We start from the raw sequence: 87,350 nt of genomic DNA, 5'->3' as shown, positions 1-87,350 counted from the left end.
TGCTGGCCGTGGGTCATGACGTCGGGAGCGGGGACATCCTGAAGAGGTCCGATGTCGTATGCTATCTGACGGACCCAGCCCCTGCAAATGCCCTCCTGTTCTCTTTCTGAGAGATGGTGGGGGTCGCAGATCACTCCGCCTTTTCCTCCACCGAGAGGTATGTCGACGACAGAACATTTCCATGTCATCCACATTGCCAAAGCGCGGACTGTGTCGAGGGTTTCGAGGGGGTGAAAACGAATTCCTCCCTTGCATGGGCCCCTAGAGTCGTTGTGCTGTACCCTGAATCCTTTGAAGACTTTGACCGAATTGTCGTCCATTCTCACGGGAATGTTGAAGGAATACTCCCTCATCGGAGTGCGCAACAGGTCTCTTGTTCCCTGGTCGAGGCCGAGTTTTTCGGCTGTGTTGTCGAATTGCTGTTGAGCCATCTTGAACGCGTTGAAAGACTTATCGGACACAAACACCTCCTGAAAAAATTAATATGAATTTACAGATATTTGGATTTTATGATATTTTGCTCTATAAGTTAAGGTCATATTTAAAAGAGGGAAAAATGGATATAGTTTTCAAAAAATATGTGGACGAAGATCACGAAAACCTTATAGCGCTTTGGGAAAAGAGCGGGTTGCCTTACAAACTCGATGGAAGAGATGCCAAAGAAATCATAAAAAAGCAGAGTATTCTCGAAAACACGTGTTTTTACGTTGCCTTATTCGATGGAAAAATAATCGGAAGCGTTTTTGCAACCCACGACGGCAGGAAAGGATGGGTCAACAGGCTGGCTGTTGATCCAGATTTCGGAAGAAGAGGAATAGCCCAGCTGCTCATCGAAAAAGCCGAAGCCTGGTTCAAGGAGAAAGAGATCAAAGTATACGCTTGTCTGATAGATGAGGACAACGAATGGTCCAAAAAGGCTTTTATGAAAAAAGGATACGTGAAAAAAGGACACATAAAGTATTTTGTCAAAAAACCCTGGGGAGAAGTTTAATATGACGGAGAAACTAAACATGGCGGTTTTTGACATGGACGGAACCCTTTACAGATCGGAAACTTCATTTATTGAGGCTGTCAAAACAGTTTTATCGAACAACAGATTAGAAACACCGCCGGAAGAATTTTTGTTTTCTTTCATAGGCGAACCCGACAGCGTCTTTGCTAAATGGCTTGAGGATATATCAAACCCTGGGAAGGCGCTGGAATTGTATGATGAATTTCAGACAAGAGAACTTGAAATGGTCAGAGAGAAGGGGGAACTCTATGAAGGAGTTTTGCCACTTCTCTATGGTCTGAAGGATTTCACTCTCGCGATATGTTCAAACGCCACAGATATATACATAAAGACGGTCGTCGAGAAATTCAAAATCGATAAACTCTTCTCCGCCCTTAGAGTGCCGGTCAGAGGGGAGAGCAAAAAACAAATGTTGAGGGATTTGGAGGGTGAGTTCAAACCTTCCGGAAAATTCATGGTAGGCGACAGGTACCACGATATGGCCGCAGCCGAAGAAAACGGTTTCGTTTTTGTGGCGGCTTTGTATGGTTACGGAAGGGATGAAATTGAGTCGTCAAGATTCGCGGCAGAAAAGCCCGAACAGATAAAGAGAATAATCGACAGCATCTTAAAAGCTTAGATATATTTCAATATTTTTTTTAAAGGGAAAATTTTCGATTTGCTTACGGAATTTTGAAAGGCGGGTTATTTTCCAGATGCCTCAAAATCTCCGGTTTACCCGCGTCAAACCAGTAATTTCCAATGTCCTCTGAATAACCCGTTTTCACGCTCTGTTTGTTTTCAAGATAAAAATCAATTATGGAAAAAACGCTGGAAGGAGGCTTTTTCTCTAAAACGGAGGAGCTTATGCACTGGATGCCTGAAAAGGCATAAACATAGCTGTTTTCGGAATTGATTTCTTCGCCTTCGGTTAACCTTCTCAGAAGAGTTCCCCCTTTTTCGAACAAAAGAGGTCTTGTGGTCTCTCTCTTTTTGACGGATAGAGTCGCGTCGTTTTTTAACCTTAAATGGCTATCAAAAAGCGATTTTAGGTCTGTGTCTGATATGACATCGACATTGTGGACGAGGAAAGTTTCGGAATCTTTTAAAAGTTCTGCCGCAAAGAAAATTCCGCCACCTGTTCCGAGGGGGAAATCCTTCTCTACAGAAAATTTCATTTCAGCTCCGAAAAAATGGTTTGATTCGAGAAAAGAGATTATTTTCTCGGGAAAGTGGTGCAAATTGACTACAATTTCACCAAAACCCTGGGAGACGAGTTTTGTCGCCACATTTTCTATCAGTGAAACCCCTCTGACTTCGACGAGAGCTTTTGGGGTGTTTTTTGTCATTTCTCCAAGTCTTGTGCCGAGACCGGCGGCGAGAATCATCGCTTTCAATCAATCGTCCAGTTCTGTATGGTTCAATTCGACCGCCAAGCAGCTTCTCGATTCCAGAGAGCGCTTCAGCTCTTCAGCGCAGAAAACAGATCTGTGGACACCTCCGGTGCAGCCAAAATATATATCGAGCAGTTCGAATTTCCTGCTCAAAAAATCATCGACAGCCAATTTAATTATGTTTTCGGCGTATTCGAGAAAATTCCGGACTTTTTTCTCTCTTTTCAGGAAAGAAGAGACCAAGACGTCTTTGCCGGTAAGATTTTGGAATTCCTGAAACCTGCCGGGGTTGGGCAAAGACCTGCAGTCGAAAACAAAACCGCCCCCGTGAACGCTTAAGTCTCTCGGAATTCCCTTTTTATAGGAAAAACTCTTCAATCTGACTTTTAATTTTCCAGGAGAGGTCTCTGGTGTCAGGGAAACTGCTTTTTCAAGAGCTTTTTCGAGATTAAGGGATATCTCGGGAAATTTTCCCGCCGCTAATTTCAGGGCTTTTTGAACCGCTTGTTTAATGTGGGTTTTGAAAGTCGGATTTTGTCCGTGGTAGCCTCTAAAACCGTATGCTCCCAGATTCTGCAAAATCCTGAAGAGAGCGCTGCTGAAAACAAGGTCGAGGAAGTCAAAATTCCCGCTGTACATTTTTTTTTTGTCGAGGTCAATGTAACAATCGAGCATTTGCCTGACGATATCGTCGGAAAGGTCAGCCCTGGTCTGGAAAAGCAGAGAGGCGAGGTCGTAGTGAGCGGGTCCTCTTCTCGCCCCGGTGTAGTCGATCAGCAGAATCTTTGAACCTTTAAAATAAATATTTCTGCTCTGAAAATCCCTGTGGACAAATGTTTTCTCGGAGATTTCCGATATGGTCGAAGCGAGTTTTTTAAACTCGTTCTCGAGTCTGTATTCATCGGGTTTTAAGCCGAAAATTTTCAGAAAAAGATATTTAAAATAATCAAGGTCCCACATGACAGACACATAGTCGAACTCCCTGACGGGTCTGCACCTTGAATAATCTACTAAACAGTCTGCTCTGGTCTGCATTACGTATAATAACTCGAGAGCTTTTTTGTACAAAGTTATGGTGTTTTCTTTATCCGCTTTTTTTTCCGATAGTTTGAAAAGGGAGTCCTCCCCGGCGTCTTCGCAGAGAAAACATTTGTCTTTAAAATCGAAAATCTTGGGGATTCCGACTTCGCTTTTCAGAAGGATTCCCGAGAGGTATTCAAAAACCCGCGCTTCTTCTTCCGATTTAAAACAAACGGCAATCGCCCGGTTTTCGCTGTCTTTCATCTTGTAGAAAATTTTGGTCTGATCTGAGGATTGGAGGATGTCAAAGGTTTCGGGAAGTCTCCCAAAACATCCCCTGTAGAGAAAGAACGCTTTATTTCGCAAGGTTTTCAAGCTTAACTGAATTTTTAAACTCGTCCAGTTCGATCTTGATGTTTTTGTTCTTTAAATATTCAACCACGAATTCGAAATTAGATTTTGAACTTCCAATTTGCTCCGGGGTAATTAATCCTTCTCCTTCAATTCTGTCTTCCAAAAACAATCTGCTGACGGCGCAACAAGTAAAGCCGGTAGTCCTCGCCATAGAAAGACGGTTTTCTTTTTCGTCATAGAAGTCTGAAATAGTGTATGTGTAAACTGATTTTTCAGAGGTTTCAATCTGAATTTTCATCAGAGTCATGTCCCTGTCTTCGGTGCTGATTTTCCAGATGCCGGACAGCAGGATTTCGCTGACATCACAGGGTTTTATGGATTTACCTTGCACGGTGATTTCTCTATCTGAGAAAAATCCGGAATCTTTCAGAACTTTTAGGTATTCATAGGTCTTTGGGTATCGGAGAGTTTTTTCAGACATAAAAGGAATTTTCATGGTTTTTATGAGGGTCCTTAGACCGTCTGTGTTGAAAGCGACGAGAGTCCCCACCCCTTCAAATTCCAGAAACTCGGGGGCCGAAAGGGCGGGTTTGATTTTCAGTTGATTGTCTTCGACAATTCGCGCTTCTCTCACATATTCGGCTATTACGTCGGAGGGCGAAAATACGGATTTGTATTCATAGGGCAAATGCCTGGCTCTGACGAGGCCTCCTACCATGCAGCTGTATGAATGGACGTTTTCCATCGCAGCATGTCTTCCGAGAATTATGTTGCAGAGCCCGGGGGCGACGCCGCAGTCAACTGAAAATTGAATCCCTTTGTCTTTAGCGAGATCTTCGAGGGAGAAAGGGTCTTCTTCAAAAAAAGAAATGTCCACAGTGTCAACACCGGTTTTGATGAGAGTTTTAAGAGTCTGGTACCCAAAAGAACCAGGCAAAGCCAAAATAGCGAGGTCTGATCCTGAGACCGCTCTGAGGGTTTCCGCCTCATCGGTGAGGTCGCCCTGCAGGGCGACGATGTTTTTTTTGCCTTTGATTCTCGACAAGTTTTTTGAATCCCTGTCGACGCTGATTACCCTGTAATCACGAGACATCTCCTCTGCGACAAGGCTCCCGACAGAACCCGCTCCGAGAACCGTGATTGTTTTCATCTGCCTTCTCCGGCGTACTTGTAGTCGAGTTCGAAAAGAGCTTGGGTGAGGATTTCTGTGAAGGAGAAAATATCTTCAACAGGCATAAATTCGTCGGGTTGATGTGCCATTATCTCTCTTTTTGGGAAAACAGGGCCGAAAGCTACCGTGTTGGGAAAAGCTCTCGCGTAGGTACCGCCTCCGATTGCCAAGGGAGGGGAGGTGTCGCCGGTGATTTTTCTGTAGACATCCAACAAAACGGACACAAGAGGTGAATCCTTAGGGACGTAGAGCCCCGGAACAGTTTTTTCGACTTCAATTTTAAATCCGGGAAATTCAATTTTCTCAAGAATTTCGACAACTTCTTCGACCTTGTATTTAATAGGGCATCTTATGTCGTTGGAAATTCTTAAAAGACCTTCTTTTGATAGCAGCAAACCGGGGTTGATGGTAAGGTGGCCTGAGACTTCGTCTTCCAAAGCTATACCGAGGTTTTCTCCTCTGTGGTCATGAGCGATGTTTTTAGCGTAGAAGTCTATGAAAAGCTTGAATGGATCGTCAGGGGGTATTACCTTGGACAAAAAGTCAAAAAGAGTGGAAACGGCATTTTTCCCCTTATCTGGAGTGCTGGCGTGTGCCGATTTACCTCTGGCGAAAAATGATTTTTTCCCTTTTCTGTCTCCGACGGTCAACGTGTCCGAAAAGTGTTTCTTGATGATATCCTCTTCGCCCCGCAGGGAAACCCCCTGTTTTAAAACCGCGCAAGCGTTGTCTGGAACCATGTTTACCGCTGATCCACCAAAGACTGAATCGATATACTTGGATTCAAAAGGAACAGTAAGGTTTATCCTGAAAATATTTTTTTCAGCGTAAATCACCGGGAATTGGGAGTCCGGGGTTATTCCGTAAAGGGGTATTTCTTCGGTTTCTTTGTATTTTTCTATGCATTTCCAACTCGATTCTTCGTCCCCGCCCAGAATCAACCTCAGTCTGCCTTTGACTCCTGTAGTGTTCTGCAGGATGTGAAGGGCGTAAAGAGAACAGACAGCTGGTCCTTTGTCGTCTTCAACTCCTCTTCCGTAAAGGTTTCCATTCTCAAGAGTACCTTTGAAGGGAGGGTGCTTCCATCCTGATTCAGCCGGCACTACATCCAAATGGCATAAAATTGAACCCAGGGTTGAACCTTCTCCGATTTCAAAATACACGTAGTGTCCGTCGCCTGAAAACGATTTAAGGCCCAATTTTTTTCCAAGAGCCAGCGCTTTATCAAAAACCCTCGACACTTCCCCCCCGAAAGGAGCTCCGGGAAGAGCTTCGCTTTTAACACTCGGAATTTCGATCAATTCACTTATGTCAGACAGGATATTTTCCCTCTGATCGTCGATATTTTTCTGTATTGCCGTCATAGACTTTCCCTTCTTATTTTACTTCGATGTCGGGAAGAAGACCTCCTTCCCAATGGCTTATTTCAACGTTGTCGTTTATACACCATACCGAAATCTGGTCGCCGGCTGCCGACGGGTCAAAAACGGTCTCGATGCTTATGTTTTTCTCCTTTGAAAGAGACACAAAAAAAGAAGAGAGCTGGTGTGAAATAAATTCATACAGCCTTCTCGGCAGTCGAATCTGGATGGTTTTTCCGGACAGTTTATCCGAGACGTTTCTCAGCCATCTTTTCAGAGAACTCGATATGTAATGGTCTTCGAAAAGAAGGCCTGAACCCTTGCAGAAAGGACAATTTTTCTGCAGATTTTGAACAACTGAAGGTCCAGTTCTTTTGCGGGTCATCTGCAACAGTCCAAGTTCGCTTATTGGAAGCGTGTAATAGTTCGCTTTGTCCCCCGACATATGCTTGTCGATTTCGGCTTTTACGGCTCTTCTGTGGTCTTCGGTCTGCATGTCTATGAAATCTATTACTATCAATCCCCCCAAATTTCGCAACCTGACCTGTTTTGCTATCTCGCGTGCCGCTTCGAGGTTGATTCTGTAGGCGAGGTCTTCAGGGTTGTTTATGTTTGAATACTTGCCGCTGTTGACGTCTATCGCCACAAGCGCTTCGGTATGCTGAAATATGACGTATGCTCCGGAAGAAAGGGGGACTATGGGAGAAAACAGCTTGGTTATCTCTTCTTCTATTCCGTAATACTCGAATATGGGGAGTTTGTCGTTGTAAAGCTTTATTTTCTTCAGCAGGTCTCCGGATTTATTCGTCGAAGTAAGATATTTCTGAATCTTCTTGAACAGCGAAGAGTTGTCTATGACGAGCTGTTCGGTCGAAATGAGTAAATGGTCTCTTAAAATCCTTATTGTGGGATCGTCTTCGGTGTAAAGCAGGGTTGGGGCTTCCCTTTTTTTGGAGATGTCCTCGATTTCTCTCCATTTGTTTTTTAAAACCGCGAGATCAGAAAGTATGTCTTCTTTTGTCCTGTTTTGCGCTTCGGTTCTGATGATGATGCCGAAATCATCTGTGATTAAATCTTTTCCCAGTGCTCGCAGGCGTTTTTTCTCGTCTTTGTTTTTGATTTTTCTCGAAATACCGACGATTTTCCTTCCTGGCATCATAACACAATACTTGCCGGGTATTGAAATGTAAGTCGTCGCTCTGGGGCCCTTTTTACCCATTGGTGATTTTGTGATTTGAAGATAAATAATCTGCCCTTTTTCAAGATGCCTTTTCTCGCTAGGTTCCTCGCCCTCGAAATCTATCGAGTCTGACATCACTTCGGAGAGCGGCAAAAAAGCCGACTTTTCACCGGCAATATCGACGAACGCGGCGTTCAATCCAGTGTTGACCTGGGTTATCACTCCTTTATAGATGTCTCCAACAAATTTTTTTCTGTCGAATGTCTCGATAAATATATCCAGCAGTCTCCCGTTGCTGATTACAGCAACCCTCAATTCCTCGTCGAAAGAATTAATAAATATTCCGTTTTCCACCTTTACCTCTGATTTATAACTGTTCTTTTCCAGTTTGAAAATTTTTTTATATGGAAATAACTCTCCAATTCCGACAATCTCACAGACCCCTCTCTGGTGAAATTGATCTTGAAAACAAAACCCTCTCTTCCGGTATCAATATTTTTGACGTATTTCTTCAATTCAATTTTTTTTGTCCTGCCCCTGTGAATCCTTTCAACAGAGCAACATTCGTCTGAATAAAATCTTTTCTTTGCAGTTTCGTCGATTTCGCAGTTTTCACAGATGTATGTTATTTCAAGATCCGATGAAGTTATGGGGGGCGGTTTTTTATCAAAATAAAACAATTCCAAAGGTTTTATTCCCTTGGGGAAAAAAGACTTCAGGGATTCTATAATACTTGTTTCTAAAAAAAACTGAGACGAAAAATCCATCAGTTCTGCATCCGATGTAGCCCCGCAGGGGAGAGGAGGTCCAAAACTGACGTCCGGTTTGGGCCTTTTACCCCTGGTGTAATCCAGCTTCAAACCGGCTCTTCTAAGAGATCGCAGAACTGCATTTGTGAGCTCCAGATGTGAAATATGCCGAAGAGGTTCTTCTTTGGAGTATTTGAGTCTGTAATAAAAAACCTTTCCCGGGTTTGAAAGCACGAAACCTGACGAGGGAGGGGTAAAAGAAAGTTTCTCATAAACTCTTGTGTGGGGTTTTGAAGGGGTGTGCCGAACTTTTATCCTTTCCCAGCGCTTTTGAATATAAGACGGGTTTTTGGATTCTCCGTGAATGTCCACACCTGCTCTTTCAAGGGAATCTTTCCATAATTCGAAGTTGAAGTTCTCGTGCCACTGATCGAATCTCGAACCGCTGTTGAAGGCGTAAATAGCGGCGGCGGATATATTCTCTGCTCCTCTCGACAAAAGACCCTCGACAAACGAAACTTTTGGATCTCTGAAATTTATGTTTCTTCTCATTTTTTGGAGTTTATTGGCGATAAGACAGTATTTGCGGGTGATTTCTTCGTAGCTTTCCTGTGGTGCGTTTTGAAACAAAGTGTGAGGTCTCGGTACGAAAGGAGCTATTGAAACCCTGATGTCTTTTTTTTTCATCGCTTTGGAGACATCCAATACGAGATCCGCTATGTCTTCCAAGTCCCTGTCTTTCTCTCCAGGCAAACCGACCATAAAATAAAATTTAATTCTCTCAAAACCGTATTTGACGGCTCTTTCCACAGAGGTCAAAATATCTTGGTCTTTCATGGTCTTGCCAATGGAAGTTCTCAATGATTCGTTTCCCGCTTCCGGGGCGAGGGTGAGTGTTCTGTGCCCCAGATCTCCTGCAATTTTGAGAACATGTTCGCTTACGCTGTCAGCCCTCAAAGACGGAAGAGAGAGGTTCGTCCTGTTTCTTTTCAGATAAGGATAGAGGTCGGCGACCATCAGATCCAGTTCAGGATGGTCGCAAACTGACAGGCTTAAAAGCGACAGTTCTTCCCAGCCGGACATTTCTATTCCTGCTTTAGCGATTTCTATGACGTCTTTTGCCGGACGGTGTCTTACATTTCTCGAGACAGAACCTGCCTGGCAAAATTTACATGAGCGAGGGCATCCTCTTGATATCTCGACGGCTTGTCTGTCGTGTGTGGTTTTCATGAAAGGGACGATGGGAGGAAGGGGAGCGTGTTCAAACAAAAGCTCGTCTACCCTGAGATATTCGACTATTTCGCATGGAAATTCCGGCACGTAGACGCCTTGGAGAAGGGACAATTCTTTTAAAAACTCATGCCGTGTAATCCTTTTTTTCTTGTATTCTTCAGCTAATAGGGCAATTTTGAGGATGACGAATTCTGCTTCGCCCTCGACGAACGCGTCAATGAAAAAAGACCATGGTTCAGGATTGAGGACAGACGCCCCTCCGGCTATAACCACGGGATCATCATCGTCGCGTTCTAAACGCGAGAGAGGTATTTTGCCGAGAGTCAGGACATTAATCATATTCGTTATGTTGAGTTCGCATTCAAGAGAAAAACCGAGAACCGGAAAATTTTTTACGGGGGTCTTGGATTCAAGTGAAAAAAGAGGCAGATCTCTAAGGGTCAGTTCCCTTTCGAGGTCTCTGTCCGGACTGAAAACCCTCTCTGAATTATAACCTTCCGAGGCGAGAATATGCCTTAGGATTTGAATTCCAAGATTGGACATTCCGATTTCGTATACATCCGGGTAACACAACAAAAAAAGCGGTTCTGTACTTTTCAGCGTTGAGTTTATTTCGTTTCCTATGTATCTTGTCGGATGTTTTACCTTGAAAAGTATCTCCGCAAAACCATTTATCACCACCTCAAAACCGTTGCCCCCCAAGTCAATCCTCCTCCAAAAGCGTCGAGAAGAACGACATCGCCGGGTTTTATCTTGTTCTCTCTGACTGCTTCATCGAGAGCTACAGGGATAGTCGCCGCTGACATATTCCCATATTTATGAATTGTCACGTATACCTTTTCGACTGCAACGCCTGCCCTGAGAGCAGTTGACTCCATTATTCTGTAATTTGCCTGATGAGGTATGAAAATGTCGACTTCCTTCCCGGTGATACCGGCGAGTTTGAGAACTTCGATGGCGACGTTGCCCATTTTGGTCACGGCGTGCTTGTAGGTCTCGTTTCCCTGCATTTTCAAATAATGCATCTTGTTTTTTACCGTCTCTTCGGATGCTGGATAGCGGGAGCCCCCCGCTGGCATTTCTAAAAGTTTTGAAAGGTTTCCGTCTGAATAAATTCTTGTCGAGATGATACCGCTTTTTCCTTCCGACGGTCCGAGCAAAACCGAACCTGCTCCGTCCCCAAAAAGCACGACTGTGCTCCTGTCGTCCTTGTCTGAAATTTTCGACAAAGTCTCCGCCGCCGACACTAAAATGTACCGCGCTGTTTTGTTTGCTATGAAATTACGGGCTATTTCCATTGCGTATATGAACCCGGTGCAGGCGGCTGAAATATCAAAAGCAGGGATGGTTCTTAGGTTCAGCTTCTGCTGGACCAAGCATGCCGTTGAAGGAAATAAATGGTCGGGTGATATGGTCGCTACTATGATCATGTCAATTTTATCCGGGTCGATTCCTGAAGATTCGATGGCTTTCTTTGAAGATTCCAGCACCATGTCAGACGTCGCTTGATCGTCTCTGACCCAATGTCTCTCTTTTATACCTGATCTTTCGGTTATCCATTTATCTGAAGTGTCGAGATATTTTTCAAAATCCTGATTTGTAATTACCCTCTCCGGAACATAAGAGCCGGTCCCGTATATTTTTGCTTTAAACATTTTTTATTTATCCCCCATTCTTGAAGAAGCCGCGAGAGAAGCTAAAGCTATTGAGTAAAACTTGGTGTCGTCGCTATCGGCTCTCGACACCAGAACTCCAGGCGCTGTAGCGCCGACGATAATAGCAGCCACTACTCCGTTTGCCAGATATACAAGACCTTTATAAAAAGAGTTCCCCGCCTCAATGTTAGGGAAAATTATCACGTCCGCTTCGCCGTTTACGGGAGAAGACAATTTTTTTGCTTTCAAGGAGTGGTTGCTTATACATATGTCGAGGGCGAGAGGTCCGTCTACTATGCAATTTTTTATCTGCCCTCTTTCAGCCATTTTTGTGAGAAGAGCGGCATCTATCGAAGATTGAATTTTCGGCTCGACCTTTTCCGAGGCTGATAATATGGCGATTTTCGGGAGGTCTATACCGAGAAATTTGGCGATTTCCACGCAGTATTCTATCATCAGGGCTTTCTGGGAAAGGTCGGGTTGAGGAAGGATCGCCACATCCGACAAAATCAGAAATTTCGGATAAGACGGAACTTTGGCTATGGTGACGTGAGACAAAGTCGATTTCGGAGGCATCAAGCCTTTTTCTTTATCGAGAACAGCCCTGGCGTAATCCGAAGTGGAAATCATGCCTTTCATTATGATATCGGCTTTTTTCTGCTTTACGAGTTCGACAGCTTTCTTTCCGGCTGTCTTTCTGTCTGCCTCGTCTATATATTCAAATATTTTGTGGTCAATGCCCACTTTTTTCGCCAATTCTTCGGTGAGATTTTTGTCCCCAACCATTATGGCGTGAACGAATCCTTCGTTTACGGCTCTCGCTATAGCTTCTATCGTGTCAGGGTCATCTCCACATGCGACTGAAACGGTCTGTTTTGGGCATGATTTGGCTTTATCTACAAGTTCTTCGAAAGTCTGGATCAATTTCATGTCACCTCCTATTTTTTCTGTGCCATTTCATGTATGAGCTTGGTCATTATTATGGATCTTTGTATCTGGTTTGTACCTTCGTAGATCTGGGTAATTTTCGCGTCACGCATCATCTTCTCCACGGGGTAATCACGCATATAACCGTAGCCTCCGAGGATTTGAACCGCGTCCGTCGTCACTTTCATCGCGACGTCGCTGGCAAATACTTTTGTCATCGCCGAGAGTTTTCCAATGTCTTTGACTCCGGAATCGACGTATTTGGCGACCGTGAAGTTGAGGCTTCTAGCTGCTTGGATTGAAGTCTCCATGTCAGCGAGCATGAATCCTATTCCCTGAAAGTTAATTATCGCCTGTTCAAACTGCACTCTTTTTGAAGCGTATTCAAGGGCGATTTCGAAAGCCCCCTGGGCTATTCCTATCGCCTGGGAGGCTACACCGGGTCTCGATCTGTCAAAAGTGTCCATTGCTATTCTGAATCCTCTTCCTTCCCCGCCGATTATGTTTTCTTTTGGTACAGGGCAGTTGTCGAAAACAAGTTCTGTTGTGATGGATGACCTGATACCCATTTTTTTCTCTTTTTTGCCGAAAGTAAAACCTTCGGCGCCTTTCTCGACTATCAGAGCTGAAAGACCTCTTATGCCTTTGTTGGGATTTGTCGTGACGAAGACTACGTAGATGTCGGCTTCGCTGCCTGAAGTTATGAATTGCTTAGTCCCGTTGAGGATGTATTGATCACCCTTGCGCACAGCTTTGGTTTTTATGTTTGCGGAATCGGATCCTGCTTCCGCTTCAGTTATCGCGAACGCCGCAAGTTTATCTCCGCTCGCTATGGGAGGGAGGTATTTTTTCTTCTGAGCGTCGCTGCCGTGAAGCAGAATGGGCATCGCGCCTAAACCGCTCGCCGCATAGCAAATGGCTATACCGCCGCAAATTCTCGAGAGTTCTTCTGTTACAATCGAAAGCTCTGTTGTGCCGCCTCCCAATCCGTCGTATTGTTCGGGGATGAAAACCCTGAATAGATCGGATTTGGCGAGTTCGGCGAGAATTTCCCTTGGAAAAATATCTTTATTATCGTATTCGGCTCTTACAGGGAGTATTTTCTCTTCCGCAATTTTTCTCGAAAGTTCCTTTATCTCATTTTGTTCTTCGGTAAAAAATAATTCGGTCGGTGAAATCATCTATTCCTCCTTTTCAGAGTCAAATACTCTATCAAAAACAAAATCGACATTCTTGAGAAGATTTTCTTCGTCGGCAATTTGCAAAACCTCCTTTTCTTTGAAAAAACCGGTGAAAAACTCGTCGTAGGAAAGAATTTCCACGAGGGATTTTTCTGCCTCTTGAGCCTTTAGTGCCGCGGATTGTATTATTCTGTACGCTTCGTCTCTGTTCATCCCCTTTTCACAGAGCTTCAATAAAAAAGCTCCAGACAAATACCTCTGCCCGGACAAATTTTTATTGTTCGTCATTTTGACTGTGTCAACCGAAAGATTGTCTATAATATACTGCATTTTTTTTAGTATATAAAGCAATAAACTGGTCGCGTTTGGCAAAACAACTCTCTCAGCGGAAGAATGGCTTATATCTCTTTCGTCCCAAAGAGAGACGTTTTCAATAGCCGCTGTCGTAAAGCCTCTGAAAAGTCTTGAAAGTCCGCAAATTCTCTCGCAAATAACGGGATTTTTTTTGTGAGGCATCGCGGAAGACCCCTTTTGACGAGATGAAAACGGCTCTGATATTTCGCCTGTCTCCGTTCTCTGAAGCAGCCTTATCTGTAGAGCCGCTCTTTCAATCCCTGAGGCTGTGTGCGCAAGAGCCATAACGAATAGCATGTGTCTGTCCCTCGGTATGATTTGAGTAGAAACAGGTTCGGTTTTAAGCCCGAGAATTTCGAGTGTTCTTTTTTCGACGTAAGGGTCGATGTTCCCATAAGCCCCCACCGGACCCGAAATCTTTCCATACTTAATGTTTTCAGTCGCGTTCTTCAACAGGGAGAGTGAACGTTTGAAATTTTCTCTGAGAGAGAGCAGTTTCAGACCGAGGGTTATGGGTTCCGCGTGGACGCCGTGTGTCCTTCCCATCATTACAAAGTGCTTTGTCTTCAGCGCCATGGTTTTTGTCTTTTGAATCAACGATTTGAGCTCATTTTGAATCATCTCTCCGGCTTCTGAAAGGAGCAAGGCGAGAGATGTGTCGAGCACGTCAGATGAAGTCATACCGTAATGGATATGCCTTGAAGGTTCACCTACCTTCTCGGCTACAGAACTGAGAAAAGCTATGACGTCATGCTCGACTTCTTCTTCTATTTCACGGATTCTCTCCAGGTCGAAATCCGCTTTTTTCTCGATTTCCCCGAACTCTGCTTTAGGAATTTGGTCTAATTCCATTCTCGCTCTGCACTGGGCGAGCTCGACTTTTAGCCAAGTCCGAAACCTGTTTTCGTCGGACCAAAGTTCCTTCATTTCTGGCAACGTGTATCTTTCCAGGGTGCCCATAAATCCTCCCTCATGTCCCGGTGAAGTTGCTGAAAAATTCTTCTTTTGAAAAATTTGCGTTTTCCCCTGAGTAAAGAACTCTGTAGAGGTAAAGCCCTTGGGCTGGAGCCGTGAAGCCGCCGTATATTCTGTTTTTCCGTAAAAGCGCCACTTCAGCCGTTTCCGGGTCCGCTTTACCCCTTCCTACGTCGTAGAGCATTCCTACGATGGACCTTATCAATTTGTGAAGATAACGGTCAGCCGCGAAAAAAAGCAGTAGTCCATTTTGTAAACTGACTATTTCAACAGCTCTGAGATCTACTTCGTTGTTCTGTTTTAGGCTTTTTTTTATGCAAAAAGCTGAAAAATCGTGTTTACCTTTCAACAACAATGCGGTTTTAGCCATCTTTTCAACGGAGAGCCGCTTTCTCAACTGCCACGCGAATCCTCTGGTGAAGGGATTGCCCGAAGTGTACTCAATCCTGTAAACGTATTGTCTTTCCCCTGCGTCTTTGGTCGAATGAAAATCAGGTTCGACCGTCAAGAGATTTTTTACCTTCAAATCACAGGGTAAATTCGAATTTACAGCCCTGAGAAGGTCTAAGTCCTGTATGTCACATTGAATGTCACAATGAGCTGTCTGTCCTATCGCATGAACCCCGGCGTCTGTCCTACCGGCTCCCGTGACTTTTGAAATGTTTTTGGTGACCGAGAAAATCGCTTTTTCAAGCTCTTCCTGGGCGGTTCTTTTGGCTTTTTGAATTTGCCACCCGCTGAATTGTCTCCCATCGTAGGAGACTTCAAATTTTATTCTTCTCAAGTTATAAACCTTACAAGCAGAAGAAGGGTTAGGGCTGAGTAAGGCAAAATGTCTTTTCGCGAGAAGAATACCGGTTTTCCCAAAAAAACCAAATCATCGGTGTCTCTGAAACCTCTTGATTTAAGGGAAAGATAGAGGTTTATTTTTCGTCTTTCAATTTTCATCACGCTCCAAGCCACCAAAGAAGGGACTTTCACAAAAATGCTATTTTTCGGAAGCTTGAATGTTTTTAAAATGAAAACTGTCTGTGCCAGTTCGGATCGCATATACGGTATGAAGCTTGATGATATTTCAGATATCATGTATAGACTTTTTGCAAACGCAGTTTTGCCCACCAGGGGCAAAGACAGAAGATCATCCGCCGAAATCTCTTTTGCCCATAAAAAAGGCAAAAAAATCACTGATATCGTCTTGAAGCAGTTGATGACCGCGTCGGGAAAAATGTTTTTGACGAGAATAGATAAAAAGGCTCCTAAAAGGGACAAGACACTCTTTTCAGGTCTGTCCATGCTGACAAGCAGAAGAGAAGATACGCAGAAGACGAGTGCCGAGTAAAGGGGATCGGATGAAACGAGCAAAAAAATCGAAGCGAAGGGGACAAAAAAGATCTTCGCGGGTGATGAAAAACTTGATTTCAATCTGGTTTTCCGTAGTGTTTTTCCAGGCAGGATCTGATAAAACCGGTGAATAAAGGGGAAGGGTCCACAAGGCTTGACTTGAATTCCGGGTGCGCCTGTGTGGCTATAAAAAATGGATGATCCTGTAATTCTATAAACTCCATCAAAGGTTCCTCTTTGTCATGTCTTATGTGGAATCCCGAGAAAACAACACCTGCCTCTTCAAAACGCCTGATGTAAGCCGGATTTATCTCGTACCTGTGTCTGTGTCTTTCTATGACTTCGATGAAGTCCCCATTCTTTGGTTTGACGCCCAATCTGAACTTTTCTTTGCCAGAGGTGAATGATTCTATGACGCGAGCGTCTCTCTGGACTCTGTCTGAACGAATGTAAAGAGAGGATATTTTAGTCCCGTTTATGATGTTTGCAAGATACGCGCCGAGACGCATGCTCGCTCCGTATCTCGAATGCAGCATAGCTTCCTGCTGAGAAGGCAGAAGCGTGACGACCGGGTGCGGAGTATGAGGTTCGTTTTCCGTTGAATCAGCCCCTTCGAGCCCGAGTATATTACGCGCTATTTCAACCAAAGCGAGCTGCATTCCCAGGCAAAGCCCAAGGTAAGGGATTCTCAGTTCTCTCGCTATTTTTATGGCCTTAATTTTACCTTCAATTCCGTGTCTGCCGAATCCCCCAGGCACGATTATTCCGTCGAGATCTTCAAGGGACTGTGCTATTTCAGACTCTGTTTGCACGTGTGAAGCGCTGATCCACAAGATTTTAACCCTGCAGTCGGAATTGGCTCCCGCGTGTTCAAGCGCATGCTTGACCGATATGTAGGCGTCTTCGAGTTGATAATTGCCGGTTTCGATATATTTTCCAATCATTCCTATGGAAATCTCTTTGGATGGGTTCATTATATGGGTTACGAGTTTTTGCCACTGCGACCAGTCCCCCTCTTTTTTCGGTTTTAAATCGAGGGTCATGAGAATTTTTTTTCCGAGGCTTTCTCTTTCGAAATTCAGGGGAACAGAGTAAACAGAGGAGACGTCGGGAGCGGAAATCACCATTTCCGCGGGGATGTTAGCGTAGATTTCAATTTTCTTTTTTCTTATCTGGTCAATTTCAGTTTTCGCACGGCAGAGAATTATGTCAGGGAATATTCCGTGCTGAGACAATAGTTTAATTGCCTGCTGTGTCGGTTTGGTCTTCATCTCTCCTATGTTTCCAGGTATTGGAAGGTAGGTGAGAAGAACATAGGAAAAACTTCCCTGTCCTAATTTTTTCTCGAGGCTTTTTAGTGCGAAAAGAAAGGGGATGTTTTCGTAGTCGCCAATAGTGCCGCCTATCTCAATTACCGCTATTTCGTGTTCTGCGGAAGATTCTTCTATTCTTTGTATTATTTCGTCTGGTATGTGAGGGATGAATTGAACTGTTTCTCCCAAAAATTTTCCGTTTCTTTCCTTTTCGATCACCGCCCAGTAAACTTGCCCTGTTGTTATATTATTCTTTTTGGGGATCTGTTCTCCGATAAACCTTTCGTAGTTACCGAGATCCTGGTCGATTTCTCCACCGTCGTCTGTCACCCAAACTTCGCCGTGCTCGGTGGGTCTTAAAGTCCCGGCGTCGAAATTGATGTATGGATCGATTTTTATAGCTGTTGTTTTATAACCGTATTCAACGAGTATCTTAGCTATGGAAGCGGAAGCTATTCCCTTGCCGACTCCGCTTATAACACCGCCGACGACTACGACGTATTTTTGTGCCATCTGTGAGACTCTCCCTTCACAATTGTTTGGGCTTTTTTGTAATCTTCTTCTGTGTCAATTCCATAAGAAGGTTTTTTTGCCTCTATTAGTTTTATTTTTGCGCCCATTTCCAAAGCCCTCAGCTGTTCGAGCATTTCCACCTTTTCAAGGGTGCTTGTAGGGTTTTCGGTGAAGTTTATAAGGAATTGCATTCTGAAGACATAAAGCCCCAAATGTTTGAGAAAAGCGAAGCGCATGCCGTCTCTTGGATAAGGGATTTTAGCCCTAGAAAAATACAGGGCGTAACCCCTTCTGTCCGATACAATTTTCACCTTGTCGGGGGAAGAAGGGTCATCGTCTTCGTCGAATTTAGTGTAAAGAGTCGCCATGTCTGCTAGGGGGTCTTTTAAAAGAGAGTCTATAGTTCTGTCGATGTCTTCCGGGCAGATAAAAGGCTCGTCCCCCTGGATGTTCGCGACTATTTCGACGTCTTCTCTTTTTCTGCTGACCCAAGCCGCTCTGTCAGACCCGCTCGGTAAATCAGGAGTCAAAACGCATTTTACTCTTTTCAGAGCTGTCGTTTTTTCGGCTATTTCTTTTGAATCAGTGGCCACTAAAACTTCGTCGAGCTTTTTGCATTCAAGCGCTTTCTCGACAGCCCAAAAGAAAAGAGGCTTCCCACCGAGGTTCAGAAGAGGTTTGAAGGGAAGCCTTTTTGAACCAATCCTCACAGGTATGACGCCGAGGATCATTATTGTCCTATCCCTAAAACATCAGGAATCCGCGTCCTTGCTCTCTTCGTAATTTGGATTCGCTTCTTTTTCCGACAGAAGAATTCTGCGTCCGTCTGATGACATCTCAATTATCTTCAATTCTAAACTATCTCCGATTTTGTACATATCAGAAGGTTTTTTTATGTTGTCGCTTAGAAGATGAGAGAAAGGCACAAAACCTCTGGCGTTGTTTTCGATCTTGACTACGATACCTCTGTCTTTAAGTTCGACAATTGTTCCGGTGATTTGATCGCCGGGCTGATGGGAAGATATGAATTTCTGAACAGGATCTTCTTCCAACTGTTTTATCCCCAGGGAAATTTTCTTGGATTCCTTGTCTATTTTTAGGACTTTACACTGGACGTTTTTTCCTTCTTTAAGTATTTGACGAGGGGTTTCAATTCTCTCAACCCATGACATGTCCGAGACATGAATCAATCCGTCTATTCCTTCTTCAAGCTGAATGAACGCGCCAAAATTAGTTATGGTCCGGATTTTACCTTCAACGATGGAACCGACGGGGTACTTGTTTTCGATTGTCTCCCAGGGGTCGGGGTTTACTTGTTTTAGACCGAGAGAAATTCTTTGTTTTTCCGGATCTATGTTGAGTACAACCGCCTCGATGGTCTGATCCACCTCGAGTATGTCGGATGGTTTTTTGATATGCTTTGTCCAAGACATTTCTGATATGTGAATAAGGCCTTCAACACCTTTTTCTATTTCTACAAAAGCGCCGTAATCAGTCATGGAAACAACTCTTCCCTGGACTTTTGTGCCTTCGGGGTATTTTTCCGTAATGTTCTTCCACGGATCGGGTACGAGCTGTTTCATGCCGAGGGACACTCTGTTTTTGTCTTTTTCTATGCCTATGACCATGACTTGAACCGAGTCTCCGATAGAGAGAACTTCGCTGGGGTGCTGAATCCTTCCCCAGGATATATCAGTGATGTGAAGAAGCCCGTCGATTCCGCCGAGGTCGATGAAAGCTCCGAATGGAGTGATGTTTTTGACTTTTCCTTCGAGAACTGAATTCACGTCGAGATCGTTGAAAAGTTGGTTCTTTTTCTGTTCTCTGTCCTCTTCAAGTATCTGTCTTCTCGAGACGACTATGTTTCTTCTTTTCCAGTTTAGCTTTATGATCCTGAACTGGAATTTTTTACCAAGCAGCTGATCCATGTCTTTGCAAGGCCTCAAGTCTATCTGGCTTCCAGGTAGAAAAGCTTCAACCCCGAACACGGATACTATCATGCCGCCTTTAACCCTTTTTGTAATTGTGCCTTCCACGGAAGACCTGTTGTCGAAAGCCGCTTTGATGTCATCCCATACTTTGATGAAATCGGCTTTTTGTTTGGAGACTACGGCGAATCCTTCTTCACCTTCGAGTTCATCGAGAAAAACATCTATAACATCGCCAACTTTGAGCGAGTAATCTTCAGGGAACTCGGATGCTGAAAGCACCCCTTCACTTTTTTGACAAATATCGAGGACGATGTCTTTCGGTCCAATTCTGACAACCGTGCCTTTGACGATTTTCCCCTCTTCGAGAGATGGGGAATACTTGTCAATTAAAACGGACAGCTCATCGTCGGTTATATCCCAGATTTCAAAGTTTTTTTCACCTTCCACTACATTCTGATTTTCCAATATTCCTCCGCACAAATAACGTTAGATTGTTCAAAACCTTTGCCTGCACTATATATCGAAACCCGCTCTTAAACGCGGATATCTTCGATCAACTTTTTTACTTCCTCGATCACTGAAAGAGGAGTGGATGCTCCTCCAGTAATTCCGATGCATTCCGATCCATCAAAAAAATCGTCCCTGATTTCATCAGGGCTTTCTATTTGAAAAGCCTTATAGCCCTTTTCGACTAAAAAGTTTGTCAACTCTCTTGTGTTGGAGCTGTTTTTTCCGCCGACGACTATATTTACATCGGTCTTTTCAGCTACACTCAAAGATTCGGTTCTTCTGATGTAAGTCGCGTTGCAAATCGTATTATAGACCAAAACTTCTTTGAAAAGCAAGATAATTTCACCCACAATTTTCTTGAATTTATTTTCTGAGAATGTAGTCTGGACTATTATGACGGTTTTTAAGTCGGGGTTTAAGTCCAATTTTTTGACTTCTTCTATCGAGCCTATAACAAAAGCGTTATACAGACTGTGAGAGAGCAAAGCTTTCACTTCCGGGTGTTCTTTTTTTCCTATAATAATAAGTTGGTTTTCCTTTTTTGAATTTTGGTCTGCTATGATTTGGGCTTTTTTGACAAAAGGACATGTCGTGTCAACAATGCTGAATTTAAGTTTTTTGGCCTTTTCAATGACCTCGAGTGGGACTCCATGGCTTCTCAAGATGAGTTTTCCCGGCTGGACCTTTTCCAGGTCGCTCTCGTCTATTGTCACGGCTCCCATTTCTTCGAGCATTTTGACAGTCTGCGGATTGTGAATGATTTCACCCAGGATGTAGACCTTTTCTGTCGATTGGGAAGAATCGAGAACTTCTTCCGCCATTTTTACGGCTCTTTTGACTCCAAAACAAAAACCTGCGTTTTTTGCGACTATGACCCGCATAACCTTTTCATTTCCATTTTCCAGAGTTCAGCCAAAACCTCCGTTGACTTTGTCTTTCCGTCTTTTGTCGGAGATATTGGTCTGCCGAATTTTATCACTGTTTCCATTTTCCCTCTGAGTAAATCGCCGATGCCTGGGTTTGTATAACTTATGAAGCAGGGGATGAGAAGTTTTCTTGTTTTTGCCGAGAGAAAAGCCGCTCCGGTTTTTATGTCTTCGAAATTGTGTCGGGCTTTTCTTGTTCCTTCCGGAAAAACGATTAGAATATGCCCCTTGTGAAGAACCTTCAGGGCTTTTTTCATAGCGGATATATCTTTACCTGTTCTGTCAATCTTGATCGCGTTGTATGTTTTGAGGATAAAACTGTAAACAGGGTGAACTTCAAATAGCTCTTTTTTGGCGAGAAAATAACATTCGTGCGGATATACGCTGAATGCCGCCGCAGGGGGATCGAAGTTGTTTAAATGGTTCGGCGCGAGAATGAAATTTTCGTCAAGGGGAAGGTTTTTTTTGCCTTCTATAGATCTGAGTCCGAGAATATTTTTGAACAGGGGGTAGGCAAGCAGATGAGAAAAAGACCAGAAAAGAGAATGTTTGGGGATCATTTTTCTATTTCAAGCAAAATTTTTTCTACCACTTGGCTTATTGTCATATCTGTAGTGTCAATGACATGAGCGCCTTGAGGGATGACCATAGGGGATATTTCCCTTTCGGAATCGTATTTATCTCTCAAAGACAAATCTATACCCACCTCTTCGTCTTTCATTTGAACACCTATTTTTTCGAGATCTTTTCTTCTTCTTTTCGCTCGTTCGTAGAGAGATGCAGTAAGGAAAAATTTATACTGAGCCCCTGGGAACACGACGGAGCCCATGTCTCTTCCTTCGCAGACCAAGCCCATTGGGTGTTTTACGCCTCTTTGAATTTCGACGAGTTTTTCTCTGACTTCCCTAATAGCGCTTATTGGGCTCACAGTTTTGGTCACTTCGGGGTTTCTGATTTTCGATTCGACATTCGATCCATTGAGAATAACACCCCTTTCCCCGTATTCGATTTCGACCGAATCGAGCGCGGAGACCACCGAAATTCTGTCTTCTATGTCAATTCTGTTTTCGATGAAGTAGAGAGTGGCCGCTCTGTACATGGCGCCGGTGTCAAGATACATATAAGCCAATTCCCGGGCAACTATTTTCGCGACGGTGCTTTTCCCCGCCGCAGAGGGTCCGTCTATTGTCACAACAATCATTTCTAAGCCAGTTTATTTATTGAAACCGGCTTTGTCAATTGCTGTTTTATCCAAAAAGCTGACGTTTCCCAGATGGTGTAATAAACATCCAAGCAAATGACTTAGATACGAATACATGGAATAGAATGGATTTCGAAGGCCGGCTTTGCTTTATAAAATTGAGATGGTAGAATTCAGACAAAGGTAATCGGATATGAATACAAAGCGTTTTATCGTAGGTGAAATCCAGACAAATTGCTATTTTGTGGAAGATCACAGAGAACTCGCCGTGATTGATCCAGGGGGGTATTCAGAGGAGATGCTCGGTTTCAGAGAAGACTACGTATGCAAATACATCATCCTAACCCACAATCACTACGATCATATCGCGGCGGTTCCGGAGTTGAAAAGGCTGTTTCCTGAAGCGAGAATCGCTATTCACGAAAAAGACGCCCAAAACCTAAACGACCCAATGATAAACGGATCATTTCTTTTCGGTATGAAAATTCAGGAGATTTATCCTGATGTCATTTTAAACAAAGACGATAAAATAATTCTCGGAACCTCCGAATTCAGGGTTTTACACACTCCAGGGCACACCGAGGGATCGATCTCGTTGACGGCAGGGGACACGCTTTTTTCCGGAGACACTCTTTTTAGGGGAGGAATAGGAAGATGTGACCTGCCTTGTGGAGACTTCAACAAAATAAAAAAATCGCTTAGATCGTTATTCGACCTGAAATCAAACTTTAAAGTGCTTCCAGGGCACGGCGAAGAGACGAAGCTGTACAGAGAAAAAAAATACATTTTTTCCCTTTGACAGCAGAGTTTCTCATTCAGACATACTGCCGATTTCCTTTTCTACTTCTTTAAGTATCTCGCAAGACTTGACAAGTTCCTTCATTTTATTGTGATCGTCGAAAAGCGGCCGGTCTACGTCGAGAAAATCGACGTGTCTGCGTATTGTTTTTTTTGCCGCTTCGGTGCCTCTGCCGAGTTTGTATTCCCTGAAGTCAAGGGCTTGTGCAGCCGCCATGAATTCTATACCCAGTATCCCCCAAGCGTTGTCGAGAATCTGGAAATTTTTCAAAGCCGTGTTCATGCCCATCGACACAAAATCTTCCTGGTCGGCTGCTGCTGGAATGGATTGAATGCTTGCTGGGGTTGAGAGAATTTTTTGTTCGACTATAAGTGAGTCCGCGGTGTACTGGCTCAGCATGAGCCCTGAAAACATACCCGCTCCTTTTGTCAAAAAAGCCGGCAGGCCTACGCTCAAAGCCGGATTGTTCAGCCTGTTCATCCTCCTTTCGGACAAGACGCAGACCATTGTCAGAACAGAACCAGCGAGTTCCATTGGAACCGATACGGGGGTGCCTTGAAAATTCGCTCCAGACAATTGCAGGTTTTCTTCAGGAAAAAAAAGAGGGTTGTCCCCGACTCCATTTAGCTCAATCTCGACCTGGCTTTTCGCGTACGCCAAGGCGTCATGAGCCGCTCCGATGACCTGTGGAGTGGACCGCATTGAGTAGGCGTCTTGAACTTTGCTTTTTATTCTCTTTTCAAAAACGTCTCCACCGGACATAATTCTTCTCAGTGATTTAGCGCTTTTTATGGATCCTTTGAAACCTCTGGCTTTGTGAATCCTTTCGTCGTAGGGCGACGGGTTTGCTTTCAGGGCTTCGAGAGACATCGCTGCGGCAATTTCAGCCTGTTTAAGAAAATTTTCCGCGTCTTGTATGAAAAGAGCACTCATAGCGGTTATGAAATTCGAGCCGTTTATCATCGCCAAGCCGTCTCTTGCCTGCAAACCGGGGATTGTTATTCCGGCTCTTTCCATAGCCGTTTTCCCGTTCAAGAGCTCACCTCTGTGATACGCTTTTCCTTCACCCATCAAAAGCAGGGCAATCTGTGACATTGGAGCGAGGTCTCCGCATGCTCCTACTGATCCCTTCTTGCATACTTGCGGAGTGACTTCTTTGTTGATCATCTCGACAATTGTCTTGGTGATTTCGGGTCTGCAGGCTGAATTCCCATTGCAATGAACGTTTATCCTTCCGAGCATGGCCCCCCTGACCCATTCTTCTGGCATAGGTTCGCCTATTCCGGCTGAATGGTTGTATATCAGGTACTTCTGGAATTCTTTTATCTGACTTTCGTCCAATACGATTTCAGAAAATTCTCCTATTCCCGTGTTTATTCCATACATTATTTCGCCGGATGAAATTTTTTCTTCGAGCATTTTCCTGCATTTGGTTATTTTGTCGAGGCTGTCAGGGTTGAGAGATATGGTTCCTTTTTTTCGAGCGACGTCGACAACCGTCTCTACCGTCAAGTTTTTTCCGTTGAGTTCGTGATGCAATTTTATCTCCTTACTGTGGCGTGTTCAAAATCAAGGGGATGCCGGATGAAGAAGAACTTGTGGGTATTACGTAAAAAACCGAATTCCCCTTCTCACTCAGCGTTTTAATTGCCTCTATAGCGTTCCACTGGAGGTATTTTTCGGTCAAGTTTGAAGAAATTATAAACTGGGCCGAAGCTATCCCTCCTGCTTCGACTACCCTCTTCACAGAGTCTTGCCTTGCTATTGCGATTTCGTATTCTCTTTTCTGGAGTTGTTGTTCTGCGGCCAACTTTTCCTGTATAGCCAAATCGACACTCGCGGGAGGAGTGATGTTTCTCAAAAGGACGTTGTCGACTTTGACCCCTTTGGGATTCATATACAGGGATAATTCCTCGAGGAGTCGGACCCGGATGTCGTCTCTTTTTTTAAAACAGTCGTCAAGTTTGTATTTGCTTATGACGTCCCTAAGGACAGCCCTTGATGCTGGTCTGACCAAAAGATCCCTCAGCTGGTCGGTATTCGTGGCTACCGCGGAATATATTTTTGCAGCGGAATCGGGATTGACAGACCACCAGATTGTTATGTCGACCGTGATCTCAGAGTTGTCGAGCGTTCTCGCAGTTATGGGGTCCGGGTTGTATCTTGCTCCTTCTCCCGGAGCAATGCTCATGGTGTATTCCTGCAGCCTTATAGAATAAGTGACTATTTTTGCCAGAGGGTTTTTTACATGAAGTCCCTGCATCATAGGATTCGGAAGAACTTTTCCAAAAAGAACCTGAAGGCCAATTTCTCCCGCGTCTATCACAGTGAGTGTCTGGGCAAAAAACGAAAGCATAAGCAGGGAAATTAAAACCAAAATGCCAAGGCCTTTTTTTTTCATCGAGATAAGAGCAATGCCTCCTGAAATCGCGAAGATGAGAAAAAGAAACGAAAGAAAAGTCATCGTTACCTCCTTTTTTCCCTTGATTTTATGAAGAAAGTTCTATAAACCTTCATTTTAAATTATGATTGTGTAAATATAAAGCATAACGTATTTGCAGTCATCAATTGATTTGAATATATTTAGGTCAGATCATGCGGATTATCAAACGCCCTCTGTTGCTGGATCAAAAGGAGGCAATTTAAAATGGACAAAAAACTCAAAACGAAAATTTTAGTTGATTTTTTGAGAAAAAACCTCAAAGGTGAAAATATCGGCGAGATAATGTCCTATCTTGATGTGGTCGGAATATCACAAGAAGAACTCGAACAGGATGTTTTCAGTTTGATACCTCGCTTTTACCATAGCGTAAAGGGCGAATCGATCAGCGATGATAGACTCCTTTTACTGATGGACAACCTCACGGACGGAGGAATGATGCATTTTCTTCAGGTATGGGACAGCGGGATGCTCGATGAAAGGGACGTCGACTCCTTCATCGATATGGTTGAAAACAGGAGAGAGGAAAAAATGAGCGAAAAAGCTGTTGAGATAATTTTGAACGGATTTCTAATAAACAAGGATTAAAGTGGCTAAAAATTTATTGATAGTTGAATCGCCGACAAAGGCGAAGACAATAACGAAAATTGTGGGTAAGGATTTTTCCGTTTTATCCACTTACGGACACATAAAGGACATGCCGGTTTCTAGGTTGGGGGTCGACATCGCCGATAACTTCAAGACGACGTATCTTTTGAACAAGTCGAAGATGAAACAGATAAATAAAATAAAAGAATCCGCGAAAAAAGCCGTCACTATATACATAGCCACCGACCCCGACAGAGAAGGCGAAGCAATCGCACAGCACATCAAGGAAGAACTGCCTCAGGAAAAAACCGTAAAAAGACTGTTGTTTTTCGAGATAACTCCTAAGGCAATAGAAGAATCAATAAAAAAACCGGGTAAAATTGACTCTCTTAAAGTAGACTCGCAGAACGCGAGAAGAATACTCGACAGGTTGGTGGGTTATCAAGTCAGCCCTATTCTGTGGAGAGCCATAAAAAGCGGTCTTTCAGCGGGAAGGGTGCAGACCGTCGCCTTGAAGCTGATATGCAAAAGAGAAGACGAAAGAGACAAATTCGTTTCGCAGGAATACTGGGACGTCTTGTTTGAACTGGGAAAAGAAAGCGCGCGAATAGAAGCTGCTCTTGTAAAAAAAGGCGATAAAAAAATCAAGATAGAAACCGAAGAACAGGCATCCAGAATGGTAAAAGAGGTCAAAAACAACCCAGTAAAGGTCAAAGACATATTCAGCGTTGAAAAGAAAAAAAAGCCCAAACCCCCCTATACCACAAGCACGATGCAGCAAGATGCCGCGACCAGATTAGGATTCAGCGCGAACAAGACAATGATGAAAGCACAGCGGCTTTTTGAAGGAGTCGACATTGAAGACGAGACCATAGGTTTGATTACCTATATGAGGACAGACTCGGTGAGGGTGTCTTCGGAATCCGTCTCTCAGGCAAGGGATTATCTAAAAGAGCAGGGATTGAAAAGACTTGTGCCTGATAAGCCCAACAAGTATTCCGACACCAAAAAAAACGTCCAGAGCGCGCATGAAGCTGTTAGGCCGACTTTCGTCTCAATAACTCCAGAGAGTTTAAAGGGCAAGATAGACAAAGACATGCTGCTTTTGTATACCATGATCTGGAGAAGGTTTTTAGCTTCACAATGCAGGGATTCTTTGGAAAAAACTTACACTGTCACGTTTTTTGCCGGCACGGATTTAGAACTGAGATCTTCGAGAACCGAGACTGTTTTTGACGGATTCAAATATTTTTACGATTTCAACGGCGAAGAAGCTTCTGCCCTAAAGGAATTTCCGGAGTTGAAAAAAGGCGAAGAGATGAAAGTTCTTTCTGAAAGATCCGAGCAACATTTCACTCAGCCCCCGTCGAGATTTACGGAAGCCTCTCTCATAAAAGAACTAGATTCTCTCGGCATCGGAAGACCGAGTACTTACGCACCGATAATATCTATTCTGATCCAGCGCGGGTATGTTAAAAAAAACAACAGAAGTCTGATTCCCACTAAACTCGGCAGCATAGTTCTTAAATATTTAATAAAATCGTTTCCCGACATATTCGACGAGAAATTTACGGCATTAATGGAGGAAAGACTCGATGAAATTGAAGAGGGAAAATCGAAAAAGGAAAAAGTCCTCAAAGAGTTTTATTCCCCTTTTCAAACGAGAATGGAACATCTGAAAAATTCAAAAATTCCTATCGAAATTCCCGAAGAGGACAAGATCTGCCCTTTATGCGGAAAACAGATGATTTTGAAAAGCAGCAGGTACGGCTCTTTTCTAGGCTGTGTTGACTATCCGAAATGCAAAGGAAAAAAAGACATATTTTCAGAAGACGTGTCTAACGCTGAAACAGACTTGAAATGCCCAAAATGCGGCGGAGCAATGATGTTGGTCAACGGCAGATTCGGGAAGTACTTAAAATGCCAAAATTATCCGGATTGTCCGACAACCATGCCTTATTACATAGGTGTCGACTGTCCTCAAAAAGAATGCGATGGTAAAATAATTGAAAAGACAAGTTCAAGGGGGAAAACCTACTGGATTTGCGATAAATGTAAATCAGTGTATTGGACAAAGCCGGTAAAAAAAGTATGCCAGGAATGTTCAAGTCCGGCGATGCTTGAAAAAAAATCGAAGAACGGCACAGTTTATACTTGCCCTGTATGTGGAGCTGTCGTCAAATCTGAAGAGGAAGGATCGCAAGACCAGTGAAATGGAGAAAATACCCTGATATTCTCGAGTTGCACACGAGAATATGGCTGGAAGAAATATCAAAAAAACACGGCAGAACAATAAATTTCGACGATTTTCCCGAAGAAGAGTTGAATAGAATGAGAGACAGCAATTTTGACGCTTTTTGGCTTATGGGCGTTTGGAAAAGAAGTTCGGAAGCGCGAGAGATAGCCCTGAACTGCGAAAATCTTGTCTCGGCGGGGAAAGAAACTTTTGAGAACTTCAACCCCGAAATCGACATCGACGCTTCGGCTTATTCTGTTTGCGATTATTCCGTAGATAAAACATTTGGAAGCTTGGATGGATTTACGGAATTCAAAAAAAGGTTAGAGCCTAAAAAGATAATCCTGGATTTTGTTCCGAATCATACTTCACGAGACAGTGTCTGGATTGAAAATTTCCCCCAAATTTACATGCAGGGAGACTCAGATATGGTTGAAAACAATTCCGCTTTCGTGAGAGGGGATAAAATTTTCGCTATGGGAAAAGATCCGAATTTTCCGCCATGGAACGACACCGCTCAGCTTGACTATTCCAAAACACTGACAAGAGAAAAGATGAAAGAAGTTGTTGAAAATATCGCCAAATTTTCTGATGGTTTAAGATGCGACATGGCGATGCTGGTCACTAACTCGGTTTTTTCCAAAACTTGGGGAAAAGACGTCTCCGGCCTTGAAGAATTTTGGAAATCGGTTATAAGGGACGTCAAAAAACAGAAAGATGATTTCCTTTTCATAGCCGAGGTTTACTGGGGGATGGAGTGGGATCTTCAACAGCAGGGGTTTGACTACACTTACGATAAAACGCTTTATGACAGGCTTAAATACGGAGAAAACTCTTCTGTTTACGGTCATCTACACGCCGAGAAAGTATATTACGAAAAGCTCGTAAGGTTTCTTGAAAATCACGACGAGGAGAGATCACTATTCGTGTTTGGAAAAGACAAACTTTTAACCGCGGCGGTTCTCACGTACTTTTTACCCGGCATGAGACTTTTTTTCCAGGGTCAGTTTCAAGGCAGAAAAAAAAGGATGCCAATTCAGTTCAAAAGATGGCCTGAAGAAGAACCGAATCCTGTCCTGATGGGTTTTTTCGAAAAACTTTTGGAAATTCTTTCCGATGATGTTTTTCACTTCGGAAAATGGTGCCTGCTCGACATTTATATACCGGAAGAACCTGATTTTTCAGGAGTGTTTTCGTACCATTGGTCGAACAAAGGAGTAGATGTGGTCATAATAATGAACAACACACTGTTCCATAAAAACGGGTACGCGAGGGTTGACAGGATTCAAGCCTCTGAAAACACGATAGTTTTCAAAGATGTTTTCACTGGTAAAGTTTGGGAAAGGGATAAGGAGGCGATAAAAAGCGCGGGTCTGTATTTTGACTTGGAACCGTATGAGTTTAAAGTATACAGAATTTGCTGAAAAGAGGTGGAATTTTGAAAAGTAAAAAATCGCTGAAAGCAGTTAAAAAGAATATAAAAAAACCCGCGAAAAAAACCGTCGGGACTGCGGCTGGTAAAACGAAAAACAACAAAAAAGCGCCTGTTCTCAACGACAAAAAAATACCCCCAAAAAAAGAGAGATCTTCATCTTTATATAAAGACTGTATCCTCTACGCCTCAGGAGACCTCAACCTTTCTTCGATCAAGAACAACGAATTTTTTCTCGCCGCACGAGCCAACGTGAAAGTGACCGGGAAAAAAGTCTCTGTTGAAATCAAAGGAGTCGTGAAAATCACTCTGGCGAAAGGAGACCAAATCGCGGAAAATCTTTTTTTCGACTGGCTTGACGAGGAAGCTTCAAGGGACCACATTTTTGAAGACAGGGAAAAGAAATGGCTGGGAAAATGGATAAAAACCATAGAATCTTTCAACAACCTCGACGACAAAAATATAAAAAAAATACCCATTGACTGGGATTACATTGCTAAAAGAGAAGGCCCCTTCACCGAAATTTTTAAAGCCGTCCATTCGAGCGGATGGGCTAAATCATACGAAAATCCAGTAGGTGTAAACACGGTGAAAAAAGGCAAGAAGAAATTCAAACCGAGTGTTATCAGGTCTGCAATTCAAAAAAATCCACTGCCTGTTCTCATTCCTTTTTACAGGTTTTTGGATTCTGAAGGCAAGAGGATTTACGAAAACGAAAACATAAAGGATATAATTGTCATCGAGAATTGACAAATCAGCGGTTTTATTTCTGTTGACGGTTCTTTTTGGCTGTTCTGTTCCCGAACCCGTCGATTTGACAGGTGAAAAAAGAGGTTTTTTGGATCCAGAACAGCAAATTCATTCAGACACGTTGCGGGTTATAGTGGTGAACAATGCAAGTCTTTTTCAGCCAGTCGCTACGGGTTTTATTGACCAAAACCTCAGGGAAATAGACTCTTTTCTGAGCATGACGGGCAGAATTTACAAAATAGAAAAAGCAAACAGTTTCTTCTCTCCTCCTGAAAATTTTGCCACCCGGATTTTCTATACAACAGCCCGAGATGAAGATACTTCTGATATTATGGAATGTCTGGCTTATTTAAGCGAAATTTTTTTGAGGAAATATTCCCTGGAAGCGCCTTTTCACAAATGCCTCTATTTTTCACCAGGGAGGATTTTTTTCAGGCCGTCGGATATATATTCTTCCAATACAGAAAAACCGATATTTATCCACGCGTCTTGCAGATCCATAGAGAAGGAGAGAGGAGCGCTTTGGCCAAGGCATAGAAAGGAATGGGATGACAATATTTTGTTTATGTCTTGTCTGAACGATATTTCAGTAGCTTCTTCAAGAGCAGAGGAAACCCTTCCTCAATACATGAATATTCTCAGCGATCGTTTCACAGGAGATGAATCACTCGGCGTCTCTTTGCCTTCCGAAGTTTTAAAGGAAGACAGAGTTATCTTGATTCTCGGTAAAGACGCTTCGACAGCGATGGGTTTTAGATAGAACTTGACACAAAGTTTGCCTCTGATAAAATCAAAAATAATCGCGGGAGTAGCTCAGTTGGTAGAGCGCCACCTTGCCAAGGTGGATGTCGCGGGTTCGAATCCCGTCTCCCGCTTTTTTTTGTGGCGGCGTAGCCAAGCGGTAAGGCGGCGGTCTGCAAAACCGCTATTCTCCGGTTCAAGTCCGGACGCCGCCTAAAAAAGCCGGGATGGCGAAATCGGTATACGCAGCGGACTTAAAATCCGCCGGTTTACACCATGTGGGTTCGATTCCCACTCCCGGCAAGAAGGAAAAGTATGAAATCTTATATTTCTGAAAATTTTAAAAACCACTTGATCCAACTGAGAAGGCACTTTCACATGAATCCCGAGTTGTCGTGGAAGGAAGTTGAGACGGCCGGTTTTATTTCGAAGTATTTGATAGAAAGAGAATTCAAGGTAGAAAATAATTTCGTGTCTACGTCTGTCGCGGGATACAAAAGTTACGGAGAAGGACCTTGTGTTGTTCTGAGGGCGGATATGGATGCCCTTCCAATTCAAGAGAAGACCGGCGCTTCGTATTCTTCCAAAAACGACAACGTCATGCATGCTTGCGGACACGACGGGCATATGGCTATGCTGCTGGGAGTAGCGGATATACTGGCCCGGAAAGACCTTGGCTTAAGAGGTTCGGTTCTTCTGGTTTTTCAGCCTGCCGAAGAAGGCGGAGCCGGAGGTCAAAAAGTGGTCGAAAGCGGAATTCTCGAAAAATACAAAGCAAAAGAAGCTTACAGCATACATCTTTATTCTGGTGTGGAAACAGGAACTCTTATCTGTCCGTCAGGAGAATTTTTAGCTTCCGCGGACGAATTCGAGATAATCATCAGTGGAAAAGGATCTCATGGAGCTCAACCTCACCTCGGGGACGACCCCATTGTAGCCGCTTCCAATATAGTCCTCGCGTTGCAGTCTGTCGTAAGCAGAAACACTGATCCTTTGGAGAGCTCGGTCGTAACAGTTGGTCAGTTTAAGGCGGGAGATGCCCACAACATCATCCCTGAATTGGCTGTTTTGAGCGGAACATTCAGAGCTTTCAACGAATCGACAAGAGACATGATCCTGAAAAGAGTAAGAGAATTGACGGAGAATATCGGACGTGCTTACAGAGTCAAAACCCTTTTCAAACTTTTTGCGAGCTACCCTCCGACGGTCAACCATACGGAAAATTCCGAGTATTTTCGAAACGCGGCGCTTAGAACCGATGGTATTAAAAAGGTTGTAAGCGACAAAAAACTCGCTGTCGCGGAGGATTTTTCTTTCTACCTTCAAAAATATCCAGGCGCGATGTCGTTTCTGGGGTCGGGAAACAAGGATAAAGCCGCCTCACACCCTCATCATTCTCCTTATTTTGACATCGACGAAGATGCTCTGACGCTCGGGGTTGGGATGTTTTTAAACTTGCTCAAAGAAAGACTCGGAGGCTGATAAAGCATTTCCAGGATTGAACTGAAAAAAATTAAAAACCCGATTTTAACGATTTCGGCTCTTTCAGTTTTTCTCCTCTTCCAGCAAATTGAAGTATATGGGCTGTCGGCGATTTTCATGGCTCTGTCCATTTGCGTTCTTTCGGTTTGTTCTGGAAGGTGGGTTTCCTGCTTTTTTGTCATTTTCCTTTTCTTGACACCTTTGGGCAACTATTTCGAATTAGTCGCCTTGTTTTCAGCAATTGCGTTTTTTGAAGGGGAAAAAAGAAAAACCCTCGCTTTGATCGCAGTTGGTTTTATGTTCATGAAGACTACTATGGGGATTCTTTCTGGTTTTAACCTGAACGCAGATCCCATAATTTTTGATTTTTCAGCTTTGCTCTACGGGCTTTCATTTAGCCTCAAGGGATATGGAAAAAAGAGTTATTTTTCTCTTTTGTCGCTTTTGGTTGTTTTACCCTTAAATCCACTGGCTTGCCTGATAGGCTTTTTTGCCTGCAGTTTCTTTTTATCATGGAGCGACGTTCAAAAAAGATCCAGGCTTTCCCTCTTCATAGGTACGATGTTGCTGTTTTCCAGCGTCATACCCTTTTTTGGTCAAGTGAAAAAAAATCCAAAAATACTGTTTCTTGGAGATGAAAACCTGAAAAAGCACTCTTCCGTTTATCATATACCAGACCATGAGTTCGACAGAACTTTTTTGAACGCAGAGAACTTTTTGAAAGCCGGCAGATGTGATGTTTTTAAAATCAGCACCCTCGGTAAAAATCAAATATTCGATCAGGTGTGGGTGGTATCAGAATCACTGGAGACGGAGAAAACAAAAAAAATACTGGATTGGATTGAAAATGGAAACAAAGGGGTGTTTGTAGTAAAACCGAACTCATGGAACCTGATTCTGCTTTCCAATTTGCTGCCGCAGACAGAACTTTCAACAGCTATAATTTTCCGCACCGATAGCACCCGTCGAATTTTTTCTATTTCTTCCATTGAATTTAAAGAGGGAGATACTGTTTGGGACATCAAAAAGAGCTCTCAATTTTTCCCGGTGATTACCGGCAGCGTCAACTCAATGATTACAGAGTTGACGCCTTTGAATATGACATTGACGAATGGAATGATTTCACTGGTTCCAAGTGGTCAAAGGCGTTATGCCTCTACGCCAATAATACATAAAATCGATGTGGGAAAAGGAGGCCTATACCTTTTTTCGAACCCGGAAGCGCTTTCTTCAGGAAGAATTTACGGGAAATTGTCGGCGTTCTTTTTGTTGTTGAATTATATTGAAAAAGGAGAGGGTGTAATCATCGGATTTATAGTGGGATTATTTTGCTCATACTTATTTTTCTTGATCTCAACAATCTTTTCAGATAAATGTTTTTTGTTTACCGGTTTATTCTGCATTTTATACCCCACGTTGATTTCCATTTCTTCGACCAAGAGTATAATCGGTTCCCCTCACACTGCCTCAGTCCTAACTCAAAGAGAGGATATTAACCGCATTGTACGGCATGAACTCGCGAGATCTTCTATAACAGTAATATGCGAACAAGATGAATGGCTGCTTTTTTTTGCTAAAAGGCATTTTGTCTCAAAACAGCAAGAAGAAGGGGTTTTTTTGTCTGATTTGGAAAGTGGAGACGTATTCGCTTTTGACGAGAAAAACTTGCCCACAAAAGCGGACTTCGCCAGAACCTTAAGATCATGCGGCGATTTAAGATGAAAAGGAGGGATTTTTGAAGAGGACGCTTGTGATAATCAAACCTAATGCTTTACAGAGAGAACTTATCGGCGAGATAATATCAAGGTTTGAAAAAAGAGGACTGAAAATAGTCGCAATGAAACTCACTGTCATAACCAAAGAAAAAGCTCAGGAGCATTACAAAGAACATCAGGGGAAGGATTTTTACGATTCTCTAGTCGAATTTATCACCTCCGGACCTTCGGTTGTCATGGTCCTGGAGGGAGAAAACGTGATAGAAGTGGTGAGAATGATGTGCGGGGCAACCGACCCGATGAAGGCTGATTCTGGGACCATAAGGGGAGATTTCGGAATGAGGATAAGGCAGAATATCATTCACGCTTCTGATTCCGACAGATCAGCTTCGCGCGAAATAGGAATATTTTTCGATGAAGATGAAATCATCGAATATTCTCTCGCCACGCGCTCTTGGATATAGTGCAGACGTTTTTTTTACTTATCGAAGCTTTCGTTTTTTCTCAAGATACAATTTATCCGCCGTTTCAGGGTTTGCACTATTTTAGCGACGGACCGGCTGTAATAAATTCGGTTCAGATAGATCCCTTCGTTCCAACTGCTGAAATAGACCCTGTCAATGGAACTATATTTTTCCCAGATACGTTTATGGAAACACTGACGATTAAATACGTGCCTGTTTTTGAGTTTTCTCAAAGAGTTTACGCGGTTTTTTCACCTGTTCAGATTCAAGACACAACCAATGTTTTGGACTTGGAGGCTGTAAATGCACTGGAAGAAAATGAGGAAATTGAAATTGGCGGGGAAAAAACTTTCGGTTTTTCTTGGAACGGTGCCGGAAAAGGAGAAATCAGACAGGATTTGGCGGTAAATTTCACAGGTGAAGTAGACGACTACTGGTCGATCGGAGGACAGATAAGCAGTAGAGGAGATGAAGGCCCAGTTCCGCTTGGAGATTTAGATAAAATTCTTCTTTCCCTCGAATCTCCTGTGTTTTGCGCTTCACTCGGAGATATCGAAGAACAAAGGTATTTAGGTCTGGCGGGAGAGTTATCCGACGATATTTTAGGAGCTCGTGCAGAGATAAACAGCTCGAATTTCTCGGCGGGGGCATCTTACGGGGAAGTTAAAGAGGAGTCGAGAGTTGTCACAATAGAGGTCCAGTTCGGTTTTCAGGGACCTTACGCGATTCTAGAGAGTTCAGACAACAGGAATTTAGTCCCTGGAAGTGAAAGGGTTTATCTTAACGGGCTACCTCTCGGTTCGGAAGATTACAGAATTGTAAACCTCAACGGAGCTTTTATAACGTTTTCATCGGATGTAGAACTCGAAGACGAAGACAGAGTGGTCGTTTTTTATAAAGCTTCGGGAAACGCTTTTAGAAGGTTTTCTCATTCAGTATCGCTAAAAGCTCTTTTAGGAGATTTTTTTGTCAAATACGACAGAGCCGGACTTTTCGACGTCAAAGAAGCGCCTTTCGGATTCAGCTTAAGCGACAGGACAATAGGAATCCTGGAGAACCTCGGCGACTCAATAGACAAGGCATGGATCGACGCCGGTGTTTTTGTGGGTCAGAGAAGAGGGTCATACGAATTGGAAGGCGGAGTATACGTTTACAAAGGATACGAAAAAGGTTCTTACGAAGTTTCATTTCTTAAGGTCGATACGACCGAAGGGGATTATGTTTACGATGACGCTCTTCCCGGGTACAGATATGTAGGGGAAAATTCAGGCGACTATACCCCAAAGATACGCGTGAGCCCTGCAAAGAGCAAGTCTGTAGAAGCTTTGTCTGCCGGATTCGGCAACAGAAACATCGAGTTTTCTGTTACTGGAGCGATGTCTGAATACGACAAAAATTTATTTTCCGGGGATGACGACGAGGACAACCAAGGTTACGCATCTGGCGTAAACCTTTCTCTGTCAGGGGATAATTTCAGTTTTGGATCGGAAATCGTTTCTCTTGAAGACAGATTTTCGCCGATTGATGATTACGGACATAAATCACCAATTGAATATTTTTCGTCATTTTTGTGTCCTGGAGGTTTTTGGGGGAAATCGGAATTGAGCTTATCTTTGAAAAATGTAATAGTCTTTAGGGGCGACGCCGGGGTTCTAAAAAACAGAGATTTCGACAAGAGCAGAATATATCTTTCGCTTATCTTGGGAAACTCTTCAAAATATATTTCTTTGGGCAGGATCGAACAGAGAATCGACTCCACCACGGAATTGTATGAGCATTCAAGAAACATGGTTAATACTTCTTTGACTGGCGGATGCGCGTATTCTATTTTCAGGCCGGAACTTACTCTTTCAAGAGAGAACGCTGAAGATTCAATGAAGTTTGTCACGGACAGAGCCAGGGCTAAAATTGCTTTTTTGCTCTCAGAAAGGTTCGTTTTCAGCGTATTCGCGCTTTTCGACGACAAAATTATATGTACAGCGGACAGAAAAGAAGGATACAGCCTCGGAAGGGAAGAGGGTGTTCAGGGGTCTTACAGAAGCAGCAGTATCGTTTCTGAGTTTTACGCTTCGAAAAAGAGGGAATTTCCCGGACGCCTGAACCCATCGCCGCAGAGTTCTTTCTATTTGGGAAAAGCGGTGTTTCAGATGACAAGTTCGGGAAGAGTTTTTCTGAAAACGGAATACTCTCTATCCAGAACGAGACATTATATTCGAAGGGCTATTTTCGAAGAGGTTGAAGAAAACGAAGGAAATTACAGTTATGACAGCTCAGGCCATTTCTATTATCCTGACCCTCGGGGTAGATACATAAGAAGGTGGGAGCGGACAGGCGCTTCTCTACCGGTGACGGATGTTTCCTTTGTTTTAGATTTTTCTCCCGAGATAGGAAATACTCTTTTCTTGTTTTCATTAAAAGCTGTTGAGCAAAATTCTTCAGAGAATTCCTTCGCCGTGGCTGTTTTTCATCCTGAAGAGACCATGAAGCAAGACTTCACAGTAAAAGGTTCGAGGATTTTACGCGCAGGTTTCCGGAGATACATCCGTGAAATTTCAGAAATATGGGGGTATCTTGAAATAGAGAACTATTTCAGCTCTCCCGAAGAAGAGGATATTTCAAGATCGAAGGGCGGTTTGTCAGCCGGATACGAATTCGATTCCAATTTTCGCTTCCGGGAGGATTTATCTTTTTACAGGCATGCTTCCAGAAAGCTTTCTTTGGACGAAACGGCGAGTTACGAAGAGTTTACGACAAAGACTTTGGCAGGGGCGGAATTCGGCCGCCTTGAACCAAGACTTGTCTTCGAATTGGAGGCGAGAAAATACAGGGGTTACCTGAATTACCCGGGAATAGGTGAATTCAACCTTTACAAAACAGATCTGTCAGGCGGCTTGTCGCTTTCAGGGGCTTTAAGATCTGATTTTTCATTGGGGCTGACGTATAACTTCTATTCTACAAAAACAATTCCGGCTCAACTCAGGGCGACCGACTGTCAGGGTTATGTCTTGCACTGGGATTTGACCTCCAACGCCTATTTATCTGCTAATTTACAATTCTTCTTCTCTTACGGAGGGGAAAAGAGGTTTGAAGAAAGCACTTACCAAAAACTCTCCACGGGAATAAAAGTCCTGTTTTAAATACCTGTAACTTCTGTTAGAATTAGGCCAGGGGGTTTTTTTGGATTTAGAAAAGATCGAATGCGTCGAGATCATCGAAAAGATTGAAACAGGTTTTATCCTGATAGACGCGGAGAAAAGAAAGACTCTTTTCGTAAACAATTTCGCGCTAAATATCCTTCAGACATCTTCCTGTGATGAAATTTTAGAGATTCTCGGCATCAGCGGGAAAAACCTTCTGTGGCCGGAGAAAAGACAGAGAGAAATCCGTTACGGAGAAAAGACCCTCGGCTATTCTATATACTCGACGCCGAAGGGAAACGCGGCAATACTTGTCAACGATATCACCGAGAAAGAAAGACTTCAAAAGATAGCCGAAGCATCCGCGACCATGGACAACATAGGATATATTTTCTCGGGCTTTTCTCATGAAGTGGGAAACCCTCTCAATTCTATAAAGACGATGGCCAGTGTTCTAAGAGAAAACATTCAGAATTTCCCGGAAAAAAAAACATTGGAGTATCTCGAAAGCGTCTTGACCGAGATTAACAGAATTGAGTATCTGTTGAGGATGTTTAAAGTCTTCAACGCCCATGAGGACATCAAGATGAAGACTTTCAGTTTGAGGTCATTTTTTGAAAAGTTTTCCAAGTTGATTATCACAGACATGACCAAGAGACGGATAGGCTTCAGCATTAAATACACCGAACCGTTTATTTTCGCAAAAGCTGACGAAAGAGCCCTGCAGCAGGTCCTCTTGAACGTGATAACTAACGCGATGGATGCCGTAGAAGGCTCCCAGGACCCGAAAATTGAAATTGAAGTGTCGCTCTCTGAGTCAGGGGTATTTCTGAAAATTACAGACAACGGAATAGGAATTTCAGAAGATTTAAGCGAAAAGATATTTTTTCCTTTTTACACCATAAAACCCAAAGGCACCGGCATGGGTTTGACAATAGTAAAAAACCTCCTGTTCAAAATGGGAGGTTCAATCCAAATAAGGAGCGGGAAAAAGGGGACTGAAGCGCTGATACAACTCACCGAGGGTGAATAGATGCTGCTGAAAGACAAAAGCCTGCTCGTCATAGACGACGATGAGATTTTTTCTTCGACCCTTTCCGATCTTTTCAGCGGCAGAGGGATGAGAGTATTCACCGCTGAAACAGGCGGAAAAGGCCTTGAGATATGTTCAAAAGAAGCTGTTGATGTAGTGGTTTTAGACCAGAAACTCCCTGATGTAGAGGGATATAAAATATGCGAAAAAATACTCGGTTACAACGATAAGGCGAAAATAATATTTTCGACAGCTTTCCCGAGTTTCGATAATGCTGTCAAAGCCATAGAAGTCGGTGCTTTCTGGTATTTGTCCAAACCTTTCAACTTGGAAGAATTGATCCTCGTCGTTGAAAGAAGCCTTAAACACATCGACCTCGAAAGAGGGATTGAAGACTTGAGGTACTTAAAGCAGAAGGAAGAGGATGATCTTGTCTTTGCAGGTTCATCGGAGGTTAAAACAAAAATTGAGGAACTGGCAGATTTTGCAGCAAAATCAGATTCTCCCGTTCTGATTACAGGCGAGACAGGAACCGGTAAGACGCTATTGGCAAAAACAATACACAAAAAAAGCAGAAAGAAAGGACCTTTTGTCAGCGTCAACTGTTCGGCTCTGCCGGAAAGCCTTGTGGAAGCGGAGCTTTTTGGATATAAGAAAGGGGCTTTCACGGGAGCCGAAGGGGATAAAAAAGGGCTTTTTGAAGTCGCGGATCAAGGGACACTTCTTCTCGATGAAATTGGAGAGATGCCCCTGACGCTTCAATCGAAACTTTTAGGGGTTCTCGAGGAAAAAAAATTCAGACGGCTCGGTGACGTCGTTATGAGAAAAACCGACGCGAGAATTATCGCAGCGACAAATTCGGACATAGACGCGAACCAGGAAGTTAACCTCTTTAGAAAAGACCTCTATTACAGGCTGAATGTCATTAGAATCGAAATACCACCTCTCAGAGAGAGAAGGCAGGATATAAGAGACCTGGCGCTGTATTTTTTAAACAGTATTGACGGCGGTAAAGAACTGAAAATCCCTGAAAGCGAAATCCAAATACTCATGGCTTACGGGTGGAATGGAAACGCGAGAGAAATGAGGAATATAATAGAAAGGGCTGTCATTTTGGCGACTGGCGACGAGATATTTCCTTCGAAGATGCTGTTGCTGGGTATCGAAAAAAAATTTGGAATCCCCGAGATGTCAAGACAAAAAACCGTTAAGCTCATAGATGTGGAGACCGAGCATATAAAAAGCGTTTTGGAAGAAAACAGAGGAAATTTAGCCAAGACCGCGAGAGACCTTGGAATTTCTCTTTCCACCCTCAAGAGAAAACTGCGTGGTTATAAATGTCAGTAAATTATGCATCAAATAGCCCACTTGTCTATTTTGAACCGTTCATTTTGAATTTTATTAAGCTTTTCGAAATGAGCGTTTTAAATACTATAAAGCATTTTGTAGTTAAGACAGCGAAGACCGCAATATGCAGGGCAATCGCAGAGTTGAATGTTTTGGCACTGAATTTGATTAATAGGGAAGTATGAGTAAAGTTTTGATTGTCGACGACGAGGCGCTTTTTCTTAAAAGCCTATCTGACGGTTTGAAGATAAGCAAGAAAATGAAAGGCGCGGAGATAATAACGGCCGAAAATGGGAGGGTCGCCATAGGTATTCTTGAGAAGAACCAGGACATAGACCTCGTCATAACGGACCTGAGGATGCCTGAGGTAGACGGTTTCAAATTGATAGCCCACATGAGCAGGAAATTTTCAGCTATTCCTATAATCGTCATGACGGCATTCGGGACAAGCGACATAGAAAAGAAGGTGAAGAGCAGCGGGATACTACATTACATAGAGAAGCCGATCGATTTCGAGCAGCTTCTGAAGATAATCACATCAGAGCTGTCGGTGAGGAAAAGAGGGACTTTGAAAGGCATCAATTTGTCGACTTTTCTTCAGATTGTGGGCATGGAGAAGATGACCTGCGCTTTGGCGGTGTCTTCCGGCGACAAGAGGGGAGGGTTGTCGTTGCGGGCGGGGGAGATAATAGACGCGAACACAAAATACAAAAAAGGTCTCGAAGCGGCTCTGGATGTAGTGACGTGGGAGAACGTGACAATAGACATCGGTGACCTGGGCGAAGGGGTCGAAGACAAAGTGTCAATGACTCTTGAGAACCTGTTGCTCGAGGCTTTCAAGAGAAAAGACGAAGTTGCTGACATGGTGAACGCTTTTGAAAATTTAGACTTGGAAAAGGAGGATAACATGGATGTTCAAGGTTTGAACAAAGCTGTAGAAGTTCTGAAAAAGGATGTCGGAGATGGTTTGTTGGCGACAGATATTTTCACGGCAGAAGACGGACAGTCTGTAGCGGGATTTAACACCCAACCTGCCGCAAGCGCTATGTTCAATCAGATGACAAACTATTTAAAAAAGGCCCTTCAAGAATCCAAATTTCCCCCTCTGGGAAAATACTACTTAATAGATTTGGTCGACGACAAAATGGTTGTCGTCATACCAATGGGGGATTTCATGTGGGGAATGCTTTTAGATTCGAAAAAAGCGCCGATGGGTCTTTTACTCAATGTCATAATGCCTAAAGCGCTTTCGGGTTTCGAAGAAGCCTTAATCGGCTGACAGGGAGGAATCCATGGGAGACAAACTTGAGGCGATTTACAAAATTGTCGAAGAACATGGCGGAACAGAAGGCAGGCTTTTACTTGCGAAGAAGTCCGGGCTGAGTATGAGCCAAGCCAAAGCGATTGAGGACAAACAGGAATTCTTAGACAGAATGAAGAAAATAGCTGAAGAAATTCTCAAAAGGAACATAGACGAGTATTTGAGGGACAAATTGGGTTGATTTTTTTAAAACCACGGTTTGTTGAAACTCGAAAATAAACAAAAGCGAGGAGCGAATATGAGACAATTCGCTCCAAGCTTTTTGCGAGGAAGAGGAATGGGTTGATTTGAAGAGGATCTGTAAGTTTTTTCATCTGGTATTTAATTGACCCTTACATGATTTTATATCCTTATACAAAGCAAGAATCCCTTGACGGGATTTTTTTTTTAAAATAATCTAAAAATATGTCAAAGACCATGGGGATTCTTCTCGCTATATTTTTTTTCTTTTCAGCCGGTGTATCTTATTTTGTAGCCAGGAAGACGAAGAATTCCATCCTGCCCGGGATTTTTGAAGAATCGAAAACTCAGGAAAATGTCGTCGATACCTGTTCGAATATCGCTGAGAATTATTACGCTTGGAAGATTCCAGACACTATTACGGTGGAAGTGACGAAAAAAAAACTGACGGAGACTTCGACGACGGTTTTTGAGATTCGCCTCTGCCTTTCAACTGTGGAAAATGGAATAATTACGGAAATCCCCTTCCCCGATGAACAGGCGCAATGGAGACGCCCCGACAGCTTGGTCTTGTTTAAAATATGTGGCCGAGACACCGCTGTCATCAGGGCGGATTCCCTGGTTGTGTTTGACGAAAATATACTTGAAGGTAGAAAGTACAGTTATTATGCAATGGCTTATTTCAAAGGTTCAAAAGCATTGACCTCGTCGGTGACCGAATATATGAGCTACTACAAACCATGGTTTTTAAAGGCGAATGTTTCAATGTTTGCCGGAAGCCTGGTATTTGCATCTCTTTTGGTTTTTTTCATTGTGAGCGCAGGCAGGGGCAAAAACTTTTTTATAAGAAAATTGAGCGGAATAGATGCGGTAGATGAAGCGATAGGCAGAGCAACTGAAATGGGAAAAGATGTTCTTTTTATACCCGGAATTATGGATATGGACGACGTTCAGACGATAGCAGGTATGATAATTCTGGGCAGAGTAGCGAAAAAAGTCGCCAACTACGAGAGTAAACTTTCTGTTCCTTCCATAGCTCCGGTGGCTTATAACACTGCGAAGGAAATAGTCAGGCAAGCTTATATTCAGGAGGGCAAGCCCGATTCCTACGACGAAAATTCGGTTTTCTACCTTACGGGAGACCAATTCGGCTACGCCGCAGCTGTCGACGGCATAATGGTTAGAGAAAAACCAGCCACGGTTTTTTTGATGGGTCATTTTTACGCAGAATCTCTGATATTAGCCGAAACGGGTCATTCCATTGGAGCTATCCAGATTTCAGGTACCGCCGACCCCTCTCAGTTGCCATTCTTTGTCGCCGCATGCGACTATACTCTAATCGGAGAAGAATTTTTCGCTGCAAGCGCATACTTGTCAGACGACCCTCGTCTTGTAGGCAGTCTTAAAGCGCAAGACTTCGGCAAAGCGGCTGCTATCATCGCGCTGATTCTCGGGAGCATTCTCAGTTCATTTGGAATCGATTTCGTCAAAAACATTTTTTTCACTGGTTAGAAAGGGAAACCAACAGGCATGAAAAGGTATATTCCTCTCGCGATAACTTTTTTAAGCGGTATGATGATAATAGCGTCTTTTTACGTACCGAGGTATCCCATAGGAGAAGCGGCGAACACGCTTAAAAATTGGTACATGGTCGTTGCGGTGTTTTCAATGATACTCGGTATTTTAAACCTCATCAGAGTGAATTCCATTAAAATAATGAAAAAAAGAAAAGGGTGGATTTATTCTTCCATTATAATATTTTCTCTTTTGGTGACTGTTTTCGCCGGTTGGGGTGGTGGAATGGAAGAAGGGTCGGCTTTTGATTATATTTTCAGCCATTTCTACACCCCCCTGAATGCCACTATGTTTTCCCTTCTTGCTTTTTTTGTCGCTTCGGCTTCTTTCAGGGCTTTCAGAGCGAGAAACCTTGAAGCGGGACTGCTTCTTTTGGCGGCGATTTTGGTCATGTTGGGCAGGGTACCGATAGGAAAAATGATATTCCCGTATCTTCCCTCTGTTCAAGCCTGGATTATGGAGATACCAAACACGGCGGGGCAAAGAGCAATAATGATAGGCGCAGCTCTCGGAGTAATTTCGACATCTCTGAGAATTATTTTCGGAATTGAAAGGTCATACCTCAATTGAAAAGGTTTTTTGAACTAGACAGGAGGATAATTTTCCTTTTTATCGCACTGGCAGTCGCTGTACCTTTAGTTCTCCCTCTCAATATACCGATCATCGTAAACAAAAATGACTCCAAAGCTGTTTGGGAAGCGTATTCTTTTATTGACAGCCTGCCTGAAAATTCAATAATTCTCGTCTCTTTTGATTTTGATCCCGCGGCGGCACCGGAACTTTATCCGATGGGTAAGTCGATAATCGAACACGCTTTTTCAAAAGACATCGATGTGATAGTTGTAGCTCTTTGGCCTCAAGGTGTGCGATTCGCCGAGAACGCCCTCAACGAAGGAGCTTCCAAATACGGAAAAGAGAGATGGAAAAACTACGTGAACCTCGGATACAAATCAGGCGGAATTGTAGCCATTGACAACATAATTGGAGATATCAGGAAAACCTGCCCCAGAGATCTGACAGGAAAGAGCGCCGATGAAATCGAACTGCTCCAAGGGGTCAACTTCAACCTCGACAGGGTTTCCGTAATTGTGACACTTTCAGCGGGTGATCCAGGAGTTATTGGTTGGGTTCAGATAGGTAAAGACAAATACGAAAAGCAGATAATAGCCGGTTGCACTGCTGTGAGCGCTCCGGCGTACACTCCGTATTTCAATTCAGGACAACTCCAGGGCTTGATCGGCGGAATGGCGGGAGCGGCTGATTACGAACAGCTGCTCGAAAACCCGGGCATGGCTTCTAGCGGCATGGGAGCACAATCAATAGCGCATGTGTGCATAATAGTATTTATACTTTTCGGCAACGTTGTATATTTTATTGGAAAACGAGACGGGAAAGATGGTTGAGACAATTGGAATTTGGATCGCCGGCTTCCTGACCTTGGCGATATTTAGCTTTTTATACAGAGACAATGTATTTTATAAAATCGCCGAGTCTATATACGTCGGAGTTTCAGCCGGATACCTGTTGGTCCAAGGCTGGCATGACGTTGTCATACCGAACCTGATAATTCCCCTTAAAACCGGCAACTGGATCTACGTGTTTCCGGCGATTCTCTCTGTTTTCATGATGTTGCAACTTTTTAACAAGACCAGGTGGTTTTCTCATTTGTCTATAGCTTTTGTGGTCGGAATCGGAGCTGGCTACGGATTTGTCACTTTTTTGAAATCAAATCTTTACGAACAGGTCTTTTCAGCCATCGTCCCTCTTTGGAACGGAAACATCTGGATTTCTTTGGGGCAGATAATCCTTCTTTTAGGGACCGCGACCGGACTTTTCTACTTCTTTTTTTCTATCGAGCACAGAGGAATTTTCAGGGCGGGAGGAAGGTTGGGAATGATATTTTTGATGATCACATTTGGCGCTTCTTTTGGTTACACTGTAATGGCGAGAATATCTTTGCTGATCGGAAGGTTTTATTTTCTGCTTCACGACTGGCTCGGAATAATGAAATAGAAGATGGAAGACAAAGACGACCTGCCTCACCCTGGGCTGGGGTTTAAATCCAAGATAAGAAACATCTTTGTGACCGGAATTGTGACTGTTTTGCCGTTGGGCTTAACCCTGATAGCGTTCAAATTCATAATTGAATTGGGCGGAAATGTCCTGAAACCTTTCGCCGATTATTTGAACTTACCCGAAATTGTTGAAGATATTATCGGTTTTTCCATATTGGTCGGATTCGTTTTTTTGATAGGTGCGGTGGCGAGAACTTTTTTAGGTAAAATGTTGATTAACTGGACACATTCGGTTATGACTAAACTCCCTCTTGTCAAGATAGTCTACAACGGTGTCAAAGAACTCACGGAGACTTTTTTTCTCGATAAAAGGGCTTTTCAAAAAGTTGTCATGATTGAATATCCAAGAACCGGATGTTGGTCACTCGGATTTTTGACCAACACAGAATCATGGGTTGAAAAAACTTGCGCGGAGGGGAATGGCACAAAACTGAGTTCAGTTTTTATTCCGACGACTCCCAACCCGACATCGGGGTTTTATTTGCTTTTACCGGAGAAGGAGATAAAAATGACGGATCTGACCATAGAAGAGGGGTTGAGGATTATAGTGTCAGGTGGCATAATTACGCCGAAAAAAATAGTAAAAATAAGAGAGGGATAAAAAGGAAATGGACGGAAAAACAACAAGGCGGAAAAAAATCATTGAATTCATAAGAGAACTGATAAAAAACAGAAAAGAGAACAAACAAAAAGAAGCCGAAACAATAATTGAACAGGGGAAAGAATCAGGTATAATTTCTGAAGCCGAAGCCGACATACTAAAAGGGGTCATATACCTCACTAGCACAAGAGTTGAAGAGATTATGGTTCCGAGGGTTGAGACTGTTTTTTTGCCGGCAACAGCCATTGTTGAAGAGATTATTGAAAACTACACTCTTCACCGATTTGGGAAAATTCCTCTCTACGGTAACAACATTGACGATGTCGTTGGGATTTTAAAGGTAAAAGACGTTATACCATTTCTCCACGAGATAATGGAAGTTCCTTACAAAGCGATAGACTTCGCTCTTTTGCCTCATTTTATCCCTGAGAGCAAAACAGTCCTCGAGACTATTAAAGACCTACAGGAAAGGCATCTCTCCATTGCGATGGTCGTCGACGAATACGGCGGTGTATGCGGCATTGTCACTCTCGAAGACCTCATAGAAGAAATTATTGGAGAAATCGAGGATTCGAGGGAAGGGGAAGAAGATGACTACATAGAGCAGGAAGATGGGTGGTATCTTGTAAACGCGAGGATGGAATTCTCCGATTTCAACGAACTACTGGGTTTGAATCTCGAATCGGAGGACTACAACACGGTGGGCGGATTTGTCCTCGACAACCAGGAGAAAATCCCCAAAAAAGGGGATGAATTTTCAGCTCATGGACTGGATTTTGAAGTTGTCGAAGCCACAAGGCAAAAAATTATCAAACTCAGGGTCAGGAAGAAATAGTTGGTCAAAGATTTTGTCCATCTCCACGTCCACTCGGATTACAGTTTTTTAGACGGAGCCGCATCTATAACAAAACTGGTAAAAAAGGCCTCGTTTCTCGGGATGAAGGCTTTGGCTCTGACCGACCATGGGAATATGTCAGGAGCGGTTGAGTTTTACAAAAAGTGCAAAAAAGCCAGCGTAAAACCGATAATAGGGATGGAAGCTTACATTGATCCTGCTGGGATTAGGGCAAAAAGCAAAGTTTCGGATTTCAGGCACCTCACCCTTCTTTGCAAGAATGAAGCAGGGTATAAAAACCTCGTCAAGCTCTCTTCGCTAGGCTTTATCGAAGGGTATTTCTGGGGCAGAGCAAGGCAAGATATTGATATCCTCGGCAGCTATTCCGAAGGGTTGATAGCGCTTGGAGGATGCATGAGCGGGGAGATACCCAGAAGACTTTTGGCTGGAGACGAAAAGGGAGCCGAAAAATTCGCCGGAATACTCTCTGAAATTTTTCATGGCGATTTCTATCTCGAACTCATGGATATAGGCCTTCCTCAAAACGATTCGCTCAACAGAGCTCAAATTGAACTTGCCAAGAAAGCCGGAATAGGAGTTGTCGCCACAAATGATGTCCATTTTATTGATAAACAGGATCATTTGGCTCATGAAGCTCTTTTGTGCATAAACACGAAGAAGACATTCACTGATGAAGACAGAATGACGAGCCCGAAAGGGATATATTTCAAATCACAAGCAGAAATGTACGAAAGTTTTCGTGAAGTGCCGGAGGCGTTGGAAAACACCGTTAAAATTGCCGAAAAATGCGTTTTTGAGATGACGCTTGACCCAAATTCTCCGAGACTGCCTGATTTTGACATACCCCCGGGGTTTAAAAGACCGGAGGAATACTTGAAACATCTGACATGGGAAGGGGCGAAGCAAAAATTTAAAGGGGGTATGACAGAGAAAATTGTTTCGAGAATAGAAGAAGAATTGAGTGTAATTGAACAGACTGGATACGCTGGTTATTTTCTAATAATTGCGGATATAGTCAGAGAAGCGAAAAAAAACAAGATCCGAGTCGGACCGGGAAGAGGATCGGCTGTCGGCAGCATGGTCCTTTACTGTCTCGACATAGTGACGATAAATCCGATGGAATATTCTCTTCTTTTCGAACGGTTTTTGAACCCCGAAAGGGTGACGGCTCCAGATATCGACCTCGACTTTGCCGACGACAGGAGAAACGAAGTAATAGAATACATGGTGAGAAGATTCGGAAGAGACGCTGTTTGCTACATAGGTACCGCCGCGAGTCTTGGAGCAAGACAAGTTGTCAGAGACGTCGCCAAAGTTCTCGGTCTCACCCCAAAAGAAATAGATGAATTGTCCTCGAATATGCCTGAAACTTACTTCATCGACAAACCTTCGGAAGATTCAAGATCTGATGTCGAATGGGTTTATGAAAACAATTTAAACGGATTCAGAGAAAAAGTCGATTCTGACGCAAGACTTGTAAAACTCGTCCAAATTGCTTCTAAGCTCGAAGGTCTGAAAAGACAACCCGGGATTCACGCCGCCGGATTCATCATAGCGCCAGGAAACCTCACCGATTTTGTCCCTCTAAGAAAAGACAAATTCGGTCAAATAGTATGCCAGTATGACATGGATTCAATTACCGATGTTGGACTCATAAAAGTAGATATTCTCGGCCTCACAGCTCTGACGACAATAGACAAGACGGTTGATCTCATCGAAAAGTCGAGAAACAACCCTGTCGATATGGAAAAGATTTCTCTAGAAGACAAAAAGACTTTTAAACTGCTTTCTTCCGGTCAGACGAAGGGCATTTTTCAACTTGAATCGAAAGGTATGAAAAATCTCTGCGTTCAACTCAAGCCGGAATCCATACAGGAAGTAATTGCTATAATATCTCTCTACAGACCGGGTCCGATGGATCACATAGACAAATTCATTGCGAGAAAAAACAGAAAAGAGAAAACCGATTTTTTGCACGAATGCCTTAAACCTATTCTCGAAGAGACATACGGGATACCGATATATCAGGAACAGGTGATGCAGATTACAAGCGCGGTCGCGGGTTACAACCTCGGAAAAGCCGACATTCTAAGAAGAGCTATGGGAAAGAAAAAAAAGGAAGTGATGGAAAGCGAAAAGGAAAATTTTTTTAATGGAGCCCGTGAAAGGGGAATAGACAAAAAAACAGCGCAGAAAATTTGGGAAATGATAGAACCTTTCGCCGGGTACGGCTTCAATAAATCCCATGGAGCAGGATACGCTTTTTTAGCCTATTACACTGCATATCTCAAAACGCACTATCCTGTCGAATTCATTACAGCGACCTTGACAACGGAGATTTCAAACACCGACAAAATTGCCGAATTCGTCGAAGAAGCGAGGCGTTTGAAGATAAATATACTCCCGCCTCAGGTTAATTATTCCGAGGTCGCCTTCTCCGTTGAAAACAAGTACATCAGGTACGCCCTCGGAGCGATAAAAAATGTAGGTGAAAAGGCTGCGAACGAGATAGTCCATGAGAGGGAGGAGAGAGGGCTGTTCAAAGATTTTGACGATTTTTTAAACAGGATAAATTTCGATTCCGCAACCAAAAGAACTGTGGAGTATCTAGTAAAAGCAGGGGCTTTTGACGATTTAGATCCGGACAGAAAAAAGCTTCTCGACTACTTCGACAAAGGAATTGAAAAAGCGGCTTCTAAGAAAAAACACAAGCTTATGGGGCAGATAGAACTCTTCGGCAACGGAGAACTCGACCGGCATGAAATTGACAGTATCTCTGTGGACCCATGGTCTTACAGGGAAAAGGTGGATGCGGAGCAGGAGGCTTTCGGGTTTAAAATTGACGCCTACCCACTCGAAGAATACAAAAAATTCATAAATTTCAAAGGACTCTGCGAAATATGTGAACTGCCCAACGTCAAGGATGAAAATTGCTATGCCGCCGGAATGCTAATAAAAGTCGAGAATGGAAAAGAAAGCCTCAATTTGACCCTTGAGGACAAGAATACTGTTATGGAAGTCGTTTTAGTCAATCCCGACAGCAAGATTCATTCTGGTTTTTTGTCGAGAAAATATATAGGGAAGATAATCGCCGTAAGGGGTGTGACAAAAAAAGTCGACGGAAAAAAAATTCTCTACGCCGATGAAGCGAAACCAATTGATGACGCTATTTCACAGAGCAAAAAATTTCTGCAAATTGAAATCAAAGAAGAAGACATGAAAGACTCTGTTTTGAATAACATCAAAGAAGCAATTGATTTGCACAATGGAGAATGTGAAGTGTTTTTTTTGCTGAGAGAGAGAAACAGGAAGATAAAAATAAAGAGCGGTCTAAGCGTGTGTTTCGACAGATCTCTGGTGAATGAATTGGAGAATATTGTTGATTACAGGGGTAAAGTAAAATACGTGGCTGAAATCAGCTGCTAGGGAGGGTTCATGAGATATTTTATATCTGCTTTTTTGATTTTAACTGCAGCTTTTAGTTGTTCTTACGCGGATTTTCAACCTCTTAAAGTCATAGAAGTGCCCACAGCAGGGGTCCCTCCACACGGTGGTTATGTATTCGACCTTCGACAAGATCCCGGCGGAAGACTCACGGGGTATACCGGAGTGGCTTTTATCAACAGGTTTTACGTAATTTTGGGTTACGGGGGAGGGAACATCATCGGAGAAGGGGATCCGGACTGGAACCCTTATCCTTTCATAGAAGCTCGTTTCAGGATTTTTGAAGAAAACATCTATTTTCCGGCTGTCGCCGTAGGTTACAGCTCTTTTGGCTACGGTTCTTACGAAAGGGGATACAGCAGGTTTGACAGAAAACCATCGGAGTTTTATCTCGTAGGCAGCAAGGCCTTCGCAGTGTTCGATTATTTAGGGCTTCACGGAGGACTTTCTTTTGAACCGGACGCAGACAGCACGGAAAACGCCGTCGACATTTTTGCGGGTGGCCAGGTTTGCTTCGAGAGAATAGTTGAATTGTTGGCTGATTACAGATTCGCTCTCAACGATATGGAGAATGACGGCATTTTCGGGGAGGGCAGAGGATACTTGAACGCAGGACTGAAGGTTTGGCCTTCAAACGATTTGAGCGTCGCCTTTTATTTTATCAACGTCACCGAAAATGGGCAAAGCGGCACCAGGTGGTCGAAAATAGCGAGGTGTATGGAGATCACTTACGAAGGCTTGTTTTAAAGGGGGCGTTTTAGCCATTGAATGGGGAGTGAATGTATGTTGAAAATTTTTGTCATAAACCCTGGATCTACAAGCGACGAATTGAGTTTTTTTGACGGAGATGAAGAGATATTTCACGCGGTGACCAGGTATTCCGCAGAAGAAATGAAACCTTACGAATCAAAGTCTGTAATTTCTCAGTACGAGTTAAGGTTTGCCCTCATAATGAAAACACTCGAAGAAAAGAACGTGGACATTGGACAAATAGACGCTGTTATAGGAAGGGGAGGTTTGCTCAAGCCGATTCCCGGAGGAACTTATCTCGTCACCGATGATATGCTCGAAGACCTAAAAAATGGGCTGAACGGTGATCACCCTTCGAATCTTGGAGGAATACTAGCCAAAGCGTTGGCTGACAGGGTAAAGGAATTTTCCGGAAAAGAAATCGATGCTTACATATCCGATCCTGTCGTAGTCGATGAAATGTGGAAATGGTCGAGGTATTCAGGCATGCCGGAAAACCCGAGAATTTCAATTTTTCACGCTCTCAACCAGAGGAGGGTGGGGAGAAACGTCGCTGAAAATATGGGTAAAAAATACGAAGAATTGAACATGATAATAATACACGGTGGAGGAGGGATTTCAGTTGGGCTTCACAGAAAGGGAAGAGTCGTCGATGTCAACAACGCACTCGACGGGGATGGACCTTTTACACCTCAAAGAAGCGGAGGCGTTCCTTCGGGAGGATTGGCAAAAATGTGCTTTTCGGGTAATTTCACCCATCAAGAGATTAAGCTTAAAATCAAAGGCAGAGGCGGCCTCGTTGCTTACCTGGGAACTTCAGACCTGATAATTCTTGAGAAGTTCATAGAAAACAGGGATTTGACGGATAAAGAGAAATCTCAAATATTGCCTTCCGTGACTGTTGAATATGCTAAAGATGTAATTGAGGCAATGGCTTATCAGATATGCAAAGAGACGGGTTCTCTCTGTGGCGCTCTTGGCGAAAGACCTGACGCTATTGTGCTCACAGGGGGAATCGCTTATTGCGATTTCATAGTCGAATTCATAAAAAATAGAGTCCAATGGATGGGCAGTTTCTTTTGCCTGCCTGGAGGAGACGAGATGAAAGCCTTGAAAGACGCGGCATTTTTGGCGCAGAAAGGCTCTGTTCCGCCTCAGACCTATTAATTTAAACCATAACTTTAATTATTTATTGTATACTGCGATTTATCGAATCTTATAACTTTATTTTTTAGTGAAAAATATTTTTATACTATCCCTTGACAAATGAGTACAGATACCACAAAATATAGTCTCGACTAATTCATAGGAGGCAATATGAGGTGTCCATTTTGTGGAAGTGAAGACAATAAAGTTGTCGATTCTAGACCGAGCAAAGAGGGACATTCTGTCAGGAGAAGAAGGGAATGTCTCAACTGTTCAAAAAGGTTCACAACTTATGAATACGTCGAGAAAGTCCCTTTGATGGTGGTAAAAAAAGATGACAGACGAGAACCTTTCAGCCGGGAAAAACTTTTAGAAGGCATAGAATTGGCTTGCAAGAAAAGGCCGATTTCGAGGGATCAAATTGAAAAAATTGTGGACGACATAGAAGCTGATGTCTACACGCTGTCGAAGGTCGAAGTCCCCTCTGAAGAAATTGGAGAGAAGGTTATGAAAGCGCTGAAAGACATCGACGAAGTCTCTTACGTCAGATTCGCATCTGTTTACAGACAGTTTAAAGATAAAGAAGAGTTCTTGAAAGAACTCGAGAAAATGTCAGACGGAGGTAAGAAGTAGATGAGAGACATGAATTACATGAAAAAAAGAGACGGCAGGATTATGCCGTTTGAGATTTCGAGAATAGAAAATGCTATAAGCAAAGCTCTTGCAGCCGTCGGAGTGTCTGACCAGGAAAAGGTAAAGAAAATTTCCGAAGAGACCTATAGTATTTTGAAATCATCTCAGAGAGGATATTATCCTGAAGTCGAAGAAACACAGGATATAGTCGAGAAAAAACTTTTTGAAAACAACGAATACGACGCCGCGAAAGCATACATACTCTACAGAGAACAGCATAAAAGCTTAAGAGACGTCAGAAAATCTCTGCTCGACGTCGTAGACACACTCGACAGTTACGTCCAGCAGAGCGATTGGCGTGTCAACGAAAATTCCAACTCGGATTACTCCTTTTCCGGGCTTCTTCTTCACGCCGCTGGAAGCGTGGTCGCAAATTACACTCTAAACAAAATATACCCGCCGGAAGTGTCCTATGCTCACAGGCATGGGGACATACACATCCACGATCTTTCGATGGGGATTGCTGGGTACTGCGCGGGTTGGTCGATAAGAAACCTCTTGACCCAAGGTTTTGGCGGGGTAGAAGCCAAAGTTTCCGCCCAACCTCCCAGGCATTTACTCTCCGCTCTCGGTCAGATAGTTAACTTTTTGGGCACAGCTCAAAACGAGTGGGCCGGAGCGCAGGCTTTCAGCTCTTTTGACACGTATCTTGCTCCTTATGTCAGGTTTGACAACCTCAATTACCAGCAAGTTAAACAGGCTATACAGGCGTTTGTATTCAACCTCAACGTGGCTTCAAGGTGGGGAGGGCAGACCCCTTTCACTAACCTGACTTTTGACTGGGTTGTCCCCGAAGACTTGAAAGACCAGTCCGTTCAGATAGGCACCGAATTCACGGATTTCGTATACGGAGATTTTCAAAAAGAGATGAATATCATCAACAAAGCCTTTATAGAAGTGATGATGGAAGGCGACTCGACAGGCAGAATATTCACTTTTCCCATCCCCACATACAACATAACAAGGGATTTCGACTGGGAAGATGAAAATGTCGATTTGCTATTTGAATTGACTGCAAAATACGGAATTCCCTATTTCCAGAATTTCGTAAACAGTTCTCTTAAACCCTCCGATGTAAGATCCATGTGTTGCAGGCTGCAGCTCGATATAAGAGAGCTCAAAAACAAAACAGGAGGACTTTTCGGAAGCGGAGAGCAAACCGGATCCATAGGCGTAGTGACTATCAATATGCCGAGAATTGGATACCTTTCGTCGAATGAAGATGAATTTTTTAAAAGACTGTCGTCTGTCATGAATATTGCCAGGGACAGCCTTGAAATAAAGAGGAAAATCGTGGAAAAAAACATGGAGAAAGGGCTTTTTCCCTATACTAAGGTTTATCTGGGTACGCTCGAAAATCATTTCTCTACCATAGGGCTGGTAGGCATGAATGAAGCCGTGTTGAATTTCATGGGTCCTGAAAACGATATTTCGACGCCCAAAGGCAAAGCTTTTGCGGCAAGAGTTCTGGATTTTATGCGCGAAAAACTGATGTCGTTCCAGCAGCAGACTGGTAGTATGTACAATTTAGAAGCCACTCCTGCCGAAGGAGCATCTTACAGACTGCCGAAAATAGACAAGAAAATGTTCAGAAATATAATAACCAGCGGAAGCGAAAACCCATACTATACTAACTCAAGCCTTCTTCCGGTCGATTTTTCTCAGGACGTATTTGAAGTTTTAGAGCATCAGGAAGAACTGCAGACAAAATACACCGGTGGAACCGTCCTGCATATATTTCTTGGAGAGAGTGGCGATTCATCCAGCATTAAAAACCTTGTAAGAAAGGTCGCCTACGGATACACTTTACCTTACTTCACCATATCACCGACCTTTTCTGTGTGCCCTGTAGACGGTTACATAAAAGGGAAAGTCGAAACCTGCCCTAAGTGCGGCAGAGAGACAGAGATTTACAGCAGAGTCGTTGGGTACTACAGACCGGTGAAGAATTGGAACAAGGGCAAAAAGGAAGAATTTTCGGAGAGGATCACATACAAGGTCGAAAAAGATTCGCGGCAAAATACCGACGAATCCAAGCGGAGAGATAACACAAAAATGGCTGCTGTCCCTGCGTGATAGAAAGAACGGTTGTCAGAAATGGTCTTTGGAGGATTTCTCCCGTTTTCAGCGATTGATTATCCAGAACATCTGAGCTCGGTGTTTTTTACTCAGGGCTGCAATTGCAGATGCCCTTACTGCCATAACCCGGAACTCATACCTTTCAAAAATGAAAATTTCATGAGTTTAGATGAGGCGTTCAAAATTCTTGAAGCCAGAAAGAAGCTTATAGATTCGGTCGCGATTACCGGAGGTGAACCGACTCTACAAAATGATTTGGCTGATTTCATGTCTGATCTCAAACAAAAAGGGTTTCAGGTAAAACTTGACACAAACGGCACGAACCCCGTAAAGATAGAAGAGATTGCAAGAAAAAGAATTGTGGACTATGTTTCCATGGACGTCAAAAGTTCACCTGAAAAATATGACGCTGCAACCGGAGTAAAATTCAATTTTGAAGGTATTGCTGAAATTGTGAAAATTTTAGATTCTGAACATATAGCCTATGAATTGAGGACTACGGCCGTCCCCGGACTTGTCGAAATAGGGGACATCACCTGGATTGGCTCTGTTCTCGGGGGAGACAGAAGATACGTGATTCAAAATTTTATCCCTGATAAGACCTTTTCAGAAGATTACAAAAAAATCAAGCCACACAAAAGGGAAGTCATTGAAGAAATGGTTCAAACCGCAAAGAAATATTTTTCAAAAGTCAGCGCAAGAGGTTTTATATGAAAGTAAAAAAAAGATCCGGCACAATCGTTCAATTCGACCCGGAAAAAATTGACAGAGCTGTATCAAAAGCCTTTAAAGCAAAAGGCTTGGATCCAGGTCCGGCTGCACTGATAACAAAAAGCGTCGTTGAAGAAATCGATAAAACCTTCGATGAAATCGTGGACATCGAGAAAATACAGGACTTGGTAGAAAATGAGCTGATGAAAGCTGGTTATTTCGATGTGGCTAAAGCATACATCATATACAGGCAGGAGAGGGCTTCATTAAGAACCGCGAAAAAAGTTATTTTGGGCATTGAAGGAGATGAGACAAAACTTCCGATAAACGCTCTCGAAGTTTTAAAATCAAGGTACCTTCTCAAAGACGCTGTTGGAAACATAAAAGAATCTCCCTGCGAAATGTTCGAAAGAGTTGCGAAATATGTATCTTCAGCGGAGGATAAACCGGGACAATGGAGAGAAAAGTTTTACGAGATTATGAAAGAAAAAATATTTCTGCCGAATTCACCGACGCTGATGAACGCGGGTACTGATTTCCCTCAACTTTCAGCTTGTTTTGTCATACCCGTGGAGGATTCGATAGAAGATATTTTCGACGCGGTTAAATACGCGGCTTTGATTCACAAGACTGGTGGAGGCACAGGGTTCTCGTTTTCCAGACTCAGGCCTGCAAACGACGAAGTCAGGTCTACGGGAGGAATCGCTTCCGGACCCGTTTCCTTCATGAGAGTTTTCGATGTCGCGACCGAAGTTATCAAACAAGGGGGTAAAAGAAGAGGCGCGAACATGGGGGTTCTGAGGGTTGACCATCCTGACATAGTATCTTTTATAACTTCGAAATCCATCGACGGACAATTCTCGAATTTCAATATCTCCGTTGCTCTGACAGATTCTTTTCTGGAGGCGGTAAAAAAAAGCAGAAAGTATTCACTGGTCAACCCCAGAAACGGAAGGGAGACGGCGAAAGCTGACGCCCATGAAATTTTTCAGCTGATAGTTTCAAAAGCATGGGAAAGAGGCGATCCGGGAATTCTTTTTATAGACAGGATAAACCGACTGCACAGTTTGAAGGATTTGGGGTTGATTGAATCCACGAACCCCTGCGGCGAACAGCCCCTGCTTCCGAATGAGGCATGCAATCTCGGTTCGATAAACCTTTCGAAATTCGTAAAAAACAAAAGCGTGGACTGGGATTCTTTGGGTCAAGTCGTGTCATTATGCGTTCGGTTTCTCGATGACGTCATAGAAGTATCCAAATACCCCCTTCCGATTATTGAAAAGACCGTAAAGATGAACAGAAAAATCGGATTGGGACTTATGGGTTTCGCCGATTTTCTTGTGTCTCTAGGAATCAGGTATGACTCCAAAGAGGCAGAAAACACCGCCGAAGAAGTGATGAAATTCATCACCGCCGAAGCCGACATGACCTCAAAAGAAATCGCTTTGGAAAAAGGCGCTTTTCCTAGTTTTGCATTAAGCGAGATGGCGAAAAGAGGTGAAAAACCGAGAAGAAACGCCACTCTGACTACTATCGCACCAACTGGTTCGATAAGCATAATAGCCGGAACTTCTAGCGGTATAGAGCCTTTTTTTGATCTGGTATTTATCAGAAATGTTTTGGACGGAACTCAATTTTTGGAAGTCAACGAACAGCTCAGCAGAGCGCTAAAAATCGAAGGGTTGGACGAAAAATACATAATATCCCGAATTAGCGAAGGTGAAAAACTCAAAGATATAGATACAGTACCAGAAAAGCTGAAAAATCTATTTGTAACAGCTCACGATATAGATCCTGTCTGGCACGTCAGAATACAGGCTGCTTTCCAGAAGTACACGGACAACGCGGTGAGCAAGACCGTCAATTTCGCGAGCGACGCCACGCGGAAACAAATAGAAGAGGTTTACCTCAACGCTTACGATTTCGGGTGCAAAGGAATCACAATATACAGAGACGGAAGTAAAGACAGCCAGGTTCTCGTCAAACCGAGGGACAAAGTTTGCCGCCTCAAAACCGTGGACTCTGAGTATTCAGGCGGATGCGAAGAGTGCGGGGTATGATGAGAAACTCCAGAGACAGGAACTTTAAAAGAATAATCAAAATCTCGGCAGTTTTAGTTTTTATCCTGACTGTTTTGCCAGCTGTCTTTTCTTTGTCCAGAGGAGTAATGAACCCGTCAATACTGTTTTCTCCTGTCATCCCCATTTTTCTTTTGTTGACCAAATTTCCCAGGTCTAAAATGCCGAAGTATTTGGTCGTATCGTGTTTCCTCTCGCTTTTTACGGCTCTTCTTTTTTGTGGACACGGAAACTCGTTGAATTCTCTTAAGGCGATAAGCCTCTCTTTCATAACCTCGTTACTTTTTCATCTTTCCATGGTTTTCCCGGAAGAGAAACCCTTTTACAGCAAGTCGGGCTTTCTCTTTGTCAGAATTTTCTATCTACTTTCTTTTGTCTTCTCATCTTTCTTTTTTTTCGTCAGCGCTTTTTTGGGCGGAAGCTTCGAGGCTGTTTTATTGAAGGGACTTTACATTTTGGCATTGTCAGCATCCGTTTTCCTCGTTCTGGCTACCAGCCGTTTCGTTTCAAAAAAATGTTCGGTCACACACAAGAGGAAATCCGAACACTTTGTCATGGGGGCGTTTCTCTCGGTATTTTTATGGGTTGTCTTCGTATTGTTTGCACCGGATAAAAAACCCCTGTATTCTGTCCTGTTCGCTTTATTTTTTCTTCTTGAAGATTTAATCCCGAATTTGAAAAACGTTCCTTCGAGAAAACTTGTTGTGTTTTTGCTGTCTATTCTGGTTTCATCAGCATCTTTCTTTTTGATTTCAATTATGCCAGCGTCGTTTTTGAACCTCGGCAAATGGAAGATATTCGTCATGGGTATGCTCGGGTCGCTATTTTTGGCATGGTCTTTCAAATATTCTTTCTCACTTATGTATATGGCTTTCTACGGCAATCCCGATAAAAGAATTCAAAACCTCATGAATTTTGAGAAAACCATCAGCATAAACGAAAGCACAGTGGAATTCGCGAAAAGACTTGGCGAGACCCTTTTGCAGTCTGTCGGCTGCGAAAAATGCTGGGTATACGCGAGAAGAAAGCAATCATTTGCGTGCCTTTCAGGTTCAAAGAACACGTCCTGCGGTGTATTTGACGCTTCTCGAAAGGACGGATTGGTCAATTTTCTCGAAAGCACTACAAAACCGGTGGTATTTGAGGAAGAGACAAGTCCGGGTTTTAGAAACCTTTCCGTCGAAGATATGCTGCAGGTAAAAAAAGAAGAAGGTTATTGGATTCTGCCTTTTTTCTCCGGATGGGAGATGATCGCGTTTGCGATGGGAACCAAACCGCGAAAACCGATGGACAAGACCATTATGGATGCTCTGACGGTTTTCTCGAGAAGAGTTTCCGGCGTTTTAACCGCTCTCTTAAAAATTGATAATTTATCCGAAGAGATAAAAAGAGAAGAGAAAAAGAAAATAAGGGAAGAGGTTTTTGAAAGTTTTAAAAAAGGTAGAGATGAAAGGGTTGAGATAAAAAAAATAAACGGCGACGACGCCGGCGAATGCGCTTTTTTCCTTTTCAAGTATCAGGATAAAACGTTCTGCGGATATTTGAAGTGGGTTCCTGATGAACTCGACTGGCTGAAAATAAGCAGACTTGAAAACCTGACCTATGAGTTAAAAGACAACAACGGTTTAAACTCTTTTTTCGAAAAAATCACTTCTCTGGTTGTTACCCAGTCTGCTTTGATTGTAATCGGTTCTAAAAGTTTTGATGCAATTTCAGAAAACTGCGAATCTTTATTTTGTTTGACCCCTGAAGGAGTGACAAACTACACTCCCGATCTTCAGACAACTGCAAAACGGCTGTTTTTGAGTTCTACTGACATTTTTGAATTGAGAAACGTCAAATACGAAAAGATAGGAAAAGAAAGGATTGTCAGCATTCTTTCTTCCCACCAACATGAGAATTTTGATGATTTCGCCCAAAAAGTCTACAGCGAAATTGACGCGTGGGCTGTAAATGCATCGGGTCTCAAAGACACCGAAATAATGCTCATAGACCTTCAAATTTGAGAATTCAAACCGCTTATTACATTTCTTCTCACGGTTTCGGCCACATTACGAGAAGTTTTGAGATAATAAAAAAATTTTCCAGTTTCGATACCCGTGTAGTGTGCGGGTACCCTTTTGAAATCGCAAAAAATTTCGGGTATTGCGACATCGGGGCTAAGTCCTACACAGAGCAATGTACCGATATAGGTGTAGCTCAAAAAGACGCGCTTGAAATGGATTTGGAAAAAACCCTAAAAGAGAACTTCGCATACATATCAGAATACGAAAAATTGGTCCAAAGAGAATTAGATTTCATTTCAAAAAACAAAATCGAAGCTGTTTTTTCCGACGTATCTCCTGTTCCTATTTCAGCCGCAAGAAAACTCGGCATTCCAGGTTATATAGTGGGAAATTTCACATGGGACTGGATTTATGGAGGTTTTGCCCGGGTAGATTCAAAATATTCAACTTTGGAGAAATTCTACAGGAAAAAGTATTCGGAAACTGACGTTGTCTTCGAGCTCCCTTTTTCAGGGGGTCTGGATAATTTCAAAAAAAAAATTAGGACTGGACTCGTTGGAAGGAGACCTTTATTGTCAAACCCTGTTGAAGCGAAGGAACACTTGGGAGTGGAAAAGGGTAGAAAGACGGTGGTCTTTGCTTTCGGAGGCTTCAACGTTTTTTCGGATTTCAAGAACAGGGGGGATGCATATACGGTTTTGATTCCTGGATTTGAAGATAAGTTTATTACAAAAAACGTCAGGATGATATCTACGCATATACATAGGCTTCCCGATGTATTGCTCGCATCAGACTGCGTTGTCACGAAACCCGGTTATGGAATTGTGTCGGAATTGACCTTTTTGAAAATGCTTGGCTTTGAGAAAAGGACGATTTATTGCGACCGAGGTCCGTTCAGGGAATATGATGTTTTGAAAAAGGCTATTGAAAGATATTTCACCAGGTCAACGTTTATTGACTCGGGAAAAATCAAAAATGGTGAATGGATTAAAAGTGTTTGAAATCCCGGGGCGATAATTTCGCCCCGGGAAAAGTGTTAAAAGGCCGAGATTATGTCTTCGAGAATATTTTCACCCGAACCGTTTACGATAAATATCCCTGTTGAAGTCATGTCTTCGATCTTGCTGGCTGAAGCTACCGTCCCGATGAAGGAGAGTTTCTCACCCGCTTCAGGCGCGAACATTCTCATCATAGGAAGTATTTTCTGGGCGTCTATATATATAATAACCGGGTATTGATCGGGATTTTCTATTCCGGCTTCCTCAAGCTTCTGTTTCAAGGTTGTTCCCGAAGCTGAAAATGACTGGGTGTTCAAGAGAACGACCGCTTCGTTTTCGTTTATTTTAATGTCGACGACGTTGTTACCCTGAGTGAACGTGTAGGAATCGTTCTCTCCCTTGAGGGCTCCTCCTGCTCCCGCAACGGCTATTGTCATGATTTTTATCAGCGTTTCCTTGTTGTTTAGACCGACTATCCCACCGGCTTCCGGAGCTGTCATGTTGAAGTTCCCGATCATCAACTGTATATCGCCTCTAAGCATGCCCCAGAATTCGTCTTCGGTCATGCCGAATTGGGAGAAATCGATTTGCCCTTCCATGAAAGGAGAGACCATTTCTTTGAGAACCATAAAATCCATTACAAGCCGCATGTAAAGCGTCAGGTCTCCGCTTAATTCGCTTAAATCCGCGACTCCGCTCGGCAACTCGGCAAGATACAGAGCCACCATGGGGTGATTTGAAATATCTTCCCCGTATTTGGCGTATGATTTGAGAACGATCCTTTTTTGTTCGATGTCACCGCCGATAACAGCGTATTCTACTTCCGGCATATCCATGAAAGCGGAAGCTATCTCATCCAGTGTGTCGGCACTTTCTTTCAAACTTTTTTCGAGTACATCGTAAAAACTTCCTCCGATGTAGGCGTAGAGAGCAGGAGATTCCATCCCGATGGATAAATACGATTCTTTGAATTCAGGACATTGAGCGAGGGAGTTTTCAGGTTTTGTCTGAGCCATCTTCTGGTGCAGGTCTTTGAATTTTTCCCCCATTCCAAAAAGTACATAGCTCTCAAATTCGGTGAAATAAATGTTCTCGCCGTCTTCGTCCTTTATCACCGTGAAATCACCGTCTTGTGTTATTTCCTGGTCTCCTTCTTCTTTGGTCTTGGATATGATGTATTCAAGGAGTTTTTCAGGATTCGTAGAAGGAATTAAAAGGACAAAAGTAGGCGGTTTCATGTCTTCCTGGTTTGAAAACTCCAGATCTAGCATCGCCATCCCGATTTTACCCGTCGGGTCGAATCCGTTGTCTTTGAATTCCTGGTAGTCGAAGTCCTCTGTTTCATCTTTAAAAACTTTCGTCAATATCGCATCCGCATTTATTTTCTGAAGGTCGACGTATAAAAACATGGGGATGTCATTTGGAACTAATTCGGCCAATTCGATCTGTTCGACCTGCGGTTTTTTTGTGCAGCCGATAAAGACAGACAAAATACCGAGGAGCAGGATTACGGTCAATTCTTTTCTAGTCATCAGCCCTCCTGGTTGAATGCTATTCTATCAACGATATCTGAGTTTCGCGCCGATCTGAAGGTACCTTCCGCCGGCGTCGTTTGGATTCCATCTCTTCAGCTCTTCGACGGTGACCCCGAGCCTCCTGGCTATTCTCGAAAGCGTGTCACCGGACCTTATTGTGTAATATTTCCAAGTCGGGGTAGTTACAACAGGGGCTGTCCGTGAGCTTATCTGTGTGGAAGAAAGGTATTTCAGAGAGTCAGGTAAAATGTCGAAACTCGCTTTGAACATGTCTCTTGTGCCCGAGGGGATCTTCAAAACGAAAGGATAATCGCCCGGAGGCGTAAAATCCTGAAGAATGTGCGGGTTGAGTTTCTTTATATCGTCTTTTGAAGAACCGGTTGAATTGGCTATTACAGAGAGCTGAACCGGGCCGTTGAGGTGTATTGTGTCGTATTCCAGTGGCGCAGCGTAATCAATCGACATTCCGTAAATCTCGGGTTCTCTCGCGACGAGCATGACAGCGAGAGCATAGGGTACATAGATCATGGTCTCGCTCGGAAGGGAGAGCTTCCAGAAATCGTTTGTTCCCGCGTTGTTTATTGCTCTTTCAACGGTCCCCTCGCCGCAGTTGTAAGCAGCAAAAGCGAGCTTCCAGTCTCCGAACCTCTCGTAAAGTGACGAGAGGTATCTCGCCGCGGCTATAGTCGATTTATACGGGTCGCGTCTTTCATCGACGTAGTTGTTTATGGTCAAACCGAAAGTCCGCGCTGTTCCTGGTATGAACTGCCACATTCCGACCGCTGAAGCGGGTGAAATAGCGCCAGTATTGTATCCACTTTCGATTATCGGTAGATACGCAATATCATGAGGCAGGTTGTAGTCCTCGAGAACTTCTTCTATCAGCGGCAAGTATTGACCGCCCCTTCTCAAGCAGCCTATAAGTGTGTTTCTGCTTGGACCTGTCCACGTGTTCAATGACTGCCTCAGCCTTTCGGACTCGTCGGGGTTTATAGGTATCAGCCTGAAGTCGGATGTCTCGATGACCGGGTAGCCCCAGAGTGAGTTCGCCGCCCTTATCTGAGCCGAAGACAGCCTTCTGAGGTTGATGTTGTACCTGCTTATTAGAAATGAATCCTCCACGTCTTCTATGGGAATGTCCAGAAGGTACCGCATGCCGTCGTTGGCGAACTGGTGCGCGAGAAGAAAATTTGAACTTTTCAGAGCTTCGTTCGCCTGTGTGAATTGTTCTTCGGCTATCGTCAGCATTATCGAGGCCAGAGTGTCAGCGGAGACCGCTTCGACGTAGGGATAATCGTCTTCTACCGCCGTTACTTGACTGTCGGTTGAAGTTCCCCTGTAAGGTGAACAAAAAAACAAAACCGATAAAGACAAGGAAAATAATATTTTTCGGTTCATTCACACCCCTTTACAATAATATGAGGTTTTATTTCCAGATTAAACCATAAAATACGGCGTTTGTAAACGAAATCTGAGCCTATGACAAGTAACGTGTTTTAGTGAGAGCGCGGATTTTTACGAAGCGTCAAATCTCGGATTGACAAAAGGCGAGTCCTTGATATAGAAACATGGATGGCTAAAAACGACATAAGGAATTTCTGTATAATCGCCCACATAGATCACGGCAAGTCGACGCTCGCCGACAGGCTTCTCGAACACACCCAGACCGTCCACAAAAGGATAAAACTCGAACAGTATTTGGACAACATGGACCTGGAGAAAGAAAGAGGAATAACCATAAAATCGCACAACGTGAGGATGAACTACAAATCCAGTGAGGGGCATCAATACCAGCTCAACCTCATAGACACACCCGGACACGTAGATTTCTCCTATGAAGTTTCAAGGTCGATATCAGCCTGCGAAGGAGCTCTTCTCGTAGTCGACGCCACCCAAGGGGTTCAAGCCCAAACTGTTAGCAACGCTTATCTCGCCATAGACCAGGGGCTTGAGATAATACCCGTGATAAACAAGATAGACCTACCTTCCGCAGATCCAGAAAAGACCAAATTTGAAATAGAAGAATACCTCGGCCTCGACACGGAAAACTCGGTCATGGTCAGCGCCAAGACGGGTCACGGTATCGAAGAACTTCTCGAAAGCATAGTAGAATATGTTCCTCCTCCAGTAAAGACGAGAGACGCGGATTTGAGAGCTCTGGTCTACGACAGCTACTACGACGAGTTCTGGGGAGCTGTTTTGTTTGTCAAGGTGGTCTCAGGCGAGTTGAAAACAGGAGACAGAATAAAACTCGTAAGCGCCGACAGAGAATTCGACGTTCAGCACTTAGGTTTTTTTTCCCCCGAGATAAACGAGACCAAAAAAATTTCAACCGGCGAAGTCGGTTTTGTTTCTGCCGGAATAAGATCGTTGAAAGATGTCAACATAGGCGACACGTTGACTTTGTCCGGGATGCTGGTAAAACCTCTTCCGGGTTTCAGAAAATCAAAACCCATGGTATACGCGGGTCTGTATCCTTCTACAAACGACAAATACAGGGATCTCAAGGAGAGCCTCGAAAGGCTTTCAATAAACGATTCAGCGATCGTGTTCTCTCCGGAAAAATCGAACGCCCTCGGGTTCGGATTCAGGGCTGGTTTTTTGGGTCTCTTGCACATGGACATAGTTCAGGAAAGGCTGGAGAGGGAGTTCGGCGTAGAACTCGTCGTCACGGCTCCCACAGTACCCTACAGGGTGACCTTGAGGAACGGAGAAATCCGGGAGGTTAATTCCCCCTCTGAACTTCCTGGTCCGTCGGAAACAGAGAGTATAGAGGAGCCCATGTCGCAAGTCTCCATACACACCCCGTCGGAATTTTTGGGAAACGTGATAAAAATCTGCCATGAAAAAAGAGGGACACAGAAAAAAATAGAATACATCGCTGAAAACCATGTCCGTGTTGACTACGAGATGCCCCTTTCGAGCGTCATAGTAGATTTTCATGACTTGTTGAAATCTTCGACAAAAGGATACGCATCCCTCGATTACGAGTGGACAGGTTTTTCTCAGGCGAAGATGACTAAACTCGATTTTCTCATAAACAACGAACCAATTGACGCTCTTTCAATCATAGTACAGAGCGACGAAGCTTACAACTTGGCCCGAAGAATATGCCTTAAATTGAGAAAGACAATAAAGCGTCAACTCTACGAAGTGGCTATTCAGGGAGTGGTCAACGGTAAAATAATCGCGAGAGAGACTATAAAGCCCCTGAGAAAAGATGTCACGGCGAAGTGCTATGGAGGAGACATAACGAGAAAACGCAAACTGCTCGAAAAACAAAAGGAAGGGAAAAAGAGGATGAAAATGCTGGGAAAAATTGAAATTCCCCAGGAAGCTTTCATGAGCGTCCTTTCAATAGAAAGCGACAACTGACATGAAAGACAAAAAAGTGGCGGTCATAGGTAAAGGGGCGAGAGAACACGCTCTCGCTGAGTCGCTTCTGGAAGATGAGAATGTTTCCGATGTCTACTGCCTTCCCGGAAACCCCGGAACAGAAAAGAATTGCCGAAACGTGGAAGTCGACACCGGCGACAACCCAAAAATTCTCGACGCTGTAAAAGCAATAACACCTGAGCTTGTTGTCGTTGGACCAGAAGACCCTCTATCCAGTGGAATATCTGATTTACTCAGAGCGCACGGGTTTGTCGTCTTCGGACCCGGAGCGAAAGGCGCGTCTATTGAATCGGACAAATCTTTCGCGAAAAAGATTATGACGCAGACCGGCATACCCACCGCCAAGTGGAATAAGGTGGCGTCTATCGAAAAACTCTACAGAGCCCTTGACGAAATAAAACCGCCATATGTCCTGAAAGCGAGCGGTTTGGCGCAGGGTAAAGGTGTTTTTATATGCCGTGACGGCAAAGAAGCCGCTGGTATCGGACAAGAAATGCTTTCTGGAAAATTACTCGGAGAAGCGGGAAAGAAAATTGTCGTCGAAGAGTTTTTGGAAGGTTTTGAACTCTCGTTTTTTTTCGCGACTGACGGTTTGAATATTGTTTGGCTTCCCACAGCCCATGATCACAAGAAGGCTTTTGAGGGGGATAGAGGACCCAACACAGGAGGCATGGGATCTTTGTCGCCTGTCGGTGAAACTCTTACGAGGACAGTAGAGGATTATATAGCTCTTCCTCTGCTCGATTATTTCAAAACTGAAAACATACAATACAGAGGATTGGTTTTTATAGGCGCGATTGTATCCATGGGAAAAGTCTATGTATTGGAGTTCAACTGCAGGTTTGGCGATCCCGAGACGCAGTCGATTTTAGCACAGATCGAAGGCGGTTTTTTTGATCTTCTCTATTCCTGCGCGAGGGGAAAAGCTGAAAGCGCTTTGCAGATTTCTGACGATAAATCCGTCTCGGTTGTCATTGCATCAAAAGGGTATCCCTTGAAATACGAGAAAGGAAAAACAATTTCCTTTGCACGCCAACCACTTTCACGGAATGCTTCTGTTTTCTACGCGGGAGTGGAAAGACAAGGTCGATCCCTCGTCACTTCAGGAGGCAGAGTTTTCACCGTGAGTGGCGTCGGAAAATCATTTGAAACGGCGAGAAAAAAAGCTTATGAAGACGCGGAAAAAATTAAATTCGACGGCGCATGGATGAGAATGGATATAGGAAAAAATATTCCGGAAGATCTATTCTAAAGTGTCCTCGAAAGTTCCTTCGAAAAGTACAGAGTCTTTGAATTTTGATATGTCATTCAAATGCCATAGAGAGTTGTCGAGGCTGTCTTCGAGAACCGTTATCCTCAGCAGAAGAGAGTGAATTGTGTCATTTGTTTCATCAGGAAGTTTGTTTTTTTGAAGCATGAATTTTCCGGAAAAAAGACCTACCACGAAAGCTGCCAAGCAAAACATAAGCAACACCATTATAGGCACACAAGGGTCTTTAGGGCTACGATATATCATCTATGTATGGTATATTGAATTTTGATAGAAGTAAACTTTATTGGTAAGGTGAGAATGACAAAGGGAGATTTCTGTTTTGTTTTTTAAAAAGAGCGGTTTTTCAATTCCTCTTTATCCTGTCGTGTTTGTAATTCTCGTGCCTGTCTCATTTCTCATGATCTGGTTTTCAATGTTGCTCATGGACAACGGAGAAAAGGCTGTTTTGTCTATGACCGAAAAGGAGCTTCTCGCTCTCTCCGAAGCTTACAACCAAAGCATACAGCAGTTGTATTCGTCGGGGCAGGTAAAGGAAAAACTACTAAAGTTGTTCGCCATATCAACCGCGCACATAATAGAAAAAAACCCGCAGATTACCGCCGAAGATCTCAAAAGTGTCGTTATTGAAAATAATTTGGCGAGAATAGACATTCTCGACAGCACTGGAAGAGTGACCGTATCTTCATCTGAAGACCTTGAAATACCTTATTACCCCGGTTTGAAATTTCTCACCAGCGGGAAGAGAAACGAAATAATCATTTGGTCGACCGAAAGAGCAGATTCCATAATCGGAATTCCTTTCAGGAGTTTCAAACTTGCCGCTGTAAGAACCGATGACAACGGAGCAGTGGTGGTTTATCTCGATGAATCATGGGTCGCGTCGGTCATGTCCTACGCTTCTGTTTCGAAACTGGTCAAAGACGTCGGAACTTCACCTGGCTTTGCTTACGTGGCCGTTCAGGGTTTTGAAGGTATAATATCCGCTTCCGGAAAGATAACCCAACTTTGCAAAATCGAGGAAGATTCTGTTTTGCTCTCTTCGGTAAGACTGCAAAAACCAATCGTCAGAGAAACGGATTTTCGAGGGAAAAGAATCTACGAAGTGATCTCACCTTTGAGTTATGAAGGAGTCCCGAAAGGGGTTATAAGAATAGGTATCTACCTCGACGATTACCAGAAAATAATAAGCGATTACAGAGGCAGAATACTGTTTATGTTTCTTTTTCTTTGGCTCGCGGTTTTGCTCTCAATAATAGCATCTGTACTCGGAATAAGGTATTTTTCGCTTAGAAGAGAACTTCATTCGGCGGAGAGTGTCACGACGAAGCTTGTCGATTCTTCCAATTACGGCATTTTTATTGTCAACGCTCAGGGAAAATTTCTCAGGATAAACGAATATGGAAGACAACTGTTCGGGTTAGGCAACAAAGACGAAAAAAAAATGAAATACGGAGAGTCTTTTCCGGACGATGAACTGCACATAAAAAGAACCTACGAGAATGAGAGAGAAATGAAAGACGTCATAGTCGACATCGTTTTACCTTCAGGGAAAAAAGAGGAATTTTTACTGGATACCGTTATGCTCCGAGAAAACGATGAAATTATCGGGGTCGTGTCGTTTTTGAAAGATTTCAAGTATTTTAAAATTGAAAAAGAACTCCAAAGTGAAAAGGAGAAGATCAGGGATATCTCTCGAATGACTTCAGCTATAGCCCATGAACTGAGGAATCCTCTCAACGCGGCTTCAATAGCGGTTCAAAGGCTGCAAAGGGAATTTGAATTTAAAGAAGAGGACGAGAGAAAGACAATTTTGGCTATGCTGTCTTCGGCTGTCGATTCACTCGAGAGAAAACTCGGCAACCTTCTGATGTTCGCCAAAACTTCGAAGAGTTCAGGTGTAGAAGTAGATCTTCTCGTCGTTCTTTCGGATTTGAAAAAAATTCACGGGCCGGTTAACATGATAACCCAAAGCGATTCCGAAAGTATCGTTATCAAAGGTGATAAAACAGATTTCTACAGACTTTTTGACAATTTGATAGACAACTCAATCAAAGCGGGAGCTGAGAACATCCGCATAAACATTGCAGGGATGGGCGAAAAGGTCCTTATATATTTCGAAGACGACGGACATGGAATAGACGAAAGACATTCAGAGGAGATTTTTGAACCTTATTTCACCACCTCTCCCTCGGGAACCGGATTGGGTCTTTATATAGTGAAAAAAATCGCTGAAGATTATGAAGGTTCGGTTGAAGTTGAAAAAAAACGTAATAACGGCGCGATGTTTAAAATAGTTCTTTCTAAAAATGTCAAAAACCGAGACGAAAAATAAATTCAAGCTTCTCGTGGTAGACGACGAAGAAGACCAGAGGTCTCTTTTGGCGGGAGCCTTGATAAGAGAAGGCTATGAAGTAGGTACGGCATCAAATTTTGATGAAGCGAAATCCCTCTTCGAGGCTGAACTTTTTGACATGGTGATAACCGACCAAAAGCTCAAAGACGGTAGGGACGGTATCCAAATACTTGAACACTGCAGGAAAGCCAACCCCGAGATTCCTGTAGTTCTAGTCACGGCTTACGGAAATATAGACAGCGCAGTCACAGCAATGAAGTATGGCGCTTATTACTACATGACAAAACCCATAAGACTTGAGGATTTAATCGAGCTCGTGCGCAAGGCACTGCAAGAATTCGAAATTGTTATTGAAAGCAGAGCTCTTCAAGAAATTTACGAGGAAGAATTTTCCGAACACCCTATAGTCGCTCAAAGCAGGGAAATGAGGGAAGTTCTCTCTTTGGTATCAAGGGTAGCAAACTACAACATATCAGTTCTATTGACTGGAGAGAGCGGGGTCGGGAAAGAAGTCGTCGCAAGGGCGATACACAGCTTTTCTTTGAGAAAAAATAGTCCTTTCATAGCCGTAAACTGCTCTGCGATACCGGACACATTGCTTGAAGCGGAACTCTTCGGTTCGGAGAAAGGAGCTTACACAGGAGCGGTTTCTGCGAGGAAAGGAAGGCTTGAACTCGCCCAGGGCGGAACACTTTTTCTCGACGAAATAGGAGACATATCCCCTTTAATACAGGTGAAACTTCTTAGGTTTCTGTCCGAGAGGACATACGAAAAGCTCGGTGGAGAAAAGACTATAGAAGCCGACGTCAGAATTATAGCTGCGACCAACAGAAATCTCTCACTGGAGATGAAAGACGGAAAATTCAGGGAAGATTTGTTTTATAGGTTGAACGTCGTAAACATCGAAATACCTCCTCTGAGAGAAAGAAGAGAAGACATCATACCACTGGCGAGAAGGATAATAAAGAATCTTTCAAGCAAAATTCCAGAAAAAAAAGAGCTCAAGTTGACCTGGGAAGCCGAGAAAAGACTAATCACGGGAAACTGGCCGGGAAATATCCGGGAACTCGAAAATGTTCTTCAGAGAGCTTTTGTCCTGTCGAGAGGAGCCGAGATTGATTCTCAAGACCTGTCCCTTACCGGCGACACGGAAGATTTGTCTCTTGAAGCATTGGAGAAAAAACAAATTGAAAAAGTGCTCTCCATGACTTCGGGGAACCTGCAGAAAGCTTCTCAGATATTGAAAATTCACAGAAACACGCTAAGAGAAAAAATGAAATACTACGGGTTAAAATGAATTTGCTGTTTTTAATCTTGGCAGTTCTGACCGGCCAGGCGGAAGTCATTTCTTATTCATGCGGCAGGATGACTTACGACTGGAATTTAAAAAAAATAATTCTTACGGACTCTGCGTACGTCGAATACGGAGATATCAAGCTTTACGGAGACACCATAATTTACTACCCTGATGAAAAGGTTGTGGAAGTCATAGGGAACATGAAAATACTGCAGAAAGAACAAGAACTTGCGGGTGAACGAATGGTATTCAACATAGACACAAAATACGGTATCGTCGATGGCGGCAAAACAGCCATAACGGAGGGATTTTTCACGGGAGACACTGTCTGGCAGATTCAAAGCGATCTCTGGTATGTCACAAAAGGGACGTTTACCACTTGTGAAGACGACCCTCCTCACTATCACTTTTGGGGAAATGCGATGATCATAGAGCAGAACGGTATGCTCATCGCAGAACCTGTAATACTTTATATAGGCAACGTGCCGGTTTTCGCATTGCCCTGGTGGTTTTTTCCTATTAAAAGAGGCAGGTACAGCGGGTTTCTGTTCCCCAACGTAGGCAACAGTTCAACCGATGGAAGATACGTGAAAAACGTCGCTTATTTTTGGGCAATCAACGATTATTCGGATATGACCTTCTCGGTCGACATCATGGAAAAGAGAGGCGTCAGGTTCAATGCAGCTGGGATGTATATTGTCAAACCTTTCCTGTCGGGTAATTTTGGTCTGGGGTACATAAGGGAGACCAACACTGGAATTGAAAGATGGAGAATAGAGGGAAACCATTTCCATCAGATAAACTCGAGCACGAGAATGCTGGCGAGAGCTGATTGGCAGAGTGACAAAAGATACAGGATAGATTACGGAACGGATGTTCTCGTCGATTTAAACAAAAGGACGTCTTCGTATTTTTCGGTTTCCAAGAACTGGAGTTTTCTTTCGGGGCAGGCGCTTCTTTTGAGAAGCGAAGACCTTATCGCTGAAAGAGTTTCATACAGTCTCCCGGAAATATCTTATACTTTGTTTTCAAGGAGGATATTAGCTGCCGCCAATGTTTTAAACCTTTATTTTTCAAATTCTGGAAGATTCAATAGAGGTATTCAAAACGACTCGACAGGGTCTTTGGAGACTGATCAAATGAGCATGAACGCAGGGTTACAAAACCCGATCAAGGTTTTAGGGTTTTTCAATTTCAACCCAGGCTTGTCGATGAGCGGGACGGTAAAAAAGTACGATACCGCGAATGTGTATTTTTACAGCCGCAGTTGGTCAACCTCCATGACTCTCTCGACTTTCATATACGGTTTGACGAATTGGAGCGCGGGTTCTTTGCAGAGAATAAGGCATGTGTTGAATCCTTCCGTTTCCTACGTTTATTCTCCAGGGACAGTTTACGGAAGTTTTGGGGACACCTCCTATGAATATTCTTCAGACGCCAAAGTGTCAAAATTAAATTTGAACCTTTCTCAGTCCCTTCAATTGAAATGGCAAAACGGCGAAAATATCAGCAGATTTGAACTTTTTTCTTTGGGAGCTTCTACGAGTTATGATTTTGAAAAAAGTGTAAAAAATTTTTCTGATATATCTCTTTCTTTTGACAGCAGATTTTCAAATAAATTTTCAATATCTTGTAGATGGGTGTATGACCCATACACATTAGAGAGGATTTCATCTTCATACTATCTGACATCTTTTCTTTCCGGAAACATTGGAAAAAAATATTATTATTCGGATGTTGACCGTCAATGGAGTTTGACGACTTCCTATTCGATGACTCAAGACAGGCTTTCAAAAAACCAACAGGTCTGGTTCACCGCAGGAATTCACCCGACAGATAACTGGAAGGTTACATACAGCGCGAGATGGGACATCGAAAAAAACAACATGGTCAACCAATCACTCAGTGTTTACAGGGATCTTCATTGCTGGGAAGCTTTTTTTTCATGGCAAAAATTCAACGAAGCGTGGAGTTATTCTTTTACGATTAGAATAAAATCAATACAAGATGTCAGGGTCATGAGGAGCATGGTCAGTTTTTTTGTGCCTCGGATTTAATGTCAAAAATGAGAAAAATCAACAAATAATGTATAAAAAACATTGACAAATACAATGTTTTGTGGTTTTAAGATAATTGAAAGCGTTAAAAAACCTTAAAGGGAGGTCGGTAGAATGAACAAAGGCGAATTGATTGATAGGATTGCCGCCGAAACAAAATTGACGAAAACTCAGTCTCAGAAAGCTCTTGAGAGTTTCATCGGAGCCGTCCAAGACTCTCTGAAGAAGGGAAAAAAAGTGACGCTGGTAGGATTCGGCACATTCGGCGTCAAAAGCAGAAAAGCTAGGAAGGGAAGAAATCCTCAAACCCAGGAAATCATCAAGATCAAAGCGAAAAAAGTTCCTCATTTCTCGCCTTCATCTTCTTTGAAAGCCGTGGTCGACAAGAAGAAATAAAAAACTTTGTGCTCGGTCATATTTGTTTAGCCTCCGCCTCAAGCAGGCGGAGTTTTTTTCTTGAATTTTTAAATGTAGATTTTTCAGTTGTTGAACCTGATATCGACGAAACTCCCGGAGAAGGGGAAGACCCCGAGGATTTTGCCCGGAAAATTTCAGAAGAAAAATTTCTATACTCTGTCGAAAAGTGTAAAAAAAGCGATCTTGTCGTCAGCGCGGATACGATTGTCGCGATCGACGGAGAAGTCCTAAATAAACCCAAAACAGATAAGCAGGCAGAACTCTACCTGAAAAAACTTTCTGCCAGAGAACATTTGGTCTTAACGGCTATGACCTGTGGTTTAGGGAATAATTTTATTACAGAAGTTTCGAAGACCTCGGTGGTTTTCAAAGAGCTTTCCCAAAGAGAAATAAAACTGTACATCAGGACAGGAGAGTGGAAAGATAAAGCGGGAGGCTACGCCATTCAAGGTTTCGGGAGTTTTATGGTAGAAAGCGTCAGAGGTCCGTTGGACAACGTGATAGGTTTTCCACTCACCCTTTTTTTTTCCATGACAAAAAAATATGGGTTCTCTTTCTAAAGATGAGTTGATTCTCGTCGTAACTATTCTGCTGATTTTTTTTGCAGGGACCATAGGGCTTGTTTTAAGAGAAAAAAAAGGTATTCGGTTCTCATCCTACGGTGAAAAGGAAATGTCAACCATAGAGGTTTTAAGCAATAGAGCCTATGTGAAGCGTTTTTTCGATACACGCGATTCATCCCTGAACGACAGCGTTGAGGCCGTCGAAAACCCCTTGAGGTCTGATTCGGTCTTGTGTCAAATTCCCATAACCCTGTTGGTTAATATAAACACCGCCCAGGCTCACGAATTTGAAAAGCTGCCTGGAATTGGACCGGTTATCGCTCAAAGAATAGTTGAATACAGAAACGAGCATGGAAATTTTCAGCATGCAAGTGATCTGCAGAAAGTGAGGGGCATAGGTCCGGTAAAATTTTCGAAAATTGAAAATTTGATAACTTTATAGACAGAACTCAAAAAGGTAGATTAGAACGTATCTCAAACCCATGAAATTTAGATAAAATCAGTAAAATTTGGATAAAAATAAAGACCAAAACTGTAAATTGGTTTTGTGAATTTAATTGACAAAAGTATAAAGGCATTTAATAATTTTTTTGATATATGAAAATTGGAGAAATCTTAGTTGAAGAAAAGCTGATCACCGAAGATCAACTTCAAAAATCTCTCATAGAACAAAAGAGAAGAGGCACAGGAAAACTCGGTAGTATCCTGATTCATCTCGGGTATGTAAAAGAAGCCCAACTTGTCAAAGCTTTAGGGAATAAACTCCATGTACCCGGCATAGAAATAGGCAACTTAAATCTCGACAGAAACATTATTAAGCTTATTCCGGCCAACATGGCTATCAAATACCAGTTTATACCGATTTCTAGGGTCGGAAAGACCTTGAGAATGGCCATGGTCAATCCTTTTGACCAAGGAGCAATAGAAGCCGTGAGGTTTGGCGTCGGATACGACGTAGAGCCCCTGATCGCCGCTGAAATAGCGATTCAAAACGCCCTTGCTAAATATTACAAGGTTCAGGGGGCATTGGACGTTGTGGCTTCAAAAGTTGAAGCTATCGAGGACACCGAAGTCCTGCAGGGCGCAGATTCGATCGAGATCGGAAAAGGAATCATGGACCTTGACAGACTTGAAAGCGAATCCAAAGCGCCAGCTCAGCAGTTCGTGTCAAAAATGCTAAAAATGGCTGTCGACAAGAAAAGCTCAGATTTTCACATAGAGCCCTATGAAAAGGAACTGAGAGTCAGGTTCAGAATAGACGGCATACTTCACGAAATAGCTTCACCGAATTTTGCTCTCGGACAGAGTATCACAACATACATAAAACTTTTAGGAGGCATGAAACCTGACGAGAGGAGAAGACCTCAAGACGGAAGATTGACGATGAAATCGGGGAGCAAACTGGTGGATTTCAGAATGGCAGTTATACCGACTATATTCGGCGAGAAAATCGCAGTAAGAGTTCTCGATAAGTCTAATGTCAGCTTCAAAATCGACGAATTGGGAATGGATACACACGGTTTTGACTACTTCAAAAAAGCGATAAGCAACCCCTATGGGATAATAGTTGTCAGCGGTCCGTCAGGGTGCGGCAAGACGACAACTCTGTATGCGGCCATGACTCATATCAACAGCGTCGAAATAAATATAACCACCGCTGAAGATCCGGTGGAATACGTACTTCAAGGTATAAACCAAGTACAGATGAAAACCGAAGCCGGACTGACTTTTGCATCTGCCCTTAGAGCTTATCTCAGGCAGGATCCAAACGTCATAATGGTCGGAGAGATAAGAGACAGAGAAACCGCTGAAATCGCCGTCAGGGCTTCTTTGACGGGGCACCTTGTCATGTCTTCCGTTCACAGCAATACAGCCGCTGCGACTGTGACGAGGCTTATCGACATGGGTGTGGAACCTTTTTTGATAGCTTCTACATTGACTCTGGTGGTCGCTCAAAGGCTTATAAAAAAAACCTGTCCGCACTGCAAAAGGCAGATAAGAATATCCGAACATGTCCTAAAGGAAATTGGCGTCGAACCTGAAAGATTCAACAAAGTCGCTCTTTTTAAAGGAGTTGGGTGCGAGCAATGTCAAAAAACAGGCTATTCAGGGCGAAGAGCCATATTTGAAGTGATGTATATGTCACCTCGTCTCAAAGAGATGGTCCTAAACAGAGTGACTGCTGACGAACTCAACAAAGCGGCTATCGAAGAAGGCATGCTTTCTCTCAGAGAACACGGGTTGCAGTCAGTTCTATCGGGAGAGACAGATATTGAAGAAGTGGTCAAAGAAACGGCGGAGCTCTGATGGCAAAGGAACTTTTAAACGCCCTACTTAACGCGAGACTAATCACAAAAAGCCAGATCAACGCCATTGAGGAGAAAAAACAGGAAACAGGAGACACCGAAACTGCGATATTGATAAAAAGCGGCCACATAACTGAACAGAGACTCATGTCTTTTTTAGCGAAAGAATACGATTTCAAACCTCTTGATTTAACCGAAATAAACCCGGACCCTTCGGTATTGAATTTGATAACACCAGAAATCGCCAATAAGTACAGAATATTTCCTGTCAGCAGAAAAGGCAAAAACCTCACACTTGGAATGGTGAATCCCCTAGATGAAGAAGCTGTTTCTGAAGTCAGTTTTCTTACAGGTCTGAATCCGGAAAGGTATTTTATCCGTGACAGCCAGATGCAGAAATACCTCGACAAGTATTTCACTATAAAAGGAGGGTTGGTATCTCTTGAATCACAGGCGGCAGCGGAAAAAGAGAGGGGAGACTTAGAATTAGAAGAGGAGGAGTACGAGGAGGAACTCTCATTCGGCACATCTTCTCAAGCCGCTGATTTCGTCAAATACATAATAGACGACGCGATAGCGAGAAAGGCGAGCGACATTCACATCGAGTTCATCGGAAAAAGACAGAGGGTGAGGATGAGGATTGACGGCGTTCTGCAGGAAGTCGTCGACGCGCCTGGTAAATTCAGTATGGCGATAATTCAAAGAATAAAGATCCTCGCAAAGATGGATATTTCCGAGCATTATAAACCGCTGGACGGAAGGATCCAGTGGAGATACAGAGGTAGGGACATAGACCTCAGGGTGAGTATTATTGCTACGGTTGTCGGTGAAAAAGTTGTCATGAGGATTTTGGACAAGAGCAGCTTAATGGTAGACTTGAAAGACCTCGGCTTTTCAGAATTTTCGCGAAAAAAATTTGAAGAATCCCTGGACAGACCCTACGGAATAATTCTAATTACAGGCCCGACAGGTAGCGGCAAATCCACCACGCTGTATTCCGCGCTCAGCAGGTTGAACAGGCCAAATATACAGATTGTGACCGTAGAGGATCCTGTTGAATACAACATCAGGGGTATAAACCAAGTCCCCATCCACGCTGAAATAGATTTCAATTTCCCCGACGCTTTGAGGGCTATTCTCAGGCACGCTCCAGATATCATAATGGTCGGCGAGATAAGAGACACAGAAACTGGTGAAATAGCTATAAGAGCTGCTTTAGCTGGCCAGCTTGTTCTTTCCACCATTCACACGAACGACGCACCTTCGACTGTAAACAGGTTGATAGATATGGGAGTGAAATCTTTTCTTGTCGCAGCTTCTTTAAATCTAATTCAGGCTCAAAGGCTTGTCAGGAAAATCTGCCCGAACTGCAAGGCTCCCTTTGTCTATCCTGAAAAGTTTCTCAAAGACATCGGATTGAGCGACGAAGAAATACAAAATTCAACCTTTTACAAAGGCAGAGGCTGCGGAAATTGCAACAACACTGGATACAAGGGAAGGGTCGCGATTACAGAAGTGATGCCCGTCTCCAAAAAGCTAAGGCAAATGATAGTTGAAAACGAGTCTGCTGCAAAAATTAAAACCGTCGCGGAGGAAGAAGGCATGGTTTCAATGCGCAACGATGCTCTTGACAAAGTAAAAAAAGGGCTGACGACCCTAGAAGAAATGATTCGCGAAACTTCTTCGCTGTAACAGGAGGATAAATGGCTACCATCAGCATAGAAAATCTTCTCAGGGAAATGGTCGAGAGAAAAGCTTCGGACCTTCATTTGACGGTAGGCTCTCCTCCTGTCTTCAGAGTCGACGGAGACATACTGCCCACGCAGTACCCAAAGCTTTCACCAGACAGCGCGCAGGCGCTGGTCTATTCGATTTTAAACGACGAACAGAAGAAAAAATTCGAAAACGAGCATGAACTCGACCTCAGTTTCGGCATACCCGGAGTAAGCAGATTCAGAGCAAACGCTTTTCTCCAAAGAGGAAACGTGTCGATGGCTGTAAGGACAATTCCTTTCGAAATTCTGTCCTTTGACAAACTTGGCCTACCGAGGATAGTCTCGGAATGGGCAAATTACTCTAAGGGGCTTGTGCTTGTGACAGGGCCGACGGGAAGCGGAAAATCTACGACCCTTGCGGCTCTCATAAACAAAATAAACATTGAAAAGAAAAAACACATTGTGACTGTGGAAGACCCTATTGAATACACCTTTCAACACAGGTCTTGCATCGTCAACCAGAGGCAAGTAGGGTCTGACACCAAATCATTTCAAACCGCCCTTAAATACGTTCTCAGGCAGGACCCCGACGTGGTTATGGTTGGCGAGATGAGAGATTTAGAGACTACCGAAGCTGCACTTACTATAGCTGAGACAGGCCACTTGACATTCGGAACCCTTCACACTAATTCCGCAGTCGAAAGCATAAACAGAATAATAGACATTTTTCCGACCAACAGACAGTCACAGGTCAGATCGCAGTTAGCTTTTGTCCTACGGGCGGTTTTGACACAGGCGTTGATTCCCAAGATAAAAGGCGGCAGGGTGTTGTCTATGGAGATTCTTGTAGTAACTCCTGCTGTTTCGGCTCTGATAAGGGAAGATAAGATTCACCAGATTTATAACTTCATGCAAGCTGGAAAAAAATTCGGCATGATGACTATGAACGAAAATCTTATCGAGCATTGGGCAAAAAAAGACATAAACATTGAACAAGCTTTCTCCAACTCGAGGAATCCGGAAGAACTCGAGAGAATGATGGAAGATTTCAGAAAATCTAGAAAATAAAATACCCAGGAGGCATATATGGCTGTCTTCGTATTTAAAGGAGTCAAGAGTGACGGTAGCGAGGAGAATGGCGAAATAACCGCCAATTCTTTACAAGACGCCAAGATACAGCTGAGGTCTAAAAAAATCACTCCGATTTCAATCAAGAGAAAAGATACGCTTTACAACCGTATGAAGGAAGTCCAGTTGACGACTGGAATAGGCGCGAGAGAGATGGCTACTTTTACCAGGCAGTTCGCGACTATGATAAACGCAGGACTTCCATTGATGAGGTGCCTTGAAATATTGCACGAGCAGGAACAGAACCCTGGTTTCAAAAAGGCGCTAAAAGAACTTGCCGGCGACGTCGAAGGGGGGACAACCGTCGCGGAGGCGATGAGAAAGCATAGAAGATTTTTTTCAGACCTTTATGTAAACATGGTCGAAGCCGGAGAAAAAGGAGGCGCGCTCGACACGATATTGCTAAGGTTAGCGGTTTATCTTGAAAAATCCGCCGCTCTTTTATCAAAAATCAGAGGAGCGATGATTTATCCTACAATGATAACCATAGTCACTATTTTAGCAGTATCGGCAATTCTTCTTTTCGTTTTGCCCACTTTCAAAGCTATGTTTGAAGGACTCGGAGCTGATCTACCTTTGCCCACTCAAATTGTAATGATGCTGTCGGATTTTATAAGAAAATTTTTCTTGCTGATAGCCGTTGTCATAATCGGTTTGATCGTAGGATACAAACTTGCCGTCAAAACGCCAAAAGGACTGTACATAAAAGACAAATTGGTACTTCTCATCCCGGTGTTTGGACCTCTTGTCAGAAAAACATCCATAGCGAGGTTTTCCAGAACTCTTTCGACTCTGCTTTCAAGCGGCGTCGCTATTCTCGACTCGCTCGAAATAACGGCTAAAACTTCCGGTAATTCTCTTGTTGAACAGGCAATTTACGCGGCTAGAACTTCAATAAGCGAAGGGGAGGACATATCCGGACCGCTTTCGAGGGAAAAAATATTTCCCCCGATGGTTATTCAAATGGTCAGAATAGGAGAACAGAGCGGACAACTTGACGTGATGCTTTCCAAAGTAGCCGATTTTTACGACCAGGAAGTTGACCAAGCAGTGGAAAACCTTACAGCAGCGCTTGAGCCGATAATAATGATTGTTCTCGGCGTAGTCATAGGAGGTCTTGTTGTGGCGATGTATCTGCCAATTTTCACAATGGCTTCAACATTTATGGAGCATGCGGGCTAAAAGAATATTTGAATAATTTCAGCATTTTAAAATTTCGAGCCAGAGATGAGGCGATAGCTTTCTATCGCCCTTTCTTTTTTTTTCTGATAATGCTGATAGTATCATTGCCCTTTGACAAAAGCTCCATCAGAAACATATTTTTTGTAACATTGTTCTCTTCGCTGTCGAGTTTGACCGAGCTTCTGTTATCGAAGAGAAATCTGTGGATAATCATACTGGTTTTCGACGTCATTACAGCTTCTGCTGTAATAGTAATTTCCGGCGGGGTGGACAGCGCTCTTTACATGCTTTATTTCCTCGTGATACTCGTCTACACAATGAAAAAGGGTGCGAAAGCCGGGTGGGCTTCTCTTGCGACGACCATGTTTGTCTTCTTTTTTGTGCTTTTGTTTCAAAGGCTTGGATACTACTATTTTGCCGATGATAAAATTGAATTTTTCAGGAAGACATTTCAAAAAAACACGCAAACTTTCAGCTATTTGACGCAGTATTTATACGCTCTGTTTTCTTCGACCATAATTACAGCAATGTCTATTTGGATGGAACAAAAAACCGCTGTAAAAACGCGGCAATTAGAATATGTCAGGCATACTACCGATGATATTTTAAGGTCTCTTAAAGAAGGTCTCTTAAGCGTAACCAGTTCTTACGAAACTGTTTTTGTCAACCCTTCTTTTATACTGTTTTCGGGTATGTCTATGCTCATACCCGGTAAAATTATACCTCAAAAAGCCAGGAGTTGGTTTGAAGAAAACATTTCGTCTATTGAACTTGTTGGAATAGACGGCAGAAAAAGAAGTTTGAAAATCGATATTAATGAGATTGTAGACCAAAAAGACAACGTAATAGGCCGCATTATGGTAATACACGACATTACCGATGTTATTGAAAAGGACAAAAAACTGAACGAGATAAACCAGATGGCGCTGATGGGAGAGATGAGCGCGAATATCGCCCATGAAATCAGAAATCCACTTGCATCCATAAGGGTGTCTATAGACTTGCTGACTAAAAATCTCGATGAAAAAGGCGGAGAAGTGGCTCTGATAGCCAAAAATGAAGTAGACAGAATAAACAATCTGATTGAGCATTTCATGTCTTTTTCAAAAATGCCTACACCAAAAGTAAAACCAATAAAATTAGGCGAAGTCGTTAAAGAGACTGTCAAAAGCTTTTCAATTACCGGGGACAACGCTGAAATAAACATCGATCAATTCGAAGATGACATAATCGTAAACGCCGACAAAAATCAGCTTAAACAGGTCATGTTAAACCTTTTGAGCAACTCCTGCAAAGCGGTCAGGGATTCCAAAGAGAAAAAAGTCTTTATAAAAACCCGCAGATACGGAGAAAAAATTTTCCTTTCGGTCAAGGACACCGGCGTCGGAATAAAGTCAGGATCTCTTTCTAAAGTATTCAATCCATTTTTCACTGAATCAGGCCAGGGGAACGGTCTTGGACTGTCAATAGTAAAAAAGATAGCCTCTATGCACGGTTGGGATATAAGAGTAGAATCCGAAGAAGGCAAAGGAACAGAATTTTTTATTGTTTTGGAAAATTTTCAAAAGAGAGAAAATTGAGCGAGAAAATTCTCATCGTCGATGACGAAACTGGTCTTTTGAAAGTAGTTTCCATGGCTTTATCTCAAGAAGGTTTTCAGACAGTTGAATGTGATTCGGGAGTCGAAGCGATTTCGAAAATGGAAAAGGAAAATTTTGATATTGTGATAAGCGATTTGAAAATGCCGCGCTTGAGCGGTTTGGAACTTTTGGAAAAGGTGAAAAGAGATTCTCCCAACACCGGTTTTATTCTTTTGAGCGCTTACGCAACTTTGGAATCAGCTATTCAAGGACTAAGGCTCGGAGCTGACGATTATTTACAAAAACCTTTTGACTTGAGTGAGCTCATCACGAGAGTTAGGTCAGTCATAGAAAAAAATTCACTAAGAAGAGAAACTCAATATTTGAGAAGGCGTTTTACCGAAAACGAAAAGCAGATTATTGGACTTGAGGGTGGATTGTCTTTGGTGACTGAAAAATTGAAAAAAGTCGCACCTACAGATGCCACGGTATTGCTGACGGGTGAGACGGGAACAGGCAAAGACGTCATAGCCAAACTAATCCACAAATGGAGTTTTCGCAAAAACAAGTCATTTATCCCTGTAAATTGCGCCGCTATACCTGAAACTCTGCTGGAGAGGGAACTTTTCGGGCATAAAAAGGGATCTTATACGGGAGCGCACGAAGACAAAGACGGACTTTTTAAAATAGCGGACGGAGGCACTCTTTTTCTCGATGAAATTGGAGATATCCCTCTTTCAACTCAGGTCAAGGTTCTCAGGGCGATACAAGAGAAAGAAATAAATCCCTTGGGATCGACAGCTTCAGTGAAAACAGACGTCAGAATAATTGTCGCTACCAACAGAGATTTAAAAAAGCTTGTGGAGGAAAACAGATTCAGGGAAGATCTATACTACAGAGTCAATGTGATAAACATTGAAATTCCCCCTCTAAGGTTTAGAAAACAGGACATAGTCAATTTGGCGTTATATTTTACGGAATTGTTTTCTAAAAAACACGGCATTAAAAGAAAACTTTCAAAAAAATCTGAAAGCTTTTTAGTGAACAAACCTTGGAAGGGTAATGTCAGGGAACTGGAAAATTTAATCGAGAAAGCAGTCATCCTGTCTGAACAAGAAGTGATAAATTTATACGATTTCAAAGAAGACCTCAGCGAGGAAAGCGGTTCTTTTTCAGGGACGCTTGATGTAATCGAGCGAGAGACTATCTTTAAGACCCTTAAGGCCTGTAAAAACAATAAAAATAAAGCGGCTAAAATTCTGGGAATAGACGTCTCTACTCTCTACAGAAAGATGAAAAAGTATGATTTTAAATAGAAACAAAGAGAGAAAATTTGAAATAATCCTGAACACAGCACTTTTGTCTTTTATCTTTTTACTGGCTGTGTTCAACGGCAGTGTAACTTCCTTTGGTCCTTTAATTCTTGAGATATCTTTTCTCGTGCTGTTCGGATTCTATCTTTACAATTTCATAAATAAAAATTTTGTGCTCTACCGTTCGAAATACGCCGTCATTTTAGGTCTTTTAGCCGTATGGGCAGGTATTTCGGCTTGGCTGTCCTCAACTCCATATGGAAGTTTTGAAAGATGGAGGGAATGGCTCGCTTTTTTCGGGTTAATTTTCTTGTCCAACCAGTTTCTCCGGGACAAATTGCGGATAGGATACATCGAAGTCTTCTTGATGCTCTTCGGCTCTTTTCAAGCCGCAATCGGCATTGTTCAATTCGCCGCAGGTTTTTCAACCAGAGCTTCAGGGACTTTCGGCACGTACTCGAATTTTTACTCCCATTTTTTAGGGGTATGCTTAATAGCCTCTGTTCATTTCTTCGTAAAAGAGAAAAATTTGAGGACAAGGAACGAGCTCTTGGTTTTATTTTTACCAATTTTCATGATATCCACAGCACTTTTATTGTCCGGGGCGAGAGTCATACCTTTTCTCATATTTCCGCTCGCCTTTATGAACAGAAGCTGGCTGAAGAGAATCGGTATAATTTTAACGGGAGCTTTTTTCGCCTTGATGGTTTTCCTTTTGATAAAAAAAATCGGCGGCAGAGATGTTTTCGGCAGCGACCCTTATCATTTAACACGGCTACTTATTTGGAAACAGAGTGTTTTTTTGGTTTTTATGAGACCGCTTTTTGGATTTGGTCCCGGCAGTTTTCACTTTTCATCGCTTTTAAACAACTTCGCTCAAAACTTCCAAATATTCAGGCACGGAAGATACGCTGAATACGCGCACAACAATTACCTTGAAATTGCAGTCGAAGCCGGAATTCCAGCGCTGATTATGTTTTCTATAATATTGTTCAGATCGGTCAAAGATTCTTTGAGAATCCCTTTGAAGGAAGCCAAATCAGATTTTTTCTCTTTCGCGGTTTTATGGCTTGTGCTGGTAGGTTTTTTTGACACGGTCTTCTACCCGCCCCTCGCCGAATATTTGGGGGCTATCTTCATAGGAATTTGCCTTCCGAGAAAGGAAGAGCAGGTTTCTGGAAGAGTGGGTTTGAAAGTCAAAAGAAGGATGTTCGCTGTTTTCGCGATTTATTTGATCTGGGTCTTGTCAGCTTTCTTTTCGAAAATACTTTACATGAAAGCCACTCAAGACATACAGTCCGGTGAAACAGAGAGAATAGTATCCAGTCAAAATGAACTGCAAATTTTGTCTTTTATTGATCCTTTAAACCCCGACACGGATTACATAAAAAGTTTTGTGTACGAATATTATTGGATAAAATCAAAAAACACCCTTTGGCTTCAAAAAGCATACGACCATGCGCAAAGGTCGGCTGAATTTGAGAGGGATTACAGAAGATGGAAAAGAGTTTTAGCCCTTGCACGTGAAAAAGGCGACAGCTCTCAAATATATGAAGCGGCTCTCGAAGTTGCTCTGCTTGAACCGAAAAATGCTTCTAATTTAATCGATTTGGCGCAATTTGAAGTTAATGGCAGAACAAGAGACAGTTTGATTTCCGAAGCTTTGAAACTTGAACCGAGGTCGATAGCGGTTTTGGAATTCGCCTATCGATGGGATAAAGTGTCTGAAAGCGAGGTAATAATTTGGAACTTCGATAGTCTGCTTTCAAACTCCAAAAATTTTCAGGACACTGTTTTCGTCAGCGATTTCAATTATGCGATGCCGATTTCGCAAAAACTTTTCAAAAGAGGATACAGGGATGAAGCATTGTACTTCATGAAGAGAATAAAGCCCATATATCGACACAGAGAAGATTTTATTGTTTCCTACGCGACTTTTCTTTATTCCTGCCAAGCTCAAGATGAGTTTTCAGGGTTTCTGGATTCTATCCAAACAGTCGAAATCTCACCCCGCGCGCAGGATTCTCTGAGGAGGTTGAGAATTGTTTTCTGACGAAAAGTTGTCTCTCGTAGGTGCTTTTGTAGTTTCGGCTTTGCTCTGTTTATACACGACTCCGCTGGCGAGGAAGGCGGCGCTTTTTTTCGGAATAGTCGACATACCTGATGATAAACTGAAAAAACACGATTCTCCAACACCTTATCTCGGAGGCATAGCCCTGTTCGTTTCTGTTTTGATCACAGCTTCGTCTTTTCTTTTTTTCGACAATGTTGTCCTTGGCATTCTTCTATCTTCGAGTATTATAATTATTGTCGGTATTCTGGATGACCTGCAAGCTTTAAAACCCTCTGTAAAACTCGCCGGTCAAATATTCGCCGCTCTCACGGTTATAAAATCAGGCGTGATGATAGACGTCGTCAACCTACCCTGGTGGGTCAATTTTCCACTCACTGTATTTTGGCTTTTGACCTGCATGAACGCTTTCAACATAATAGATATCCTAGACGGCATGTGTTCTCTTTCGGCTTTTTTCTCGGCTGTGCTGATAGCATTTTTCGCGTTTGCCGAGTCTGACTACCAAATCGCAACCCTTTCAATAATTTTGTGCGGTTCTCTTCTGGGATTTTTAAGATACAACAAGCCGAAAGCCACTATTTTCCTCGGAGATTCTGGAAGCATGCTGATAGGACTGCTGGTAGGAGCGCTCTCCATGAGAGTAGGTTACAGCCACTCTTACAGCACGGGTATTTTCGCTCCGCTGTTCATTTTATTTGTTCCGCTGTATGATCTCGTCTATGTGGTTTTGATAAGAATAGCAAAGAAAAAACCTTTTTACTTGGGCTCCCCGGATCACTTTGCTCTGAGATTGAGAAAAAAAGGATTTTCGGACCGGAAAATCCTCTATGTGATTTCGGTTTTTGCCCTTCTTTCCGGTTTTGTTTCATTTTCGCTGGTGTATATAGCTCTGCCATTATCTTTTGTCATCGCGGGAATATTCGTGTTGCTCAGCTCTTTTTTCGGGATTATTCTTCTCAAGACGGAGGTCTGAGATTTCTGAAAAATACACAATATTTATTGCCGGTGGGGGTCTGTCGGGACTCACTTCTGCTTTTTTTCTTCAAAGAAAACTCGTGGATTTTGTTTTAGTTGAAAAAGAACTGGATACAGGAGGACTATGCAGGTCTTCAAAAAAAGGTGGGTTGATTTTTGACTATACGGGGCACCTCCTCCACTTTTCTAGGAACGATGTTTATGAATTTGTAAAGGGTTTGGGAATAGAACTCCTAAAAAAGACGAGAAGGGCGTTTATTTCGAGGTCTGGAAAACGCATACCGTATCCATTTCAGGCGAACCTTGCGTTTTTAAAAAGGGAAGAAGCCTACAAGGCCCTGTTGTCTTTTATCCAAAGAGAAGAAAAAAAGAAGTTTAAAAACACAGAGGATTATTTCAAATCTTCCTTCGGAGAGGTCATGTATGAATATTTTTTCAGGCCTTACAACATAAAATTGTGGACGAAGGATCCGAAAGAACTGTCTATGGACTGGACAGGCAGGTTTGTTCCAAAAGTAAAACTTGAAGAGGTTCTGAAACCGCTGTTTTTCAGAGAAAGCAAAACCCGTATTGGGTACAACAGCGAATTTTTTTATCCCAAAAAAGGTATAGGCGAATTGCCAAAGTCGATTGGTGCTGGACTCCAATCGGTGAAAACAGGTGAGGAAATTGTAAAAATTCTCTACAAGAAAAAGAAAATCGTCACGGACAAAGGTCAATACAAATATGAAAAAATGTTTTACACATTGCCCCTGAATAGATTTTCAGATATAGCTTATCCTCCTCTGAGCGGAACATTGAAATCCGCTTTTGACGGATTAAAGCATGTTTCGGTGACAGACGTTGAACTGGCTTTCAAAGGGAATAGCCCGGATTTTCATTGGATATACCTTCCCGAAAAGGACTTTTTACCTTACAGAATCGGGTGCTCTTCTAATTTTTACGACGCTCCAAAAAACAAATTTTCGATATACGCTGAAATTTCATCGAGCGAATACAAAAAACTGCCTTCTTTTGGAAATAAAGAACTCGCAGAATGTATAATTCATCAGTTGAAGAACGCGGGACTTGTTGATGTTTCGTCAATTTTGGAGAATTCACTCGTGAGGGAAATCAACCCGGCTTACATCTTGTATGATTTTCAGAGAAAAAAATCGCTTAGAATGATTTTTGATTTCTTTGGGAAAAATTCGATTTTTCCGCTGGGAAGGTACGGAAGGTGGGAATAT

At 43.0% G+C, this 87,350-nt stretch carries 72 protein-coding genes and 3 tRNA genes; 51 read left to right on the top strand and 24 right to left on the bottom strand.

What is annotated here, in order from left to right; translation table 11 throughout:
• Positions 1-461 (bottom strand): Glu/Leu/Phe/Val dehydrogenase (locus JXA84_01860; protein ID MBN1149945.1); only part of this gene is annotated, 461 nt, incomplete at its 3' end.
• Between the two features lie 95 nt (positions 462-556).
• Here JXA84_01860 and JXA84_01855 point away from each other — a divergent pair.
• Together JXA84_01855 and JXA84_01850 are read left to right on the top strand one after the other, a co-directional pair.
• On the top strand, positions 557-991 hold the full coding sequence (locus JXA84_01855; protein ID MBN1149944.1) for a GNAT family N-acetyltransferase: 435 nt from the start codon (positions 557-559) through the stop codon (positions 989-991).
• A 1-nt stretch (position 992) separates the two neighbouring features.
• Positions 993-1,631, top strand: coding sequence for an HAD family hydrolase (locus JXA84_01850; GenBank protein MBN1149943.1), 639 nt, complete (start codon positions 993-995; stop codon positions 1,629-1,631).
• Between the two features lie 43 nt (positions 1,632-1,674).
• Here JXA84_01850 and JXA84_01845 read toward each other — a convergent pair whose 3' ends face one another.
• The 18 genes from JXA84_01845 to JXA84_01760 form a co-directional block, all read right to left on the bottom strand.
• The gene (locus JXA84_01845) at positions 1,675-2,388 is read right to left on the bottom strand and encodes an NTP transferase domain-containing protein (protein MBN1149942.1); all 714 of its coding nucleotides are present in this window, start codon (positions 2,386-2,388) and stop codon (positions 1,675-1,677) included.
• A complete protein-coding gene (locus tag JXA84_01840) occupies positions 2,389-3,669 on the bottom strand; it encodes a phosphotransferase (GenBank protein ID MBN1149941.1) in 1,281 nt (426 codons plus the stop codon).
• 91 nt (positions 3,670-3,760) lie between these two features.
• Positions 3,761-4,909 carry a saccharopine dehydrogenase NADP-binding domain-containing protein gene (locus JXA84_01835; GenBank protein MBN1149940.1) on the bottom strand — a complete coding sequence of 383 codons (1,149 nt, stop codon included), beginning with the start codon at positions 4,907-4,909 and terminating at the stop codon, positions 3,761-3,763.
• Entirely contained in the window at positions 4,906-6,294 is a 1,389-nt protein-coding gene (locus JXA84_01830; protein MBN1149939.1) for a Sapep family Mn(2+)-dependent dipeptidase, read from the bottom strand. The genes JXA84_01835 and JXA84_01830 overlap by 4 nt, the downstream gene beginning before the upstream one ends.
• 13 nt (positions 6,295-6,307) lie before the next feature.
• Positions 6,308-7,825, bottom strand: a complete 1,518-nt coding sequence (locus JXA84_01825) for an Rne/Rng family ribonuclease (GenBank protein MBN1149938.1) — start codon at positions 7,823-7,825, stop codon at positions 6,308-6,310.
• Between the two features lie 2 nt (positions 7,826-7,827).
• Positions 7,828-10,155 carry a DUF2344 domain-containing protein gene (locus JXA84_01820; GenBank protein ID MBN1149937.1) on the bottom strand — a complete coding sequence of 776 codons (2,328 nt, stop codon included), beginning with the start codon at positions 10,153-10,155 and terminating at the stop codon, positions 7,828-7,830.
• Positions 10,128-11,108, bottom strand: a complete 981-nt coding sequence (locus JXA84_01815; protein MBN1149936.1) for a ketoacyl-ACP synthase III — start codon at positions 11,106-11,108, stop codon at positions 10,128-10,130. Before JXA84_01815 ends, JXA84_01820 begins: the two co-directional genes overlap by 28 nt.
• 3 nt (positions 11,109-11,111) lie before the next feature.
• The gene (locus JXA84_01810) at positions 11,112-12,038 is read right to left on the bottom strand and encodes a bifunctional enoyl-CoA hydratase/phosphate acetyltransferase (protein ID MBN1149935.1); all 927 of its coding nucleotides are present in this window, start codon (positions 12,036-12,038) and stop codon (positions 11,112-11,114) included.
• Positions 12,039-12,046: 8 nt separating this feature from the next.
• Positions 12,047-13,216 (bottom strand): acyl-CoA dehydrogenase family protein, encoded by a 1,170-nt coding sequence (locus tag JXA84_01805; protein MBN1149934.1) that lies wholly within the window; start codon positions 13,214-13,216, stop codon positions 12,047-12,049.
• Complete coding sequence (locus JXA84_01800) at positions 13,217-14,530, bottom strand: adenylosuccinate lyase (GenBank protein MBN1149933.1); 1,314 nt, start codon at positions 14,528-14,530, stop codon at positions 13,217-13,219.
• Positions 14,531-14,540: 10 nt separating this feature from the next.
• The gene (gene truA, locus JXA84_01795; GenBank protein ID MBN1149932.1) at positions 14,541-15,329 is read right to left on the bottom strand and encodes a tRNA pseudouridine(38-40) synthase TruA; all 789 of its coding nucleotides are present in this window, start codon (positions 15,327-15,329) and stop codon (positions 14,541-14,543) included.
• Positions 15,326-15,967, bottom strand: coding sequence for a hypothetical protein (locus JXA84_01790; protein ID MBN1149931.1), 642 nt, complete (start codon positions 15,965-15,967; stop codon positions 15,326-15,328). The genes truA and JXA84_01790 overlap by 4 nt, the downstream gene beginning before the upstream one ends.
• Entirely contained in the window at positions 15,964-17,712 is a 1,749-nt protein-coding gene (locus JXA84_01785) for a CTP synthase (protein ID MBN1149930.1), read from the bottom strand. Before JXA84_01785 ends, JXA84_01790 begins: the two co-directional genes overlap by 4 nt.
• Positions 17,691-18,443, bottom strand: a complete 753-nt coding sequence (kdsB, locus tag JXA84_01780) for a 3-deoxy-manno-octulosonate cytidylyltransferase (protein ID MBN1149929.1) — start codon at positions 18,441-18,443, stop codon at positions 17,691-17,693. The genes JXA84_01785 and kdsB overlap by 22 nt, the downstream gene beginning before the upstream one ends.
• Positions 18,444-18,464: 21 nt before the next feature.
• The gene (locus JXA84_01775; protein MBN1149928.1) at positions 18,465-20,108 is read right to left on the bottom strand and encodes a 30S ribosomal protein S1; all 1,644 of its coding nucleotides are present in this window, start codon (positions 20,106-20,108) and stop codon (positions 18,465-18,467) included.
• A 68-nt stretch (positions 20,109-20,176) separates the two neighbouring features.
• Entirely contained in the window at positions 20,177-21,034 is an 858-nt protein-coding gene (locus JXA84_01770; GenBank protein ID MBN1149927.1) for a 4-hydroxy-3-methylbut-2-enyl diphosphate reductase, read from the bottom strand.
• Positions 21,022-21,639: a 1-acyl-sn-glycerol-3-phosphate acyltransferase gene (locus JXA84_01765; GenBank protein ID MBN1149926.1), complete on the bottom strand. Its 618-nt coding sequence runs from the start codon at positions 21,637-21,639 to the stop codon at positions 21,022-21,024. Before JXA84_01765 ends, JXA84_01770 begins: the two co-directional genes overlap by 13 nt.
• A complete protein-coding gene (locus JXA84_01760; GenBank protein ID MBN1149925.1) occupies positions 21,636-22,280 on the bottom strand; it encodes a (d)CMP kinase in 645 nt (214 codons plus the stop codon). The genes JXA84_01765 and JXA84_01760 overlap by 4 nt, the downstream gene beginning before the upstream one ends.
• 193 nt (positions 22,281-22,473) lie before the next feature.
• On the opposite strand from JXA84_01760, the gene JXA84_01755 reads away from it, so the two are divergent.
• Positions 22,474-23,079, top strand: a complete 606-nt coding sequence (locus JXA84_01755) for an MBL fold metallo-hydrolase (protein MBN1149924.1) — start codon at positions 22,474-22,476, stop codon at positions 23,077-23,079.
• A gap of 12 nt (positions 23,080-23,091) precedes the next feature.
• Here the strand turns inward: JXA84_01755 and JXA84_01750 are convergent, their stop codons facing one another.
• Positions 23,092-24,618 carry an aromatic amino acid lyase gene (locus JXA84_01750; protein MBN1149923.1) on the bottom strand — a complete coding sequence of 509 codons (1,527 nt, stop codon included), beginning with the start codon at positions 24,616-24,618 and terminating at the stop codon, positions 23,092-23,094.
• A 10-nt stretch (positions 24,619-24,628) separates the two neighbouring features.
• Complete coding sequence (locus JXA84_01745) at positions 24,629-25,543, bottom strand: prohibitin family protein (protein MBN1149922.1); 915 nt, start codon at positions 25,541-25,543, stop codon at positions 24,629-24,631.
• Positions 25,544-25,726: 183 nt separating this feature from the next.
• Here JXA84_01745 and JXA84_01740 point away from each other — a divergent pair, with 183 nt between their 5' ends.
• The 31 genes from JXA84_01740 (at position 25,727) to JXA84_01590 (ending at position 60,960) form a co-directional block, all read left to right on the top strand.
• Positions 25,727-26,107, top strand: a complete 381-nt coding sequence (locus JXA84_01740) for a hypothetical protein (GenBank protein MBN1149921.1) — start codon at positions 25,727-25,729, stop codon at positions 26,105-26,107.
• Between the two features lies 1 nt (position 26,108).
• Positions 26,109-28,319, top strand: a complete 2,211-nt coding sequence (gene topA / locus JXA84_01735; protein ID MBN1149920.1) for a type I DNA topoisomerase — start codon at positions 26,109-26,111, stop codon at positions 28,317-28,319.
• Positions 28,316-29,767, top strand: coding sequence for an alpha-amylase (locus JXA84_01730; GenBank protein ID MBN1149919.1), 1,452 nt, complete (start codon positions 28,316-28,318; stop codon positions 29,765-29,767). Before topA ends, JXA84_01730 begins: the two co-directional genes overlap by 4 nt.
• A 14-nt stretch (positions 29,768-29,781) precedes the next feature.
• On the top strand, positions 29,782-30,525 hold the full coding sequence (locus tag JXA84_01725) for a hypothetical protein (protein ID MBN1149918.1): 744 nt from the start codon (positions 29,782-29,784) through the stop codon (positions 30,523-30,525).
• A 22-nt stretch (positions 30,526-30,547) separates the two neighbouring features.
• Positions 30,548-31,285 carry a hypothetical protein gene (locus tag JXA84_01720; protein ID MBN1149917.1) on the top strand — a complete coding sequence of 246 codons (738 nt, stop codon included), beginning with the start codon at positions 30,548-30,550 and terminating at the stop codon, positions 31,283-31,285.
• A gap of 42 nt (positions 31,286-31,327) precedes the next feature.
• Positions 31,328-31,400, top strand: a tRNA-Gly gene (locus JXA84_01715).
• A 9-nt stretch (positions 31,401-31,409) separates the two neighbouring features.
• A tRNA-Cys gene (locus JXA84_01710) sits at positions 31,410-31,481 on the top strand.
• Positions 31,482-31,487: 6 nt separating this feature from the next.
• A tRNA-Leu gene (locus JXA84_01705) sits at positions 31,488-31,569 on the top strand.
• 12 nt (positions 31,570-31,581) lie between these two features.
• Positions 31,582-32,748 carry an amidohydrolase gene (locus JXA84_01700; GenBank protein ID MBN1149916.1) on the top strand — a complete coding sequence of 389 codons (1,167 nt, stop codon included), beginning with the start codon at positions 31,582-31,584 and terminating at the stop codon, positions 32,746-32,748.
• Between the two features lie 117 nt (positions 32,749-32,865).
• Positions 32,866-34,470, top strand: coding sequence for a hypothetical protein (locus tag JXA84_01695; protein ID MBN1149915.1), 1,605 nt, complete (start codon positions 32,866-32,868; stop codon positions 34,468-34,470).
• A 13-nt stretch (positions 34,471-34,483) separates the two neighbouring features.
• A complete protein-coding gene (gene ndk / locus JXA84_01690; GenBank protein ID MBN1149914.1) occupies positions 34,484-34,927 on the top strand; it encodes a nucleoside-diphosphate kinase in 444 nt (147 codons plus the stop codon).
• Complete coding sequence (locus JXA84_01685; protein MBN1149913.1) at positions 34,927-38,064, top strand: hypothetical protein; 3,138 nt, start codon at positions 34,927-34,929, stop codon at positions 38,062-38,064. Before ndk ends, JXA84_01685 begins: the two co-directional genes overlap by 1 nt.
• A gap of 40 nt (positions 38,065-38,104) precedes the next feature.
• On the top strand, positions 38,105-39,097 hold the full coding sequence (locus JXA84_01680; GenBank protein ID MBN1149912.1) for a HAMP domain-containing histidine kinase: 993 nt from the start codon (positions 38,105-38,107) through the stop codon (positions 39,095-39,097).
• On the top strand, positions 39,098-40,444 hold the full coding sequence (locus JXA84_01675) for a sigma-54-dependent Fis family transcriptional regulator (GenBank protein ID MBN1149911.1): 1,347 nt from the start codon (positions 39,098-39,100) through the stop codon (positions 40,442-40,444).
• A gap of 181 nt (positions 40,445-40,625) precedes the next feature.
• Positions 40,626-41,723 (top strand): response regulator, encoded by a 1,098-nt coding sequence (locus tag JXA84_01670; GenBank protein ID MBN1149910.1) that lies wholly within the window; start codon positions 40,626-40,628, stop codon positions 41,721-41,723.
• 13 nt (positions 41,724-41,736) lie between these two features.
• Complete coding sequence (locus tag JXA84_01665; protein MBN1149909.1) at positions 41,737-41,946, top strand: hypothetical protein; 210 nt, start codon at positions 41,737-41,739, stop codon at positions 41,944-41,946.
• A 224-nt stretch (positions 41,947-42,170) separates the two neighbouring features.
• The gene (locus tag JXA84_01660; protein MBN1149908.1) at positions 42,171-43,457 is read left to right on the top strand and encodes a hypothetical protein; all 1,287 of its coding nucleotides are present in this window, start codon (positions 42,171-42,173) and stop codon (positions 43,455-43,457) included.
• Positions 43,458-43,475: 18 nt separating this feature from the next.
• A complete protein-coding gene (locus JXA84_01655; GenBank protein MBN1149907.1) occupies positions 43,476-44,090 on the top strand; it encodes a hypothetical protein in 615 nt (204 codons plus the stop codon).
• On the top strand, positions 44,087-44,923 hold the full coding sequence (locus JXA84_01650) for a hypothetical protein (protein ID MBN1149906.1): 837 nt from the start codon (positions 44,087-44,089) through the stop codon (positions 44,921-44,923). Before JXA84_01655 ends, JXA84_01650 begins: the two co-directional genes overlap by 4 nt.
• On the top strand, positions 44,916-45,533 hold the full coding sequence (locus JXA84_01645) for a hypothetical protein (GenBank protein ID MBN1149905.1): 618 nt from the start codon (positions 44,916-44,918) through the stop codon (positions 45,531-45,533). Before JXA84_01650 ends, JXA84_01645 begins: the two co-directional genes overlap by 8 nt.
• A gap of 3 nt (positions 45,534-45,536) precedes the next feature.
• Positions 45,537-46,196, top strand: a complete 660-nt coding sequence (locus JXA84_01640; GenBank protein ID MBN1149904.1) for a DUF502 domain-containing protein — start codon at positions 45,537-45,539, stop codon at positions 46,194-46,196.
• Between the two features lie 7 nt (positions 46,197-46,203).
• On the top strand, positions 46,204-47,031 hold the full coding sequence (locus tag JXA84_01635; GenBank protein MBN1149903.1) for a CBS domain-containing protein: 828 nt from the start codon (positions 46,204-46,206) through the stop codon (positions 47,029-47,031).
• Positions 47,032-50,478, top strand: coding sequence for a DNA polymerase III subunit alpha (dnaE, locus tag JXA84_01630; protein ID MBN1149902.1), 3,447 nt, complete (start codon positions 47,032-47,034; stop codon positions 50,476-50,478). It begins immediately after the preceding gene.
• 9 nt (positions 50,479-50,487) lie between these two features.
• Complete coding sequence (locus tag JXA84_01625; GenBank protein MBN1149901.1) at positions 50,488-51,243, top strand: hypothetical protein; 756 nt, start codon at positions 50,488-50,490, stop codon at positions 51,241-51,243.
• A gap of 21 nt (positions 51,244-51,264) precedes the next feature.
• Complete coding sequence (gene buk / locus JXA84_01620; protein MBN1149900.1) at positions 51,265-52,413, top strand: butyrate kinase; 1,149 nt, start codon at positions 51,265-51,267, stop codon at positions 52,411-52,413.
• A gap of 150 nt (positions 52,414-52,563) precedes the next feature.
• A complete protein-coding gene (gene nrdR / locus JXA84_01615; protein ID MBN1149899.1) occupies positions 52,564-53,025 on the top strand; it encodes a transcriptional repressor NrdR in 462 nt (153 codons plus the stop codon).
• Positions 53,026-55,161, top strand: coding sequence for a ribonucleoside triphosphate reductase (locus JXA84_01610; GenBank protein ID MBN1149898.1), 2,136 nt, complete (start codon positions 53,026-53,028; stop codon positions 55,159-55,161). It begins immediately after the preceding gene.
• A gap of 12 nt (positions 55,162-55,173) precedes the next feature.
• Positions 55,174-55,878, top strand: a complete 705-nt coding sequence (locus tag JXA84_01605) for an anaerobic ribonucleoside-triphosphate reductase activating protein (protein MBN1149897.1) — start codon at positions 55,174-55,176, stop codon at positions 55,876-55,878.
• Positions 55,875-57,935, top strand: a complete 2,061-nt coding sequence (locus JXA84_01600; GenBank protein ID MBN1149896.1) for an adenosylcobalamin-dependent ribonucleoside-diphosphate reductase — start codon at positions 55,875-55,877, stop codon at positions 57,933-57,935. The genes JXA84_01605 and JXA84_01600 overlap by 4 nt, the downstream gene beginning before the upstream one ends.
• Positions 57,914-59,959: a hypothetical protein gene (locus JXA84_01595; protein MBN1149895.1), complete on the top strand. Its 2,046-nt coding sequence runs from the start codon at positions 57,914-57,916 to the stop codon at positions 59,957-59,959. Before JXA84_01600 ends, JXA84_01595 begins: the two co-directional genes overlap by 22 nt.
• Positions 59,956-60,960, top strand: coding sequence for a hypothetical protein (locus JXA84_01590; GenBank protein MBN1149894.1), 1,005 nt, complete (start codon positions 59,956-59,958; stop codon positions 60,958-60,960). The genes JXA84_01595 and JXA84_01590 overlap by 4 nt, the downstream gene beginning before the upstream one ends.
• A gap of 35 nt (positions 60,961-60,995) precedes the next feature.
• Here the strand turns inward: JXA84_01590 and JXA84_01585 are convergent, their stop codons facing one another.
• Both JXA84_01585 and JXA84_01580 read right to left on the bottom strand, forming a co-directional pair.
• A complete protein-coding gene (locus JXA84_01585; protein MBN1149893.1) occupies positions 60,996-62,489 on the bottom strand; it encodes a hypothetical protein in 1,494 nt (497 codons plus the stop codon).
• Between the two features lie 27 nt (positions 62,490-62,516).
• The gene (locus JXA84_01580) at positions 62,517-63,890 is read right to left on the bottom strand and encodes a transglycosylase SLT domain-containing protein (GenBank protein ID MBN1149892.1); all 1,374 of its coding nucleotides are present in this window, start codon (positions 63,888-63,890) and stop codon (positions 62,517-62,519) included.
• A 174-nt stretch (positions 63,891-64,064) separates the two neighbouring features.
• On the opposite strand from JXA84_01580, the gene lepA reads away from it, so the two are divergent.
• Complete coding sequence (gene lepA, locus JXA84_01575; GenBank protein MBN1149891.1) at positions 64,065-65,867, top strand: elongation factor 4; 1,803 nt, start codon at positions 64,065-64,067, stop codon at positions 65,865-65,867.
• 1 nt (position 65,868) lies between these two features.
• A complete protein-coding gene (gene purD, locus JXA84_01570) occupies positions 65,869-67,140 on the top strand; it encodes a phosphoribosylamine--glycine ligase (protein ID MBN1149890.1) in 1,272 nt (423 codons plus the stop codon).
• Here the strand turns inward: purD and JXA84_01565 are convergent.
• Positions 67,132-67,344, bottom strand: coding sequence for a hypothetical protein (locus JXA84_01565; protein ID MBN1149889.1), 213 nt, complete (start codon positions 67,342-67,344; stop codon positions 67,132-67,134). The genes purD and JXA84_01565 overlap by 9 nt on opposite strands.
• Before the next feature lie 136 nt (positions 67,345-67,480).
• Here JXA84_01565 and JXA84_01560 point away from each other — a divergent pair, with 136 nt between their 5' ends.
• The 15 genes from JXA84_01560 to JXA84_01490 all read left to right on the top strand — a co-directional run.
• Complete coding sequence (locus JXA84_01560) at positions 67,481-69,493, top strand: PAS domain-containing sensor histidine kinase (protein ID MBN1149888.1); 2,013 nt, start codon at positions 67,481-67,483, stop codon at positions 69,491-69,493.
• Positions 69,468-70,811, top strand: a complete 1,344-nt coding sequence (locus tag JXA84_01555) for a sigma-54-dependent Fis family transcriptional regulator (GenBank protein MBN1149887.1) — start codon at positions 69,468-69,470, stop codon at positions 70,809-70,811. The genes JXA84_01560 and JXA84_01555 overlap by 26 nt, the downstream gene beginning before the upstream one ends.
• On the top strand, positions 70,808-72,868 hold the full coding sequence (locus tag JXA84_01550) for an LPS-assembly protein LptD (protein MBN1149886.1): 2,061 nt from the start codon (positions 70,808-70,810) through the stop codon (positions 72,866-72,868). Before JXA84_01555 ends, JXA84_01550 begins: the two co-directional genes overlap by 4 nt.
• 114 nt (positions 72,869-72,982) lie before the next feature.
• On the top strand, positions 72,983-73,264 hold the full coding sequence (locus JXA84_01545; GenBank protein ID MBN1149885.1) for an HU family DNA-binding protein: 282 nt from the start codon (positions 72,983-72,985) through the stop codon (positions 73,262-73,264).
• Between the two features lie 8 nt (positions 73,265-73,272).
• Positions 73,273-73,845, top strand: a complete 573-nt coding sequence (maf, locus tag JXA84_01540; protein MBN1149884.1) for a septum formation protein Maf — start codon at positions 73,273-73,275, stop codon at positions 73,843-73,845.
• Complete coding sequence (locus tag JXA84_01535) at positions 73,829-74,290, top strand: helix-hairpin-helix domain-containing protein (protein MBN1149883.1); 462 nt, start codon at positions 73,829-73,831, stop codon at positions 74,288-74,290. The genes maf and JXA84_01535 overlap by 17 nt, the downstream gene beginning before the upstream one ends.
• Before the next feature lie 155 nt (positions 74,291-74,445).
• A complete protein-coding gene (gene tadA, locus JXA84_01530) occupies positions 74,446-76,155 on the top strand; it encodes a Flp pilus assembly complex ATPase component TadA (protein MBN1149882.1) in 1,710 nt (569 codons plus the stop codon).
• Entirely contained in the window at positions 76,155-77,846 is a 1,692-nt protein-coding gene (gene tadA / locus JXA84_01525; protein ID MBN1149881.1) for a Flp pilus assembly complex ATPase component TadA, read from the top strand. The genes tadA (JXA84_01530) and tadA (JXA84_01525) overlap by 1 nt, the downstream gene beginning before the upstream one ends.
• Positions 77,847-77,857: 11 nt before the next feature.
• Positions 77,858-78,937 carry a type IV pilus twitching motility protein PilT gene (locus JXA84_01520; protein ID MBN1149880.1) on the top strand — a complete coding sequence of 360 codons (1,080 nt, stop codon included), beginning with the start codon at positions 77,858-77,860 and terminating at the stop codon, positions 78,935-78,937.
• Between the two features lie 18 nt (positions 78,938-78,955).
• Positions 78,956-80,179 carry a type II secretion system F family protein gene (locus JXA84_01515; protein ID MBN1149879.1) on the top strand — a complete coding sequence of 408 codons (1,224 nt, stop codon included), beginning with the start codon at positions 78,956-78,958 and terminating at the stop codon, positions 80,177-80,179.
• An 89-nt stretch (positions 80,180-80,268) separates the two neighbouring features.
• Positions 80,269-81,759, top strand: coding sequence for a GHKL domain-containing protein (locus tag JXA84_01510; GenBank protein ID MBN1149878.1), 1,491 nt, complete (start codon positions 80,269-80,271; stop codon positions 81,757-81,759).
• Positions 81,756-83,075: a sigma-54-dependent Fis family transcriptional regulator gene (locus JXA84_01505; protein ID MBN1149877.1), complete on the top strand. Its 1,320-nt coding sequence runs from the start codon at positions 81,756-81,758 to the stop codon at positions 83,073-83,075. The genes JXA84_01510 and JXA84_01505 overlap by 4 nt, the downstream gene beginning before the upstream one ends.
• A complete protein-coding gene (locus tag JXA84_01500) occupies positions 83,062-85,125 on the top strand; it encodes an O-antigen ligase family protein (protein ID MBN1149876.1) in 2,064 nt (687 codons plus the stop codon). The genes JXA84_01505 and JXA84_01500 overlap by 14 nt, the downstream gene beginning before the upstream one ends.
• Entirely contained in the window at positions 85,115-86,119 is a 1,005-nt protein-coding gene (locus tag JXA84_01495) for an undecaprenyl/decaprenyl-phosphate alpha-N-acetylglucosaminyl 1-phosphate transferase (GenBank protein ID MBN1149875.1), read from the top strand. The genes JXA84_01500 and JXA84_01495 overlap by 11 nt, the downstream gene beginning before the upstream one ends.
• Positions 86,049-87,350 (top strand): FAD-dependent oxidoreductase (locus JXA84_01490; GenBank protein MBN1149874.1); only part of this gene is annotated, 1,302 nt, incomplete at its 3' end. The genes JXA84_01495 and JXA84_01490, both read left to right, overlap by 71 nt.

It is taken from the genome of candidate division WOR-3 bacterium, assembly GCA_016926475.1.
Classification (GTDB): domain Bacteria; phylum SDB-A; class SDB-A; order SDB-A; family SDB-A; genus JAFGIG01.
Note: the sequence above shows the minus strand (reverse complement) of the source record. Positions and strands in the feature narration are given on the sequence as shown.

Bases quoted from the DNA above. Each gene is read 5' to 3' on its own strand.
- JXA84_01550 (MBN1149886.1), top strand. From the start codon at position 70,808: ATGAATTTGCTGTTTTTAATCTTGGCAGTTCTGACCGGCCAGGCGGAA.
- JXA84_01555 (MBN1149887.1), top strand. From the start codon at position 69,468: ATGTCAAAAACCGAGACGAAAAATAAATTCAAGCTTCTCGTGGTAGAC.
- JXA84_01810 (MBN1149935.1), bottom strand. From the start codon at position 12,038: ATGAAATTGATCCAGACTTTCGAAGAACTTGTAGATAAAGCCAAATCA.
- lepA (MBN1149891.1), top strand. From the start codon at position 64,065: ATGGCTAAAAACGACATAAGGAATTTCTGTATAATCGCCCACATAGAT.
- JXA84_01610 (MBN1149898.1), top strand. From the start codon at position 53,026: ATGAGAGACATGAATTACATGAAAAAAAGAGACGGCAGGATTATGCCG.
- JXA84_01625 (MBN1149901.1), top strand. From the start codon at position 50,488: ATGAGATATTTTATATCTGCTTTTTTGATTTTAACTGCAGCTTTTAGT.
- JXA84_01510 (MBN1149878.1), top strand. From the start codon at position 80,269: ATGCTGATAGTATCATTGCCCTTTGACAAAAGCTCCATCAGAAACATA.
- nrdR (MBN1149899.1), top strand. From the start codon at position 52,564: ATGAGGTGTCCATTTTGTGGAAGTGAAGACAATAAAGTTGTCGATTCT.
- JXA84_01805 (MBN1149934.1), bottom strand. From the start codon at position 13,216: ATGATTTCACCGACCGAATTATTTTTTACCGAAGAACAAAATGAGATA.
- JXA84_01815 (MBN1149936.1), bottom strand. From the start codon at position 11,108: ATGTTTAAAGCAAAAATATACGGGACCGGCTCTTATGTTCCGGAGAGG.
- purD (MBN1149890.1), top strand. From the start codon at position 65,869: ATGAAAGACAAAAAAGTGGCGGTCATAGGTAAAGGGGCGAGAGAACAC.
- JXA84_01670 (MBN1149910.1), top strand. From the start codon at position 40,626: ATGAGTAAAGTTTTGATTGTCGACGACGAGGCGCTTTTTCTTAAAAGC.
- JXA84_01520 (MBN1149880.1), top strand. From the start codon at position 77,858: ATGGCTACCATCAGCATAGAAAATCTTCTCAGGGAAATGGTCGAGAGA.
- JXA84_01755 (MBN1149924.1), top strand. From the start codon at position 22,474: ATGAATACAAAGCGTTTTATCGTAGGTGAAATCCAGACAAATTGCTAT.
- JXA84_01770 (MBN1149927.1), bottom strand. From the start codon at position 21,034: ATGCGGGTCATAGTCGCAAAAAACGCAGGTTTTTGTTTTGGAGTCAAA.
- JXA84_01665 (MBN1149909.1), top strand. From the start codon at position 41,737: ATGGGAGACAAACTTGAGGCGATTTACAAAATTGTCGAAGAACATGGC.
- JXA84_01600 (MBN1149896.1), top strand. From the start codon at position 55,875: ATGAAAGTAAAAAAAAGATCCGGCACAATCGTTCAATTCGACCCGGAA.
- tadA (MBN1149881.1), top strand. From the start codon at position 76,155: ATGGCAAAGGAACTTTTAAACGCCCTACTTAACGCGAGACTAATCACA.
- JXA84_01595 (MBN1149895.1), top strand. From the start codon at position 57,914: ATGCGAAGAGTGCGGGGTATGATGAGAAACTCCAGAGACAGGAACTTT.
- JXA84_01660 (MBN1149908.1), top strand. From the start codon at position 42,171: ATGTCAAAGACCATGGGGATTCTTCTCGCTATATTTTTTTTCTTTTCA.
- JXA84_01745 (MBN1149922.1), bottom strand. From the start codon at position 25,543: ATGACTTTTCTTTCGTTTCTTTTTCTCATCTTCGCGATTTCAGGAGGC.
- JXA84_01645 (MBN1149905.1), top strand. From the start codon at position 44,916: ATGGTTGAGACAATTGGAATTTGGATCGCCGGCTTCCTGACCTTGGCG.
- JXA84_01740 (MBN1149921.1), top strand. From the start codon at position 25,727: ATGGACAAAAAACTCAAAACGAAAATTTTAGTTGATTTTTTGAGAAAA.
- JXA84_01675 (MBN1149911.1), top strand. From the start codon at position 39,098: ATGCTGCTGAAAGACAAAAGCCTGCTCGTCATAGACGACGATGAGATT.
- JXA84_01535 (MBN1149883.1), top strand. From the start codon at position 73,829: ATGGGTTCTCTTTCTAAAGATGAGTTGATTCTCGTCGTAACTATTCTG.
- JXA84_01765 (MBN1149926.1), bottom strand. From the start codon at position 21,639: ATGATCCCCAAACATTCTCTTTTCTGGTCTTTTTCTCATCTGCTTGCC.
- JXA84_01700 (MBN1149916.1), top strand. From the start codon at position 31,582: ATGAAATCTTATATTTCTGAAAATTTTAAAAACCACTTGATCCAACTG.
- JXA84_01835 (MBN1149940.1), bottom strand. From the start codon at position 4,909: ATGAAAACAATCACGGTTCTCGGAGCGGGTTCTGTCGGGAGCCTTGTC.
- JXA84_01840 (MBN1149941.1), bottom strand. From the start codon at position 3,669: ATGAAAGACAGCGAAAACCGGGCGATTGCCGTTTGTTTTAAATCGGAA.
- JXA84_01500 (MBN1149876.1), top strand. From the start codon at position 83,062: ATGATTTTAAATAGAAACAAAGAGAGAAAATTTGAAATAATCCTGAAC.
- JXA84_01580 (MBN1149892.1), bottom strand. From the start codon at position 63,890: ATGAACCGAAAAATATTATTTTCCTTGTCTTTATCGGTTTTGTTTTTT.
- buk (MBN1149900.1), top strand. From the start codon at position 51,265: ATGGGGAGTGAATGTATGTTGAAAATTTTTGTCATAAACCCTGGATCT.
- JXA84_01695 (MBN1149915.1), top strand. From the start codon at position 32,866: ATGGCTCTGTCCATTTGCGTTCTTTCGGTTTGTTCTGGAAGGTGGGTT.
- JXA84_01545 (MBN1149885.1), top strand. From the start codon at position 72,983: ATGAACAAAGGCGAATTGATTGATAGGATTGCCGCCGAAACAAAATTG.
- JXA84_01850 (MBN1149943.1), top strand. From the start codon at position 993: ATGACGGAGAAACTAAACATGGCGGTTTTTGACATGGACGGAACCCTT.
- JXA84_01830 (MBN1149939.1), bottom strand. From the start codon at position 6,294: ATGACGGCAATACAGAAAAATATCGACGATCAGAGGGAAAATATCCTG.
- JXA84_01800 (MBN1149933.1), bottom strand. From the start codon at position 14,530: ATGGGCACCCTGGAAAGATACACGTTGCCAGAAATGAAGGAACTTTGG.
- tadA (MBN1149882.1), top strand. From the start codon at position 74,446: ATGAAAATTGGAGAAATCTTAGTTGAAGAAAAGCTGATCACCGAAGAT.
- JXA84_01760 (MBN1149925.1), bottom strand. From the start codon at position 22,280: ATGATTGTTGTGACAATAGACGGACCCTCTGCGGCGGGGAAAAGCACC.
- JXA84_01585 (MBN1149893.1), bottom strand. From the start codon at position 62,489: ATGACTAGAAAAGAATTGACCGTAATCCTGCTCCTCGGTATTTTGTCT.
- JXA84_01515 (MBN1149879.1), top strand. From the start codon at position 78,956: ATGGCTGTCTTCGTATTTAAAGGAGTCAAGAGTGACGGTAGCGAGGAG.
- JXA84_01855 (MBN1149944.1), top strand. From the start codon at position 557: ATGGATATAGTTTTCAAAAAATATGTGGACGAAGATCACGAAAACCTT.
- JXA84_01655 (MBN1149907.1), top strand. From the start codon at position 43,476: ATGAAAAGGTATATTCCTCTCGCGATAACTTTTTTAAGCGGTATGATG.
- kdsB (MBN1149929.1), bottom strand. From the start codon at position 18,443: ATGATCCTCGGCGTCATACCTGTGAGGATTGGTTCAAAAAGGCTTCCC.
- JXA84_01785 (MBN1149930.1), bottom strand. From the start codon at position 17,712: ATGGCACAAAAATACGTCGTAGTCGTCGGCGGTGTTATAAGCGGAGTC.
- JXA84_01640 (MBN1149904.1), top strand. From the start codon at position 45,537: ATGGAAGACAAAGACGACCTGCCTCACCCTGGGCTGGGGTTTAAATCC.
- JXA84_01635 (MBN1149903.1), top strand. From the start codon at position 46,204: ATGGACGGAAAAACAACAAGGCGGAAAAAAATCATTGAATTCATAAGA.